Below are 115,343 nucleotides of genomic sequence, written 5' to 3'. Positions count from 1 at the left end.
TGCCTTGCTCAAAGTTTGTGATGGCTTCAGAGATGATCGCTGAGTATAAACCTTGCTGGTGCGTGACAGTGTCGCGCAGACCGAAGTTATCTAACTGGTACTCAATGACTTTCTCACAACCCCAACCTGGAGTACAGCCTGCAAGATCGGCTTTACCATCCCCATCATTGTCGAACAATTTGGCAATTTTCGGATCTTTTAAATCATTAATATATTTTATGTTGTATTTATCGGCCGTTTTCTTATCAATCAGGTAGCCTTGTGCACAGCCCTCAACAAAATTTCCTTGTCGATAAAAAGCATCATCCCCACCTGCTTTGTTATACATCGCTTCATGTAAAGGTGCCCAGTTTACCGCCATAAAACTGATGTCATCAGAATCAGCTTCTTGTGCAATCTGTTGGTAAGCGACTGCATAATCAACTTCTTTAATGCTACCGACCTGGTATCCAAGCTTACTCAACGCTCTATTTACTATTTCTGTTTGGAATGTTTCTTCAGCGATCGCGCTCTGAAAAGGGGTTACTTTGGCAGCCCATGTGGCTTGACTCATCGAAGCCATTAATAAGGTTGCCGAAAGAATGAGAGGTAATTTTTGCATAAGTATTATCCTTTGTTTTTAAGTGTCGGAATGTATTTGAGTAGCCACCAGAGGGGTTCACGTTGATACCAGTGAATTCTGGTATTCGACTTGGGTTGTTGACCCATTGATTGAGTGATTCTATCCAACATGATTGCGAGTAAGACAATAGATAAGCCGCCAATGGCGGCTAGGCCCATATCTAAACGACCAATGCCTCGTAATACCATTTGGCCTAACCCTCCAACCGCAATCATGGAAGCAATGACCACCATTGACAGTGAAAGCATTAAGTTTTGATTAATGCCTGCCATGATGGTCGCTTTAGCAACCGGGAGTTCAATTTTAAACAACATTTGTAATGGATGTGCACCATAGGCATGTCCTGCTTCGATTAAATCTGCCGGCACCTGGCGAATTCCTAAGCTTGTTAGGCGCACTAAGGGTGGAAGGGAAAAGATAATTGTCACGACGACGCCAGGTACATTGCCGATCCCAAATAGCATGACAATCGGTATTAGATAAACAAATGCCGGAGTGGTCTGCATGGCATCCAGTATTGGCATAAAGATGGATTGCATTCGATTGGATTTTCCCATCCAAATTCCAAGCGGTATACCAACCAGCATACTAAACAGTACCGCCGTAAACACCAGCGCTAATGTGACCATGGTCTCGGGCCAAGCTCCAAGAAAGCCGATGATTAAAAGGGAGGCTGCGCTGAGTATCCCGAGCTTGCGTCCACCAATTTGCCAGGCAAATAATGTAAAAAAAACAAGAACAAACCATGGATTTAAGCTTAGTAAAAAGGTTTGTAAAGCAGTTAGGATGACATCAACAGGGATGCGAATCGCTTGAAATACATCGCGAAAATTATCAACAAGCCAGTCAAGGCCATTTTCAACCCAATGATCCAATGGGATCAGTTTCTGGGCAAAAGGATCGGTCCAAGAAAAGGCTGTTTGCGTATTATCAACCGCACCGGCTTGGGTTAACCAATCGGCTTGCGGTGAAATGCTTTCAGTAGGAATCGTTTCTGCTGAGCCCCAGGGATTGCTTGTGGGTTCAGGCTGTGAAGGTGTTTCCCACGGGTTATTATCAGACATAGAATTTTCCTAATTTGGGTCTAAAGCTTTCAGGAGTTTGGTGCGGGTCAATATACCAATGATCTCATTTTTTTCGTTGGTAATGGGCAATGGACAAGGTGCTTCAGCCATCAGACCAATTACTTCATTCAATGGCGTATCAGCATCAATGGTGGTTACACCCGTGAGATAAGAGTCTTCGACTTTGTCGGTGGTTTTTGCAGCCGCTTGCATGCTTTCAACGGTGGATACACCAATAAACCGCTTGTCGCTGGTGGTGATATAGGCGTAATCAAAATCTGAATCATCTAGAAGACGACTTAGTGTTTTCAGTCCCTGGCTGCCCTTTTTGGGAACAGAAAAGAATTTATGATTAATGATGTTTTTGGCCGTGAGCACTTCACTCATTGACACACCTTTGAAGAAAGCCTCGACATATTCTGTTTCTGGGTTACGCAAAATTTCTTCGGGTGTGCCAACTTGTACAATATTACCCTGCTCCATAATGGCAATGCGATCACCAATTCGCATTGCTTCATCAAGATCATGAGAAATAAAAATAATGGTGCGGTGGTTTTTTTCTTGTAACTTGACAAGTTCGTCTTGCATTTCAGTTCGAATCAACGGGTCAAGCGCTGAGAAGGCTTCATCCATCAGCATGATTTCCGAGCCGGTTGCCAGGGCTCTCGCAATTCCTACTCTTTGCTGCATTCCGCCGGATAATTCCGATGGATAAGAGTTAGCATGAGTTCCAAGGCCGACCTGCTCTAGAGCATCTAAAGCTTCTTTCTGCGCTTGATTTTTATTAAATCCATCAAGTGTTAGACCAAAGGCCGCATTTTCAATTACGGTCATATGTGGCAATAGCGCAAAAGATTGGAATACCATCGATATCTTTTTTCGGCGGGCTTGTCGCAACTCTTTATCAGACATTTGCGTGATGTTTTGGCCATCAATCCAAATATTGCCTTCAGTCGGTTCGATTAAACGATTTAACAAGCGCACAAGTGTCGATTTACCTGAACCTGATAGCCCCATGACGACAAAAATTTCACCAGCGTAGACTTCAAAACTGGCATTATTGACACCTACAGTGTTACCCGTTTTAGCAAAAATAGCCTCTTTATCGAGCCCTTTATGGATAAGACTGATTGTTTTCTTAGGATGATCACCGAAAACCTTATAGAGGTTTTCAACTTTGAGTTTAACGTTTTTTATAGTCATATTTTAAAAGTCGTACCGTGCACCAACTGCAAAAGCAGAACCGTTGGTTTTGGCATGATAACCTGCTAGAACATCAAATGATTCTGAGTTTTTAGTATAGATGGCATAGCCATGATCTTCATAGAAATATTCCATAAAGACTTTCAGGTTTTTGGTGTATTGATAATCTACGCCGAGATGGTAGGAGTCGCCTTGGAAGAATGCGCTTGCATCATCCGATACATCACCTTTTGAATAGAGTGCTTTGAAGGTATAGTTTTTAAGTTGGTACGACATATACATGTTATAGATCATTGGATCAGCCTGGATGGTTCCAGCTGGGGAATCAAGTTGTTCTACCTTTGTCGCAAAACGCCAAGGCCCTGTGGTGTAAGCCGCCGAGGCGCCTAAGATATTCGCGACGCCATCGATAGAGTCTTGATAAGCGACAGCGAGGGATAATCCATCCATAGCGTAGGTTAAAGCAGCTTGATTAGTATCCAGATAAGACTCACCTTTTCCATCAACCATATCGACCATCGATGCCGTTGCAGTGAACCCTGAAAAATTGGGAGTTGTGTAGGTTAGCGCCTCACGTCTGAAACTTGCATGGGTTGCAAAACCGGAATAGAAAGAGCTGAAGTAATCAACGGGATACGCAACGGCATTGTAATAAGCTAACCACTGCTTACCGATGTCCATGGAACCCCAGTCTCCTGACGCCGTTAACTTGTAAATTCTTGGAGAGTTGTTGTTTTTGTAAAAGCCTTCAAAATACGAAGGGTCTTCGGCTTTCATTTGTTGAATATTGAAAGGAATTTCAATTTTTGCACTAAGTTTGGTGCCGTTATTTAAAGGATAATTTGCGATAACACCAAAACGCGAGTAAGCATCTCGAACGTCAGTGTAAGAATTGTTTTGACCCGGTTTGGCCTTATCTACGGTCACATATTCTGCTTGTGCTCTAAGGGATCCATAAGGTTCAACGGTGAGTTCAGCAAACGCGGGGAGTGGACTTAGGCAGATAGCACCTGCAATGAGTGATTTTTTCACGATTAATCCTTAATTTGAATTTAGTAGTTTTAACTACCTTAACACACGGCTGTGCATCTGCGCTATTTTTCAAAGGCGATATTGACGTGGATATGCTTTATAAAAGGCCTCTAATGACCATTACGATAGTAGCTAGAGCATGATTTGGTGTTTTATTAAATCCATTAACATGGGTAATCTTACTTTTTGGGTTTAGTTTCAACGTTTCACTCTTGAGTGTTAGCCGTACATGCCTTAAAGGAAAGTTACAGCGACTGACAATCTTTAAACAAGGCAAACCTTACATTTAACCAATGGGATTGACTTAAGATAAAGTCCGCACTGCATCATGATATATCCATTAAAAAAGGCGTGGTGTGATACACGGGTTATAGGTCTTATAAAAAGCCAATCTTCAAAAAAACTGCTCGCTTGAGTTTGTGCTAAAATAGGCTGCTTATTTGTTGAAAATGCAACGCAACAAAGCTTCTAAAAACAGGAGTTTTTTGTCGGGTTAAATTAGTGGCGGTGCTTTGCATCGCAGGGGTTAAAGAATGGAACAGTCGTTTGATAATTATGATGTGATTGTGGTCGGCGGTGGCCATGCAGGGACAGAAGCGGCATTAGCCTCTGCGCGCATGGGATTAAAGACTATTTTACTGACACATAATATTGACAGTCTTGGACAAATGTCCTGTAATCCTGCGATTGGTGGAATCGGTAAAGGACACTTGGTTAAGGAGATTGATGCACTGGGCGGCGCAATGGCAATGGCGATTGATGAGGCCGGGATTCAGTTTAGAATTTTAAATGCCTCTAAAGGTCCTGCTGTACGTGCCACTCGCGCACAGGCTGACCGGGTATTGTATCGTCAAGCGATCCGCATGCGTTTAGAGAATCAAGAAAACCTCAGTATCTTCCAACAACCGGTTGAAGATGTGATTTTAGACGGCGATAACATTCGCGGTGTTGAAACCAAGATGGGGCTGAAATTTTACGCCAATCAAGTGGTCTTGACGGTAGGCACTTTCTTAGCTGGTCGTATTCATATAGGTCTGGAAAACTATGAAGGAGGTCGAGCCGGTGATGAGCCAGCTAACCGTCTTGCAGCGCGTTTACGCGAGTTGGCACTGCCGGTGGGTCGTCTCAAAACGGGTACACCTCCACGTATTGATGCGCGCACAGTTGATTTCAGCGCGATGCAAATTCAACATGGTGACGTGCCTGTTCCCGTGTTTTCCTATATGGGCAAAGCGGCTATGCATCCTAGGCAGGTACCCTGTTACATCACTTACACTAATCCACAAACGCACGCCGCCATTATGGCCTCTTTAGATCAGTCACCAATGTATTCTGACCAAGGTGAAATTGACAGTGTTGGTCCGAGGTATTGTCCATCGATAGAAGATAAGGTCATGCGTTTTGCGGATAAAGATCAGCATCAAGTCTTTATCGAACCAGAAGGCTTGACCACAAATGAATTGTATCCCAATGGAATTTCAACCAGCTTGCCTTATGAAACACAGATGAAAATTGTACAATCCATGAAAGGGCTGGAGAATGCTAAAATTATGCGCCCTGGTTATGCCATCGAATATGATTATTTTGACCCGCGTGGTTTGAAGCCCACGTTAGAGACAGAGGCTATTCACGGTCTGTTTTTTGCTGGACAAATTAACGGCACAACAGGTTATGAAGAAGCTGCGGCACAAGGCATCTTGGCTGGCATTAATGCCGGACGCCGTGCCCAGTTGAAAGATCAATGGTATCCGCGCCGAGATGAGGCCTATTTGGGCGTTTTGGTAGATGATTTAGTGACCATGGGTACTAATGAACCTTATCGCATGTTTACCTCCCGTGCCGAATATCGACTGATGTTACGTGAAGACAATGCCGATCAGCGTTTAACAGCGGTTGCGCGCGAGATGGGTTTGATTGATGATACCCGCTGGGCTGCTTATCAAGGTAAATTAGAGTCTCTTGAAAATGAAGTTTCGCGTTTGAAAGAGACCTGGATTTATCCATCGCATCCCGAAGCGAAGCAGGCTGAAGTGTTGATGGAGTTACCTCTCAGCAAGGAGCAAACATTATTTGATTTATTAAAACGTCCAAATGTTGCTTACGATGCATTGGCGGAACTGGAAGTATTTGGTAAGGGTCTTGCAGACAGCACTGTCATTGATCAAATAGAGATACAAGCTAAGTATTCAGGTTATATTGATCGTCAAATGCAACAGATTGAAAAAATGAAGCGTTCTGAATCCGTGGAAATTCCAGTCAGTTTGAATTTAGACAATATTTCAGGTCTTTCAAATGAAGTAAAACAGAAAATACGTGATCATAAACCGGCTAATTTAGGAATGGCGAGTCGTATTCAAGGTATTACACCAGCGGCGATTTCTATTTTATTAATTGCCATCAAAAAAGCACGCTCAAATGGGGGTCAAGGACTTAAGGATTCCCAGATAGAGTCAAATGTTAAAGGCGCGTAAGATGAGCGCCCTAATCAGCTGTATGTATAAACTAATTTTAGGTAAATCATGGCACTTAAAGCACTAAAACCCCAGCTGAAAGCGGGTTTGACCGAACTTGATTTGTCATTAACGGATGCTCAGGTTGATCGACTTATACAATATTTGACCTTATTACAAAAGTGGAATAAGGTTTATAATCTGACGGCCATTCGAGACCCAGAAGAGATGTTGATTAAACATCTTTTAGACAGTTTAGCTGTCGTGCCATTTATAGTAAGCGAACGCATTATTGATGTTGGAACGGGAGGTGGTTTGCCTGGCATTCCATTGGCCATCTGCTTTCCCGATAAAACCGTTGATTTGTTAGACAGTAATAGTAAAAAAACCCGTTTTTTAATTCAGGCTAAAGCAGAATTAGGTTTGGTAAATACTCAGGTTATTCATGATCGTGTCGAAAACTACCGACCTATATCACGCTATGATGCCGTTATTTCGCGAGCTTTTGCCTCCATGCAAGATATGTTGCACTGGACAGATCATTTGCTGTCAGATAATGGTATTTGGTGGGCGATGAAAGGGCAGCAAGAATTTGAGGATTTAACCTCTCTACCAGGCCTGGTCGTTATTGAAGAGACGATTCCGTTGAAGGTACCAGGCTTGGATGCAGAACGTATGCTCATTAAGGCATTAAAGCAAAAGCAGTAACCGTTACCAAGTAAAATGAATCTATCAAATAACACTAAGCGATAATTAAGGACAGTACGTGGGAAGAGTGATTGCAATTGCCAACCAAAAAGGCGGCGTGGGGAAGACGACCTCTAGCGTCAATTTGGCTGCCGCCTTAGCCCGTTTGGGTAAAAATGTTCTGTTGATTGATTTGGATCCCCAGGGCAATGCCACGGTTTCCGTGGGTGTTAACAAGGATCAGCTTAACGCTTCGGTATTTGAAGTCTTGATCGGAGAGTGTAAAACCAAAGCGGCAATTGTTCGTGTCGAGCAAACCGGTATTGATCTGTTGCCCGCTAATGGAGACTTAACCGCTGCTGAAGTGGTTTTGCTTGAAGAAGGTATGGGGCCAAAACGGCTGCGTAAGGCTTTGAAAAAGGTACGTGAACAGTATGATGCAATCATTATTGACTGTCCACCAACGCTTAATATGCTGACATTGAATGCTTTAACAGCAGCCGATGGTATTGTGGTTCCAGTCCAGTGTGAGTTCTTTGCCTTGGAAGGCTTATCTTCTCTGATGAGCACCATTGCGACCATTCAAGGCGAATTGAATCCTGATTTACATATAGACGGTTTACTCAGAACCATGCATGATCGTCGTAACAACTTAGCCAATGATGTCTCCCATGAATTAGTGAGTCATTTTGGGGTGAAGGTGTTACAAACGATTGTCCCTAGGAATGTTCGTCTAGCCGAAGCGCCAAGTCATGGTGAGTCCATTTTAGATTATGATGTTGCATCGAATGGTGCAATTGCTTACTTGGCATTGGCAAACGAGCTAACTCGCAAGACACAGTTGTAATACACAAATCAGATAGTAAATAAAGGTAGAGTTTACGTGGTTAAGAAACGTTCAGGAATGGGAAAGCTGGGTATTCACGCTATGATTGGCGCAAAACAGAAGGTGGAGAATAGTAGTGCTGATTTACGCATTGAGAAGGTGTCGCTTTCTCAGCTTCAGCCCGGTCAGTTCCAACCTAGGCAGCAGTTCAATGATGACTCCCTGCAAGAACTGGCCGATTCCATTAAGGTTCAGGGTATTGTTCAACCTATTATTGTCCGCCCAATCGGTGCAGATAAATATGAAATAATTGCTGGTGAGCGTCGTTGGAGAGCTTCTAAGCTGGCCGGGCTTGATAAGGTCCCAGTAGTTATTCGCCAAGCTGACAGTCAAGCGACATTGGCGATGGCGTTGATTGAAAATATTCAACGCGAAGACCTTAATCCGATTGAAACAGCCATAGGGTTGCAGCGATTGTTAAAAGAATTTGATTTAACTCAGCAAGCTGTTGCGGATGCCGTAGGGCGTTCCCGGGCAGCTGTCTCCAACTTATTGAGATTATTAAAGCTGCCTAAGAATATTCAAAATAATTTACATGATGGCCTGTTGAGTATGGGGCATGCAAGAGCAATTATCAGTTTGCCGGAAGTGGTACAGGAGGATCTTGCAAATAAGGCGATTGATAAGGGCTGGTCAGTCCGTGAAATAGAAGAGGCTGCTCAGCAGTTTTTAGTGCCCAAGAAATTAGTCAATGAGGCAAAGAAAAAAGCCGTGCCTGGTTTTGATGAGGTAATGTCGAAACAAGATGAGCTAGCGGTAAGACTTTCAGCCCCCGTTAAAATAAACCACCGCGAAAATGGACGAGGAAAAATTGAAATTAGTTATCAAGATATGGCTGAACTCAATCGATTATTAAATCTGTTTTAAGTTAGTAAGAAAATATAACCGTCTTTAATGGAACTGTCATATAGGATTTTAATATGTATATGTTGTGCTTTTTAAAGTAATTATTACCGTATGTAGTTATGGATAGATGCGTTGAAGAGAAAATCTAAAATTTACGGTCAATTAGACTGGCTTTTAGGGTTATAAAACATTATCATGAGCGCCCATTTAGCTTGAACTTAGTATGACTAAAAAGTATCATTAGCGGAGTTTGCCATCAGATGAGTGAGTCGAATAAAACCAAGCCTGATGCTGAGCGAACAAAGCCTCCTGGTGCAGCGGCGAACTATTTGCTGATTAGCGCAGGGTCGATTTTTACATCGATGTTGATTGCAGGCTTTATTGTGGGGTATATGTTGGATCAATTGTTTGATACCACCCCTCTATTTTTCCTCAGCTGTGCCGTACTAGGTTTTATTGGGGGAATACAAAAGGTCCATCAGCTTACGAAGCGATTAGATCCGCCGCTCAAAGAGAAAGAGAGTGAAGATGATCAAAAATCTTGATAAAGCTTTTAAAGTTCAGGGGTTGATTGGAATAATGCTCGTTGTCATTTTTGCAACGCAGGGCCATGCCATAGGTGCAGGCTACGGTTTTTTTATAGGGATCATGAATGTCGTGATGCTGAGCTTTACATTTAGTAAGGCGAGCACTCATGCAGAAGAAGATCCAAAAACCGGAATACTAATTTTATATATGAGTGCAGTGATTAGATTTGTTCTATTAGCTGTGTTATTTGTTTTAGGGCTGTCTTTCCTCGATGCAAGTCAAGCTTTCCCGGTCGTATTAACATTTGTGTTGATGCAATTAGGTCAGCTTTTCAATCTGAAGGGTAAAAGACGTTTGACTGATTAAGGAGTAGACCATTGAGTGCTGAAAAGATGGGAACTGTCGAGTATATTCAACATCACTTGACAAACAATAGCATTGGAGAGGGTTTCTGGACTCTTAACATAGATACCATAGTAGTAAGTCTGATACTGGGTGCATTAATTGTATTTGTATCAGCTCGCTTAGGTAGACAGCTTTCAACAGGTGAGCCTGGTGGATTTCAGAACTTTGTAGAGTCAATTTTAGACTTCGTCGCAACCAATGTTAGAGATGCATTTCCTGGTCATAATCCGATCATTGCACCATTAGCATTAACGATTTTTATCTGGGTATGGTTAATGAACTTCATGGATATGATTCCAGTTGATTTATTTCCATACTTGTTTCAGTTGATTACAGGTGATTCTCACGCATTTTTGAAAATAGTCCCTACAACCGATTTAAATACGACCTTGGCTATGGCTTTAACCGTTTTTGTACTGATTATTTTCTATAGCATCAAAATTAAAGGTGTGTGGGGCTTCACTAAAATGTTCCTCTTCCACCCTTTTGGAAAATTCTTTATACCTGTGAATATCGTAATGACATTCATTGAAGAAATTTCAAAACCACTTTCTCTTGCTTTGCGACTGTTCGGTAACATGTTCGCAGGGGAACTTGTATTCCTACTGATCGCTTTGATCGGTGGAACTTTAGCAGTGGGTGCCGCTGCTCTATTCTGGGCTCCATTACAGATTATTCTAGATCTTGGTTGGTTGATTTTCCACTTGCTGGTCATCACTCTTCAAGCCTTTATCTTTATGGTGCTCACAATTGTTTATCTTGGAATGGCTCACGACGAAAGTCACTAAACCAATCAAAGATAACAATTAACGGAATAGGCGACCTTAGACTAATAACACTAGCCTGAGGTCACCAAAAGGGTTTAAGCACACCTACTTTAGTTTCACTACTTAGGTAAAAAGCTTTTTTATTAATTATGTTTTTTTAACTTTAAACTTTGGAGAAAAACGATGGAAGTAACTGCTACTATGATTGCTGATATCTACGCTGCAACTGCTATTGGTGTAGGTGTAATTTTGGCTGCTGCTGGACTGGGTTCAGCTATTGGTTGGGGACTTATTTGTTCTAAAACTCTTGAAGGTATTGCACGTCAGCCAGAAATGCGTCCAGCATTAATGACTAACATGTTCATCTTCGCTGGTTTGATGGAGTCTTTCCCATTCATCATCCTAGCTTTCGCAATGTGGTTCTTATTTGCTAACCCATTTGTTGGTGCAATGACTGCAGCTCTTGGTGCTTAATCCCACCCGACTGTAAATCTAGTACTATTAACTAACGAAATGGCGAGGTAACCACTGTGAGTATTAACGCAACGCTTCTCATCCAGATGATCGCATTTATGCTGTTAATCTGGCTTGTGAACAAAGTGCTGTGGGCACCCCTCTCTAAGCTAATGGAAGATCGTCAGAAGAAAATCGCTGACGGACTTTCTGCTGCAGAGAAAGGTAAGCATGAACTTGAATTAGCTGAACAAAAAGCAAAAGATGTTCTTAAAGATGCTAAAACACAAGCTCAAAACATACTAGGTCAAGCTGAAAAGCGTGGTTCTGAAATCGTAGAAGATGCGAAAGTAAAAGCCACAGAAGAAGCCGGCCGTATTAAAGCTTCAGCCCAAGCCGAAATAGAGCAAGAAGTGAGTCGAGCGCGAGAAGGTCTTCGTAAAGAAGTTTCTTCAATCGCGATATCTGGTGCAGAGAAAATTCTTGGAAAAGAAGTAGATGCTGCAGCACATAATGACATGCTTGAAACCTTGATTAAATCAATCTAAGGATGACTCTATGGCACAATTAATGACAATTGCACGACCTTATGCAGAAGCGGTTTTTGCGCTTTCTTCGGAAGCCAAAAACCTAGCAGTTTGGTCAGATGAATTAGCAAATCTAGCAACGATCTCTCAAGATGTTGCTATGGAAGCTATGATCAAAAATCCAGCCTACTCAGCCGATCAAATCGTCTCAGTGTTCACAGAAGTGATGGGTGGTAATCTGACTGTAGAAGGTAAAAACCTTCTGACTGCTATGGCTGCTAACAAACGTTTAGGCGCTTTATCTGCTGTTTTTGAGGTTTTCGAAACCTTGAAAGCAGAAGCAGAGAAACGCGTTCGAGCGACTGTTATTTCAGCACGTAAAACTACGGTTGAGCAGAAGAAAATATTAAGTGCTGCTTTAAATGCTAAGTTTGACGCCGAAGTAGAAATTACCTATGAAGAAGATACTTCATTGGTTGGCGGCATTAAGATTAAAGTAGGTGACTGGGCTATTGATGGTTCAGCACTTGCACAACTTAAAAAACTTGGCGCAGCAATCGCCCAATAATGGAGAGGAACAAACATGAAATTGAATGCCTCTGAAATCAGCAACCTAATCAAAGATCGCATTAGCGGATTTGACGGTGCAGCTGAGTCTGGCAGTGAAGGGACTGTCGTTAGCATCGCTGACGGTATCGCTCTTGTTCACGGTGTTTCAGACGTAATGTACGGTGAAATGGTTCAGTTCGACGAGAACACATTCGGTATGGCTCTTAACCTAGAGTCAGATTCTGTTGGTGTTGTTGTACTTGGTGAATACGAGCACATTTCTGAAGGTGACAAAGTCACTTGTACAGGTCGTATATTAGAAGTACCAGTAGGTCCAGAACTTAACGGTCGTGTTGTAGACGGTTTAGGTCGTCCAGTCGATGGTAAAGGTCCTATTGAAACTAAGATGACTTCACCTATCGAGCGTATTGCTCCTGGTGTAATCGATCGTCAATCCGTTGACGAGCCAATGATGACTGGTATTAAGTCTATCGATTCGATGATTCCTGTTGGCCGTGGTCAACGTGAGTTAATCATTGGAGATCGTCAGACTGGTAAAACAGCTATCGCAATCGATGCAATCATCTCTCAAAAGAATACTGGTGTTAAATGTATTTACGTAGCCATGGGACAGAAAGCGTCTACCGTTGCTAACGTAGCACGTAAATTAGAAGAGTACGGCGCAATGGATAACACTGTTATCGTTGCAGCAAATGCTTCTGATCCTGCCGCTCTTCAGTACCTTGCAGCGTTTGCTGGTTGTGCTATGGGTGAATACTACCGTGACCGTGGTGAAGATGCGTTGATCATCTATGATGATTTAACAAAACAAGCTCAGTCATACCGTCAGATTTCATTACTACTTCGTCGTCCTCCGGGTCGTGAAGCATTCCCTGGTGATATCTTCTACCTTCATTCTCGTTTACTTGAGCGTGCTGCTCGAGTCAGTGCAGCTTATGTTGAGAAGTTCACCAATGGTGAAGTAAAAGGTAAGACGGGTTCTTTGACTGCGTTACCTATTATTGAGACTCAGGCTGGTGATGTATCTGCTTTCGTACCTACTAACGTAATTTCGATTACGGATGGTCAGATCTTCCTTGAAACAGGTTTATTCTCTCAAGGTATCCGTCCTGCGGTTAACGCTGGTTTGTCTGTATCCCGTGTTGGTGGTGCTGCGCAAACGAAAGCGATCAAAAAATTAGGTGGTAGCATCCGACTAGACTTAGCACAATACCGTGAATTAGCGGCATTTGCTCAGTTTGCATCGGATCTTGATTCTGCGACTAAAGCACAGTTGGAGCGTGGTAAGCGCGTAACTGAACTTATGAAGCAAAAGCAATACTCTCCGCTAACAATTGCTGAGATGGCTATTTCTTTGTATTCTGCAAATGAAGGATACTTAGATGATGTAGAAGTTGATAAGTTATTAGACTTTGAAGCCGCTCTACATTCTCACTTGAATTCTGAAAATGCTGACTTAGCTGCCCAAATTAATGTGAAGGGTGACTGGAATGGCGATATCATCGCAGCTGTAAAAGCTTGTGTTGAGTCATTCAAGGCTAACGGCGTTTACTAATTAAGGAGTAAGCCATGGCAGGCGGTAGTAAAGAAATACGAGCTAAAATTAGCTCCGTAACAAATACCAAAAAAATCACTAAAGCCATGGAAATGGTTGCGGCGTCTAAAATGCGTAAGGCTCAAGCCCGCATGGAAGCGACAAAACCTTACGTCGAAAAAGTGAAGAGAGTCATCGCCCACGTTGCTGGTGCACACCCTGAGTATAAGCATCCTTATACTCAACCTCGTGCAACGGTTAAACGTGTTGGTTTAGTGGTCATCTCTTCTGATCGAGGACTTTGTGGTGGTTTAAACTCAAACTTATTCCGTGCAATTCTTCCTAAGCTTAAGGCTTGGCAAGAGCAAGGTGTCGTGGTTGAGCTTGCCTTAGTGGGTAATAAGTCGCAAACATTCTTCCGTAGTTACGGTGGGAATGTTATAGCGACTGTTTCTGACTTAGGTGACACGCCTCACATTGGGGACCTAGTAGGTACAATCAAGGTTGTCTTAGACAAGTTTGATCAGGGCGACATTGATGAAGTGCATTTAGCTTCTAACGAATTCGTTAATACAATGACGCAGAAACCGACTGTACAAATGCTAGTGCCTTTGCAGGCTGAAGAAAATACAAACGACGGTCAGTGGGACTATTTATATGAACCAGATGCACCTACTGCATTAAACTTATTAATGCGTCGTTATATTGAAGCCACAGTATTTGGTGCTGTTGTAGAAAATGCATCATGTGAGCAAGGCGCTCGTATGGTTGCAATGAAATCTGCAACAGACAATGCTGGTGATATGATCAATGAATTGAAGTTGTCTTATAACAAGGCACGTCAGGCTGCGATCACTGCTGAAATTTCTGAAATCGTTGCTGGTTCAGCAGCTGTTTAAAGTTTGAATGTTTCAATAAAAGGTTAAAGATTATGAGTGGACAAATAGTACAAATTATCGGCGCTGTTATTGACGTCGAGTTTAAAGGTGCTGATTTACCAAATATCTATGACGCGTTACTTGTTGACGGAGTTGATTTAACTCTTGAAGTACAACAACAAATCGGTGACAACAAAGTGCGTACAATCGCAATGGGTTCATCTGATGGGTTAAAGCGTGGCATGGTGGTTTCGAATACGGGTACGGCTATTGAAGTACCTGTAGGTAAAGCAACATTAGGTCGTATCTTCGACGTTCTTGGTAACCCAATTGATAATGCGGGTCCAGTTGAGTCTGAATTTAAGATGAAAATTCACCGTCCAGCACCTGCTTTTGATGAGCTAGCTGCGTCGGCAGAGTTACTAGAAACTGGTGTTAAAGTTATCGATCTAATCTGCCCATTCGCTAAGGGTGGTAAAGTAGGTTTGTTCGGTGGTGCTGGTGTTGGTAAAACAGTTAACATGATGGAATTAATTCGTAATATCGCGATGGAGCATACCGGTTACTCAGTTTTTGCTGGTGTTGGTGAGCGTACTCGTGAAGGTAACGATTTCTATTATGAAATGAAAGAAGCTGGAGTACTTGATAAAGTTGCTCTAGTTTACGGTCAGATGAACGAGCCTCCAGGAAACCGTTTACGTGTTGCCTTGACGGGTTTGACAATGGCTGAATACTTCCGTGATGAAGGGCGTGATATTTTGTTCTTCGTAGATAACATCTACCGTTATACATTGGCTGGTACTGAAGTATCTGCATTGTTAGGACGTTTGCCATCTGCGGTTGGTTATCAGCCTACTTTGACTCAGGAAATGGGTCAGGTACAAGAGCGTATTACATCTACTAAAACGGGCTCTATCACATCTGTTCAAGCGGTATACGTACCTGCAGATGATTTAACAGATCCAGCACCTGCAACGACATTTGCTCACTTAGATGCGACTGTTGTATTGAACCGTGCGATCGCTGAAACAGGTATTTATCCTGCAATCGATCCACTGGATTCAACATCACGTCAGCTTGACCCACTGGTTGTTGGTCAAGAGCATTATGATGTTGCGCGTGGTGTTCAGAAAACGCTTCAGCGTTACAAAGAGCTTAAAGACATCATCGCTATCCTAGGTATGGATGAGCTTTCAGAAGAAGATCGTAATCTTGTGTCTCGTGCACGTAAGATGCAACGTTTCTTCTCTCAGCCTTATTTCGTAGCTAAGGTATTCACTGGTGAAGATGGTCGTTATGTTCCATTAAAAGAAACCATTCGTGGTTTTAAAATGATCATCTCTGGTGAACTTGATGATGTTGCAGAGCAAGCATTTATGTATGCTGGTGACATTGATGAAGTTTTAGAGAAATCTAAAAAATATAAAGGGTAATTTGTTATGGCAGTCTCAATGCAAGTAGATATTGTTAGTGCAGAAGGAGAAATCTTTTCTGGTAAAGCAGAGATGCTTTTTGCACAGGCTGCCGATGGTGAGGTAGGTATTATGCCTCATCATACCCAGTTTTTAAGCCAACTAAAGCCTGGCACAGTACGTGTTGTTAGCGGCGATGAAGAAGATCACTTCTACATCAGCGGCGGCATCATTGAAATCCAACCAAGTATGGTAACTGTATTAGCTGATTCAGCTATTCGTGCAGCGGATCTTGATGAAGCCCAAGCAAATGCAGCGAAACAACGTGCTGTAGAAGCAATGGATAATGCAAAATCTGATACAGATATTGCAAGAGCGCAAGTTGAACTTGCCGAAGCCGTTGCTCAAATTCAAGCGATTACGAAATTACGTGATCGTTTGCATAAGACTGGGATGGCTTAAACGTTATCCTCATAAAAAAGCGCCGAAAGGCGCTTTTTTTTCGCCTATCGTTTTGTTGAGATTGCTTGCTCTCAATCTCTTCGCTGGAAACGAGTCGTGTAGTAAACTACACTCACTTATTCCGCCTTGACCTTGATTCGCAATCAATCTCAACAAACTCGATAGGCATCATTTTATAAAACAAGTTACTAAATAAATGGCTTCTCTTTAGAATCTATCTATTTACTAATTGTTATTATTTTTAGGAAATTACTATGGCCTTAAAAGTTGTTATTCTTGCCGCCGGTAAAGGCACTCGCATGCGTTCTAAATTGCCAAAGGTTTTGCAACCTTTAGCCCAGAAAGCTTTATTGCAACATGTTATTGATACGGCTCAGCAGTTGCATTGTGATGAGGTGATTAACGTGATTGGCCATGGTGCGGAATCTGTTAAATTACATGTAACGGGTGACAACCTGGTTTTTGCGATGCAAGAACAACAACTGGGTACCGGTCATGCCGTCGTGATGGCAAATGATTTTTACTCTGATGAAGATACTGTTCTGATTCTGTATGGTGATGTGCCTTTAACGGCTAAAAAGACATTGGAAGACCTGCTGTCCTTAGTTGATGAAAGACATCCTATAGCGTTATTGACCATTATTCTTGAGGACTCTTCTGGTTATGGTCGCATAGTTCGCGATCAACACCATTCCGTGCAATCGATTGTTGAGCAGAAAGATGCAACGCTTGATCAATTGCTTATTAAAGAGGTGAATACCGGTATTATGGCCGTGAAGGGGGGGCAACTGAAGAGCTGGTTATCAGCACTCGGCAATCATAATGCCCAAGGTGAATACTATTTAACGGATATTATTGCTATGGCAGTCAATGAAGGCTATAGCGTACCGACCACTCAGCCTACAAATGAGATGGAAGTATTAGGGGTCAATGATAAGTCTCAACTGCAAAGCTTAGAACGGAAATATCAGAGAACGTTAGCCAATGTGTTGATGGAGCAGGGTGCGACGTTAATTGATGCCAATCGTTTGGATATTCGGGGTATTGTGACGGTCGGTCAGGATGTATTAATAGACGCCAATGTGATTTTTGAAGGCAGAGTAGTCTTGGGCGAAAATGTGGAAATTGGTGCTCATTGTGTTCTCAAAAACGTGACGATTGCAGACAATACTATCATTCATCCTTTTAGTCACCTTGAAGGTTCGGTCGTTGGCAAAGATTGTGTTGTTGGCCCTTATGCCCGTTTGCGCCCCGGTACTGAATTGGCAGCACACGCTAAAATCGGTAATTTTGTCGAAACCAAAAAGGCCAAAATTGGGTCAGGCTCCAAAATTAATCATCTGAGTTATGTGGGGGATACCATTATGGGAACCGGTGTCAATATCGGTGCAGGAACGATCACCTGTAACTATGATGGTGTCAATAAATACCAAACCATTATTGGTGATAATGTTTTTATAGGCTCTGATTCTCAACTGGTTGCCCCGGTGACCATTGGTGCGGGAGCCACCATTGGTGCTGGCTCGACCATTACTAAGGATGCCTGTGCGGATGAATTAACCTTGAGTCGCTCTAAACAGCTGACCCTTAAAGGTTGGTCAAAACCTGTTAAACAAACAAAATGAGCAGGCCTGGTTATTTAATGCTTTTAAATCGACCGCAATCAATAAGGGGCTAATCCATGCAAGTCGTCGAAGTCCCAGCCAAAAAATGCGAGTTATTCAAACAACTTATGGCGGAAAATCAGTGGCAAATAACTCATCAGGACGCAGGGCAGGCGCATTTGGTCGGCTGGGGTTATGAAATCCATTGGACACTCGACAACCAAAATGCGATTTTACGCTATAACGATAAGCAGGGCGTTGCCACGGCTCTTTTAGAGTTTAGTGACTCGGCGTCAGCGCAAATTCACCACCTGTTAAATCAAATGAATGAAGCCATTGATGACTAAAATTCAAGCCTACATCGCGCTCACGCGTATCAATCGACCTATCGGTATCTATTTAGTACTTTGGCCAGCGCTATGGGCATTGTGGCTAGCTTCAGAGGGAGTACCAGACCTTTCTATTCTGTTTATATTTGTCTGCGGTGCGATTTTGATGCGTTCTGCCGGTTGTGTGATTAATGACTATGCTGACCGCGACATTGATGGCCACGTCGAACGCACTTGTAATCGTCCCTTAGCGACAGGGGTTTTAAGCTCTAAAGAAGCACTGCTTTTCTTTGCTATTTTGTGCCTGATCGCGTTTGGTTTAGTGTTAACACTTAATAACTTGACTGTCTGGCTCTCATTTGGTGCCGTCTTTCTCGCAGCGCTCTATCCCTTTATGAAACGGCACACCCACTGGCCACAAGCTTTTTTAGGCGCCGCTTTTGCCTGGGCGATTCCGATGGCTTTTGCCGCTGTTTCCAATGATGTTCCTTGGCAAGTCTGGCCACTCTTCGTTGCAACACTGGTTTGGTCACTTATTTATGATACTGCTTATGCGGTGGGCGATATGGAGGATGACTTGAACATTGGAGTAAAATCGACGGCAATTTTATTTGGTGACAAGCTTGTATTGTGGACGGGCGTTTTTCAACTGCTGATGCTTGGCTTATTAGGTTGGATAGGACTGCTGTTTACATTAGGGTTGCCTTACTTTGTCAGCCTTGCATTGGTCGCGGTTTGGTTTGGTTATGACCTGAAGCGGTTAGCGCTTAAAAAATCTGAAATCGCTTTTAAAGTCTTTTTACAGAACCATTGGATAGGCGTCATAGTACTAGGCGGAATTGCAGGCGATTACGCTTTAAAAACCTATTAATTAAAGCGTTTTTCATGCGTTGAATAGGCTCTTTCAAAAATGGACCAGGCCTGGTTCGCTTTCAAATTGAAATACGTTATTGTAAGCGAACTTCTGCCGGCATTTCTATAATGGGCGCAAGCTGCAGTGCCCAATCTGCTTGATCAATAACCTGCGCTAATATTTTTAACAATGCACCCATCAGTTCAGCATTGAAAGGTAATACAATTCCGGCCCCTTGTTCAGGTTCTAGAATTAACTGAGGTTGTTCTTCTGGCTGAGTTTTATGTAGAGTGTTAAACGTCATTTTTGCCAGTAGAATCGGTCGTTCACCCAAAGGATATTCTGCATTTTCTGGGGCTTCGTAAGCCGTCCCAAAGTCACCTTCTAATTGGGTCTGTTGTTTTTCCGTTTGATGCATCATTGTCGTTTGTTCATCAAAAAGTGCTTCTCCTGTTGTAGGGTGCTTACCATGCAGTAAAGGCAGCAATAAACTTACAAAACGTCTGGTCATCCACGCTAAATATACCTGCTCATTGAGAGTTTTAATTTTAAGTAGTATTCTATCTTCAGAGTCATTATAGGAGGCTTGAATTTGATTGATTTGATGCGACATGGCCAATGGTTACCGAAAGGGTTGATAAAAAGAGTGGGAAAATCCCAATGCGTGATTATAACTTGTACTCTACTTTGTAGTTTAGGAATCTTTCCAGAGCGCGTTTTTGCACAAACAACAGCGTCCGAATCAGTGCCAGTACCAGTAAAATCTGCAGACCAAGTGACCTCTTCGGATGAAAATCAGATGTTTGAGAAGAGCAATCTTAGCCAGAGTGAGATACCCGAAAAACCGACAGAATATCTCTTTCAGGACATTGAAAGCCCGACTCTCAAATCAGCGTTAAATAAGTTGGAAAAGTGGCAAGCGAGCATGGGTCAATATGTCGATGATACGGGCGAGCGTCTCGATCGGTTTTTTGGAGATAATCAAATTGATGTGACGCGCAAAGGCAGTCAGTTAGATATTCTATTGCCAACGACATTCTATGATAATGGCAAAATGACGACTGGGTTAAATTTTCGTGCACAAATTGACTTACCGAGAACGAATCGCCGTTGGAAAATAGTACTGACCTCTTTTGAAGACTCTTTATACAATGACCAATCTGGTCAAACGGCTCCTAACAAACCAAATACTACATCTCGTGCGATTACCGGTGAAGAAGATAAGACGACCTCTGTTGGTGCACGCTATATGCTGTTTGCCAAGAAAGACTCATTCAGCCACCTAGGGTTTGGTTTAAAATTTACGGATATCATTAATCCCAATCCTTATGCTCGCTTTAGAACCCGTTTTAAATCTAAGTTCTCTGAAAAGTTATCAAGCCGAATAACAAACGATGTCTATCTAGAACGTTCTCGTGGTGCCGCCATTGATACTCAGCAGGTTTTTGATTATCAATGGCAACCGAAAGATCTCATCAGAAGTCAAACCTCTGGCGTTTGGTGGCGCGAGAGAGGTGATTATTTACTGAACCAGAAAGGCATTTGGTACAACATCATCAATCCACATAGAGTACATGCCTACTATGTCAGTGGTAATTGGAAAATGGATAATGAAAATGTGCATTTTACGGATGTATCTATCGGAATGAACTGGCGGGAAAAACTCTATAAAGAGTGGTTATTCGCTGAGCTCGAGCCCAGAGCGATTTGGCACGAAGACAATAATTTTAAAACACCCGATTTAAGTTTGATGCTGCAATTAGAAATGCGATTTTACCCAAACAAATAACCACCCTACGATTTTCTACCTACCTCTTCTAAACATTAGATTCTTCCCGTTATGATAAAGCGATCAGGCCTGGCGAAAACGTCATTTATCACACTGTCTAACTCGTACAGTACCACCTCACATTTAATTTCGTAAGCACACAAACTAAATAAACATGTGCTCTATTTTGGACATTTAATCCATAGTTTGTCTTGTTTTGGATCGATTTATTTAAATTCGTTTGCCTAAACTTTCTACTAATATTGGTCTGTAAGGAGGTGGCTTACAGTGTGTAGGTAGTTGAATTTAAATAAGTAATTTTTTATTTTTGTAATGGCCTTGTCTATAGAAAGTTCATTATATAAGTAAAAATACGTTTGGCACGCTCTTTGCAAGAGGGTGTGAGGGATATCATGCAAGCATCGAGAAAAAATGTCTAACTTGAGAAAACTATTATTTACGGATTTAGACGGTTCTTTACTGGATCACCATAACTATGATTATTCAGCTGCCTTACCAGCAATAAACGCATTAAAAGCGCAAGCTATTCCATGGATATTAAGCACCAGTAAAACTGCAGCAGAAGTTATTGAACTTCGCGCCGAATTAGATAACCACTACCCCTTTATTGTTGAAAATGGTGCAGGTATTTTTTGGGAAGAGGGTTCTGTCTCACCCCAATATTTGCCAAAAAACAGTTTTGTTCAGTCCTGGGGAGAGGGTTTTGAATATATCAGCTTAAACCAGGTATCAATGCATGACATGTTACAACTGGCATCCTTTTATAAAGAACAGTTCAAATTAAATTTTATCGGCTTTTCGGAGATGAGTATTCAGCAGGTCGCGGAGTGCACAGGACTCAGCTGGGTCAAAGCAGCCAAAGCCAAGCAACGTCAATTTTCAGAGCCTTTGCTGTGGCAGGATAGCGAAGAGAACCTTCTAAAATTTCAACAAGCACTAAAGTTACATGGCCTACAGCTTATTAAAGGCGGGCGTTTCATGCACTTAATGGGATTAAGCAGTAAAGGTATGGCATTGCAATGGCTTGCCCAATATTATCACCAGGCCTGGTCACAACCGATACAGACCATGGCATTAGGAGATGGCGATAACGACATTCCCTTATTGGAAGCCAGTGATTGTCCTGTGATTATTCGCTCACCTGTGAATGCGCTCCCTAAAGTAAACCATCCAAATGTCCTATTGACGCAAGAGAACGGCCCTTCAGGGTGGAATCAAGCGGTTTTAAATTGGCTTGAGAGAACATAAAAGACTGTTGAAATTGTAATCAAAAGACCCAAAGCAGGGCGGGAATTGTATGGATTTTTATCAAAACGGCATTATTACCACCTTACATAATCTTATGGACCGCTCGATTGAAGATATGGATGCTGACCTGATTAAGTTCAGTAAAAAGCGGCCAATGGGGCTTATTTTGCCAAGTCTTTATTCTGAATTACAGCTGCCAGCATTGACTAAGATCGTGGAAGAATTGAAGCATGTTCCCTATTTAAAGGAGATTGTCATCGGTTTGGATCGAGCCAACGAAGCTGAGTATCGCCATGCGCTTGAATTTTTCAGTGTCTTACCACAAAGCATTAAAGTGATATGGAATGACGGTCCAAGAATGAAAGCCATCCACAAGAAACTGGTCGCAGAACGAATCGCACCAGAAGCGCCAGGTAAGGGGCGTAATGTCTGGTATATGATTGGTTATGTATTAGGCTCCAACAAGGTTGAAGCCGTCGCTTTGCATGATTGTGATATCACAACGTATGACCGCTCCTTATTAGCAAAACTGATTTACCCGGTCGCTAATCCGCAATTCAACTATGCTTTTGCCAAGGGTTTTTACACACGCATTTCCAACAACACCATGAATGGCCGCGTCACCCGATTGTTAGTCACCCCTTTGATTCGCGCCTTAAAGACCACTGTCGGGATTCATAATGAAAAGGCCAGTGAATTCCTGAACCACATGGATTCCTATCGATACCCGCTGGCAGGTGAGTTTGCCTTCCGTACCGGGGTGATTTCTGATTTACGTATTCCGTCCGATTGGGGACTAGAGATTGGAGTGCTGTCTGAAATGAAACGTAATATCAGCTCTAATCGTATCTGCCAAGTGGATATCGCTGATATTTATGACCACAAACATCAGGAGCTTTCGGCAGATGATGCGCAGACAGGTCTCTCAAAAATGTCGATTGATATCAGTAAGGCTTTTTTCCGTAAACTTGCGGCAGAAGGGGTTGTGTTCTCACAAGAGAGCTTCCGTACCGTCAAAGCCTCTTACTTCCGCATTGCGTTAGATTTGATTGAATCTTATCGTAATGACGCCATTATGAATGGCTTAACGCTGGATGTGCATAAGGAAGAGACCGCGGTAGAGCTGTTTGCCGAAAACATTATCAATGCCGGCAGTCACTTTTTAAAAGCGCCGATGGAAACGCCTTTTATTCCCTCTTGGAACCGAGTCTCTTCGGCATTCCCCGATATTCTAGATGAGATTACTTCAGCGGTTGACGCGGATATGGCTGAGTTTCAGACGAAATAAATGCATTAACTAAGAGGGTCTGCAAAATGGATACAACTCCCCGCTGTCAATACGCTTATGAAGCGTTGTTTGAAAGGTTAACGCCGCTGATTCAATCGCTCTATCCGGCAGAAGATGCCCAAGTTCTAGCGCAACAATTGGTGGCTGCAACAGGTATTCAGGAAAAGGACTGTGCATTACCACAATCGCATGAATCGCACTGGGATGAATCCGATATTATGGTGATTACTTACGGAAACACCATTAAACATCGCGGTGAAGTGCCTTTGCAGACCCTCAAAAAAGTCTTAGATAAATACCTTAAAGACACCGTTTCGATGGTGCATATTTTACCCTACTACCCTTACACGTCAGATGGCGGTTTTGCTGTCAGCGATTATGAAATAATCAACCCTGATTTAGGCACTTGGGAAGATGTTACCGCGATCAGTCAAGACTACAAAATCATGGCGGATTTGGTCATCAACCACTGTTCCAGTGAACATAAATGGTTTCAAGCGTTTATCGAGGGTGATCCGTATTATGTCGACTATTTCGTGGTAGTTGATCCGACGACTGATTGGTCTGAAGTGGTACGCCCCAGAACCACTCCATTACTCAGACCGACCTTGACGGCTGATGGTGAGAAATATGTCTGGTGCACATTCGGTCATGATCAAATTGATTTGAATTTCGCCAACCCTAAAGTCCTATTAGACGTGATGCGGTTAATCTCACTCTATATCGATAAGGGGGCGAGTATTTTTCGTCTAGACGCCATTGGTTTCTTGTGGAAAATAATTGGCACACCTTGTATTCATCTGCCTGAAACCCATCAAGCAGTTCAATTGATGCGCGCTCTAATTGAATACCGTCTACATGACGCCATTATCATCACCGAAACCAATGTGCCTAAAAAAGAGAATCTGACCTATTTTGGTAACGCCAATGAAGCGCATATGGTCTATAACTTCTCTTTACCACCTTTAGTCATTAATGCGATGTTGACGGGTTCAGCAAAACATCTTAAGTCTTGGCTAATGTCGATGCCCCCTGCCCAAATGGGCACAACTTACCTTAACTTTATCGCCAGTCATGATGGTATTGGTGTCCGACCTGCCGAAGGTATGTTGGATGCGGAAGAGTTGCAAAACATGATTCATACTTTGCAGTCCTTTGGTGCGCAAGTCTCTTGGCGTAATGGGGCAAATGGTGAGAAACATCCATATGAAATCAATATCGCTTTGATTGATGCGTTTAAAGGCACTTTTCAGGGGGAAGATCATTACCAGGTTGAACGAATGTTATGCGCTCATGCGATTGCAATTGCATTGGAAGGCGTGCCAGCACTCTATATCCACTCTTTTTTCGGCACTGAAAACGATTATGAGGCGTTGGAGAAAACCCAACACAATCGGGATATCAATCGTCATCAATGGCAGAGTGATTCCTTAGCTACGGTACTCGTTGATAGCCACTCTTTGCATCATAAAGTGTTAACAAAATTGAGTGATTTAATAAAAATTCGTAAAAAACAGCCTGCCTTTCATCCGAATGCGACTCAGTTCACCCTGCATTTACCGGATGAATTGTTTGGTTTTTGGCGACAAAGTTTACGGCGAGATCAAAGTGTTTTTGTGGTCAATAACGTCACTGATCAGTCTCAGGTATTGAGTTTAGGACAGTTGAACTTGATTGATATGGATGAGTGGAAAGAGTTACTCAGCGGTGAGATGATTCCTGATTTATATGGCGAATTTATCTTAGAGCCTTATCAATCTGCCTGGATTACTAATCGTTGGTAGAGTCGGCCAAAAAGAAGGCTGATCTTTTACAGGCAGGCCTTGCGTTCAGTACGACACTCAAATTCACCCATTGCAAATTCCCGGCAAATTAATGGACGATGTTCATAGATGCTACACATCATAGTGTCGCGGTCCAGTGCCGCACACCAACCATCATCCAAGCGAGCCATTACTCGGCTTCCCCATGAATCCTCTTCAATATAGCGTTCTGGAACGCCAGTATCGGTAATCAACATCACTTCTAGTCGACAACAACAGGCCTGACAGGTTGCGCAGGTCACTTCTGGTTCAAATAATAGAGTGTTTTTGACAGCCATTATTTTAAAATTCACCCATTTCTAATACGGTTTTCGCTAACACCACCGTCTTAACGCCATCATAATGCACGGCTTTAACCGTCACATAATATACGTTTCCCCTTCCCCCTGAGCAAGGCGGCATATAGGCGCCTGCTTTATCCCATTTAGGATTCCGGTGTGCTTCAAGCATCATAAAACCCGTCGGCAGTTCAACGCTATGCCCAGCAACCGCTGGAAGCTGTATGTTTGGAGCAGGGCTTGAAATTGCATAGGCCATACGACCATGTCCACCATGGTTCATGGGTTCATAACTACGATCACTGTATTCTAAAATCAATAAATTGGTTTGTTGTGGAATGCCAGTGATGTTTAGAGCGGGCGTCGCAGGTTGCTGGCCGCCAAATTTTAAGCACTGTTGTCCAGCCGGAATCCGCTTTCCATCCCAATGAGAATCGTTCAAGCTAGCAATGAAAGGGGTTTCAGCCATAGCGGATGGGGTTAATCCCACAAAGGTTAATAAAGAGAATAGAGTCGTTAAGTTATATTTCATCTTCCCTTCCTGTTTTTATGGTGAGTGACTAGGCCGTTTCAGGCTATTTGAAATGAATTGTACAGATTGGAAGATCGCTTGCAAAGGGATCATTTGTCGGCCTATAGGTGAATGAAGGTGTGTAAACGTGCCCATTAACGCATTTTTTATGCTGTCGGCCATGTCGTACCAAACCCATCATGGGCTTGTATTTGAATTTTGTGATCACTGTCTTGCAAGTTTGTTAACTTATTCATCCATGAATTAGGGGAGTTGGACAAAGAATTGCTATAGATAATTTATCACTCTATTCCATCCTACTAGAATAACAGGGCATCACACTTATGATTACATTCGACTTTAGCAAACCGAGCATATTGAGGAATATTTTTCTCGCATTTATGTCTTTTGGCTTTGTGATGGGGGTTTTGTTCCCGATTTTTGCGAACTTGTTTGTAGAGTGGAAAGACGGTATGTTGGTGTGGTTTGTCATCTCCTGTATCATCGCCGGGCTCACTATTGGGTTATTAAATTTCTGGTTACTGAATAAAATGTTATTACAACGATTGAAGCGTATTGGAGAAGTTGCGAATGCCATTAGTAATAACAATGTCTCTCACAAATGCATCTTGGAAAGTCATGATTTTATTGGTGATATGGCCACTAGCTTTAATTTAATGTCACAAAATTTACGCGCTATGATTAAACGTATTGCAGATGTGTCAAATGAATTGGGTCGTGCCTCTGCGGATATGGTGTCAGAGACACAGGCCGCACAAACCGGGATTGTACAACAGCAGCAGGATACGCAAAATGTGGTTATTGCTATGCAGAGTATGAATGACACGGTATTGGAAATGTCGCAACATACACAAGCCGCGCTTGACTCCGTGGCTGAAGCCAGTACGGCCACCACAAAAGGCACTCAGGTTGTAAACAGTGCAGTCTCCTCAATTGGTGAACTGGCAGAGCAGGTCAAGAATGCGGCAGTGGTCATTAAACGATTGGAAAAAGACAGCGAAACCATCGGTAATGTTCTGGAGGTGATTAAGGATATTGCCGAACAGACAAATTTATTAGCCTTAAACGCTGCGATTGAAGCCGCTCGTGCAGGTGAGCATGGCCGTGGTTTTGCCGTGGTAGCCGATGAAGTGCGCATTTTAGCAAGTCGCACGCAGGCATCTGCAAAAGAAATTGAAGTGACTATTGCCCATCTGCAAACGGCCTCAATTGAAGCGGTGGAAGTGATGAATCGTGGAAGCAAAAAGGCAAATGAAAGTGTTGACCAAGCCAGCGATGCAGGACGATCGCTACTTGCCATTGAATCTGCTATAAGCCATATTAATGAAATGAATACTCAGATTGCAACGGCGTCTGGACGTCAACGCGAACAGGCCGAAATGGTTAATCAAGATATAGGTCAAATCAGTGCGGTGGCGGAAAACGTTGCCAGTGGTGCAGCTAAAACCTATGCCTCAAGCTCTCAGGTGGGGCACTTATCAACGCAATTGGGTAAACTGATCGGTCAGTTTAAAACCTGAAGATATGCGACGAGTGTGGTTCAATTGAGTACGTTTTTAAAAGGGAGCCAAGGCTCCCTTTTTTATGCTCGTGTTTAAGTCTAAATTGACCCGTGTTTGTAGCTTGCAAATAAAAACCTTTTTCAAACTGACCAGGCCTGGTCAATTGAATAGACCTTCTACAAGCAATTCTTGTCCTTAAATATGCTGATTAAGTGCAATCAGAGTTCATATTCAGCTATTTTGAACGTCATTACGTCCAGCATCATTGCTGTGACATTTTGTTGGCAACCTGCTCAATAAAGTCTTGAATATAGGGTTGGTGCTGTTGTGTTTTTAACGTAGCAGCATGTAACGTTGACCAAATCCCATCTTTCCCCAGACTTTTGGTCGGCAAGTGAGAGAATTCAGGTTGGCTTTGAATAAGCCACTTTGGTAAAACAGATAGGCCTCGACCAGATTCAACCAGTTGTAACATCATTAAAGTGAGTTCAGAGTAACGAATAGTCTGTGGCTGAATTTGATGGGGGTGTAGAAATCGTTTAAAGACATCTAACTTTTGTTGTGAGACTGGGTAAGTAATCAGAGTTTGCGCAGAAAAATTCTCTGGCTCTAACCATTGTGAGTCTATTAACTCATGATTCATGGGTAATACGGCCACCAATTCATAGCTAAACAAAGGAGTGAATTGGAGTTCTTCATAGGCTTCTGGGTCAGAAGTGATCACTAAGTCAAGGCGTTGTGTGAGTAATTTTTTTAAGGGTTGTTCACCAAATGAGTTCAGAATATCCAAGTCGACATTAGGCCATTTTGCTTGGTAATTCCTGAGCATGGGCAGTAGCCATTCAAAACAGGTATGACAATCGACCCCGATAAATAAACGTCCTAGCTCGCCTTGAGATAAAGCCAATAAAGTTTGTTGGGTTTGTTGTAATTTAGGCAACACTTCCTGTGCCGTTTTAAGGAGTGTTTTCCCAGCGGAAGTGAATTGAATGGGGTTGGTTTTTCGCTCAAATAGCTTTAGATCCAGCGCATATTCCAGCTGTTTAATTTGATGCGATAAGGCTGATTGTGTCATAAAAAGACGATCTGCTGCGGCATTTACTGAATGGGTTTCAGCCAGGATAGAGATGGTGTGTAGATGCTTTATTTCAATCATATTATTTCAGGCCAATGTCTTAATATGAATTAAATTCATATTAAAGTGAGTTTTATTCGTTTGTTTTCAAGATGATGACATTCTATCATGCTTCTTGTGAAGAGATAAAAGGATAAAATCATGACAGCACATAATTTAGGTTACCCACGCATTGGCGATAAACGTCAATTAAAATTTACACTAGAGAGCTACTGGAAAGGCGAAAAAACAGTTGAAGAGCTAGAGGCCGTTGCTCGAGAAATTCGTTATCACAATTATCAAACTCAGATGAACGCGGGTATTCAACTCTTACCCGTGAATGACTTTGCTTATTACGACCAAGTGCTCAATATGAGTACCTTGCTCGGCGTTATTCCAAGTCGATTTCGCCAAAAAAGTTATAACATTGAGGTCGCATTTCGTATGGCAAGAGGTCGTGCGCCTTCCGATGATGGTCATGTGTGTTGTGCATCGCATGCATCGTCCAAATCAAAAGCCGGTTATGCAGGTGCAATGAAAAAATGGTTTGGCACCAACTACCATTACATCGTGCCAGAGTTTGAACAGGATACGGTTTTTAAATTAACGGATACACGCCTGTTTGATGAGGTAGATGAGGCATTACACATTGTAAATGATGGGCAAAATGTTCAGGTGAAGCCTGTTTTAATCGGGCCTGTCAGCTACCTGTTTTTAGCAGAAAATAAAGAAACAACTATTTCTAAACTGAGCCGTTTGCCTGAATTACTTGTTGTCTATCAGGAAATATTAGCACGTCTGGCAGAAAAGGGCATTGAGTGGGTACAGATTGATGAGCCTATTTTAAGCTTAGAACTTGAGCCTGAGTGGCAAGAAGCTTTTGTTCAAGCGTATGGTGTACTCGCCAAAGCAGAGGTTAAGTTATTGCTTGCCTCTTATTTTGAAACACTAGGCGAGCATGTCTCTCTCGTGAGTTGTTTGCCGGTAGATGGCATTCATATCGATGCCGTTTGGGGTAAAACTCAATTGGCAGAAATCGTGGATGCGATTCCAGCCGATAAAGTACTGTCCCTGGGGTTAGTGGATGGACGCAATATTTGGAAGTCCGACTTAAACCATGCGTTACAGAGTGCAAAAACAGCTAAGCAGAAGTTTCAAGATAATCTCTGGATTGCACCCAGTTGTTCTTTATTGCATGTACCCGTTGATCTCGATTCTGAAGAGGGATTGTCAAATGAACTGACAGGTTATTTAGCATTTGCTAAACAGAAACTTTCTGAAGTTACATTGCTTTCTCAAGCTCTGGCAGGCCACAATGTAGAGTCTCAACTATCCGAAAATGCCAAAATAATCGAAGCACGTGCTCACTCTAGTATGGTCAATAATGAGGCGGTACAAGAGAGGTTGGCCAAATTAGATTCCATCGCACTTAAGCGCCAAAATCCTTATACACAACGCGTTAAGGTACAAAAACCTAAATACAATTTACCTCTGTTTCCCACGACGACCATTGGTTCATTTCCGCAGACGGCCGAAATACGTCAGGCCAGACGGGCCTTTAAGTCAGAGCAGCTAACGGAAGCACAGTATGTTAAGCAGATGCAGGCTGAAATTAAAGATGTGGTCGATCGTCAAGAACGCATGAATATTGATGTGTTCGTGCACGGAGAACCAGAACGTAACGACATGGTGGAATATTTTGGCGAACAGCTAAGTGGCTATGCATTTACCCAATTTGGTTGGGTGCAGTCCTACGGATCGCGTTGTGTGAAACCGCCGATTATTTATGGTGACGTTTCTCGTGAATCGGCGATGACCGTCGCTTGGTCACGCTATGCACAAAGTCTGACCAATAAAGTTATGAAAGGCATGTTGACGGGTGCAGTGACAATGTTGCAGTGGTCATTTGTTCGTGATGATCAGCCTCGTGAAGTGACCTGTAATCAAATTGCTTTGGCTTTGCGCGATGAGGTTTTAGATTTGGAAGCAGCGGGCATCGAAATGATTCAGATTGATGAAGCGGCCTTACGTGAAGGCTTACCTTTGAAGCAGCGGGATTGGGATGACTATTTACGTTGGGCTGTGAATTCATTTAAATTAACGACCTCTGGGGTTAAAAACACGACGCAAATCCATACTCATATGTGTTATTCCGAGTTTAATGACATTATTCAAGCTGTCGCGGATATGGATGCAGATGTGATTACTATTGAAACCTCTAAATCACAAATGACCTTGTTAGATGCATTTGTCAATTTTCATTATCCAAATGAAATTGGACCGGGTGTTTATGACATACATTCACCGAATGTGCCTACGGTAGAAGAGATGGTCGTTCTGATTGAAAAAGCCGCTCAAAATATTCCCGTTGAACGGTTATGGGTAAATCCTGACTGTGGATTAAAAACGCGTGCTTGGAAAGAGACTGAACCAGCCTTAGAAAATATGGTCACTGCGGCCAAAATTCTTCGTGAACGTTTTACGTTAAACCCATCCGCTTAGTCTTCAATACTCAGCAATTACACATTACCTCTCTTATTATCTGCCCTCTCACGGGCGGATTTCATTGACGGCTCTACTTTCAAGAGCCGTTAACTCCACACATTCAGCTATGCCAGCACAAGCTTTTAATGGTCTTGTATAACGCGGTCTCATCTAACAAGCCTGTTTTGGCTGTGATGTATAAAGACTTAAATATGACGTCTCAATCATCGTTTGACGGTTGATTATTTTAGCAGTTCTAACTTTATTTTGATCACCACTTTTTTAACCTGTTCAGCTTGCTCGTTGACCATCAGAGTCGGCATGTGCGCATCCTCTGGGTAAAGTAGGATAAATGTTCCTGGAAAGAGATCCACCTTCACTGGACGAGGAGAGGTCGCTTGATAGAACACAACGTCTTTTTTGGAATCATAGGGCGTTTCAACCTCCAATCCCTTTCGGGATGCGCATTCGAATCGTTCCGCACCTACGAGTACCGCTTGAATGTCTACATATTTTTGGTGAGATTCAAGGATGGCGGTCTCTGGGGCCTGAGTTTCATAGCTCATGACCATGGCAAAGATGTCATCGCCTTGTAGGGTGTATTTCTTCTCTTACGATTCCGGCGTTAAGGTGGCCAAAAATTCGAAAGCCGTTTTCCATGCTGAGCCAAGTGGGTAAAGCGGCCAGTTTTCTAATGTATCGATAATCATAATCTACATCCATTGAGGTTCTTCTGAAAATACGAGCCCTAAACACAATTGTTAAGAGGCTTCGAGAAAGGCTTAAATGAATTTAGCTTAAAACCCCAATATATTGCACTTAGGTTTATTTTAATGACTAAATGTGGTATGGTGTCTCTTATTCCCTTTAGGGAATAAGAGACACCATCCTCTAGTTGCTTTCTTACTAAAATTTATTAGGTTTTGTCTTAATCTTTTTAGAAAAACTAAATTCATTCGCTTCATTATTCGTATCCTTTTAGATGATAGGTTTATGGATCTTATAAACTTAATTATAACATATTTTACGACATAACTTGTTGAATAATAAGGTTTTATTTGTATTTATTGACCTGTTAATCTGGGTAGAAACACCTCAGTGAGTAATAAAGGTGCCTCTTTTTGGGTGAAGATCGAACGCCTAGCATAGCCTTTGGCTTGGCTCTGTTCTGCCTCAAGTTGCTCACTTAAATAAGGCCAACTGCTTAAGGTTTGGCGAGTGAACTCGAAAGGGGTACGTTGAATGCTTGGTAACTCAAACAATACTTCACCCAGTGGTTTATTGCCGAGTTTTTGTAAGGCACTCCACGGGCTTTCAGGCGTCAGATTTGGTATGACGGTTCTAGCATAGACCCAGTTTTGATTCGCACACTGCAACAAAACACACCTTACCCAGGCCTGGTCATTTGGTTGCAAACCCAAAGCGGTGGTTTCATCCAATAGTGGGCGCTCAGTTTGTTCAGAGAGCACGAGAACTTGCAGGGTTGGACAGTGTTGGCGAAGCCGTTGGGTGAGCGACACTTTGGTGTTTAACCAGGATTGAATCGTAGACGAGCTCGTGACACGCTGAATCAAACGAGCGGGTTTCCAAAATGAGGGACAACCCCTAACCGTGTGGGTTTTCTTGTCTTGAATTAAGGCTTTGATTTTAGCGAGTCGTTCGTTTGGCATTTAAGGTGCTCTTTAACTGAAAGTGAGGTATTCATTGCAATGTGTACTGGCATAAAAATTTGAGTCATGACTTATCCTGCGCTGTGGGGTTAAGCATGCTGGTAATCAATTTTATGCCCGACCCAGCGCATTTGTAAGCCTTCAACCAGCTGTGGATAATTGTGTACTAAAATATTGGCCCACTCTTTTGCGACTGGAATCCAGGCGCTGTCGCGTTTTAAATCGGCGATTCTAAATTGTAAACCACCTGTCTGTTTGGTACCGAGAATTTCACCGGGTCCACGAATTCTTAAATCCTCTTCGGCGATTCTAAAGCCATCGGTGGTTTCACGCATAATATTTAAGCGGGCTTTGCCGGTTTCCGACAAGGGCGGTTGATAGAGCAAGACACAATGGCTCTGTTTATCGCCACGGCCAACGCGTCCTCGTAACTGATGCAGTTGTGCAAGGCCTAAACGTTCGGCATTTTCAATAATCATTAGGCTCGAGTTTGGTACATTCACCCCAACCTCGATCACGGTCGTTGCGACCAGTAGATCGAGTTGATGGGTTTTAAAGGCATTCATTACTAAGGCTTTTTGCTCGCCTTTTAAGCGACCGTGAATCAGGCCGACCCGTAAATCTGGCCACTGTTCGCTAAATTGATTGGCCGTGACTTCGGCGGCTTGGGCGTGTAATAATTCCGACTCTTCAATCAGCGGACAGACCCAGTAGGCCTGGATGCCTTGTTTACACTTGGCGTACAGATGTTGCATGACTTCAAAACGTTTTTCATTGCTTAATACGGCGGTTTCGATGGGTTTACGCCCTGGTGGCAGTTCATCAATCACTGAAAGGTCTAAATCGCCATAAGCGGTCATTGCCAGCGTACGAGGGATGGGGGTTGCCGTCATAATCAGCTGATGGGTATGCACATCTTGTTGATTGTTCTTTTCATGCAAAGAGAGGCGTTGGTGCACCCCAAAACGGTGTTGCTCATCAATGACCACCAAACCGAGTTTGTGGAAGGTCACGGCCTCTTGAAACAGTGCATGCGTGCCGATAATGACTTGCGCTGTGCCAGTTTCTATCTGTGCCAGCATGAAGCGTTTTTCAGCCGCTTTCATGCGGCCATTTAGGAATGCGGTGGGAATATTTAAAGGGTCTAACCATTCACTAAAGGCTTGGCGGTGTTGCTCTGCCAAAATCTCAGTCGGCGCCATGACTGCGACTTGATAACCTGCTTCGGCGGCCTGAATGGCCGCCAGTGCGGCAATTACTGTTTTACCGGAACCAACATCGCCTTGGACTAACCGTTGCATCGGATGTGGTTGTTTCAAGTCGTGTTGAATCTCTTGCAAGACCCGTTGCTGTGCATTTGTAAGCTGAAACGGTAAGTTTTTGAGGAGTCTTTGACAGGCCTGACTGATTGGAAAAGCGGGCGCATTACGCGCTTGTTCATGCTCACGCATCATCTGCATGGTGGCTTGTTGATTAATCAATTCCTCGATAATCAGGCGTTGTTGTGCCGGATGTGCGAACTGTTTTATTTTCTGTAAATCGTCGGTAGCTAACGGTTGATGTAAGGTGAGTAAAGCATCATTGAGCAGTGGCAGTTGTAAGCTGTCTAACAGATCATTCGGTAATAACTCGGCAAGTGGGTACTGCTTGAGCAGCACAATCGCTTGTTTAATCAGTTTTAGAATGGAAGCCTGTCCCAAACCTTCTGTGGTTGGGTAAATCGGGGTAAGACTGTCCTCTAATGCAGAGGGCGCATTAGGCGTGATAAACTCGTAAGTTGGATGCACCATCTCCAAACCCGTTGGGCCTGAGCGTACTTCGCCAAATACGCGTATGGTTTTGCCGCGGGAAAATTGTTGGGCTTGGCTATGATGAAAATGGAAAAAACGCAGGGTTAAAATAGTGCCTGAAGGTGACTGGATTTTAACCAGTAGACTGCTGCGGCGACCCTGACTCAGGGTTTGCGCAAAAACGTCACCTTCTATCAAGACTTCCGTGCCGATAATGACGCTCTCTAAATCGGTCAAGCGAGTTTTGTCCTGATAGCGCAACGGCAGATGAAACAACAAATCCTGGACGACAAAAAGCCCCAATTTATGGAGCTTTTCAACTTGTTTTGGGCCAACGCCTTTTAAAGCGGTGAGTTGCTGCTGTGCCAACATAGCATACGACTTGTACGGAAAGATTAAATTTTAGCAAAGCTGAAGCAGAGTTGCTTAAAAATAGCGTGCATGCATTGCACGTTATTGAGTGAAAGGCTTTAATATGTGCCTTATCTTTATAGTAAATTATTCCAATTCGATTCTGCCGTTAGATTCAATTCACAAGGATGAGCTTATTTTGTCGACCACTCTGCCTAAGAGATTACCAAAAATTGCCATTATTGGTGCGGGGCCAGCAGGCCTGATGGCGGCACAAATCTTAGCGGAAGCAGGTTATGCGCCTATAGTCTTTGATGCAATGCCCTCTGCGGCCAGGAAGTTTTTGCAAGCGGGACGTGGCGGTTTGAATCTGACGCATGGCGAGGATTTTGAACTGTTTAAAACTCGCTACTTTGAAGCTCAAAATTTATTAACACCGGCCTTAGAAAAGTTTACCCCGACAGATTTGCGTGCTTGGGCGGCAAGCTTTGGTTTTGAAACCTTTGTCGGCTCCTCAGGCAAGGTCTACCCTTTAGATAAAAAAGCCGCCCCTCTGTTAAGAGCTTGGTTACATCAGCTTAAAAGCCAGCATACAGTGTTTCACATGAAACATCGTTGGATTGGCTGGCCGCGGTCTCAAACCTCGGCAGAGGGGCAATGGAAAGAGTGGCTTTTTGATACGCCTGATGGCGTAAAAGTATTTGAATTTGATGCTGTGATTCTGGCGTTAGGGGGTGCATCTTGGCCACATTTAGGGTCGACCGGACGTTGGATAACACCCCTGTCTGAAAAGGGGATTAGCATTACCCCATTACAGCCAGCCAATATGGGGTTTGATCTGTTTTGGAGTGAGGTTTTTAAAATGAAGTTTGCTGGCACGCCTTTAAAAAATGTCCAGTTGAGTTTCACGACCGAGCAGGGTGAAACTCTTAGTCAGTTGGGTGAGCTGATGATCACTGAAAAGGGCGTAGAGGGTAGTCTGATCTACACCTTCTCAAAATTGCTCAGAGAGCAGTTAGCTCTTCATGCTCCTTTGACGATTCATTTGGATCTGTTTCCGCATCGCGCTCTGTCGCATTTGTCCGAACAGTTGAGTATGCCGCAAGGTAAGCAGAGCTTAAGCTCTTTTTGGAAACGATTAGGGCTGACAGGTGTAAAGGCTTCATTATTAAGAGACGTGCTGAATAAGACCGAATTAAACCAACCAGGCCTGGTGGCTTCGACCTTGAAGTCTTTGCCACTCAACCTTATTGCTATGCGGCCGATTGAAGAGGCGATTAGTAGCGCGGGTGGCGTGGGTTTTGCAAACCTAGACGAGCATTTGATGTTAAAAGCGATGCCTGGGATATTTTGTGCTGGAGAGATGCTTGATTGGGAAGCGCCGACGGGCGGTTATCTACTGACGGGAGTGATGGCGCAAGGTAGGCAAGCTGCAGAAGGGGTGCTGACCTTTATCCAAGCTCGCGATTTGTAACGGTTAAGTCGTCTCTTGAATCCTCTTCTGAGTCATGCGTGTTATGTTCTGTAAACACTCCAAAAAAGCCCTCGAATTTGAGGGCTTTTTAATTTGACCAGGCCTGGTCAAACCTTTGGTCTCCAGTCACGATTCTAATAAGATGATAAGACCATGACACCATCCATTTCGACATCAGTATCTTTAGGCAATTGCTTAACGGCAACGGCGGCACGTGCAGGGTAAGGTTCTTCAAAATACAATGCCATAATCTCATTAACGCTTGCAAAGTGACTCATATCGGTTAAGAAAATATTTAATTTAACGATATCTTGTAAAGAGCCACCAGCCGCTTCACACACCGCCGTTAGATTTTTGAAAACTTGATGAATACGCTCAGAAATGTCCCCTTCTTTCAGTTCCATCGTTTCTGGAATCAGTGCAATTTGACCCGATAGATACACAGTATTGGCTACTCGTACGGCTTGCGAGTAAGTCCCTATCGCTTGGGGTGCATTTGGAGTTGAGATGATCTCTTTCATATTGATTCTCTTTTTATGAATTAAAATGTCCGTAAATTCTATCAAAATTATCGAACTGAAGTAGGGTTTGCATGGGGGCAGACACAATAAAATTTTACTAAGAGATTCGCCAAGAATCGCTTATAGTACATCTACTTATAAACAGCCGTTTTTAGAGTAATCATTCACATTAGAGTGGGAATCAGTATGGTTTATCGTCAATTTTGGCTTGGATTTAGTCTCTTTTGGTTAGTGTTTACGCCATTATTAGCTGAGGAGCCTGACGGCTCGGCTACCGTGGGCGAAGTCTTGCTCACGAAGGGTGTAAAATCCGTGAATATCACGTTAAATGGCGAATCTTTCACGATTCAGCGTAATCAAACGCCAGGCAATACCATCACCGATCTCTACAGCAGCACGACGGTTGGCTCTCTTCAGCCGATGAGCTTGGCACCCGGCATTGAAACCATTGGAGAGTTGGAACTCATTGATTATCTGCAAAAGGCTCAAAAAAACTCGAATATCATGTTGGTCGATACCCGCACTCCATTTTGGTTTGCGCGGATGCGAATTCCGGGCAGTATCAATGTGCCGTATAGTTTGTTTAAAGGGGAACTTAATGCTGATGAAACGGTCGAAAAATTCTTTAATGTTAAGGTGGATGATAAAGGTCAATTAGACTTCAGCCAAGCCAAAACCATTATCGGTTATTGCAATGGTTATTTTTGTGGACAAACGCCAAGTATGTTTACAAGAGAAGCTTTTTCGCTGTTAAAAATAGGTTATCCCCCTGAAAAATTAAAATATTATCGAGGGGGTATGCAGGCTTGGACATCTTTAGGGTTAACAGTCGTCGGTGATGAGGTGCTGAGTCAATAGATTTCAAGCATTAGGGGCCCCGATGTTTTTGAACAAGGCCTACTCTGCTAGACTTTAAACGAGATTTGAATAGTCGGTTTTCAGTAAACGGTCAAATGACCAGGCCTGGTTAAAAGCTTGTTTTTACAGGCGTTGAATCTTTTCCACAATCGGTAAACGTTTTAAGTGGCGCATTATCTTGGCCAAATGTATGCGGTCGCGAACGTTAATGACAAAGTGCATCAAACTATAGGACTCATCTTTGTCTTCAGAACTGACGCGCTCGATATCCGTGTTGGTTTTGGCAATTTCACTGGCAATTTTAGCCAGAGTGCCACGCTCGTTTTTTGCTTCCAGTTGAATATCCACTAAATAGGTGCCAGTCGCGTGGTCATCCCAATGTACATCCAGGTATTTTTCGGGATTATTTTTCAGATTTTTAACGTTGTGACAACTGTTTCTGTGAATCACTAGTCCTTTCTCTGTACTGATAAACCCGACAATTTGATCGCCCGGTATTGGATGGCAGCAGTTGGCAAAATGAAGCACCATGCCTTCCGTCCCTGAAATAGGTAGGCCTGCCTCTAACCCAAGGTTCTTCGGTGCAATCCTATCATCCGTGCCCAATACGACATCATGAATCTGTTTGGCAACCAAAGGCGACATGCGATTCCCAGAACCCAAATCCTCTAATAGTTGCTCCCAACTTGACAGTTTAAGCACTTCAATCAGCTCGTCGCGAATCTCCTCCGTCAAGCCTTCATAGGACATGTTAAATTTTCGCAAAGATTTTGCGAGCATTTTGTGACCCAGACTCATGGCATCACCTACACGCTGATTTTTCATAAAATGGCGGATTTGCGAACGGGCTTTTGCGGTACTGACAAAATTGAGCCAAGCCGGATTTGGCTGAGCATCTTTGCTTTTAATGATGTGGATAGTTTTACCACTTTGGAGTGGAGTGCGTAATGGCACCAACTTTTTATCAATTCGGCAACCGACGGTGGCATGACCGATATCGGTGTGCACTGCATAGGCAAAATCGACGGGTGTTGAGCCTGTCGGCAGTGTGATGATATCGCCTTTTGGAGTGAATACATAGATAACATCTGGGAACAGGTCAATTTTGACATTCTCTAAGAAGTCGAGCGAGTTACCAGCACTTTGCTGAATCTCAAGCAGGTTTTTGACCCACTCCTGGGCACGTGCATCCACCTGTGAGGTGCCTTTTTTTGTCTGCGAGTCATCTTGTTTATACTGCCAATGGGCTGCAATCCCGTGCTCAGAGACTTCATTCATGATTTTATCACGTATCTGGACCTCTAAATGCACACCATAAGGGCCAAACAATGAGGTATGCAGGGACTGATAGCCATTGCCTTTTGGGATGGCAATATAGTCTTTAAAACGTTGAGGCAGTGGTTTGTATAGAGAGTGAACAGAGCCTAAAGTACGGTAACATTCGTCTACCGTATCGACAACGATTCGAAATGCAAAGATATCCAATATATCGGCAAAGCTCTGGCGCTTATTCTGCATTTTTTTGTAAAGACTATAGAGATGTTTTTCGCGACCACATACCGTGCCAGAAATATGCTCTTGATTGAGTCGATTCTGGATGGTGTCGGTGATTTGTTCAATAACTTCTTTACGATTACCACGCGCTTTCTTGACAGCACTTTCTAATACTGCAAAGCGGTAAGGGTACATCGCTTTAAAGCCGAGGTCTTCCAGTTCCAAACGTATCGCATTGATTCCTAAGCGACCTGCAATGGGTGCAAAGATGTCTAAGGTTTCGCGGGCTATTCGGCGTTGTTTATCCGGACGCATCACACCCAAAGTACGCATATTATGCAGACGATCGGCCAGTTTAATCAGAATGACACGTATATCTCGAGCCATCGCTAAAATCATTTTACGAAAGTTTTCAGCTTGTGCTTCTTGCGGGTTATCAAACTCAAGTTTACCTAATTTCGTCACACCGTCGACAATCTCAGCCACATTTTCGCCAAAACGATCCGTTATATCTTGTTTCGAGTAAGGGGTGTCTTCAATAACATCATGGAGGATGGCGGCAATCAAACTTTCTTGGTCGAGTTGAATATCTGCAAGGATTTCAGCGACCGCAATTGGGTGCCAAATATAGGCTTCACCCGATTTACGGGATTGACCTTCATGCGCCAAATCTCCAAAATCATAAGCTACTTGAATACCCGCAACTTGTTCTGCGGTTAAATATTTCGAGGCTTTCTCAAGTAGACCGTTTATCGAGTTTGGAGTGGGCATAGGAGGAGTGGTTTTTAGCTGAAAAATGGAGGAGTATTTGGATCAGCCAAAACAACATCCGCATCAATCGTGCCGGCGGCAAGTTCGCGCAATGCGACAACGGTTGGCTTATCATTGTCCCAATCAACAGTTGGCTCTGCACCATTTGCAATTTGACGTGCACGTTTAGCACTTAAAATAACAAGTTCAAAACGGTTTTCTACTTGATCTAAACAATCTTCTACTGTGACACGTGCCATATCGAGTTTCCACTTAAATTTAAAGGTAAAGAGTTATTTTACACGAAATTACGCTTGGGTTTCAAACTCTTCTGCAGAATAACATCTTATTGTGTGTTATTAGTACCACCAAGTAGTACTTTTAAGTAGTTTTCTAGGATACCCTTTTGAGATTGGATTGCAAGCAAAGCTTGTTGGCCGAGTTGTAGACGTAGGTTTTCATCATCTATTAACGCTAACATTGTGGTGTCTAACGTCCCTAAATTATCGCACTGCAAAAGGCCTTGATATTTTAAAAGCAGAGCGGTTTCATCTTCAAAATCAGACATATCTGGTCCTGTCAAAATGGCTTGCTGGTAACGGGCTGGTTCGAGGACATTATGCCCTCCTTTGGGTGCGAAGCTACCCCCCATAATGACGAGTTTAGCATGCTCGAACAGAGGCATGAGTTGGCCTAGACGATCATCTAAAAACAGTTTACTCTCAGAGTCTGGTGATTGGCCCTTGCTTGCGACCTTGACCGATTTAGAAAGGGTGAGGAGCTGTTTTTGAATCGAAGCACTGCGTTTAGGGTGACGCGGCACAATCACTAAAAGTTCAGGTCTGTTGTGTTTGAGCCAGGCCTGGCTAATACTGAGTTCTTCAGCCGCATGGCTAGAGGCTAGCAAAATATAGTCGCGATTAATTGGATTTGGATAATGGGTAATCGTTTCTTGATTCGCGTATTTTAAATTGCCGATGGCGATAACGGTTTCAGGATCCGTGCCCAAGCTTATGAAACGATCCGCTTCAGTTTGCGAGCGTGCAAGTACTCGGGTGACAAGTTGTAAGCTTTGTTTATAAGCCTCTTTAAGCCAAGAAGGTGCATTGAGTGTTTTATGGGATATCCGTGCATTGATGATGGTAACTGGAATCTGCTCTTGCTGACAAAGCCGATAGAGGTTAGGCCAAATTTCAGTTTCTAAAATCCAGCACTCTGAAGGTTGGCAGGCCTTAAAAAAGCGACGGATTGCAAAAGGCCAATCGACCGGCAGATAACGATGCTCTACGGAGTGTGAAAAAACCGTTTCAACAATGGCTTTTCCACTTGGGGTATTGGTCGTTATCAATACGTCAAATTGAGGCTGTATAGCGCGGATAAGTGATTCTGCGGCCTTGACTTCACCGACGGATGCACAGTGCAACCATATACGTTTTGAACCCGATTTTGAGAGTGGCGGATAAGAGAGGCCTAGACGTTGCAAGAAAAAATCAGCACCGGTTTTGCGCTTAATCGCTTCTACCATGATTAACACGACAATGAGAGGGCTTAGCAGTCTAATTAACAGTTGATATAAAGTCATAGAGATCTCATAAAATAGACGTTTAAAACGACCAGGCCTGGTCATTTTTAAGCGTTTTAAACAGTTACAATTAATGCCCTGTTTGCAATAAAGCTTCCATCATAGCGATGTCTCCGGGGAGATCGACTTCTGGTGAATCCCATTTACTTTCAACCACTTTAATTTTATGACCGTATTCTAAAGCACGCAGTTGTTCCAGTTTTTCAATCTCTTCTAACTTACCCATTGGTAAGGCATTAAAGGTATCAACAAAGCCCTTGGTATAAGCGTAAATGCCTAAATGTTTAAAGCTATCATGCTCCCAATAATCACGGCCATGTGGAATGGTGGCACGTGAAAAATACAGTGCGAAACCATTAACATCCATCACCATTTTGACATCTTTTGGATTGGTTATTTCCGCTTCATTGACGATTTTAAAAGACAAAGTACTCATCTCGAAACTACCATCATAATCATCCGCCATAAAGGGTGAAATGACATCTTCAATCGACTCAGGATGTACCAATGGTTGGTCGCCTTGCACATTGACAATCAAATCATCCTCTTTCAAACCTAATGCATTGGCGGCGGATGCGATACGGTCTGTGCCCGAAGCGGCCTCAATAGGCGTCATGATCACCTTGCCACCAAAGGCCTCGACGACATTTTTAATGCGATCATCATCGGTTGCAATATAAACCCCCGCTAACCCTTGAGCTTTAGAGATGCGTTCATACACATGTTGAATCATCGGCTTGCCATCAATCAATTTAAGCGGTTTTCCCGGTAAACGCGAAGAGCCATAACGAGCAGGGATAAAGACATAAGTATTCATAAGGATCTCTTTAGATTAGGAGATGGGTTCAAGGAGGTTTTAATTAGGCAAGAATATGAATGGTTTTGGCAAACTAGTTTAGATACTTAGCAAGGCAGGGCAAAGGGAGTTGAGTATCGCTCAATGACCGAAAGCCCTAACGAAGCTAGGCGCTAAAAGAGGCAATCAAAACTACATTCTCTCGTAAAGTGAACGTAACAATTCTGGCGTTACTTTCTCTTTCCAGTTTGGACCGTAGACATTGTCCCACAGCGGCGCTAAACCAGAAGCCGTACGAATCATCTTATCCATATCAGCTTCAGAAAGGTCTTTGGTGACGCCTTTTGGCAGCACAATGTTGTGTTTTTTCATCATCTCACGGAAGACTTTAACGCCTTCTGGATAAAAATCTTCTAAGACATCAAACGCGATACAGTTACCAATCCCGTGGTGATAACCCATTACATACGACAAACCGTAAGAGAGTGCGTGACACGCGCCAACCTGGCTATAAGCGATACTTTGGCCACCCATGTAGGATGCCATCATCAATTTCTCGTCAGAATCAGGGTGATCTTGCAAAAAGACTTGGCTACAAAGGTCTAAAGATTTTTCACCAAAAGCACGCGCAAATTCATTGATGTAAGTACCATTTAGCGCTTCAATATTGTGAATATAGCAATCCATTCCGGTATAGAACCACTGGTTCGCAGGCACGCCTTGAATCAAATCGGGATCCATAATAATTTGGTCGTAAACGGTGTAATCTGAGTTCATGCCTAATTTTTTATCAGGCCCCGTTAATACGGTAGTACGTGACGCTTCAGCTCCCGTGCCAGAGATGGTTGGAATGCCAACATGGTGAACCGCTGGATTTTTGATCAGATCCCAACCCTGATAAGAGGCTGAGCCACCTTCATTGGTCAGCATTAAGGCTACAGCCTTACCTAAATCTAATGCTGAACCACCGCCTAATCCAACGACACTCACAGGATTGCGGCCGTTGTTGTTTTCAGCCGCAAACGTCTGAACTTCAGCTGTTAAGGCATCGACGTAAGTGGTTTTAGGCTCGTCCGTGACGTCTAACCAAATCACCATATCTTTATCGGTGGCTGGAATGCGTTCTGCTAACGGCTTGTCTTTATGAACTTCATCAACCAAAAAGACCACGAAATCGCCGACTTTCTGACGCTCATCCGCGAGGACATCATCTAGTTGATCAAATGAACCACGACCAAAAATCATTTTAGGGACAGTTTTAAAATTACGAAACTTCATTGAATATAATCCTTGGTCTTATTGGTTAAAAACAGTTGCGAAAGCATCAATACGCGATTGAATGTCTTCTTCTGTCCATGACAGTTGAATCAGCATTGAAACGGTACGACTGATGATGGCATCCGATTTTGGCGTTTTAATTTGGGTGTAATCCGGGCGATCTGCAATCAGCTCAATGGGTAGTTTAGCAGATGCGGTCATATTATGAATATGGGTCCAGTTCTTTAGGTAATGCCAGTTATTAGCGTACCAATAAAATACCGCCGGCACTTTTTGCTCTGCTAGGCCAGCGACCACTTCACGAGCGCGGGTTTCTGTCGGCAGGAAGATGCTTAAGAAACCAGCATTATCGCCTGCTTCATCCGGTAGTTCACGGAAAGTCACTTCTGGATACTGCTTTAAAGCATCTTTGAGGACTTTTTTGTTTTTACGTTGCGTCTCTAAGATACGCGGTAATTTACGCCATTGCGCCACACCAACCGCCGCGTTCATCTCTGAAATACGAAAGTTGTTACCCATAATAGGGTGGCTTTCTGCGCCACGATCCATCCCCATATGGTCATGACCGTGATCGGCAAACATGTGCGCATTTTTATAGATATTAGAGTCATTGGTCAGTACTGCGCCGCCCTCTCCACAAGAGATGGTTTTAACGGAGTCAAAAGAGAAGGTGCCGACCTGGCCGATAGTGCCTAATGCCTTGCCCTTATAACTTGCGCCAGTGGCCTGGCAAGCATCTTCAAGTAAGACTAGGTTATGTTTGTCGCAAATCGCTTTGATTTCATCCATCTTGCCCATCGAACCACACATATGCACAAAGTTAATCGCTTTAGTGCGCGGCGTAATGACGGCTTCAATACCTTCTGGTGATAAGGTTAGGGTTTCATCAATTTCGGCAAAAATAGGTATTGCGCCAGCAAATACAAGCGCTTCTACACTCGCCACAAAGGTAAATGGAGGCACTATGACTTCATCACCTGCCCCTATACCCGCCGCCATTAAGGCTGTGGTTAAGGCTGTGGTGCCACTGGAAACTAAATGGGCGTGTTTAACATCTAAAGTTTCGCAAATCATGCCTTCTAGTTCACGTGCTTTCCAGACGTCATTACGCATGCCGTCAAAGTTGTAGCGAAAGGTAAAACCTTTGTCCATGACTTCATTAATTTGTTCTTTTTCAGATTCATCAAAAATCTCAAAACCAGGCATTCGTCGCTCCTAAAATTCAATATGCGAAATATGTGTGTGCTGTTTATACTGACTTAATCAAGCATGGCTTGAATTAAGTTGTTATGGGCTTCTACTTGTTTGGTTTGCGCCAGTCGGCCAGAACTAAAAATACTGTGCAACTCTTTTAAGGCGATATCAAAATTATTGTTAATGACAATGTAATCAAATTCATCGTAATGAGAGATTTCGCTGACGGCTTCTGCCATGCGGCGTTCTATGACCTCGTTACTATCGGTTCCACGTCCTGTTAAGCGTTTTTTTAGCTCTTTTAAAGACGGCGGTAAAATAAAGATAGCAATGGCATTCGGCATCAGTGCTCTAACTTGCTGCGCGCCTTGCCAGTCAATTTCTAGAATGACATCTTTACCTGAATTAAGCTGGTTCTCAACACTGCTTTGCGAAGTCCCGTAAAAGTTATCAAAAACCTGAGCATGTTCTAAAAAATCACCCTCGGCTATTTTCTCTTGAAACTCTTCAAGATTCAAAAAATGGTAGTTAACGCCATTTTCTTCGCCAGGGCGTTTATCGCGAGTGGTGCTTGAAACGGAGACTATAATACGGCTGTCTAATTCAATTAACTTGCCGACTAATGAGGTTTTACCGGCACCAGAAGGGGCTGAAACAATATAAAGTGAACCGCGCATACTACTACTCCAAGTGACTGGCTTTTTGCTAGTGGCCTATTTTAACAGAGAATTTATGCATGGGGGAAGCTATGAAAGGGACTCTTGCAATGGTCGTGAATAAAGTCTCTTTATAGTGTGTTTTTAACGGGGGAGGGACGGTTCGCTTAAATGGTCCACTTACATCTTTTGAATAGGACCTGTTCTCACAAAATATTACGCATTTATTGAATCTTAAATGGAGGCGCTTTCATAAATCTATTACAATGACTTTATGCATAAAGAAAGTATATTTTTAGTAGGCCCTATGGGGGCAGGAAAGTCCACAGTAGGCAGATTGGTTGCAGAAAAGCTGAACTATCAATTTGTCGACAGTGATCATGAAATTGAACACCGAACGGGTGCCACTATTCCGATGATTTTTGACATCGAGGGTGAGGCAGGGTTTCGTGAACGTGAAGAACTGGTGATTGATGAACTCACTAAGCGTTGCGAAGTCGTTTTAGCGACGGGAGGTGGCGTGGTGGAGCGCGAAAAAAATCGTCAACATCTGCGTACGCGCGGCTTTGTGGTCTATCTGAAATCACCAGTAGAAGCCTTAATTCAGCGTACCAAACATGATCGAAATCGACCGCTTTTACAAACCGATAACCCAGGAAAAGTGCTGGCCGAATTGATGGAAAAGCGTGAGCCTTGGTATTTAGAAATGGCTGACCTTGTCATTGAAACTCAGCAGGTGTCCGTGCATCGCGTGGTCAAACAAATCCTTGAACGATTAGAAGAAGAGCATATTATTTAGATGATTTAGATGATTTAGATGATTTAGATGATTTAAGACAGCAGAATCAATCCTCCAAGAGTTACTCAGTAAACCTTATTTAAAAAAAGAGACAGAACAGTGAAGACATTACGTGTTGAGTTAGGCGACAGAAGTTATCCCATTTTTATTGGTCAAGGGCTAATGGGCAATGCCGAGTTAGTTAAGCCTTACGTTAAAGGTAAACAGGTGTTGATTGTCACCAACACGACCGTCGCACCTCTGTATTTAGAGGCCTGTGAAAAAGCCTTTGCCGATTTTGATGTCAAATCTGTGGTCTTGCCAGATGGTGAGCAATATAAAACCCTGGAAACGCTTAATTTGGTGTTTGATGAATTGATCGGTCAACGCTTTGATCGTAGCTGTACCTTGATCGCGCTTGGTGGGGGTGTCATTGGCGACATGACCGGCTTTGCGGCAGCGTCTTTTCAGCGCGGTGTGAACTTTATTCAAATGCCCACTACGTTATTGTCGCAAGTGGATTCTTCTGTGGGCGGAAAAACGGGTGTAAATCACCCGCTTGGTAAAAACATGATTGGTGCCTTTCATCAACCAGAGTGTGTCGTCATTGATACGCAAACTTTGAGCACCTTAGATGAACGCCAACTGTCATCAGGTCTGGCAGAAGTCATTAAATATGGCTTGATTCAAGATTCTGAGTTTTTTGAATGGCTTGAAGTCAATATTGAAAAACTCATGCTACGAGAACCAGAAGCTTTGGCGTACGCCATCGAACGCTCTTGCGGGGATAAGGCGCAGATCGTTGCTAAGGACGAAAAAGAAGCGGGTCTGCGTGCTTTGTTTAATCTAGGTCACACGTTTGGTCATGCGATTGAAGCCGGTATGGGGTATGGCAATTGGTTACATGGTGAAGGTGTGAGTGCCGGTACCATGCAAGCTGTTTTTCTATCTTCTCTGTTGGACGATATTGACGATGGTGATTTCGGGCGTATTAAAAACATTTTTGAGCGTGCTCATTTACCTGTCTATCCACCTAACGTGTCTGAAATGGATAATAAAACATTTCTCGCCATTATGGCCGGTGATAAAAAAGCTCAGGCAGGTACGATTCGTTTGGTGTTATTAAAGTCGATTGGTGAAGCTTATGTCACAGGTGACTACCCCCAAGAGTTACTTGAAAAAACCTTAACGGAGTGGCGTGCATAGCCTTCTTGATTCAGCTTTAACCGCCAGCTTCAAATGGATGGTTAAAATCTTATTTAATTTATTTTAATTCATTCTACATTTAGGGGGCGGTATGCCAAGTCGTTATTCACAACAATTTTCTGCAGAAGGCGTTCGTTTTTCAATGCGAGAAAACATCATGATGATTGATGTTGAAAATGCCTTTGCATCCGCTCAGATCACCACTCACGGCGGCTGTGTTTTAAGTTTTACGCCTAAGAATGGCCAAGATCTATTATGGGTGAGCCCGACGGCCCTTTATAACGGCCAGAAGCCTGTGCGAGGTGGAATCCCTATTTGCTGGCCATGGTTTGGGGCCCATTCGCAAGAAACATCAGCGCCAGCGCATGGTTTTGTACGCAATGCCGTTTGGCATTTAGACCATATTGCTAACTTAGACTCTGGTGTGACAGAAATCGTATTAACATTTGATTCTAATGCAGATACCTTAGCGATTTGGCCACACAGTTTTCATCTGGCTTTAAGAATTGAAGTCGGTGAGAAGTTAGCCATGTCATTAATCACCACCAATTTGAGTAACCACGACATTCAAATTACAGAAGCTTTTCACACCTATTTTAATGTGGCAGATGCCAGAAACTTAGTGATAACCGGCTTAGAAGGCAGTACTCATTTAGATAAGTTGAGCCATGCACCCGCTGAACGCCAAGTGAAAACCTTAACCTTAAATCCTCCAATGGACTCGGTCTATTTACATCAGACGAGTGATGTTTCGATTGAAGATGTTGGTCATCAACGCAATATCACTATTGAAAAACAGCATGCAGATTCGGCTGTTGTTTGGAATCCAGGACCTGAAACCGTTAAAGGCTTTGCGGATGTCCCTGACGATGTATGGCCAGAATTTGTCTGTGTCGAAGCAGGTAATGTCTTTGATAATGAAGTCATGATTGCCAGTGGTGATAAACATACTATGACAATGTTGTTATCGAGTCAGCGATCTTAAATTTCTAGCCTTACCAGACCTATCCTACGGCTTTACAAATCCATGTGGACGTAGGGTAAGTTTTTTGAAGCCACCTTGAAAGCAACTATTAATAGTGCTTTCTTAAGGTTGGCGTGCCTTACGTGCTGTTTTACGTGAATAATTCCTCAAGTAGATGCTACCGAGTATTCCTGTTAAAAGACCAGGAAAAATCAGTGACCAATTCGGAATGGCTAGATAGGCGTAGATGCCTATAATGCCTCCCAGTACATAATGTACCAGCAGTACGACTAAGACATTACTTTGCCAATTCCACGGAGTTTTAGACATTATCTTCTTGGCAAAATGCACCCCTATATCGGTCGCATTGCCCGTCATGTGGGTGGTGCGCAATTGCAGGCCTCTATAGCTCGCGACTAAGGCATTTTGAATACCACACGCCATGGCGCTGAGAAGGACAGAAAAGACCGAGTGTTGGAAGCTGAATAGAGCGGCAAGGGTCAGCAAAACACAGTTCAGAATTAAGCCATAGCCATAGTTTGGCGTTTCGTTATAAGGTTGTTGCCCTATCAGTAGGCCTGAAATGAAGGCCCCTAAAATAAAGCTGATTAAAATCAGCATAGCGATACTGAGCAAAGACCAGTCAAATGCGACCAAATGGGCGCTGACTTGAGAGGCTACTCCTGACATTTGACTCACCGGTATACTAAACTCAATCAACATAGCGCTATTGATGTAGCCAGCAATTAGAGCCATTAAACCAGCAACGATATAAACCTTGAAGATTTGGGTTTGATTAAGAGATTCAGCGGATTCTCTAACGGGATATGGCATTACGAGTCCTTAAGTTAGGTGACACCGACGTAAATAGGCTTGTGTATCATCATAAGCAATATAGCCCTGTTTTAACAGGGGTTTAACGCGAAATCGTTTAAAAATGAAGGCATTATAGTTGTAAACTACGCGACTGTTTTATAGCTGTATTTATCTTAATGGATTAAGGATGTGAACTGAAACGGACCAGGCCTGGTCAAATTTTAAATAATTTAAATTAAATGAATTTAATTTAGAGAAGAAGCCTGTATTTAGGGTTAAATTGTGGATAATATGCCTACTCAGTGAGTCTAGACTTATTCATTCTTATACTGATTTCTAATCTGCGGCTATAGTTCAAGGGATATAACGGCCCCCTCCTAAGGGGCAGATCCAGGTTCGAGTCCTGGTGGCCGCACCCTTTAACTCTCCTGTCTCTGTGTTAGCCTTATTTCAATACCTTTCAATTTGAGTCAAACGTTACACGTTTTTCGATGGTTTCCCTCGTTTAAAAAAGGGTTTTGCAAACATTCGGTAGACCAATGGCATGACGATAATCACCAGGGGTATTTGCACTAATAATCCAGAAATAATGGCGATGGCCAATGGCTGCTGCATTTCGGAACCTTGCCCCAGTGCTAAGGCTAAAGGAATGAGTGCAAGTATGGCGGCCAATGTGGTCATCGCAATCGGCCGCATGCGGTTAACTCCCGCTTGTATGATGGCTTGATTCTGTTCGACGCCTTCTTTTATTAAGGTTTGAAACTCAGAAAAATAAAAAATCGAGACTTCGGTGACGATGCCTATAATCATGGTCATGCCCATCATTGCCGTAATGTTAAGTTCCATATTGGTGAGCCATAGTCCGATAAATACCATGCCCGTTGCGAGTAAGGGGGGCACAAGAATAGCAATGGCCGCAGCAATGTCTTCATACAAGAAAAGTAAGAGTAGAAAAATAAGGGCTAAAGCAGCGACAAAAACACTGATTAAGCCTTTAAAAGCGATTTGTTGTTGTTGGTACAATCCCCCCAACTCATAATACACACTGGAGGGTAACGTCTTTTGAGTGTTTAAAAGATGTTTGATGTCAGCGATTGTTGAACCCATGTCCCGCCCCGAAATGCGCCCTGTGACAGCAACCATTCGCTTAAGGTTTTCACGTGTGATTTGAGGTTGCCCTATTTCGGGGGTAATTTCGGCAATTCGATTCAAAGGAAAAAGATGACCATCCGGTGCTCGAATCATCATTTTTCCAATGTCTTCAATGGTCGTACGTGCCGATTTAGGCGTCCAGACACGAACACCTACGAGTTTGATTCCTTCCTGAATTTGAGTCGTCACAATACCCGTGAGCCATTGCGTCATTTGGTTCGTGACGTTTTCCGGATCGACGCCTTCAAATGCCGCTTTTTCGCGGTCTATTACGGTGGTAATAGCATCACCTGCCAAAATAATGCCATTCTTTACTTCTACCACCCCCGAGATATTTTTGATTTTTTCAGCGACTTGAGTCGCCACTTTCATGAGTTGTGGGAAGTCATTACCGTACAGTTTGATCTCGATGGGTTGAGGCACAGCGGTCAAATCCCCAATAACATCCTCCATTAACAGAGCCGTTTCCACCTCTATTCCCGGAATTTTAGAGGCAATTTCTGTTCGCACATCCGTCATAACTTGATCGATTCCTGGGCGAGGGAAAGGTTTGAGTCGCACAAAAAAATCACCTTGATTGGTTTCGGTGAGGCCGCCACCCAACTGACCTCCTAATCGAGCAGAGTAGGTTTGTATGGCGGGGTGATGAATCAATACCTGTTCAACTTGTCGTAAGACCCGTTCACTTTCAGGGATAGACGTGCCGGGTTTTTGCACAAAATCGAGAATAAATCCACCTTCATCCATATGTGGCATAAAGCCTGATCCCACATTATGAAAGGCTAATCCAGACGCCAAAACAAATGGCAAGATACCGAGCCAAATCCAAATAGGTTTGTTTAATACCACCTTCATTAAACGTTGGTATCTGGTTTGTATGACTTTAAAGGTTGCGCCAGTATCGTTCACTTGAGCATCTTTGTGGGTTAACAGATGCTCAGCTAGCAAAGGGACCGCTAACCAAGCAATCATGAAGGATGCAAATAACGCACTGGCCATGGTGAGAGACAATGCTTGAAAAAATGATCCCGTTACACCACTTAAAAATGCCAATGGTATAAAAATGATAATGGTGGCAGCAGAAGAGCCCATGAGCGGTTTCGTAAATTCAATGGCCGATTCGCGAATAGAATGATTGATGCGGTCTCTGTCATTAGACTGATCTTTGTTGTCGCGCATTCGCCTTACTATGTGCTCAATCATGACAATACCATCGTCTACAATCAATCCTACCGCTGCGGCCATTCCCCCCAAAGTCATGATATTGAAACTGGCGCCTAACAAATACAGCGTAAGGGCTGAAACTGACAGGGCCGCTGGAACGATAATCAGAGCAATCAGAGTTATTTTGAGATTGCGTAAAAAGAGAAATAAAATCAGCGCAGCCAGCAGAACGCCAATTATGATGGCGTCTCTAACGGTATTGGTGGAAGAATGTATTAATTCGCTTTGATCGTACCATTTAGAGAGGTGTAAGCTGTGTGGCAATTTAGATTGGTAGTCGGCAAGCCGTTGTTTGACTTGATCTGAAATGTATACCGCATTACTTTTGGGTTGTTGAAAGATCATCAAAAAAGCAGCAGGTTTACCATCCGCTGAGGTTTTTAGCCAATTCGGAGTCACTGATATTGTGATCTTTGCAATGTCTTGCAAGCGTACTAGTCCGTTCGTTCCACTTCGCAAAATAGTATTTCGAATGGACTTTATGTCGTGTAAACGTGTGTCTGCTAAGTTTAGGTAAAGTTTATAGTGGTCTTCCAAACGACCAACGGCTTTAAGAACATTACTTGCTGAGAGTGCTTGAGTCACATCACTAAACGCTAAATCGTAACTGGCCATTTTTTCAGGATCAATTTCCACTAAAAATTCAGCTTTGTCGCCGCCCATGATGACCACTTTTGCGATGCCTTCAATGGACGAGAGTAGAGGCACTAATTGCTGTTGTCCTATGTCTCTAATGGTAACTTGTGACAGTTGGTCAGAGGTCAAGCTATAGGCAATAACAGGGAACACGGTTGGGTCCATGCGCCTGACAGTAAATTTGGTGCCAGGAGGGAGATTCGGAAGACTTTGGTTAATGGCGGACTCAACTTGCAACAATGCAGAGCCCATGTCCTGACCCCAATTGAAGTTAATAGAGGCTTCTGCGCTACCGCGACTGGTGGTTGAACGTATCGAGTGAACGCCAGGAACAGGTCGAACAGTCTCCTCTATTTTTCGAGTAACGGCGATGACCATTTGGTCAGCGGGTTGATCACCCGCTTCGATGGTGACTGCAATGCGCGGAAAATTTATATTAGGGAACATGCCTTGAGGGAGTTGAGAGACACTGAAACCACCAGCAATGGTTAAAATGAGAAAGAAAAATAAAATGGATCGACGGTGTTTGGCAGCCCAGTGTGCTAAATTCATGGTTGGCTCTCCTGAATGGCCATGCCTTCTTCTAGCTCATAATTGCCTTGCGTAATCACGTGATCACTCTTTTGCAGGCCATGGATGACCTCTACGAAATTATGGTCACTTTCACCTGTCATAACTCTGGTTTTTATGGCCTTATTCTGGATGTTTTGATAGACAAACGCGCCTTGCTCATCGTATAAAATCGCACTGCGAGGCACCGTGATACCTGAGTGCGTATTGAGTTGAATCTCACCTTTCAAACGGCTGCCTAAGACTAAAGACTGTGTGAGCTCTGAGGGAATGGATGCAATGACATCCACCCGTTTGGTGGCAGGATTGAGAATGGCATTGATTTGTGAAATATGGGAGGTAAATACTAACTGGTCATTAAACACTGACTGCAGTTTAACGGCGTGACCAAGCGTGATTTGTGATAAATCTTCGGGCTCAATCCCTAAATGGATGACCCAGTGTTGTTGACTGGCGAGTTGAACGGCGCTGGTGTCCGCTTGTACACGCTGCCCAGCTTTGAGGTCAAGTTGCACGATAATCCCATCTTTCGGTGCTCTAAATACCTGCTGATTCTGATCCAATCCCTGCTTTTTTAAACTGTTTAAATTGATCTTAGCGTCTTGCAACTTACTTTCAGCGATAGACACTTGTGCGTTCGTGCTCATATGAGAGCGTAATAATTGGCGTTCTCGGTTTAAGTCTTTATGAGCAAACGCGACTGCGGCCTGTGCTTGCAGGTAAGTCATTCTGGCCGTGGGGGCGGTATTTACGGTAAACAGTACGTCGCCTTGTTTGACTTGTTGGCCCAGTTGCACACTGACTTGGCTGATTAATCCAGCATGTGGCAGTGAAAGAGTCGTGATTTGATCGGTATCGGGTTGTATATCACCAAAAACGGAGAGCGTCTTGGTGATGGATTCCAACCTCACTTTTTCAGAGTGGACCTGTGCCGTAAGCGTGACCGTTATTGGCACGGTATCGTCTTCATCAGACAGAGCAATCGAGCTATTAAATCCTAGCAGTAAAGCGGTTGTTAGTAAGGTAGCTTTCATAATTTATCCCCCATAAATGTTGGTTTTGTGAGTTTAACAGGAGATTCCATAGGGATGGCAAGCAGAGTTTGAAGCGCAATTTTGTTTTCCCATCGTAGTTGCTCAATATTGAGTTGATCCAGTTGCTTTTGAATCCAGCTGGTTTCTAGGTTAATAAAAATTAAGGCGTTGAGCTCACCCAATTGATAGGCGGGGCGAGCTTGGATCAGGAGCTTGTGCACCTCAGGTAAAAGCTGGTTTAATTGGATTTGCTGTTGGTTTAAAAGAAGCTCTCGTTGCCCCAGCTTTTGCACTTCGTTATGTGCTTGATTCAGTCGAGCCTGAAACTCTGCAAACAGCTGCGCTCGTGTGGCGCGCGTCTGCGCAATGACGCCTCGATTACCGTTCAATAAAGGCAGGTTTAAGGAGAGATTGAGTCCATTGGTTAATACCCCTCCTGTGTCACTCGCACGGCTAACACCTAAGGTGATCGCCGGAAACTGTGCCATGATGGCATTACGGACATTGGCTTCTTGACTGAGATAGCCAGCTTTAAGAGCCAATAAATCGGGTCGGGTCGTGTTCAATTTTTTTTGATATATTTCCAATTCATCGACCGATAAAGGTGTGAGTGCAGGCAGGCCTTGCAGCTGAAAAGTCGTGCGGCTATCCAGTGACATGATGTCCGCTAAGGCTTGTTGTGTATCGTTATGTGTTTGAGCCAGTTGATTTATTTGACTGGTCAGGTCAAGAAGGCTAGTCAGGTCAATGCTCGTGACATCCAAGGTGACATTGCCCTTTTGCAATTCGGTCTGAGACAGAGCATATCGGGATTGATAGAGTTGCAGTGACGTTGATAGTAACTGTAGCCGTTTGTGTTCTAGCTCGCTACGAACAAAAAGTGTGCGGGCTTGTTGAACCACTTGCCACTCTTGCCATTGCAGTGTCATTTTTGACGATTTAAAGGCTTCTTGTGCACTGGTTACCTGGTCTGTATGGGTGAGTAGAGACATTAAGTCGTAACTTAAGCCAATTCCCCAAGCATTGACTAAGCCGGACGATCCGTTTACAGGTTGATCAATGTTCATTGATTGGAGAGGATCTGGAAACAATTGAGCTGAAATAATTTGCGCTTTAGATACCTGTAATTGAGTTCGTTTAGCGGTTAAATCGGAATTATTGAGTAAGGCCAATAGGGCAACTTGCTGGATATTAAGAGGGGATGTGATTTGAGGAGCGCCTTTCAGCCTGTCCACAGAGTCAGAGAGTGATACGTTTTCAGGTAGGGGTTTGGCTTCATACCGAGTGCAACCACTAAGCAGAATCAGTATGATGCTCAAATTAACGATTGATTTAGTCGAGATGTGTGAGAAGGTGATCATAGTGTTTCCATTCAGTGGTTTTGTGATGCACCGCAAGACAGCATCAGGCTTGGCAGAGGGGTTAGATGAAAAAAGCGTTTAGTCCTCATTCTCCTCAGACAGTGCAAGTTTAATGGCGTTGCCATTGCCGGCATCCAATGTCAGATCAAACATCTGTCCCTGTTGGCTTAAAATAGTCAGTTCCCAGACCAAGAAGTTTTCATCTTCATCTAACTTTGCTTTAAAGACTTTTCCTAGACCTGTTTGGTTGCCTAATGAGATGGCCTTGGTTTGATCGATTAACGCTAATCTGGCAACGTCTTGTGTGTCTTGGTACCATGCAACGGGAATCTGACCTTGATATTCCGAGTCCTGCTCTTCGTCCTCTTGATTGGTTAATTGTACTAACTGCTGGCTGCTTAGCTCACCTTTAATGGGAGTCCCTTGATAGAGTGACTCTGCAGAAAAAGCCTGTGCGCTGCTGACCAATAGAGTAATGGACAGCCCAATTGCCGACAGATATTGCCTTTGACTTTGTTGAGCTGTATTTTTCTTAAGTGCCACACATGGTGCTATTGACGGTGTCATTCGATTTCTCCTAATGTAGATACAAGTTGAACGTCAGGGGGAATCCCTTTCTAGAGTTCATCATATTCGCAAGCTTGTAAGGTGTCGTTTGCCATTTGGTAAGGAAGCGGCGAATGACCTTTCTATTTGGTAAGGTTGGTTGGCGGCAAACACTTTTATACTATAAGCATCATATGGTGGTTAAATGGACAAGTTGATTTGTCTGGAATAAGGAATCAAAAAATGAAATTGTTGATTGTTGAGGACGACCCCATTGCAGCAGAGGTGTTGGCGCAAAATTTAGAAAGCTTAGGGCATCAAACGCAGTTAGCCAGAAATGGGCTTGAGGCGCTGGCGTCGGTCGCCCAAGACTCTTTCGATGTCATGGTCATTGACCGAATGATGCCGAAAATGGATGGCATCGAGGCAATTAAACAGCTGCGAGCCAACCATAATACAATGCCTGTTCTAATATTGAGTGCACTGGGGGACGTAGACGAACGCGTAGAGGGTCTGCAAGCGGGAGGGGACGACTATCTGGTCAAACCCTATGCATTAAGAGAGCTCGTTGCTCGGCTCGAGGTACTGGTCAAACGCTCACAAACCGTCATGTCCCCGATTTTAAATGATTGGATAGAGGTGTTTGATTTACGTTTGAATAAGGTGTCCGGAAAGGTCTTTCGTCAAGAAAAACGTGTGCTTTTACAGCCTCAGGAGCGAAAGTTATTAGAGTATTTTGCACTCAACCCCAATCAATTAATTACCCGTAATATGTTGCTTGAAAAGGTTTGGGATTTTCATTTTGATACCGACTCCAATTTGATTGATACCCAAATATCCCGCTTACGTACCAAAGTGGACAAACCCTTTCATCCACCATTGATTCACACGATACGAGGCAAAGGGTATGTTTTTTCGCACACTCCAGACGTTTTGGCGTAATCCATTGAAACGCTCCGCCAATAATGAGTTAAATGTGACAAAACCTAATATTTGGCAAACGCTTGCCATGCGCCTGGCCATCCGCCAATCCATCTTTTTGAGCGGGTTAACCCTGTTAGCCATGTTAACGTTGTATTGGGCTTTAAACAGCTTTGTGTTGGCTCAAATAAGTTCCGATTTAAGCTACAACCTGGGGCAGTTGACACGTATTCAACAAACGCAAGGTCAAGCGTCTCTTATCGAGAATTTACAGCAGCTAAAAGCTGAGAATCAAACACGAGGTCACAGCCACCGATATTATTTGTTATTGTCCGCACAGGGCGAACGATTGGCGGGGGGATTACAGAGTTGGCCTGAAGAAGTGGTATTGGATAGTCAGGTGGCGAATGTTCTGTTGGAAAAAGAAAATCTGCCGCTGCAGCGAATGGATATTGACGAAGGATTTTGGCCAGCGGTGGCCACCGAGTTTACCGATGGGTCAAAGCTATTGATTACTCAGAGTATCGATTCCACTGAACAATTGAAAGACTTTACCTTGATGGTCATGCTGCTGCTATTTGGTGGGGTTACCTTCATCTCTTTATTATTAGGTTGGCTGTTGGGAAATAAAATATTACAAAGAATTGATCCCATTAATCAAACAGCGAGAGCGATTGAATCGGGGAATTTAAGCCATCGAGTAAGACTGCCGTCTTTGAATCATTTACCCGATGAGTTTGATGAACTTGCATCGCATTTAAACCGAATGTTAGACACCATCGAACAGTTGATGCGCGATATGCGCCAAGTCAGCCAAAATATCGCACACGATTTACGCAAGCCTTTAACGCGGATCCAAACCAGAGTTGAAAGCTTGCAAAGCCAACCGTCAGTGAGTTCAGATGCCTTATCGGATGTTTTGCAGGAGATGGATTCCTTGGGTAAAACGTTTAATGCGTTATTGCAGTTAGGACGATTAGAATCCGGCACTCAAAGTGGTGTTTTACACCCGGTGAACCTATCAAAATTGTGTGAAAACTTAAGCGATCTGTATCAAGATATGGGCTCAGAGCAAGGGTTGATATGGGTGAATAACCTCTCTGAAAACTTATGGGTTCAGGGCGATCGGCAGTTGTTGGCTCAAGCGATTATTAACCTTTTAGAAAATGCTTTGAATTACTCGCATTCGGGAGAGCGTATTGAATTCAGATTACAACTCACACCAAAAAATCGTGTTGAAATTCGCATTGATAATAGTGGTGTGGACATAAAACAAGAACAGTTATTGGAGATACAAAAACCCTTTGTTCGTTTAGACAGCGCACGTTCGGACCAAGGCAACGGACTCGGTTTACCCATGGTAAAAGCCATTTGTGACGTTCACCACTCAACGCTTAAATTGAGTATTAAAGCCAATCTGTTTTCCGCTGTATTTGTATTAAATAGATCGGAGCGTTCATAAAGCAGTTTGTTAGCGGATGTAGGCGCTCGCCGCCGTTTCTAACTGTTTTAAGGCTTTGAGTAAAGCGGGTTTCGAGACGGCGATGTTCATTCGCATAAACCCTTTGCCAGCCTCGCCAAAGGCTAATCCATCGTTTAACCCTAATTTTGCTTTTTGGACGAGCCAATTTTTTAGTGTTTCTTGATCATCAAACATCTCTCTAAAATCCAGCCAAATCAAGTAGGACGCTTGTGGTCTAGAGAAAGTCACCAAAGGCAAAAACTCTTTCACAAAGTTCTCTACCGTGTCTAAGTTTTGCGTGAAGTGCTTTAATAAATCTTCTTTCCACGTGAAACCCTGTTTGGAATAGGCGGATTGCAAGGCAATCATAGCGAACAGATTCAAGTTGTGGATAGAAACGCTGTTGGCAATGCTCAAATAAGCGGTTTTCAATTGAGGGTTAGCAATGAGGGCATAACCGATTTGTAAGCCCCCTAAATTAAAGGTTTTACCAGGGGAGCTTAGTGTAACCGTTATGTTAGCAACCTCTGGAGAAAGAGATGCAATAGGCACGTGTTGTTGGCCGTCATAAACTAAGTCAGAGTGAATCTCATCCGAGACAATTATGACATTATGGCGCACGCAAATTTCAGCGATTTGTTCCAGCTCAGATCGTAACCAAACGCGGCCAACGGGATTGTGGGGATTACAAAATAGGAACAATTTTACCTGGTTGTCGACGATGGCCGTTTCAAATGCAGCAAAGTCGATTTGATATTGGTGATTTAACCGAACTAAGGGGGTTTCGACCAGCGTTCGGTCATTGAGTTTAGGGGCCTGTAAGAATGGGGGGTAAATCGGCGGTTGCACTAAAACTGAATCGCCCGGCTGGGTAAATGCAGAAACAGCCATGTGAAAACCGTTGGCAACATTATGGGTAAACACTATTTGGGATGTTGTAATGTGATAATGGTGATGTGCTTGCCAATCGATAATCGCTTGATAGACGGGCTCAGGTGTGACGGTGTATCCCAGTAAAGGATGTTGTAAACGTTTCTTGAGTGCATCGAGGATAAACGAGGGCGTGGGCAGATCCATGTCGGCGACCCACATGGGTAAGACGTCTTCTGTCCCAAACAGTGCCTCACGCAACGCATATTTCTCGGCATAAGACCCTTCCCTAGAAATGGTTTGGTTAAGCTCGTCGTTAAAGTCATTGAGGGGCGCTTGCATGAATCAACTCTCTTTTCTATGTTGTTTATTGCCTATAAAGCACTTGTTAGAGACACAATAAAGTGTCTGTTTCAAAATGACCAGGCCTGGTCACTTTACTTTCGTTTTTTCCAAAGTGTGACTTGCGACAGACTATGTTGATATTTACGTTGGGTTTCACGAATCACAAACGGTAAGTCAAAGGGAGTTCCGACGAGTTCAAACTCGGCATCCAGTACCGCGTGTAAACCTTGCAGCGTTGACACATTTTCACCTGTTTGAGGGTCTTTGTAGCCGCCTAGCCAATATTTTTTAGCGGTAAAGTCTTCTAGCCACGTATAAGGGGAGGTCAGCATTAATAAACCTCTTGAATTTAAACGCTGGTGAATTTCAGCTAAGAATTTTTTAGGTTCATATAGACGGTCAATCAAATTAGCCGCGACCACCATGTCATAGCCCGTAAATATCGGTTTGAGATTAGTGGCATCCTGCTGTAAAAAGGTACATTTATTGGCGATGTTTGCCAAATTGAGCTCGGCTAAACTGCACTCCTTAAAGTCTATAATCTCGCCTTCTATAGGCATTGTGTAGAGTACACTTCCGGTCTCTTTGAGTTGATTGGCGACTTGAATAAAACGTGCCGAGAAATCTACTCCGGTCACCTCGTCAAAATAGTGCGCCAGTTCAAAACTTGCTCGCCCTACAGAGGAGCCGACTTCCAGTACTTTCAAAGCCTTGTTGATTTTAGAATCGTTGAAGTCAGAATCTTGCTGGATGGCTTCAATGGCTGCCTGAGCATAGGCTTGGGCAAAATTTTGTACGCCAAAATGCGATTCGCCGTAGTGAAACTCACAATATTGAGAGACTGCCGTATCGGTTTCATAGGTGGAGAAATGTGTCTGTACGACTTCGGCCGATTCGATATAACGAAATCCTGCGTGCTGGAAGAAATGACGGCGAAAAGCATAACGCGATGTGGAGCTCATGAGATTGCCGGTTGAGATCCAGCTGCCACCTTTAAATAGGGTGTGCTGGTTATCGAAAGTTGGGGTCGTGAAGTCATCGTAAAGCGGGTGTACCTTAAAGCCTTCATACGGATAAATAGGCGTTTGCGTCCATTGCCAAACATTGCCGATGACGTCAAAGAAATCTCCTGTTTGGTTAGTGTTTACCGGTATAGTCGAAGCGTATTGTTGTAAGTTTATATTGGCCTGATCTATATGGTGTAGGGCGTTGCTATGGTCGCGAAGACGAAGGTATTCATCTTCACTGGGTAAACGCAGTGAGCGACCGGTTTGGTGGCCTTTCCAGTGACAAAAAGCCGCAGCTTCCAAGTTGTTGACTTCAACAGGCCAGTTCCAGGGCATTGGGATTTCATCGGTCAAACAACGTAACCACCATTCATCGTCTTTTTTTAACCAAAAAGTAGGGTGTTCATCAGGGCTGAATTGTCGCCATTTGTTGCCTTCTTTATCCCAATATTCTGGATTTCTATAACCACCAGCCTGCACAAATTCAAGGTACTCTTGGTTAGAAACCAAAAAAGCAGCGGCTTTAAATTCTTCAACGACGGCATGATGATGTCCATATTCACTGTCCCAGCTGTAAACTTCGGTGGGGTCTTGCTGGTTGACAGTGATTTCACCTGCAGGCACTTCAAATAAGATATTTTGGGGAGCCTCACTCCTGTCAGGGCAAATAGGAAAAACAGGTGTGGCGACCACCGAAGTAATGGGCAGCTGGCGAATCAATACGGATGAGGTCTCTAAGTGAATACGCTCATGTTCAATACACATCATAATCGGCCACATTTGACTGGCCCAATCAATCGGTAACGTAAATTCAATCTCATCAATTAAGTCATTGACAGCCTGGCGGACTTGTTGACGATAGTGGCGGACAGAATCAACCGTTGGCCAATCATAATGGGCTTCATTCAGATCATCCCATGACATTTCGTCCACACCAATCGCACACATGGATTCGATGTGGGGATTCATGCGCTCAGGCAGTAACTTGGCCAGCATAAGTTTATTGGTGAAAAAAGTAGACGTATGACCGAAGTAAAAAATCAGTGGATGGCGTAAACGGGACGGTTTTTCATAATAAGCGCTGTCGGAAGCTAAGGTTTCAAATAAAGCTTCATAACTGTCTTGAGTTTGATTGAAGTACGCTTTGATTTCTGCACGTTTAAGCTCTATATCCCCTTGATTCAGCAACAGTGGTTTTGAAACTAGATCTGCTCGACTTAACATGAAGGCTCCGTGATTTTTTTATTTAAGTATTTATTCTACCCTATTGGATCTACCAGCATGAACGGTGAAGTTGTCATTTTTTAGCCCGGCCTATTTAGGTTTTGGAAAATTTGATATTCGTTCGAATACGACAACAAGTTTTAGGGTTTTTGACCGCCCTCAAGGCTGAGAGCGAAAGGTGATATATGAACGTTTTATACGGCGATTTAATCCGAAGAGTGCATCAAATAATCCAATATTGGATTGGCTTTCAAGCCCATATCTTTTTTCAAATACATCGGCAGATGGGGGGGTCGAGTAACCATGCCGCGCTCTGTCATTTCATTGATTGTTTTAAGGTAAGCAAAGCTGGTTTTGCCAATATAAAGCCCTTCTAAAGATTCTTTACTGTGAATCTTCAACGCATCCTTAAGGCCGCGTAAATATAAGAAATCTTTAGTGAAGCCCCCTGCACGATAAACGCGGGCGGTTAAACGGAACGCTTCATCTCGAGCAATGCCATAATCATTCATTAAGGTCTTAAAAGTATGGCTGAAGTCATATTGATTAATCATCATTTTGACGGCAATCACCCGTAAAGCTAGGGTTTTCAATCGCGGCAAGTTCATATTGCCCGTCATATATTCGGATAAGATTGCCAAACCTTCTTGAGTATAGGTATTGCCCGGTAGACCCAATTTAAAAATCTTTAAAGGTTGTAAATCTGCATTTACGGTGGTTACCATATGCACTCCTAGTTCATGATGAATTAAGGCATTGATTTCCATCTGATTCATTTTCATGGATTTATTGATGAGAATGGTTTTTTTAGCATTGTCCACCATCGCTGAGGCGATGATTTTATCGGTCACTTCAACGTGACACTGAATATTGTATTCTTCCAATGCCGTTAAAAAATAGGCCTTAGCCGACAGTGCATCAATGGTTCGCTCTTCAAAGACTTCAAAAGGCTTGGCATAGAGAATAAAATGCGCCATTTGAATGTCATCTTCACTTGGCTCACCATAATAGCGCAATGAGTTATAGAGAAAGTTTTCTGTCCCAACGGTTGCTAATAAATCGATTTTAGTCGCATAGGAGTCAATGGTATCGCGATACATCTGTTGAATGGAAATGTCTGAGATGTCATTTTCAGGTAAGCGGTAGAGTTGTTCACGAAATTCGAAGGGATTGATCTCTAACTGTCGATAATCAAATTCAGGCGTATAGTTATAATTTTTGGCAAAAAAACGTTTTTGTTCGCGCACAATGTTTTTAGGGTTAATATAAGACAAGGTCGAAATGCCACTGGCGAGTTGGTGAAGTTTTTTGTCTAGCTTTAACACTGCCGGCTCCAGTTCTGAAGAGAGCATTTGGGTTTTATGGCGTGGTGTGTTTGGCTTGCCTTGTTTTGCAAAATAAAGAGCATTGGCTAAAATGATTTGTTTCAGTGCCGATTTTAATTCATCTAAGACCAGCGGATAAGCTTCACCACTTAACTCATTCATAAAAACTTTTTTGATCACCGTCGGTAAGGCTAAAGTGTTTTTAAAATGCTGCTTTACAAAGGTTGCTAAATACCCTCGGCCAAAAAACAGTTCATCAATGGCGGAACGCGTATCAATATTTGGCATGTTCGTCATGCCTAGACTTTTATTCCAGTGCGTAATTACGCGGTCCCAACGAATACTGTCAAGTTGTTCTGTTCCAATATTGAAGGTCGGTGGCGAAATTTCGCCAGCCATGTGGCCATGGTTATAGGCGTGCAAATCATAAACTAGGCAATTGCCATGCAGTTTTTCAACTTTTTTAATGAGCGCGCCCAGTACACGATAGAACAAGGCATGTTTATTTACACTAAGCTGTATTTCATTTATCGCCAGAGGCACAGACCAAACCTGTTTAGCTTCTTTATAAATACAGGTTTCTGCCGGTTGATTTAAGTCGTACTCATAACGAGAATCTAAGGCAACCAACGTGATTGGCATTGAAGAGATCATTTCACCTGTGAAAGGACTCTCTTCATAAAGTCTTTCGCTGTCTGATAAAACACACTTTTTTGCTAAGTCTTTGCGTAATTGGTGACCGTTATGAATCGCTGTGCAGACAAAAAAACCATAGTCTTCAATTTTGATTTCAAAGGCCTCTTCAATCACCGCGTGAAAAAGTAGACCTTTTTTAATGGCTTTAAGACAAGCCTTTTCGGAGAGTTTAAGCATCATTATTGACCTTAGAGAATCTGAATTTTCGAGAGTGTAGATGTTTTTTAATATGTGTGACGGTTACGATCAAATCGGTGATTTTAATCAGCGAATCCGTATCGTCAGACGGTGTATTCTTGCCAAGCGTGCATTAAAAATAAAATATCCATACGTTTCTCTCAGCAATTTTGAGCGCTCTAAAAATTGAAGTTTACCTGAAAATAAGGGTTTGCAATAGATAAATATAACGTAAATCAGGATGAATACACTTGATTAGATGAACGCTCTTGAATATAAAAAATAGCGTTCGTATACGGGGGGAAGCGACGACTCGGCTGAGTTTCCTCAGCCAAGTGTTATATAGTGTTTTTTAGTGGCGTATGACTCGGACAACGTTAATAGGTTGGAATATCTTCAGTCGGATAGGGTAAAGTACTGTCGTCCGACATCTCTTCATTAAAATCATATACTGACGTTGCCGCAACCGAGCTACGCTCGAATTGAGCGATATGGAAAAGTGCTTCACCTTCATTGACTAAGGGCATTTTCATCTGTCCTATCACGATGCCATTGGCTGAGGAGTAGACTTTCATCTCACTCTCTCCAAATGGGTCTGAAACTACGCCCATCAGGGTGATATCAGCAATGACTCGCGCACCATCCTGAACCACCGAACGAAAGATGCCACTGTGAGGTGCTCGAATCCAAGCACTGGAACGCGCAATGACAGGTGGTTTAGTGTTCGCGACCAATTTACGTGATTTGGGCAACATCTCTAGCTTACGCATGACGTTAATGATGCCGCGTACACCTGCTCGAATAGCGGTTTCATCAAATCGTAACGCTTCTCCAGCTTCGTAAAGGAGAACGGGTATGTTACGTTTAACAGCGGCCGCACGTAAGGAGCCGTCTCTTAAATCTGAATTTAGCATTAACGGTGCCGCAAAGGCTTCGGCTAAACTCATGGTCACTTCATCATCTAGATTAGCGCGAATTTGTGGCAAATTAGAACGGTTAATAGCACCCGTATGGAGATCGATTCCATGGGTGGATTTTTTCACCACTTGATTTAAGAAGAGGTGGGCCATTCGACCGGCAATGGAGCCTTTTTCTGAGCCTGGAAAGCTACGATTCAAATCGCGTCTATCCGGTAAGTAACGAGTGTGATTGATAAAGCCATGTAGATTCACAATGGGTACGGCAATCAAGGTGCCTTTGAGACGGCTTAACGTTTTCACTTTGAGTAAACGGCGAATAATCTCGACGCCATTCAGTTCATCACCATGAATGGCTGCACTGACAAATAACACTGGGCCAGCTTGCTTGCCACACAATACCTGTACAGGCATGGTGAGTTCACTGTGGGTATATAGCTTTCCCACCACTAAATCGACTGTCTTACGTTCACCTGGCAAAATCGTTATGCCACCGATCGTAATGGACTTGTTTTTTGTGTCCATAAAATATCTCCGCAGCCCTTTCCTAACCTTTGCCTTTAGTACGTGTGTTATTGGGTTTGGCATTCTTTTCAATAAAGTCAATGACCATGCCTGCGATATCTTTTTGGGTGGCACCTTCGATACCTTCTAAGCCAGGTGAAGAGTTGACTTCCATGACCACAGGCCCGTGATTCGAACGTAGTAAATCCACACCACAGACATTCAGTCCCATGGCTTTTGCAGCATTGATTGCGGTTGCTCTTTCAGCCGCTGTAATCTTCACCAATGAAGCTGAGCCACCTTGGTGAAGGTTAGAACGGAACTCGCCCTCTTTACCTTGACGTTTTATGGCTGCAATGACCTTGCCACCGACGATGAAACAACGGATGTCGGCACCGCCAGCTTCTTTGATAAATTCTTGGACCAAAATATTGGCCTTCAAACCGTTAAAGGCCTGAATAACACTGGAAGCGGCAGCGTGTGTTTCCGCTAAAACCACACCGACCCCTTGAGTTCCTTCAAGCAGTTTAATAACGACTGGTGCACCACCGACTGTTGCCAGAAGGTCATCGACATCATCGGGAGAGTGTGCAAAACCGGTGACGGGCAAGCCGATGCCTCTGCGAGACAATAACTGCAAACTTCTCAGCTTATCACGTGAACGCGAGATGGAAACAGACTCGTTTAAAGGGTAGACGCCCATCATTTCAAACTGACGTAAGACGGCCGTACCATAAAATGTGACAGAAGCGCCAATGCGTGGAATGACAGCATCAAAGCCCGACAATACTTCACCTTTATAGTGAATGGTAGGGTGTACTGAGTTAATATTCATATAACAACGTAAGGCATCAATGACACGGACTTCGTGTCCACGCGCTTCAGCGGCTTCGACTAATCGACGGGTTGAATAAAGTTTAGGTCCACGCGATAAAATTGCAATTTTCATTATTTCTTTCCTTGTAAATAAGATTTGCCGGGGTCGACAATGAAATGCCCTTTTCTTAAAGCAGTTCGACCTAATAGCATATTAAATTTCATGGTGTCACGATCTGTCAGTGACACTTGTATTGGATAGTGACTTTCGCCAATCTCCAGTATGGTTTCGATAAAAAATCGTTCAGAAACATTCCCACTGGAGTCCGTTACTAATCGCTTATCCATCACTCTAGCTTCGCAAAGTTGGATTTTGCTTAAATCCGTTTCATCAACATGGACTGAAAAACGCACCCACTCTAGTCCACCGCTTTCAAAAGCATCTACCTTAAATGCATGTAATGCGGAATTTTTGGCACCCGTATCGACTTTACATTGCATGATTGGAATGCCTATTTCAGGTAATCCAATCCACTCTCTCCAACCCACCAATTTTTTCATAATGGCTCTTTCTGTTTAAAGTTAAGTTAAAATTAGCAATGTTGCCAATCCTAAGAAGGACATAAAGCCAACCACATCGGTGACAGTGGTTAAAATAACCGCTCCTGACAGTGCCGGGTCAATATCCATTTTTTTGAGAACTAACGGTACGGCAATGCCAGCCATGTTCGCAATCGTCATATTGATTAGAATCGCTAAGGTGATCACGATACTGATCATTAAGTCATTGAACCATAAGTGGGCAATCAAGCCAACAACAAGTGCCCAGACCAGACCATTCATGAAACCTACCCATACTTCTTTATTGAATAACCACCAACGGTTATTACCCCCAATTTGCCCCATGGCGAGTCCACGGATGACAATGGTTAGGGTCTGGCTACCCGCAATGCCGCCCATGCTGGCGACGACAGGCATTAATACCGCTAAGGCCACAACTTGTGATAATACAGCCTCAAATTGGCCAATCACATACGCCGCTAAAAAGGCCGTAGCTAAATTGATACCAAGCCAAATACCACGACTTTTAGCACTGGTCATAATCGGTGCAAACAGTTCTACATCATCACTTACCCCTGACATACTCATCAGCGTATTATCAGAGTCTTCACGGGTAATTTCCATGATGTCTTCAATATTTAACTGACCCACGAGTAGGTTGCACCCATTAATCACTGGAGCAAAATGCAAACCTTTAGAACGTAAAATGGCCGCCGCATCATGAATATTCATTTCATCCAATAGGGTCACCGACTGATGCATGAACTCGGAGACTAAAGCGTCTTGGTTTTGTTTGACCAAATCAACCAAGCTTAAAGAACCAGTCAGACGGTTATCTTTATCTGTGACCATAACTTCTTGGGTTTGTTCATCCAGTAAGTGTTTAATGCGAATGAAGCGTTGTACTGTTTCTAACGTGACATCTTCTTTGACATTAACGGTCTCGGGATCCATGTAGCGACCGACAGCATCTTCTTCATAGGCGTGTAACGTCTGCACGTATTCACGTGTGCTCTCGTCTAAGTTACCAATGACTTCTTCTTTAACGGAGTCATGCACCGTATCCAAGATTTCTGCAATGTCCTGAGCGGCTAAATCTTTTGTCAGTTCAGAGACTTCTGCAGACTGCATTTCCGACATTAAGCTAGTACGGACTTCCTCATTAACCTCGACCAGTACTTCACCCCTAATGTCCTCAGGGACACACTGCCAAATCTTTTCACGATTATAGGGTGGGAAGGATTCGAGTAATAATGCAATTTCACTGTCGATTTGATGGGAGAGAAACTCACAAACCAAAGCCTGATTATCTTGCTCAATTAGAGCTTGCAGATGAAGCAACTTCTCTTCTGAAGACTGCATGTTTTCTTCATTTTGACTCATAGAATTTCTCTTTATTCTTTATCGGCTAAGGCTTCAGAATCGACCATTTCAAAGGTTTCTTTCAGACGTTGTACGAACACCGTTTCTGGTCGATGGTGATGAATTGTCGTCACTTTAAAGACCCATCCTTCATGCTCAACACTGTCGCCTTTTTCAGGAAGACCATTCAGTCGCATCATAATCAACCCTGATAGGGTGCTGACATCCATGGATTCTAAAAATTTGATATGGGTGAGTTTTTCAAAATCATGCAAGGCCATCAGGCCATTAACTTCAAAACCTTGGTAGATATCAATGGCATCTTGCGCTTCTTGTATAGCCGCTTCGTCTTCATCCAGTTCATCTGCAATTTCACCCACAATCTCTTCAATAAGGTCTTCCATCGTGATAATGCCGGCAAAGGCTCCATGCTCATCAATGACAAAAGAGATATGGTTACGCGTCATGCGCATTTCATCAAATGCTTTTTGTAATCCCATCACTTCAGGCATAATCCCGGCAGGGCGAGCCATTTCCCTTAATGATTCTGAGCTGACGATTTCATCATTTAATATTTTAAGCGTTAAATCTTTGAGCAGTAAAAAGCCAATTACATTGTCTAAAGAGCCTTCAATGAGCGGATAACGTGAATGTCCAAGTCGTTTAATGATATCGATGGTTTCTACCCAAGGAGCGTTGATATCAATGCAATCCACCTTGTTACGTGACACCATAATGTCGCGGGCAATACGGGTGTCGAATGCAAACATATTTTGGATCATGCCGGCTTTAGAGTTATCCATTTCGCCATGCTCTGAAGAGGCATCAATTAAATCGCTGATCTCTTCAACACTGAAAATCTCATCATGGGACGCTTCCTTAACCCCAAGTTGTTTTAGAATGGCAGAAGCGGCCCAGTTTAAAGCTTTAGTGAGCGGATAGCTTAAAAGATAGAAACCATGTAAAGGGATGGCTATCCATAAAGAAACGGGTTCAGGCTTGCGAATGGCATAGGTCTTCGGTACTTGTTCACCAATCACGATGTGCAAGGAGGAGAAGATGACAAAACCGACAATAAAGGCGGTAATGTGTAGAGCTTCTTCAGAGATGCCTATAGAATGGAATAGAGGTTCAAGTAGCTTGGCGACAGCAGGTTCACCTACCCAACCTAACCCAAGTGAGGCCATGGTAATGCCGAGTTGGCATGCCGCCAAATAGGGTTCAAGATTGTGTTTAATCGTTAACAGTAACTTGGCATTTAAACCGTCTTCTTTTGCTAAGGTTTCAACTTTGGACATGCGAATTTTAACCAGTGCAAACTCAGCCGCAACGAAAAAGCCATTGGCGACGAGCAAAAGCACGATGATGATTAAACTTGTACTGCTTTCCATGTGAAGTTCCTTTAAACTAAAATAATAAGTTGAGACATTGTGCAAAGATCCCAATTTAGGTTAATTTGGTAAATTAGGCGTGTCGCACGATTACCAATATACCTATTTGAGACGTTGTAGGTTCAAAAAGTCACTATTGTTGTGACCTTTTTATTAAAAGTACACTCTAAAAGGTTTAAATGATAGACAAAACAGTAACGGACCTTGAGTTAGTTAAACAAGTCCAAAAAGGGCATCCACACACGACAATGGCATTTGAAAGCCTGGTAAAACGACATGAACAGAAGGTTTATGCCCTCTGTTACCGATATCTTGGGGATGATAGCCTTGCAAGAGATGTATCTCAAGAAACTTTTCTAAAAATTTTTCAACAGATAAAAACGTTTAGAGGAGAGGCACAATTTTCTACCTGGTTATACCGTATTGCTTTGAATCATTGCCATACTCAGTACAAGAAAAAAGGCCTCAATTACGAATCTTTAGATGATTGGTTAGATGATTTACAGGTATCGGTTCAGCCTGATTGTGCTGACGAAGCGGATTGTATTCAATACTGCCTTGAACAGCAAGAACAACAAGAGCGGGCTATAATGTCTATGCGTTTTAATGCCGAGTTATCGATACAAGAAATCGCTGAGATATTAAACATTAAGTTGAGTGCGGCAAAAATGCGACTGTATCGCTCGATAGAATCCTTTAAAACATATTATCAGGCATTTTGTAAATGACAAACTCATCCAAGGCTCAAGACGCCAAGTTAACGTCGCTGTTAAGTTTAGAAAACGAACTCCACAAAACAAGTGAATCACGTCAGCAAGGAATTATGCAAGGCGTTCGCTGGTTGGTTACTTTACAAGCCCTCGTTAGCCTCTATCTTACGGTTTTACCAGGCGTATTCATCAATATATTATCAACTGTAGTGAAGCCAGATAAGGATCCTAAAAATGGAAATTAATCACGTGAAAGACAAATTAAGATTTACTTGGGATGGTTTTGTGGAAGGGTTTTATAATGTTGCACCCGACCTGATGGTTGCATTGAGTATGTTGCTGATAGGACTGGTGGTCGCTTTTGTTGTTAAAAAATTAACCTTCAAAATTTTAAAGAAATTGAAGCTAGATTGTGCCGCAGATCGTATAGGGTTAAGTGGCAAGCTGAAAGCGATCTCAATCAAACAAACACCATCGATGCTCGTTGCCATGCTCTTCTTTTGGCTGATTCTATTTTTCAGCTTTATAACTACGGCAGACTACATTGGCTTAACGGGGTTTAGTGAAGCGTTGACCAGAATTGCTTTATATATCCCCAGCGTAATGGCCGCAATTGTTATTCTTGTGGTCGGGTTTTTAATTGCTCACTTTGCTCGCATCGCGACAAAATCTGCGCTTATGCATATCATTCCTTCGGTGAGCCGTCTCATTGCAAACTTTGTCTACGGTCTGTTTGCAGTGGTCATTGTTTTAACGGCAATAGAGCAATTGTCGATTGATACCTACTTAATACAGATGGTGGTATTAATTAGTTTCGGTGCTTTTGCGGTGGCCATTACCCTATCCGCTGGACTGGGAAGTCGACACCAAGTACAAAAACTGTTGGCGGGTTATTATCTAAAAGATCAGATTAACATTAATCAAACTATTACGTTTGCAGGCACAACAGGGAAAGTACTCGCTTTTAATGCCGACAGTGTCGTGATTGAAACTGAGGCTGGCAAAATGGTGATTCCTAATGATCAATTGCAAGACTCCGTTTTACTGATTCATCCCGTCACCAAATAGGAATTTATCCGATGATAGATTCTTTTCAGTTAGAAGCGCTCTTTTACTCAGATAACCCAATGATTGCTGCTTTCACGACCTTAAGTTTGGCTTTAATGATTGCGGTGATCGTAAATTATTCAATCAAGTGGATTCCGTTGGTTTGGGCCCATAAAAGAAGAAGGGTCGCACTGGCATTTAGTTTAAATACGATTCGATTTCCAATCAGTGCCACCATTATTTTAATCGGAGTGAATACCGTTTTAGGATCTTGGGACTTGCCTAACACCTTAGAACACAGCCTACCAGGTCTGGTTACAACGATTAATATCATTGTTTGGGGACAATTTTTATATAGAGCTTCTCAATACAGTCTTAAAAATCTCAGCCAACAGTATATTGAAGGTTCATTGATCCGTCCGCAAACCCTGCCGTTGTTAGACAACGTTTCAGCTGTACTGATTATTCTTGTCATATTGTATCTACTCTTTATTACCTGGAATATCGATATGACCGCATGGTTAGCATCGGCGGGTATCATTGGTATTGCGATTGGTTTTGCCGCCAAGGATTCGATTGCAAACTTACTTTCAGGCGTGTTTATCTTGGCGGATTCGCCCTATAAAATTAATGACTATATCGTGATCGATTCCGGAGAACGTGGCAAGGTCACGCATATTGGCTTGCGTTCGACTCGTATCTTAACGCGAGATGATCTTGAAATTAATATTCCTAATGCCATTATTGCTAACGGTAAAATCGTCAATGAATCTTCTGGGCGGCATATTAAGTCGAGAACGCGGATTGCAGTCAGTGTGGCCTATGGCTCGGATATTGATCAGGTGAAAGCGCTTTTAATGGACGAAGCGGTTAAGGAATCGCAAATTTGTGATGATCCTGAGCCAAGAGTCCGCTTCCGTAGCTTTGGGGCTTCTGGTCTAGAGTTAGAATTACTGGTCTGGATTGATGATCCTGAAATTAGGGGACGGGTGAGGGATAGCTTAAACTCTAGCATTTACAAACGTTTTGCAATAGAAGGCGTTGAAATACCTTATAGCAAGCATGATTTGTACATCAAATCCTTACCGACGACTGAAGCTTAATATGGTCAAAAAAGAGCATTTGTAGAGTCATGTAAATGCTATGTTTTTAGCTTATTTTCAGTATTTTTTTGATAAATTTACTTTGGAAAAGCGAGTAAAAATGAGCAACTATTCACATTGATATTCTTCAATCGTTGGGTTTTTCGGCATCAAAAAAAACTAGCCGTGGAGTCTTGCCGCATCGGAGAACCTCTGCCTAAAATAGGCCTTAAAGTTCCGTGTTATAATCATGAGTCTATTTTGTGGCGTACGGTCACTTTAACTACATCTAAGATGATGTTCATTAAAAAGAGACATGTTATGAAAAATATAATTTTTGTTTGCCTAATGGCGAGCATATTGCCGTTGCCTTCTATGGTCGTTGCCGGAATGAAAGTTCCGGATTTTAGCCACTATAAAGATGTGAAAAAGAAAAAAATTGCCTTCTTTGAATTCATGCTGCCTTATATCAAAAAATCGAATGCTGAAATCAAAAAAACGCGAGGTTTTTTACAAGCTCTTTCTGCAAATCAACTAAGCAAACAACAGTCTCGATTGATTGAAATAGCAGAGAAGTACCGTGTCAGTCACAAAGGCAAGCCATTGCTTGAAGTCAAAAGAGCGTTGCTTAAAAAAGTAGATATTATTCCACCTTCTCTTGCTTTGGCACAAGCGGCTAATGAGTCGGCTTGGGGCACATCACGTTTTGCAAGAAAGGCCTCAAACTTTTATGGACAGTGGTGTTTTACGAAAGGGTGTGGTCTGGTGCCAAATCAACGCGGTACTGGTAAGGGGCATGAGGTGCGCAAATTTGATTCCGCTTTTATTTCTGTGAAAAGCTATATTCATAACCTGAATTCTCATCCCGCTTATGCTCAATTAAGAGAAATACGTTATAAAAAAAGACAGCAAAAACAACGTGCGACAGGTTTAGAGTTAGTTGTTGGCTTAGAGAAATATTCTCAAAGAAAACATGAGTATGTTAAAGAGTTATCGAATATGATTCGTTTTAATAAACTGAGTCGTCGATACGACTCTTAAAACTTTTTAATCTCGATTGAAATGGCTATGCAGGAAGGATCTATTTTATCCGGCCTTTCATGTGTCTACCCACGAGTTAGCACTCAGTGAGTAATCACAGGCATTAAAAAAGCCTGCTGAATACTCAGTATTCGAAGCAGGCTAGTTGCGTCTTCATTTTACAAGCGTAATTTATGCTATTAATTGGCTTTGTAATTTTTTCAATGCTTGTTGCTCAACTTGGCGAATACGTTCCATCGAAACGCCATACTCTTGTGACAGAGCTTTAAGTCCTACCTTCTCATCTGTTAGCCATCGTTTTTGTAGAATGTCTCGGCTACGTGCATCTAAGGTTGCTAAGGCATTTTGCATACGCTCTAACTCATATTCAGCCTGGTTTTGTTGAACTAATGCTGTTTCTGGGTCTGCTTCTTGGCTGATTAAAATTGGAAAAGTTGTATTTTCATTGTCATCATCCGAAGACATGTCCACTGGCAAATCTTTGCCATACAAGCGCATTTCCATCTCGAGAACATCTTTACGCGTCACCCCAAGTTCTTCAGCAACGGTATCTGCATCGATGTCGCTAAACCACTCTAGCGATTTTTTAGAACTTCGTAGTTTAAAAAACAGCTTTCGTTGCGCTTTAGTGGTTGCTGTTTTAACAATACGCCAGTTTTTAATGACATACTCATTAATTTCAGCCCGAATCCAATGCACAGCAAATGTCATTAAGCGGACGTTTTCTTCCGGATTAAAACGTTTAACGGCTTTCATTAAACCGATGTTACCTTCCTGAATAATGTCGCCTAATGGCAAACCATAGCCTTTGAAAGTACGAGCAACGGGAACGACATAACGTAATGAAGAAAGAATTAATTGGCGTGCCGCGTCGACATCTTCTTGATAATAAAGTTTTTCAGCCAGCACATGCTCTTCTTCAGCGGTCAATTTTTGAATGTTCTTAACCGTCTGCAAGTAGCTCTCTAGGTTTTGACCTGGTGCTAACTCATGCGATGAAACTGCTAAACTCGGCAAACTAATGATTGTATCTAATTGTGCGTTGATGGCCTGCATTATAAAATACTCCAATAATGTTTTATTTCAATGAGCTTATTTTAGCACTCTTTATAGGAGAGTGCTAAATAAGTCATGATTTGTTCATGATTAATAAAATAGTAACAAATCAATTAGATAGTGGTTTTGTTTTAGATTAAAACGAAATTTTTTAATTTGATCGTCTTGGACTAAAACCAGGTTTTTTGAATTTAAATCTTCAAAATGCACCTGTTGATATAAGCTAAGTTAATGTATACATGTTTAATTTGGATGAGGTTAAATGCATGAAATCATTTTATGAAAAGGTATACTCGTCTGGAGGCCTACTTAACCTACACTTACCCGCTTGATGTAGGTTTAAGCTGAAAATACCTGTGCCGTTTATTTCAGTTTAAAGTCTTTTTAATACGCTAGATACTAGGTGTTTTTAGCCTAACGGAATGAAAAGAGAATTTAAAGTATGCCATTAAAGATTTTGATAATAGATGTTGATACGGACATAACGGACCATTTGCAAGAAGTGGCAGTCCGCTTAGGTCATCACGTGACGATAGAGAGCGATTCTAGACAAGTTGAACCTTTATTAACAACGGTTTTTGACCTCATATTTTTAGAGTTATGCTTGCCATTTTTAGATGGCATTCAGGTGATGCGTATTTTATCTGAGAAAAAAGTAAGCGCTGCTTTGGTGTTAATGAGTGGTTGCGATAAGGCCGTGTTAAATACCGCGCATGAACTTGCCGAAGCACATGAACTCAATACCATGTCGCCCCTCTCTAAGCCTTTTAAAGAGAAGGCGATTGAGGCATTGATAAGCGGAGTTGAACAGGCGAAGAGTCAGTGGGTAAATAAGCCTGTCGCTCAAAGACAAATGAGTTCAGATGATATTCGTAAAGCGTTTGATGAGGACAGGGTAGAGGTTCATTATCAACCGCAATTGGACGTCAAGATGAATCGCGTTGTTGGTTTGGAAGCTTTATGCCGTATTCGCGATAACCAGAACAATTTAATCTATCCAGATCAGTTTATTGATGAGGTTGAACGTTTAGGATTAATTCATGAGTTGACCTTGGCAGTGGCTATTATCGCCGCTCAAGATTATGCAGACTTGTCTGCGCAATATAATGGCCTGACCATTTCCATTAATATATCAACGCGTGATTTAGATGATCTCTTCTTCCCTGATGTCTTAGAAACCATTTTTGCAGAGCATAAAATAAACCCTAATTTCGTCATTATCGAAGTGACTGAAGATATTTTACTACAGAACTTAAGTGTCTCTTTGGATGTGCTGGCAAGAATTCGCTTAAAAGGCTTTAAAATCTCAATTGATGATTTTGGCAAGGGCAGTACTTCACTTGATAACCTTAAGTACTTTCCGGCCACTGAGCTCAAGATTCACAGAGAGTTTATCCAGAGTATTGGTGAGAAAGATAAGTCGCATGTTTTGGTAAAACATACCATGGAATTAGCACATCACTTAGGTTTGGATGTGGTTGCTCAAGGTGTGGAGAATCAGGATGTACTGGATTGGTTGATAGGCCAAGGTTGTGATCTTATTCAAGGTTATTGGTACAGTAAGCCTCTCTCAAAACCGGGTCTATTGGATTTTTTGAAAGCAGCACGTGTGGGTCTGGATCTTGATACGACGTTCAGTAGTCAAGATAACGATGCCTCGCTGGAAGGTTTGCAAGTCACCACTCCCTTAATTCAGGATTTATCCAATAATGATGATGACACATTACACAATCAAATTATTATCAGCTCAATCCTGCCGCTAACGGGCGGCTTTAATTTTATAGGTCATAGTAAGTTATATGGTATTAATGCGGCACTTAAAGAGTATCACGACAACAAAATCGCCTCTGGTGTCAGTATTAAATTAGAAGTGTTTGATGATCAGTCGGATATTAACCATTATATGGAGTTAGCTAAAAAGAAGATTTCACCTCGTAGCATCGCCTGTTTGGGAGGGGTATTCACACTGGGTAATATGAAATGGTTTGTTCAAAGTGCATTAGCCATGAAAATAGCCGTGATTGGACCCTTTTCGGGGAGTAATTTATTGCGAGATGCAAAGTGGAGCAACTTCTTTAATGTCCGTCCAAGTTATGAAGATGAGTTGGCGAGCATTGCCGAGCATCTGATTCAGAAGCGTGGCAAAATTTTATTTGTGTACCCAGGTAATGCATTTGGTAAACGCAGTGCGGTAGTCTTTGACAAATTGATACGGAGCGAGCACCTTAGTTATGGTTCTGAACATCGCAGTCAAAAATTTTTGATTGAATCGATTAACCAATCTAATGCCATGCATGTCGTTTTTGTGGGTGGTACAAAATCATTCGCCGACATCATTAACGATGTGAGCTTGAAGCCAGTCAATTTTTATTCGATTTCATTGATTGGATTGGGTTCATTAAAGCGTTATGTTAAGAATTGTCAAAATGTCTTTGTGACTGCACCCATCGACGATTATCAAGATAAGTCATCGGCCGCAACACAATATCGTAAACACATTAAACCGTTTTTAACGGAAAGTACGTCCAAATACCGTAATAGCATCAGTTTTGAATCTTATTTAAACACGTTGGTGTTGTTAAAGGGGCTTGATAAGTGTCCGACGCATCGAAAATTGGACTTAATCAAGGCTTTGGAAAGCTTGTCCAGTGTCGATATTGGGTTGTCAACTCCAGTGACATGGGATCCAGAAAATCGTCAATTTCTGCACAATGTGACATTATTAGGCAGTGCCCATTTCCGTTAGAATGCGCTGAATATTTATTTTTTGGTAAAGAAAGAGATGTTGAGCACAAAAAAGCCGAGAGTGATCTCGGCTTTTTTGGGGGTGATTGATATGGACTTACACATCCATATTAAACCTTTCGCGGACATTACTGATTATCGTGTAACTGTCCTGTTTGCTGCATCATTTCCATCCAAGCATCGCGAAGTTCCGTTAGGATTTCAATAGCACTGTCGAGATAGAAGGCATCTTTTTCAAAAACGGCTTCTTGAATGCTTTGGTCTGCATAACGGTAAAGTTCCTCTAAATCAAATGCCAGGGGAGTCTCTTTTGTCATTGATAAGCGGTCACGTAACGCATCCAAAATAGTTGTCATACGTCCCAGGTGAAATCCCTTCTCTACTAAAGCATGGCTTTGGTGACATACTTTCGCCATATTACCCTTGTCTACGGCACCCTGTAATAAGAGTAGGATGGTTTTACGCGGGTTCTCTTTAAGGTGTTTTTCAGACTCTTGATTTCTTTTGTATTCTTGAAGAATCGGAGCCTTTGCTTCTGCTGATGTTGTATTGTTTAAAGTCATGTCTGGTTTCCTTATGCTTTTGGCTGTTGGGCCGTTCAGTGTGTTTAGCGAGCTTTAACGTTTTGAACCTATATAAATATTGACGTTGGTTCATAAAAGATTAAAGTTTTTCCTTTGATAGTCGTAGAGCATAAGGCGTGCCAAATTTTATAAAAGAAGTGTGGGTTTAAGGCGGAGTTTTGTGGTTTTGTTGATAATGAACTTTTTAAAAACAAGGCGTTACGTGGATATTTAGTTTGTGGTTAATTGAAGTCAATAGAATAGATGTGGCTTTTAAATGGACCAGATTAGGTCCATTTAAAAGTCATTGCGAGCATTTGATGTCAATTAATAAACAGTGATTATTAGATTGTTTTCTTAAAATGTCACTTTTACGGCAGCTGCAACTTGATTGGCTTTGTTTATAGCTTCTTCAATGGTATCCGCTTTTGCAATGGCAACCCCCATGCGGCGACGACCGTCAATTTCCGGTTTACCAAACAAGCGAATTTGCGTGTCTGGCAAAGAGAGTGCTTCAGTTAGATTGGAGAACTCCGTTTGGCGAGATTTGCCGGTCGGCAAAATAACGCTTGAGGCAGTTGGACCGTGTTGTCTAATATTTGGAATTGGCAAGCCTAGGATGGCTCGGGCATGTAAAGCAAATTCAGAGAGATCTTGTGACATTAAGGTCACCAAGCCGGTATCATGAGGTCGAGGCGAGACTTCACTAAAGTAAACGTTGTCGCCTTTAATGAATAACTCAACGCCAAATAGACCTCGTCCAGTTTCGCCGCATAAATTATCGGTGACTTTACGGGCGATCTCCTGCGAGGTTGTTATCGCGGCAGCACTCATTACCTGTGGTTGCCATGATTGGCGGTAATCGCCATCCTCTTGGTGATGGCCAATGGGCTCACAAAAACTAATACCTTGTTCGTGACGAACGGTTAATAAGGTAATCTCATAATCAAACTCAACAAAGCCTTCAATGATGACGCGTCCTTTACCAGCGCGTCCGCCTTCTTGCGCATATGACCAGGCCTGGTTTATATCGGCGGCGGTTTTAATGACACTCTGACCTTTACCAGACGAACTCATAATTGGCTTAACGACGCAAGGCATGCCGATGCGCCCAATAGCGGCTTCAAAATCTGCTTTGGTGTCCACAAATTCATAAGGCGAGGTTGGAATGCCCAACGCTTCAGCGGCGAGACGGCGGATACCTTCACGATTCATGGTCAATTGCGTGGCACGTGCCGTCGGTATTATTTTGACACCCTCGTTTTCGAGTTCCGCTAAGGTGTCGGTGGCAATTGCCTCAATTTCTGGCACGACCATATGCGGTTTTTCTAACTCAATAACTTTTCTTAGGGCGGCACCATCCAACATGTCAACGACATGACTGCGGTCTGCAACTTGCATGGCTGGGGCATTTGCATAACGATCTGCGGCAATGACCTCTACACCTAAACGTTGCAGTTCAATGGCGACTTCCTTGCCTAACTCTCCGGCTCCACAGAGCAATACTCGGACGGCAGTAGATGAAAATGGGGTACCGATGTTAGACATGGCATATCCTTTGCTAATAGCTTGTTAAGAAATTTAAGGAGTCAGTTTATCGGCCACTTAAATAAGAACTTGAGTCATTTGTGTTTGCAAAGACATTAATGAACCGGGCTTAACTGAAGACTCTTTGAAATGGTCAAATATTATAACGACATTTCAGACATTAATGACCTTCATCCTGTTAAGCCCTTTAGTAAGGTAAAAGGTTAGCACTATGGTAGAGTTTAGAGACACTGTTGAAAAGCCAATGACAAAAAATGATACTTCATCTGAAGTACAACGTTTTTTGCAAACGGATCGTTCTAGAACTCAGAAGATGGTTGACAGATCACCTCTGGCCGCTGGGTTCGGTGTTAAAAAAATACTCCGAGTGTTGCAAGACCGTTTCTCTGATACGGGTGATATTCCGCAAGCAATTGCTGAGATGGTGGAAGCTCAGGTAGTGATGCGCACCCGTGAGCTATTCCGTCAAGCGAATTACGATGCCTTAACCCATTTACCAAATCGCTCTTATTTTCACAGCACGCTTGAGCAGCTAGTCATAAAGTCCAGAGACAGCGACACTGAATTTACGTTATTGTTTTTAGATTTAGACGGTTTTAAGAACGTCAATGATACCTTAGGGCACCATGCCGGTGATGAATTGTTGAGAAATGTCAGTGCTCGTTTAATCTCGGCCGTTCGTGAAGGTGACCTCGTTAGTCGCTTGGGGGGGGATGAGTTTGTCATTTTATTAGCAGGTCTGTCTGATCGTGACATGACTGAAAATATCTGTAAGCGTATTATTTTTGAAGTCAGTCGTCCTTATTGGATTGATAAAAGTGATGTAGCGATTTCAACCAGTATCGGTGTGGCCCGTTATCCTGAAGATGCAAAAAGTTGTGCGGATTTAGTTGAGAACTCTGATAAAGCACTTTACGCTTCAAAAGCCAGTGGGCGTAGTACTTATCGTTTCTACTCTGATGTTGCTGAACAAGCAGAGCAGAAGCTTAAAGAGATTGATTTAGCTGTTTCTCTAAAAGCCGCGATTAGCGCAGGTGAGATAGAGGTGTGCTTTGAGCCGCAAATTGATTTAGTAAGCCATCAAATTGTCGGCGCAAGTGTCAGTGCGCTTTGGCATAGTGAATTAGTTGAAAATCCTTATCTACCAGGCTGGATGGATAAGCTTGACCAGAGCGGGTGTGGGAGTTCAGTCGGGACATGGTTAATTGATAGCGGCTTATTTTATCTCCAGCAGTGGCAGCAGATGAATGATGAGTTGGTGATTTCAATTCCGGTACTGGAGAATGTCTGGAAAACCGAAAACATGGTTGAATTCATGAACCATCGTTTAGCATCTTTCAATGTCAAAGCATCGCAAGTGCAGTTAGAATTTTCATTACAAGCGATTACCGAAGCCGATTTACAAAATACCCTACACGCATTGAGTGAAGCTGGCTACCAGATTACTTTGACAGAAGTTGGTAAGATCCCACTGGATCTTGCGCAGTTGATGAACCTGAATGTACAAGAGATCAAGCTCGATCGTGTTTGGCTGCAAGATGCTCTAGAAACGACCAGTGGTCAGAAATGGATAAAAGCGGTCATTCAAATGGCGAAAACGTTAGATGTGTGTGTCATTGCCTCCGGTATCGAAAACCAAACACAAGCAGCTCTGTTGCATAATATGGGATGTTTGGTAGGGCAGGGCTTAATCTGGGCTCAGCCATTGGATTCAAGCTCATATTATCAAGCAATTACCGCGCAGTTACCGGTTATGCATTAGAAAAATCTATATTTAAACAACGTGACCTCTATCGTCTGTTTTCAATCCGTAAAACAAAAACGCTCAGATTTAAACCTGGGCGTTTTTATTGTTAAGTGTCTGAATTTTGACATTCTAGGCATAACCAGGCTTGGTCAATTTATTTTTCGCAGATTGTATATTTGTTTTGTACAATGGATAGAAGTGCCTTAATCGCGCTTTCCATCGTTTAGTTCCTACATTGTTCAAATCTTTAACAATAAAGGTTAAGGAGGTTGTTATCAAAATTGGTTGGATACTTATATTTGGTTTGGTCTTCATTTGGTCTGGAATACACCCTAAAGATCAACTTACCTGGTTTTTAGAGGTTTTCCCAGCGCTGGTCGGTCTGATAATTTTAGCTTGGACCTATCGTCGTTTTCAGTTGACCCCATTACTCTATTTTTTGATTTTAGTGCATAGCATCATCCTAATGGTCGGTGGACACTACACCTATGCCGAGGTGCCGCTTTTTGATTGGCTAAGCGAGCTGTTTAATTGGTCGCGCAACAATTACGATAAGTTGGGACATTTGGCGCAAGGATTTGTACCGGCGATGATCGCTCGAGAGCTGATTTTGCGTAAACAAATTATAAAGGGTACGGTTTGGCAGAACTTTTTCATCATTACATTCTGCCTAGCATTAAGTGCTTTCTATGAAATATTGGAGTGGTGGGTTGCGCTCACTTCCGAAGAAGCCGCTGAGGCTTTCTTAGGCACGCAAGGCTATGTCTGGGATACGCAGTCCGATATGCTGTACGCGCTCATGGGTGCCATATTGGCGTTAGGCCTACTGAGAAAATGGCACGATTCTCAATTAGCCCAGCTAACCTCTGGGAAAAAATAACGATGGAATGATTCGTTAAAGTGGGTTTGGCATTATGCAACACATGGTAACTTGGCATCATTTTGTATTACAAAGTAACATGAGCACATAATTAAAACAGTGTGCATTAACGAGGTCCTATGCAAGCAGACGTAAAAGCAGTTACTGAGGTTGAAAATCTCGGTCATCTTGAATCAATTGAATACGCAGGTTTTTGGATAAGAGTGATGGCAGCACTGATCGATAGCGTGATTGTCATGATTATCACACTACCGATTACCACTGCAATTTATGGTGAAGTGCCTACAGATGGTTATACCTATCTGCAAGGCGGATGGGATTTGGTGATTAACTACCTTTTTCCGGCGGTCGCGGTCATTATTTTTTGGATGTATAAATCAGCGACTCCAGGAAAGCTCTTGACTAAACTCACTATTGTCGACGCTAAGACGGGTGGAAAACCTTCGGTAGGACAGTTTATTGCACGTTACTTAGGTTATTTTGTCTCCATTATCCCCTTCTGTGCAGGTCTTATTTGGGTGGCATTTGATAAACGTAAACAAGGTTGGCATGACAAGATGGCAGGCACATTGGTGATCAAAAACAGCGTTGTAAATCTTGATGATCTTGATGTTAAAGCTGAAAAATGAGGTGACTAGCAGGATGATAGAATGGTTTTGCATGTCGAGTCGTAGCCTTAATAGATTCTAAGATTGACTTGGTAGGTTATAAAATTTTTACGTTTATATGACCATGGAATGAACTATTGATTGAGAACGAATTTTAATGATTTTTTGATTTTAATAAGCGTTTACACTTTGCTAACGTGAAATTTCATTCATTCTTGTTCGAAAATTATATAGGATTTTTTATGACCATTTTTAATGCAAAACTTACTATTGTTATGTCTGCAATTGCCTCATTAACATTAGCGGGATGTGGTGGAGGGGCTCCTGCAAGTGGCTCTAGCACGGGTGTTTTTGTTGATAGTGCCGTTGAGGGAATTACCTATCAAACAGCAACGCAAAGCGGAACGACTAATGCTCAGGGTGAATATCAATAGCAGCAGGAGAAGCGGTGACGTTCTCTATTGGTGGTGTTACATTACCTTCCGTGGCCGCTAAAGGCGTCGTTACACCGTTTGATATGGCGGGTACAAAAGATGTAAGTAATCCTAAGGTGCTTAATATTGGGCTGTTGTTACAGTCCTTAGATTCTGATAAGGATCCGTCAAATGGGATTAGCATTTCTGTGGCAACCATCGAGGCTTTAAAAGGCCTGATACTGTCTGGTGATGATTTTGATACGGATGATGTCTCCTTTAAAGGATATTTTAGTGGCATTGCGCTAGACGATGATCAAGATGAATCGAATGACTGGAAAACGAAAGAAGAAGTGGAAGATCATCTATCAAATGCCAATGGTATTGTGGGTACTTGGATGCTGGGCAGTCGTGAGACTATAGGCTTAGTTTTCCTCAAGTTGCTCACTAATGGCCAATATGCGTTATTGAGTGATCAGCAAGGTACCGGCACCGATGTTTTGCAAATAGGTACTTATGCACTGAATCCAGGCGGAACAAAGATTACTCTCAGTAAATTAGTTGGTAATGCTTCAACGTCAATGGTGTCAGAACTTGCATACCCAATTGAAGTGTCAGATAAGTTGAGTGAGTTTGAGATTAATATGAGTGATGGCGGATCTAAATTTAAGCGTCTTGTCTCTTTAACGGATCAAGCTAAGAGTGCTGATAAAATTAATGGTGTTTGGAAGTTCGATGGACTGGCAACCAATAAGGTAGCGGTCTTTAATAAAGACAGTACTTACACCGTCTTCTCTTTGGCAGGCAGTACGAATGGTTCTGTTGTTTATGAACAGGGTCGTTATCAGCTTACACCTGAGACAACACCGTCTACAGGTGGCACCTTTAGCTTTGAAGTAACCGTTGATACGGATGGTAATAATGGCTTTAGTGGCGCAAACCCGACCGCTTATGGCGTGGATAGTACGGGCACGACATTGAGTCTCACAACGACTAACGGTCTTGTTACCTTGACCAAAATTTTGCCTTTTGACCCGGCTAACTTGCCAGGTTTATAAACGCAATCTTTACTCAGTACAAAAAAACCGCCCTACAGGCGGTTTTTTTGTACTGAGTGCTTTTGCTTTTTTCAGCGTGATCCTGTGGATGTTGTCGCTATTTTTAATAGACAACGGCTTACCTCATTAAAAACCCATGAAATACTTTAGGTTATCGTACGCTATTTTCAAGGCGTTTTAACATCTCTAAAATGACCTTAGCGGAATGCGTTGCCGCTTGCTCTAGGTACTTTTCAAAGGTTACTGCATTCTCTTTGCCAGCGATATCCGATAAAGAACGGATTATGACAAAGGGTATGTTAAAACTGTGGCAGGCTTGTGCTACCGCCGCAGCTTCCATCTCACAGGCGATCATCTCAGGGAAGTTTTTGCGAGTATTGGCGACATCTTCAGGCTGATGCATAAATCGGTCGGCCGTGGCGATTAAGCCGTGCATATGCACCACTTCTTGCAATGCTTCAATACTTTCCTGAGCCACTTTGACCAATTTATCATCCGGTAAGAAACATGCTGGCATGCCAGGAACTTGGCCTAAATCATAACCAAAAGGCGTGACATCGACATCATGATGGCAAACTGAACTGCTGATGACAATGTCACCCACATTTAAATCAGTATGAAATCCACCCGCAGAACCTGTATTGATGACATAGTCAGGTTGATATAATTGCAGCAATAAGGTCGTGCTAATTGCAGCATTAACTTTACCAATACCTGAACGCAACAAGGCGACATCTACCTGGCCAATTTTTCCAGAATAAAACTCAAAACCGGCATGTTTGGTCGTGGTTAAATCGGTTAACTGACCTCTTAGTAAGACAACTTCTTCTTCCATTGCACCAATTATGGCTATTTTCATCATTGGTTTCCTATACTTCATTACCAAGAGACTTAAGAGTGGCTTCGCTTAGCGCAATGTCATCATTTTTATTCACGCCAATGCCATGGTCAATAATGTCTTGAGCGATTGCTTTGGCTTCTTCCAAAGAGTGCATCACAAAGGTTCCGCACTGGTATTCATTTAATTCAGGAATATCTTCTACGCGTTTTACTTTTAAAACATCCTGCATGGCCGCTAACCAAGCCTTGCTAACGCTTTCTTCACTGGGTGCACCTAATAGACTCATATAAAAGCCTGTACGACAACCCATCGGTGACAGGTCAATAATTTCAACGCCATCACCATTCAAATGATTACGCATAAAGCCAGCAAATAAATGCTCTAGGGTATGAATGCCTTTTTCGCTCATCATCGTTTCATTGGGTTTGTTAAAACGTAAATCGAAGACGGTGATGGTATCACCAGAAGGCGAGGTCATTGTCTTGGCAACACGCACAGCAGGCGCATTCATAATGGTATGGTCAACGGTAAAGCTATCTAATAAAGGCATATTTTGATTCCTATCTTTTAATGTAAAGGGAGTGTGGATTTAAATGGTTTAGTCCGCCAGTTCTTCTGCACGCAACTCTTTTTTAAGCATCCAACCATTATCAGTTTTAATAAAAAGGTAATTACGTTCGAATTCGATCTGATCACCGGCTGAAAATTCAGGCAGGGTCATTTTTAAAAGCCCTAAGCTTATGCCGTGAGTGAATTTCTCCACCGCCGAAAGTGACTCATCCTGCATCAGTTTTGCCGCATATTCATCTAAAGACTGTTGTGCCGTAGCGAGAATATGCATCTCAGCAATGTAGTGCGTATCATTGTCTTTATATCCATTCTTTTTAGTGACTTTAGTCGCGGTAAAAAGTCCTGCCAGCTGTTGATTAAAGTATTGTTCACTCATGTTATCAATATCGGAGTCTGACGGCTGGGTGATGCCCAAACAACCCGCTAATAAAAGCGTTGTTAACAGAGTGAAAATTGATAAAGTACGACGCATGAAAAGTATCCTGGGGAACAAAGAGAATCTTAAAGGCAAAGCATATCACAAACCACCAGGCCTGGTAAGTTTGGGCGTCGAAACGGAGAAAGTATGAAGGGATAAATATAAAACATAAATTTTAGGCATAAAAAAAGCCAGCGATTAAGCTGACTTCAGTCGTTAATAAGCAATTGTCTTACTAACTAATTGGTGCGGAAGGAGAGACTCGAACTCTCACACCAAAGGCACCAGAACCTAAATCTGGCGTGTCTACCAATTCCACCACTCCCGCGAATAACCTGTTCAAACTAAGTTCAAACAACTTACTAAAATATGGTGGCCTGACCTGGAATCGAACCAGGGACACAGGGATTTTCAATCCCTTGCTCTACCGACTGAGCTATCAGGCCAAAATAGAATGTGCGTATTGTATAGAGGGGCTCTGCACCTGTCAAATGTTATATTGTTATTTTTTAAAATAAGTTCTGGAGACAAAAAAGGGACAAATCAGAGACAAACGACTCTTACTGCTTAACATAATTGACTTAAATGCTCTATTTTTCTTCATTTATCAAGTTAAGTATCTCATTTGGTGTGCAATCGAAAAATTTACACAACTTGTCCAGAGTTTCTAGCTTAATTCCCTGTAGACATCCTAATAAATGATTTTACGCTGTAAAACTTTACTTAGTTTCATTGTTATATTTCCCTTATTATTTGGCAATATTTCTTGAATTAACACATTTTTTAGTTAAAAAGCGTTCTGTAAAAATTCATAAACGTCCTGTTCAGCCGTTTGATCGATACACAGGTAAATATTTAAGAACACATCTACAATCACATATTGCCCTCGTTCCTTATTTCTCAATAACCGCATGCCTTCCAACGAGATTCGAGTTTTGTAAAGAATGGCCGAAGATAAGCAAAAGCATCGAAAATAAAGTCTCTAGACGAAATTTGAGTTCGAAGAAAAAACCTTAAAGAGTCTGATTGATTAGTTAAGCAGGGCATTAGCCCCGCAGAAATTAAAATTACCAGGCTTTATAAGCTAAGAATTTACCATTCATTGTTACGACCACTCTATCACCGGCAGGGTTTTCTTCTTTATCGATGTCCATTGTAAAATCGATGGCGCTCATGATGCCGTCACCAAATTTTTCATGTATCAGTTCTTTCATGGTTGGGCCGTAAACACCGACTATTTCATAAAGACGGTAGATTAAAGGATCGGTTGGCACCAGTTTGTCCCAGGATTTATGTGGAAAATCTTGTAGGGCGCTAGCAACGGCTGAATCTAACCCCAAAAAAGCGGATAATTTTTCTGCCGGTTCGACATCTAAATGGTTCATGCCCAGGCATGCGGACGTTGTGTAAACTTCACTTAACCCTGTAGCAGCTGCAATTTCAACCCACCCAACATTTTTTTCCGATTTCGCAAGAATAATCGCTTCAGTCATTTCAATTTTAGACAACATGGTCTCTACCTCTTCTATTAATAATATTTAAAATAAATTACAAACTCTATAACGCAAACAATATGCCAAGCATTATAAGTATTTGATGTTAATGACATTTAGGATATTAACGGGCGTTTTATAGCGCTTAATATCAACAAAACCATACATTATTTTATATTTTGTTATTATTTGTAGATAATTGTAATGCTATTTATTAAAAATTAGTAGTATTTACTGCTTAACTAATTGATAAATAAGAATAATGAGTTGTTGGCATCTCTGTCGCTATAGGAAGTTAACTTTTCGTAATTCGAAAACTTTTAACCTTTTAACAAAACAGTAGGAGTCTCAAACATGACTGAAGTATATATCCCATCTTGCATACGCCCAATTGACAATGACGGGTTGAATCAATTAGGTGAAGCCGGAAAAGCTAATCCAAACGTAATTAAAACACTTAAATCTAAAACGGTATTAGAAGGTCAGTTTAAGAACTTTAACTATATTCGTGACTTGGATCCGATTGTTGTTGATGAACCACCTGGACTTTTAGGAGAGGATACTGCTCCAAACCCTTCTGAAATGGCTCTATTATCCCTAGGATCTTGTTTATCAGTAGGTGTACAGGCTAATGCAACTCAGCGTGGCATACCGTTAAATAAGTTGGAAGTTTATTTGGAAGGAGACATCAACATCACGGCCGTTTGGGGAACAGGCGACATTGATCCTAACAAGCGTTTAGGCGTAACAGATGTTCGTGCAACTTTTGTGATTGAGTCTCCAAGTGCAACGAAAGAAGTATTAGAAGAGTTAGTTGCACATGCGATGAAATGGTCGCCAGTTGCAAACACCTACTTAAATGCCGTCAATATGAGTGGCAAACTTGCAGAATAATACATAAAAATGACCAGGCCTGGTCATTCTAGGCCTGACATCGAGGTAACTTTCATGATTAGTCAAATTGTAAAAAATGATTTGAAGCCACTGACACTGTCTATTGACCACGGAACATATACAACCGAAATTTTAGAAAAGCTAGGTAAAGCGGGCGCGTTTCGCCACCATATTCCTTCACAAAATAACGGTAAATTAGATCTGTTTGGCACGATTTCAGACATGGCTGTCGTTTCTGAAGAATGCATGTCTACTGGGTTTATGATGTGGGCTCAAACTGTTTGTGCTTGGTATATTGAGAACTCTGATAACGAGTGGCTCAAAACGGAAATTTTACCAAAGATCGTTGATGGTGAATTTTTTGGGGCGACATCTCTCTCTAACCCTATGAAGTATTTTTCAGGCATTGAAGATTTAAAGCTCTCTGCAGAAGAGACGGAAGACGGCTATATAATTAATGGTACTTTGCCGTGGGTTTCTAACTTGCTAGAAAGCTCGAGCAAGCACTTTTTTGGCTCTATTTTCAAAGTACACGATAAACACGGCAACCCAGATCGTGATGCCATGGCTCTAATTCCTTGTAATCTCGAAGGCCTAACCATGAAGCAAATGGTTGCCTTTGTCGGCATGGAAGGCACAGGGACTTATTCACTGATTTTTGATAATGCATTTTTACCTAAAAAATATTTATTGTCCGACCCTGTTCTTCCCTTGTTAAAGAAGATAAAAGCGGGCTTTATTTTATTACAAACTGGTATGGCTGCTGGCGTTATTCAAGGCGCTATCAATGATATGCATAAATCAAATCTAACCTTATCTGAAACCAATGCTTTCCTGGATGATTCACCTGAAGAGTTGCAAGAAGAACTTGAGGATACTTTAGAGCTTATTCAAGATTTGTGTGAAGAGCCATTTACCCAAGGAGATGATTATATTAAATCTGTTCTTGAAGCACGGCTATTGGGCGGTGAATTGTCTAAACGTTCAGCTGATTCAGTTATGCAACATGCTGGCGCCAAGGGTTATATCGTGGATTCAGTTGCACAACGTAAACAACGCGAAGCCTATTTCGTCGTCATTGTGACGCCTTCAATCAAACATTTAAGAAAAGAAATCGCTCGACTTGAAGAAGCCGCGTAGGAGAATAAAATGACTCAGCCGTATCAGAAATACATTTGCCGGACTTGCGGTTTAATTTACGACGAAGAGGAAGGTGATCTAGATTCTGGCCTCGCACCAGGCACTAGATTTGCAGATATTCCTGATGATTGGTACTGTCCGTTATGCTTGGTTAGCAAGGATGATTTTGTCTTAATAGACGACACTAAGAAGATTACGTCTAGCGACCAACCTAAGCGGAAAGCAAGCAATAAGGCTGATGTTTTAATTATTGGTTCCGGTTATGCGGGGTGGCAAGCAGCTGAAGCGATTCGCCACTTAGACCCTGGTGCTGTGATTTCTTTGTTAACGGCTGATGATGGAACTGTATATCCAAAACCAGCCCTATCGATGGCTTTAAGTCAGAACAGAACACCTGATGACCTGCCCGAATCGTCCGCAAATAACAAGGCAACAGAACTGGACATTGGCGTTAAAACTCGTACTAAAGTCATGTCAATTAATACACAACGCAAAAAGGTAACCACGACAACCGGAAGCTTTAGTTACAGCAAGCTTGTGCTCGCGACCGGCGCTAAGGCCGTATTACCCAAAATAGCAGGCGATGCTTCGCATGAAATCATCACAATTAACGATTTAGCGGCATACAAGAAGTTTTATAAACTTTTACAGGACAAGCCAAAAGTGACCTTAATTGGCGGGGGCCTCATCGCAACTGAGTTGGCCGAGGATTTGCATTCCTTTGGAATAGAAGTTGACATGATTGTGAGAGGTGCTCATTTAATGAGTCAAATTATGCCTGAAGCAATCTCACGAAAGTTAACCGACAAACTCCTTAGTAGGGGTATTAACCTTATTTTCAATTCTGAAGTGATTGAAATGAATACTAACTCTGACGGTGCATACATCCTGAAAACCGACCAAGGTGAAACATTTGAATCTGGGTTAGTTTTGGCGGCGATAGGCTTATCACCCAATATTGCATTGGCTAATAAAGCAAAATTGACCACTAATTTAGGTATTTGTATTAATGGGTTTTGCCAAACGAGCGATAGCGATGTCTATGCGATTGGTGACTGCGCTGAAACAGATGGCGTTGTCCAGTCCTACTTAGAACCAATAAGACGCCAGGTGAAAGTATTAGCAAGTCATATTATGGGAGACACTTCAAATCAATTCCACGTCATCCCTACCTTAATAAAAACCAAAACACCGAGTTTAGCCATTATGCTTAGCCCACCTTTAAAAGCGACACACGGTCGGTGGGAATTGAGCTTGCAAGTCGGTGACAATCATCGCTTGTATTACAACAATGGTGAAGACGTTACTGGTTTTGCATTAAGTGGCGACTTGGTAAGTTCGGCAAACGCTCTTTACAAAGCAACCTATAAACTGTAAATGTTCGTTAACCTTCTATTTCTAATTTTTTAAGTCTATAACTGAACTGCCTTGGTGTCATATTAAGCATTAATGCAGCTCGTGTCTTATTACCACGCGCCATTTCCAAAGCCTTTTTAAGCGTATCGACATCGATATCCGAAACTTTCCAATAATCTCTTTTTTCAGAAATATTTTGCCCATCTATTGCTGACATTTGTAAGTTGTGCATAGGATTAGAGTTAAAGCCATGATCAAAGCCTGCATGAGGATTTGTCATATTCACAGGGTTTTGTGACATTGGCAAGGATTGGGCTTGTTGTTGTGCCTGAGAGTCATTGTGACGAAGTTCACCAGCATGACCACCACGGGTAATGCCTTTTTCATCATTAATAATGGATTGAATCAGAGATGATTTAATTAATCGATGATCATCTGCCATTAATACAACTCTTTTAATCACATTCTCAAGTTGGCGAATGTTTCCTGGCCAATCGTAGTACTCTAAGAATTCCATTGCACCGACATCAAAGATAGTACTTAATTGATACTCTTGGTTAGCTTGGTTTAGAAAGTGTCTTGCCAGCAAACGAATATCTCCGGCTCTTTGGCGCAAAGGGGGAAGCTCAATAGGAAATACATTTAAGCGATAAAAAAGATCTAATCTAAAACTACCTTGGTTTACAGCTTCATTTAAATCTATGTGTGAAGCAACAATGATTCTGACATCGACAGGAATTGGTTTTACAGCTCCAACACGTGTGATCGCTTTATCTTCTAATACTCTCAGTAGTTTAGCCTGGAGACTGAGGTCTAAATCAGCAATTTCATCTAAGAAAAGTGTGCCATGATTGGCTATTTCAATTTGTCCTAATTTAGCCTTGCCTGCGCCAGTAAAAGAACCCTTTTCATGGCCAAATAATTCAGATTCTAAAAGCTCTTTAGGAATGGCTGCGCAGTTTATAGCGATAAAAGGACCATCTTGTCGACGAGAGGATAAATGAAGCATCCTAGCAAACTTTTCCTTGCCGGTTCCTGATTCGCCTTTTAACAATACAGTAACAGCCGCATTGGCCGCGCGACTAACTTTGTTTAGGGAGGCCATCAATGCGCTACTTTCTCCGATAATGCCGTATTGGCTACCCTGGTTAGTCGTTAAGGCCTTAAGCTGTTCATTCTCTTCTTTTAAGATTTGTGTTTGCTGTGCAAGCATAGCGTGTACCGCTAAAATTTCACTAATAAAAACGGCAATCAGCTTCAATAAACTTAAATCTTTATCCAGTGATCTAGTACTTTTACTTAAACGATTTACTGCCAAAACGCCGACGACTGTGCCATTCCGAATAATGGGCGTTGCAATAAATGAGACTGTTTCCTGAGGGAGTATTTCTCGATTCACCGTCCGGCAAAGGTAGTCAGTTTCTTGGTCAATGTCAGGCACAATAACGGGCGTTCCGGTATGCATGACCTTCCCACAAATCCCTTCTTTAATGGCAAAACGACTTTTAGAAATCTCTTCAGGGGTCAGACTATAGGTGTATACGGCTTTTAAATAACCTGTATTGGGTTCTTGTAGTAAAACTCTTCCACGGTTCAATCCGAGTTGACGAGAAATAATACTTAAAATTTTGTGAATGGCTTTGTCAGGTTGGTAAGCATGCTCAATTTCCTCGGCTGCCTCTTTGATGACCAAATATTCAGTTTGATTTGAAATGTTAATATGCTCATACTTCTTCAAAAAAAGCTCCTAACCCTGAGGTCGTTTTGAACGAGCAAGGGAGTTATACAACAATAAAAATAGTAGTATTATGGTGATACTTTCAGAAAAAGTAAATTCTGATTGTAGTACTTTGTAAAGGATTGGGGGTGAATATTTCGTATTCACTGTATTATGAACTCAAAATCGTAGCTTAACGGGCTTAAAAAGCACGATTAGTGCTTGAGAAAACACTACAGGTAGTCATGTACTGAAATGTAAGGTCGTTAATCTTTTTGTAAAAATGCAAAGGAATACTTGGTGACTGACACCAGAGAGCCTTGCTTATTAGATGAGTTAGTCTCCATAGAAGTAATTAAACCAATAATATAAATATTGGTTTAATCATTTATGTGATTTTGTATAGTTTATCCCGCATGCCAAGAGTAGCGTTTAAGTAATTTGACGGCAATAAAATCAAGCATATAACCAATAGCTCCAATCACAACGACAACCGCCGCCAATTTACCATAATCAAGCGTATCTCGAGCATCGTTAATTGCATAACCCAATCCCGAAGTTACCCCAAGATATTCAGCCGGCACCAAAACAACCCAAGCAACACCGATAGCGAGTCGAATACCCGCAAATACATCTTGCCCAATGGCTGGTAGAATTATGCGTCGCAACATTTGGTAACCATCAGCGCCTAAGTTACGGGCTACTTTGAACCAGTTAGGGTCAATTCTTTGAACGCCATGTGCTGTGCCAAAAAGGATTGGCCAAAGCGTCGCCATGACTAATAAGAAGATAATGGCATTGTCCCAGCTTTCAAACGCTAATACAGAGATTGGCATCCATGCCAAAGGGCTGATCATACGTAAAAACTGAAGTGGCATATTGGCAATTTGACGAACACGTATAAAATACCCGACCAAAATCCCCACAGGGACACCTATGACAATCCCCCAAAAAAGTCCATTGAGAATACGATATAAGCTTGAGTAAATAGTCCCCCAAAGCTCTCCATTAGTGATCAGCGCCCATAAAGCAACAAAGGCAGAGCCAGGTGCAAAACCTGCAAATGCTTCAGTATCGGGATTGTTGGCGATTAACAACCCACCAACCCACCAAAAGAACAGGAGTATGCCCATTCCTATGGTTGCATTAACAAAGCCTTGCACTCCCGTAGGTAAACTATTAAAACCATTAGTTATCCGGCTTAAACTGGATTTAGAGGGCAAAGTAGATTGGCTCATAATACAAACACCTCTTCTCGATGGGTAGGATCCTCAGGATTTACACCAGGTACTTTTTCCCATGCATCAAACTTATCCATCGCATTTTTAACATACTCATAGTTGACAAGGTCATTGACAACAAAATCCGTATCCAAATCTTTCAAGAAGGTTGTGTCGCCAGTTACCAAGGTGTCTTTGAGTTGATCAATAATAAACTTAGTGGCTGATGGATATGGGTAAGGGTTGAAGTCTATGCGTCCAATACCCCATTCTGGGTGATGTATAGCATCAGGTTTAGCATAATTTTCGTCAGAATAATCGGTCATCGCTTTAAGAACAACCTTGGCTTTCATTGGTAAATATCTTTTGCCGTCGCGAGAAAGCATGTGAGCCACTTCTTCTTTATTCTCTTGTGCATAAATTGCGCCGCGAACCACGGCGTTCATGACTTTTTGCGACCAAATTTTCTTCTTATCAACATCGTCGTCGTGCATACAGATAACGCAACATGGATGGTTTTTCCAAATATCACCCGTAAATCTCAACATCTTACCGCCCGCGAGCATTTCACCCGCGGCATTAAAAGGCTCTGCGACAATGAATGCATCAATTTTTCTAGCTGCAAGCGCAGGGGGCATATCTGGTGGCGGCATAATTTGTAAGTTGACTTGATTTGGCTTAAGTGGGTCTTGTTGGTCTTGAATAACAGGTTCTAATCCTGCATTTTTTAATGCCATTTGCAGTACGATATTATGCATAGAATACCAAAATGGCACCGCAATTTGTTTCCCACCCAATTGAGAAAAGTCTTCAACGCCCGAATCCTTTCCAACCACAAGGCCTGATCCATTAGTGTGTGCCCAGCCAGTAATTTTAATTGGGAAGTTATTGTTATAGCGCATCCAGATTGGGATAGGTTTTAAAAAGTGCACTAGATTAAATTTCTTAGATGCAAAACCTTCAATTAAAGGAGACCAACCGCGTATTAGGGTTGGCCTTTCAGCTTTTAAGCCTTCATCTTCAAAATATCCCATAGCATGCGCAACTAATAATGCACTAGCATCTGTAATGGGTAAGTAGCCGATTCTGACAACTTCATCTTCTGGCATTTCCATATTAGCTAAAGCTTGAGAGGGCAGGCTCATTGCTGCAGCTAAACCTCCAGCAACAGCTAAACTGTCTAAAATAAATTCACGACGTCCTGTTACTGGATTAAGCACATAATCTTCTCTTGAGGACTTGTTATCAACATCGCATAATTGGCACATGATTGTATCTCCTTAGTTCTGTAAAATTAAATTTAGGTTGCAAAGTCTTTAAATAAGGCATTTAAGCCATTTCTAGTAATTCTTTTTGCTTGGCTTGATCAATTTTTTCAAACTCACCAAAGAGTTTTTCTTTTAAAATAATGAACTCCTCAGAATTTCGGTCTCTTGGATAAGAAAAATTTACTTTCAAGTCACCGACAATTTCACCAGGGTTTTGGCTCATAATGATTACGTTGTCTGCCATCGCAACCGCTTCGTCAATATCATGCGTCACCATGACCATGGTGATACCTTGGTCATGGCAAATTTGCGCAACTTCGTTTTGTAAGGTGGTTCTAGTGAAGGCATCTAATGCAGAGAATGGTTCGTCTAACAGTAAAACTTCCGGTTCTGTCGCTAGAGAGCGAGCTAGCGCAACGCGTTGCTGCTGTCCGCCTGAGAGTTTTTGAACATTCTCATCTTTAAGTTCAGACAAGCCAACCATATCTAACAAATCTTCTACCTTGTCTTTTTTATCTTTGTAGGTTCCCGCAAAAACCAGCCCCAAAGCTGCGCTTTCTCTTACGGTCATCCATGGGTAAAGGGAAGGGTTTTGAAACATCATGTTCCACTTGGCACTCGGTTTGGTGACCGTATGACCGCCAATGCGAATTGCACCATCAGAAGGAATCATTAAACCTGCAATCATTTGAAGTAGTGTAGATTTTCCACAACCACTTCGGCCAATGAGCGCCGTCAACTGACCTTTTGGAATGGATAGATTTATATCACTCAGAGTGGGCTTAACTTGTTTTTTAAAAGTATGGGATAGATTCGCTATCCAGACATTTGATGCTTTATAACTCATAATTTCTCTCATTCCATAAATTAAGTTAACTAACATATAGCGACAATAATGCCATACAGAAAAAATCAATTAAAATCAGCATGTTACATGAAAGTAGGGTGGTGGCTCTCTATCCAATACTACATTATGTCGTTATTTGTCTACAAATGTTAACTATATGCAGTGTTTTGTTAACTAATCGGTGCATTGATTCATTTAAAATGGTGCAGCACGTAAGAATCCCATAAAAATGCCCGCTCAATGGCGGGCCTGCTGACTTACTAGACTCAGAGAGCTTAGTAAATTTAAAATTTCACATCAACCCAAACCCAAAGCTTATTAGTATCTTTAAGATAAGTATCCGCACTATAGGCGGCATATTTGATTCCAGCAGTATAGGTTTTGGAGAATTTTTTAGCGACAAGTAGGTCATATTCAGTACCATATTGCTCACCTCCAACGTCAGATGAGAAGTCATGATAGATAGCCGCCATTTTCAGGCCAAGCGCTTTGCCAGACAGATTGATATAATTGTCAACCAAACCGTTCTTAGGTGTCCCGCCAACAGGTCCAATAAACATATCCGCCCAACCATTAAATGCATGCACGGTACCTAACGGAGTCTGGAAAGCGCTTACACCATTACCGCCCAACTTCTCCTGCCCTAAAGTAATGCTTCCAGTCTTGTACATAAGCCCAAGCTCTGTTCGCATATATTCACCACCAACACTCTTGCTATCTGCGTAGTCATCCTGTGATGCATACTCAATATGGTATTTGACTTTTAGATCTTCGGACAAGCTTGTTGCGCCATTAAATCTAGCGCCAAGGGTTTGGCTATCAGTAGATGTCGCTACATCATTATCAATAAGATAGGCATAACCAGTGACTTTCCCAAAAGGCAGTCCATTAAACGCAGCTTGAAAAGCATGCGTGCTCATAGCGACATCAGAGCCGATTACATTGTTTGCATTAACAATGTAAGCATAATCTAAAGTCGTTTTTGGGATTGACTCAGTATGAATCGAGACGCCTGAGTAGGTTTGTTCTTTTTGTCTCCAACCAACATTTCCTAAGAAGCGGTTGTCAAAAATAATACGCTGCTCACCCGCTTTAACAGTGGTCTCATCAAACTTATAAGCAATCCACGCTTGATTTAAAGCGGTAAAAGTAGGGTCAAGAACAACTGCTTTGGCTGGGTCACCACCTGCATAACTACCCTTAGGCACATAGTAATCTTCTCTTGAGCTAAGCGCGGCAGTGTCTGACATTTCAATAAAACCTGTAAAGCCTTTAAAGTCTCCAGTCAAATAGCCTAAACGAGTTCTTTCAGTAAAGGCATTAGCGTCCTCTTTACCATTCTGACTAACGCCCTCATATCGCACTCGAGCATCCACAGAGGCTACCCCGCCTGTCAATGCATCTGTAAATTCACCAGCATAGGCAAGTTGTGGAACAGTTATGGAAGAAAGCCCTAATGCAGACACTGCAAGAGCAGCTTGGATATTTTTAGTTAATACATTTTTTTTCATTTCGATGAACTCCTTTTTTGCTAACCAATAACAGGATGCAGGCCAAGCAAATAAAGTCCAATAAAATCAGCGGTATGGAGCGAGTGTGTAACAATAAAACCTCACTGCGCTATATAAATCGCAATAAATGTTACTATTTGTAGTCAAAGTGCTTCATTTTGTAAGTAATAGGCGTGTTAGTCAGAATATCAAGAAGTAAGATTATGCACTGGAACTCATCTTTATGACGCTCGAGTGGATACACTATTTGGAACTTAGATGATAAATTGAAATCCTCAAAAACAGTAAGTAAATAAGCTGCTGAAATACGACCCAAAAACTTAAAGAAAGCGTAATTAAAACCATAATAAAGTGTAGTAAACGTCTAAAAATATAGAGTTTTTTACAAAAAAAAGATTTAAAGGAAAGTTGAATATAATTAAGGGGGTTACCCTCGGTTTTGACATTTACTTAAAAAGTGAGGCTTACAGTAAGGCTCTGACTTTACTTACAGTTCAATAAATAGAACTCTAAGTACTTTAAGGTAAGAAAAAAAGACTATCATTGTTATTGATACTAGAATGATTTAATTGGGCTTTCATGCGCCGAACTTTTAAGGATTACAGCAGATGTCTTTAGCTGCATATCTTTACGAGTAAAGTCAACCACGGATGCCATCTTTATGAATGAAGTCTTTAAAGTTCTTGCAAAAAATTAAAACTCTCGGAGAGTACCTTGTATAAACATTATGATTTTGGATGAAGATAAGAACATAGTCGTTAAGTGTCGGCATATCAAAAAAACATATGGTAGCGGTGAATCAAAAGTGTTTGCTTTGCGGGGTATTGATCTTGATGTTTACCAAGGTGAATTGGTCATGCTAGTGGGTCCTTCAGGTTGCGGTAAAACAACCTTTATTTCTATTATCAGTGCATTGCTTGAAGCGGATAATGAAGGGTTTTGTCGTGTTTTAGGCGAAGACTTAAGTACATTAAATTCCCAGGAAAAAACCTATTTTAGGGGGCATTCTATTGGATTTGTTTTTCAAGCTTTTAATTTATTACCCGCATTAACGGCCGTAGAAAACATCGCTATCCCATTATTAATTCAAGGTGTAAATCGTGCAGTAGCGATGAAACGAGCGCAAACAATACTTGATCTTGTGGGATTAACTTCGCGTTCTCAGGCCATGCCAGGTGAGCTCAGTGGTGGCGAGCAGCAGCGTGTAGCGATTGCTCGCGCGCTGATACACAGCCCAAAATTGATAATATGTGACGAACCAACAAGTAGTCTTGACCACGAATCTGGACAGCTGATCTTGGAACTTCTTCGTAGTTTTGTAAAAAAAGAGGGTAAAACCTTGATTGTTGTGACGCATGATAATCGAATTTTTAATTTTGCGGACCGTATGGCCTATATGGACGATGGAAGAATTGTAAAAATTGAAACTAATGTAAGGACGCCTGATGAAAAGCTTTTATAAGGTAATTTTGATATCTCTTGTCGGCTTAATTATCGGTATTTTTTCTATTTATTTTAGCAATCGATCAGCCCCGCTTCAAACTCAGCCAATCTTAAAGACAGAACCACCCTATGAATCCTATGCGTATGGAGCAGGTGTTATCGAGTTAGAAAGTACCAATATACCCATTGGGACAGCCATTCAAGGGATTGTGACAAAACTGTATATTAAAGTAGGACAGAAAATTAAAGTGGGGGATGCCTTATTTACAATAGATGACAGGGATGTCCGAGCAAAAATTACGGTGGCTGAAGTTAAAGTAAAAGTGGCTGATGCGGCTTTAAAAAAAGTAATGCATCAATTTCAAATTTATAAGGAACTTAAGGAAGCTGCTCCGCAAGTGGTGAGTAAAAAGCAATATCTTTCTCAGCTTGATGAATTAAACCTTGCTACAGCGAATTTAGAGTTGGCAAAAACAGAAGTCATGGCATTTAAAAAAGAGTTAGAAATGCATACTATTTCTTCATTAATTGATGGTCAAGTCTTGCGGTGTAAAATGCAAATAGGAGAGTATATTGATAATGGCCAGGTTGCTTCACCCTTAATTCTATTAGGAAGTAATGCCATGCGCCTACCCGTTGAGATTAATGAAAATGATGTTTGGCGAATAAAACCTAAAGCAAAAGCAGTCGCCTTTGTAAGAGGGCACCCTGAGTTGAAAATCCCGCTTAATTATAACTATACCGAGCCCTATATAAGTTCTAAAACCGCTTTCACAGACCTGAGTACAGAGCGCACCGATATGCGTGTTTTACAAATGATTTATACATTTGAAAAGCCTGATTTCCCCGTCTATGTGGGCCAACAGTTAGATGTGTTTATAGAGGCACATGACAATACCCAAGAGAACTGATCAATGTTGCGTATAGCACTTCAAATGCTTATGGGTGACCGGGCAAAATATATTGGATTACTCTTAGGTATTACTTTTACAGCCTTTTTGGTTACCTTTGCGCTTGCATATTTTGCCGGTTTTATGACACAGGGTTTTGCTCTTATTTCTGAAAATAATTCTGCAGATGTTTGGGTTATGGATCCCGCGGTCAACTCGACTGAAATGACTATCAATATGCCATCTTCCGCCTTGGCAAGGGTTCGAGGCGTTAAAGGGGTAAGCAGTGCCGCGCCTCTATCATTGAATGACCTGACTGCGCGTTTCCCCAACGGACGTTTTCAGACCTTTCAGATGATAGGGGTCGATGATGCCACATTATCCGGTGCACCTTTTCTGTACAAAAGGGGGTCATCAAAAATACTCTATCGACCGGATAGCGTTATTGTTGACTCGGGCGGTACAAGTGGAAAATTGCAAACGCCTATTTATCAAAAAGATAAATGGCCTTTTGATGGTGTACATTTGGATGCCCCGACAAGACCTTTAAAGGTTGATGATGAACTCTTAGTCAATGGCAAACGAATCGTCATTGCAGGCGTGTCACAGACTATTCATCGATTTCCACCTCGGCCATTACTCTATACGACTTACTCAAATGCTAAGCGTTTATTACCTTCTGAGCATAGACGATTAACATTTATCATGGTTTCAGCCCAAACAGGCGTATCCGCCACGGTACTGGCTAAGAGAATTGAACAGCAAACAAGGTTACGCGCAAGAACATCCTCCGATTTTAAAGAAGATACTGTTCGATGGTTTCTTATTAATTCCGAAGATGTTGGAGACATGGCGGCAATGCTTATTTTAGCAATGACGGTAGGATTCGGTGTTACAGGCATAATGCTCTATATGTTTACCTATGAAAGTCTTAAGCAATATGCGGTGCTTAAAGCAATGGGGGCTTCAAATTCGATGTTATTGAAAATGGTTTTTATACAAGCTGGAGCAAGTGCGTTTTTGGGTGCTGGTATGGGGGTTGGTTTATGTGCCATTATTGGTGAGTTTGTTTCCACAATCGACTTCCCATTTAGAATGATGTGGTTTACACCTATATTCGGTATTGTAGGGGTTTTAATTGTCAGCATAACAGCGGCTATGGTGAGTACGAGACCTGTATTAAAGATGGAGCCAGGGGTTGTGTTTTCAGGTCGGTAATTCATTAAAACTTGGAGTATCATTCTCCATTTTAACCAATGTTAAAAGCTGTCGTTAGCAGGTTAAATTTTTCTAAAGAGGTGGCCACTTTTGCTTGAGCACTACAGGAAATAACGTTCCGAAAGAAACTAAAATTGATATAAAAATCACAATTACTTCAGTTGCAGAGGATCTCGTTGTTACTGCTATATTAAAGGGGCGGGTTTTTAAGGTTTTAGCTTAGTGTTAATGTTTCGTTTAGAGACTTAAAATCAAGAATATTACCCTTTGGAATAACCAGGCCTGGTTATTCTATAACGAAGCCATGACTGATGTTTATTTTACATTAAATTACGTATACTAGTTCTAAAGTTAATATGAAAGCTGGGCTCCTCAAGCATAGGTCGTAAATTCAGTCATTCCCGTGCAAAGCTCATTTTCTGGCAACAGGCTAAAGCGTAGTCACTTAGTTTAGTCGTTATATTTACAATCAAGTTTAGAGCTTCGTACAGACGCCGTACTAATGATTGTTGAAACGGTTTACCGCGTTCTCGGTCTGGACTAAAAAAAGGAGAACACTTGTTATGAAGCACCATACCAATCACCATGCCCACATGGCTGCGGATTTTCGGAAGCGGTTCTGGATTGCGCTGGTTCTAACCATTCCTATTCTGATTCTCTCCCCATTGCTCCAAGAATTGGTAGGTTTACGCGATACCATCCGTTTCTCCGGCGACCTATACGTTCTGTTTGGCCTTTCTACAGCAGTATTTTTCTACGGTGGTTGGCCCTTTCTAAAAGGACTCTTCCAAGAACTTGCATCCAAGCAGCCCGGAATGATGACGCTGGTCTCGGTCGCGATCACTACCGCATATATTTATAGCAGTGCCGTGGTGTTCGGTTTGACCGGGAAAGTTTTCTTTTGGGAACTCGCGACGCTAGTCGATGTGATGTTGCTGGGGCACTGGATCGAGATGAAATCGGTGATGGGCGCTTCCAAAGCCCTGGAAGCCTTGGCGAAACTAATGCCTTCCGATGCCCATAAACTCATGCCGGACGGCAGCGTGAAGGATGTGCCGCTAGGCGAACTGGCGGTAGACGATCAGGTTTTGATAAAACCCGGCGAAAAGATTCCTGCAGATGGGGTCATAGTGAATGGCGAAAGCGCAGTGAATGAAGCCATGCTCACAGGAGAATCCACCCCAGTCACCAAAAAAACCAACGACAAGGTCATCGGCGGCGCCATCAATGGCGAAGGGTCACTGACCATAGCCGTCAAAGGAACCGGCAAGGATTCATTTCTGTCCCAAGTTATCGACCTGGTCAAACAGGCCCAGGAAAGCAAATCAAAAACACAAGATCTGGCCAATACGGCTGCGATGTGGCTCACCCTGATTGCCTTAAGTGGCGGTGCAATTACCTTCTTTATCTGGCAGGGTATTATGGGCCGGGATCTCTCTTTTGCCATCGAACGCGCCGTGACCGTCATGGTCATCGCCTGTCCGCATGCTCTGGGTCTGGCGGTGCCGCTGGTCATCGCTGTCTCCACGGCACTGGCCGCGAGCAATGGATTGCTCATTCGTAATCGTCCCGCGTTCGAGCGCGCCCGGAAAGTACAGGCGATTATTTTCGATAAGACCGGTACCCTCACCGAGGGTCGCTTTGGCGTTACCGATACACTGCTGTTCTCACAGGACATTGATGAAAATACGCTGCATCAATATGCCGCCTCGGTAGAAGCCAATTCCGAACACCCCATTGCCAAGGCTATTGCTGCCTCTTCCGACAATAAACTGCCCATTGAAAATTTTAGGGGCATTGCAGGTAAAGGTGCCGAGGCCTGGGTTGAGGGCAAAGAGATTAAGGTGGTCAGTCCGGGCTTTCTTCGTGAACAGGATATTGGCATGGATGACAAACGTGTGGAGGAACTGAAAGCACAAGGTAAAACTGTCGTCTTTGTTCTGTTTGACGGGCAGTTAAAAGGGGCTATTGCTCTGGCTGATATTATCCGGCCTGAGTCGAAACAAGCGATCGCCGCACTCAAAGCAATGGGCATTAAGTGCATTATGCTAACCGGGGACAACAAACAAGTTGCCCAATGGGTGTCGGACCAGGTTGGATTGGACGAATTCTTTGCCGAAGTCTTACCGCAGGACAAAGCGGCCAAGGTCAAGGAAGTCCAGTCCCGAGGCAAATTGGTGGCCATGACTGGCGATGGGGTGAACGATGCTCCCGCGCTAGCACAGGCGGATTTGGGCATCGCTATAGGGGCGGGTTCGGATGTCGCTGTCGAAACGGCTGACGTCATTCTGGTACGCAGCAATCCATTGGATGTCGTGGCGCTTCTCAACCTTTCCAAGGCCACCTATGCCAAAATGATCCAGAATCTCGTCTGGGCGACTGGCTATAACGCATTCGCTATCCCGCTGGCAGCTGGGGCTCTTTACTCTTGGGGCGTGCTGCTTTCCCCTGCTTTGGGCGCGGCGTTGATGGCTGCTAGTACCGTGATTGTTGCGATTAATGCACGTCTGCTGACAATATCCCGGAGTCCCGTTGCAGTCGAGGTGCTCCCAGACCACAAACTGGGAGGTGAATCCGCAAAATAAGATCGCCAAATAGGCTTGCGATCTGAATAAGCAACATGGCCATGAGAAGCAGGACGGGAAAGCAGTAGATACCGAAAGAAGAATCTCAAAAATATCCGACGGCTCTTTACTTGTTCTGCATCCATTCATTTTCGTGAGTTGGGCGGGTTAGCATGGATGAAGCATCAACTGCTGGCTTTAACCAAAGTGCCGACTGAATTACCTATGCCGGACGTCGCGCCAACATTTTGCGCAAATGTCCACCGTTCTGTATTCAACCGAGCGAATTGTCGACCAGCTTGACAACCATCGCTGAGTTAAAAGAGTTGTGCTTTTTGAAACAAGCAAGACATGATGGCGATGTGTCCGTAATCGACTCGCGTATGTCCGCATGGGTAGTAAAGAGAATCATTCTCAGGGACGGTAAATATCTCATGGGACACTCTGAACATCGGCAAGTATTGGCTTTTGTTCTGTTCTGTTCTGTTCTGTTTTGTGTGCTGGTGTCACAAATAAATAAAGCAGAAGAATGAATCGGTCTTGCTGGTGATTCCTGTGTAGGTTGTTTTTATGGTAACTGCGCCTTTTCTTGCCAGATTATCGGTTTGCACTTTTCATTTGAACGGTAAACTTTACTTTTTGCTAAATGGACTCGGTGAAAATTCAGTCATCAAACAGTAAAAAATATAGATGAATAGCTGTCATTGCGTTGTTTGATGGTTATTGATAGGAATGTACTTATGGATGATCATTTGAAAAACCTAACGATCGGCACGTTTGCAAAGCAATCTGGTGTGTCCGTAGAGACAATTCGTTTCTATCAAAGAAAAAAGCTACTGAATGAACCTGCTAAACCTTATGGCGGTATACGAAAATATGACTTAACAGATGTTAAGAGAGTTAAGTTTATTAAATCTGCTCAAGGGTTAGGGTTTAGTCTGGATGAAGTTGCAGGTTTATTAGCTTTGGAAGATGGAACGCACTGTGCTGAAGCGAGGAGTATTGCGCAAAGTAAACTACTCGATGTTCGAGCAAAAATAGCCGAACTTTCTCGTTTGGAATGCCTTTTAGAGGCGCTTACAATAAGCTGTACTCTTTCAGAAGAGACCAGTATCTCTTGCCCCTTAATTGCTGATTTATACAAAGATTAATTATATTCAACGTTTACGTATACCTGATCATGCTGACCTTCCTTAATGAGTTATTTCTAAGTTTAATTGTGGTTCCTCTTGCTCCTGTACCTAGGTACGGAGGTATGCTTTTAAATGAAAGAAATAAATTCATTTAAAAGAGGTGTTACATGTCAATTCAAAATTCGAGATTACCATTGATTGGAGCCGTCGCCACAGCCATTGGTGCAAGTTTGTGCTGTGCAGGACCTTTGGTTTTAATCTTGTTAGGTGTCAGTGGTTCATGGATATCTGGTCTTGCGATTTTTGAACCCTTTAAGCCCTACTTTATTCTTGTCACAATCCTGTTATTCATCTGGGTTGGGTGGGGACTTTATAAACCTCAGCAATCTTGCCAAGCGGATGATGTATGTTTGATTCCAAAAGTTCAAGTCAATCGTCGTCGACTATTTTGGGTTGCTTTATTGATAGCCACCATCCTAATCACGACTACTTGGTGGATTCCTCTGCTTCCAGAATCATGGCTATATTAAACAATCAATCTTCTTTAACTATCTATAAGGAAATCATCATGAAAAAAATAATTTTAATATTGAGTTTATTCATTTCTTTTAATGCATTTGCGGCTGAAAAAACGGTCATACTCGATGTTCCTGGCATGTATTGCGCAACCTGTCCAATTACGGTAAAAAAATCTTTATTGAAAGTGGAGGGCGTTCAATCCGTCAAAACGTCATTAAAAGACAAAACGGCCATAGTGACATTTGATGATCAGGTTGTAGAAGTAGATGATTTGACGTTTGCCACTGAGAATGCAGGGTATGCTTCAACGTTAAAGAAAATAGGAGAGTGATATGAACGATGATTCTACAGATCAAAACAGACCTCTTCATGTGGCCATTATTGGTGCGGGTTCGGCTGCTTTTGCGGCAGCCATTCAAGCGACTAAGTTGGGTGCAAAGGTCTCAATTATTGAAGCGGATAAAAGGGTCGGCGGCACTTGTGTCAATGTGGGGTGTGTGCCTTCAAAAATACTCATTCAAGCAGCAAAAATTGCTCATGAGACAGAGCAAACAGCTTTTCCTTCGATACAGATTAAGTCTTTTGACTTGAACCGTTCTACTCTGGCAAAACAAATACACCAACGAGTTGATGAGCTGCGAGTGGCCAAATATGAAAATCTTCTTGAGGACAACCCCCTGATTGAATTGATTCGTGGGTATGCAAAATTCCACAATTCAAATGAATTGCATGTTGAACTCAATGAGGGGGGTACGTTACGTTTATCGCCGGATAAAATATTGATCGCCACAGGGTCTCGGGCGAATATTCCACCTATTAATGGACTGGATGAAACACCTTATTGGACATCTACGGAAGCATTGTTCACTGAAACCACTCCCAAAAGTTTAATCGTTATAGGTGCTTCTGTGGTTGCTTTAGAAATTGCACAAGCATTCCTACGTTTGGGTTCATTCGTGACTTTAATCGCTCGCACGACTCTTTTATCTAACGAAGATTCTGCAATTGGTGAGTTATTAATGGCTACTTTGCAAACTGAAGGGATGAAAGTGCTAACGCACTCCGAACTTGAGTCCGTTTGTTATATAAATAACCAGTTTAAATGCACCACGACAACGGGTGACGAATTGGAGTCAGAGCAGATTTTAGTGGCGACAGGAAGACAGGCCAATACGCATCAACTCAATTTACAGGCAGCCAATGTTGATACTGATCATCAAGGACGGATTATTGTTGGAAATGACCTCCAGACGAGTCAGGAAAATGTCTATGCCGCAGGCGATTGTACTCAATTACCGCAATTTGTGTATGTTGCAGCGGCAGCAGGTACCCGTGCCGGAAAAAATATGGTGGGAGGTCATGCCGTCTTAGATTTAACAACTTTACCCACGGTCGTCTTTACAGATCCACAGGTGGCCACTGTCGGTTTAACCGTTAAGCAGGCACAAGAACAAGGGATACCTGTTATTTCACGTAAGCTTGATTTAGAGCATGTACCTCGCGCGTTAGCAAACTTTAATACGACAGGGTTTATCCAATTGGTTGCGAATGAGAGTACAGAACAATTGATTGGTGCGCAAATCGTTGCTGATGTTGCTGGCGAAATGATACAAACAGCGGCAATTGCAGTTGCACAGAAAATGACCATTACCGATTTAGCGGATACACTTTTTCCTTATTTAACCCAAGTTGAAGGGTTAAAGCTTTGTGCGCAAACTTTTTCACAGGATGTTTCTCAGCTTTCTTGTTGTGCGGGGTGATTGGTGGGTTAAGGCAATAAATATATTCATTGGATCGTGAAGGATAGAGTAAAACCTTTTCAGGATAAGTTTGGATTGATTTTTAGGGGGTTTGCACCCGTGCTCATATTTTGAGTGTGTAAATTTTAGCATCGTGAAGTCTATGCCTATGGTTTAGCAAGAGCTCAGTATTCAGGGTGGAACCAGATGTTATAAAAATGTCGAAAATGAGTGTTAAGAACAGAAGGTCAAGTTTCCCAACTTGACCATTGCAACCTCCACCTTAATGCATTTTGTGACCTTCCATTCCTTCATGATGTTCATTTTGGGGTGACATTTGATGGTCATCCATCTCATTATCCATCGTGTGTTGATGATCATCCTCCATGAGTTCTTTTTGGCCTGGTGGCATCTTTCTCAAAGGAACACCACGCTCTTTGGCGCGAGCTTTCATTTTGCTATGATTTTTTTGAAGAATTTGCTCTCGATCTTCATTCGTTTGAGCAGACTCCATTTTTTCCCTATACTCTTTTTTTTCATCTTCGGTCATTAGATGCCAGCCAATGACATGGGTACCATCCAGCGACTGAATGGCATGGGTACGTGGGTAAGCATGCTCTGAAGCGGAGGCTATTCCACTCAAAACACTGCCGGTAAAAGCAAGTAAGATTAGTCCTTGTTTTAACATAACTTTATCCTCATGATATGGGTTGAGTAAGCTATCTAAAGTCGTCAATTCAACCCGAAATTGACTGCTGAAAGTCAGCGTTAGATAGACGGTAAAATGGGTCGATAATGTTATTAATTAGAGTTTTAATTTCCTTAATCGTAAGGCGTTGCCAATCACTGAGACGGAGCTAAAACTCATGGCTGCCGCGGCAAGCATAGGCGAAAGCAAGGTGCCAAAAATAGGGTAGAGCACTCCAGCTGCTATGGGAACGCCGGCCGCATTGTATATAAAAGCAAAAAATAAGTTTTGGCGAATATTTCTCATGGTGGCTCGACTCAGCTTCCGAGCTCGAACAATGCCACTTAAATCGCCTTTGACCAAAGTAATTCCGGCGCTTTCCATGGCAACATCTGTACCGGTCCCCATGGCGATGCCAACCTGGGCTTGTGCTAAAGCGGGTGCGTCATTGACCCCATCACCCGCCATGGCGACAATATAACCCTCGGCTTGAAATTTCTGGACCCACTGAGCTTTTTCATCGGGTAAAACCCCTGCCTCAACTTGGTCTATCTTCAAACTAGACGCAACCGCATTTGCCGTCGTAGCATTGTCACCTGTTAACATGACCACACGAATACCCTCTTGATGGAGTGCTTTTATGGCTTCTTGACTTGTCGATTTAATGGGATCTGCTACCACGATGAATCCGGCAAAAGCATTGTCAATTGCAATCAGCATGACAGATTGACCTTGAGACCTATGCTCCATAATCAGTTCATTTAAGGGGGGCAAAGGGATTGCAAGAGTGGCCATTAATTGCTCATTGCCAATAACGATCGTTTTGTGGTCGACCATGCCTAAAACACCCTCGCCAGTTTTAGATTGAAAATCTTCTACGGTTTCAAGGACTAATGTCTGTTTTTCAGCGGCTGCAACAATCGCAGCCGCTAAAGGGTGTTCACTGCCACGCTCTAAACTGGCAACCAACTGCAAAACCTTTTGTTGGTCAAAGCCAGGTTCAACTTGTAACGAGGTCAATTGAGGTTTACCTTCCGTTAAAGTACCTGTTTTATCAACGACCAATAGCGTCACTTTTTCCATCACTTCAAGGGCTTCTGCATTTTTAATTAACACACCTTGGCTCGCCCCTCGTCCAGTGCCGACCATGATGGAAATGGGGGTGGCTAAGCCTAATGCACAAGGGCAAGCAATAATAAGCACAGAAACCGCACTGATTAAGGCGTAAGCCAGGCTGGGTTCTGGCCCGAAGAGCCACCATACTCCAAATGAAATCGCAGAAATAATTACGACAAGCGGTACAAAGTAACCTGAGACCATATCGGCTAACTTTTGAATGGGGGCACGAGAACGTTGCGCTTTAGCCACCATGTCAATAATTTGCGCCAGCAAGGTCTCTTTCCCCACTTTTTCGGCTTGCATTAAAAAACTACCGGAACCATTGATGGTTGCACCAATCACATGATCATTAAGGTTTTTTGAAACGGGCAGTGGTTCTCCTGTGACCAGAGACTCATCAATATAACTCTGTCCTTGGGTGATAAAACCATCGACAGGCACTTTATCGCCGGGGCGAACTCGTAGCACATCTCCTACGTGAACCTCCTCTAAATCAATCTCTGTTTCAGAGCCATCGGCTTGTACTTTCCAGCTGGTATTCGGCGCCAAGTTCAATAACATTTTGATCGCAGAATTGGTTTGAGATCGAGCCTGCAATTCCAGAACTTGTCCTAATAACACTAAGGCCGTGATCACCGCGGCGGCTTCAAAGTAAACGGCCACCAGGCCTGCTGAGGATTGCATGGTAATAGGAAAAAGTTGCGGAGCTAAGAGTGCAACCATGCTATAACTCCAAGCAGCACCGACCCCCATAGCGATCAGAGTAAACATGTTTAAATTCCACGTTTTAATCGACAGCCAAGCACGTACAAAAAATGGGTAAGCCCCCCATAAAACAACGGGCGTCGCCAAAGCAAATTCAATCCATTGAATGTTATGAAAACTCAGTGAGTCCGGTATATATTCAGGCGCTAAGTCCATGATCATGGCTAAGATAAACACTGGCAATGCCAGTGCCGAACTGACCCAAAAACGCAAACTCATATCCTGTAATTCAGGGTCGACTTCTTCGGAAACGGGTTGAATCAGCAAGGGTTCAAGTGCCATACCACAAATAGGGCAGTTTCCTGGTTGATTAGTGATGATTTCAGGGTGCATGGGGCAAGTATATTGCACATCCGATAGCGACAGATGGTCTTCATTTTTGGTCACTATTGAGCGAGAATCGGAGAGGTACTCTTGTGGGTGAGCGATAAATTTATTCTGACAGGTGTCGCTGCAAAAATGAAATGTCTGTCCCTGATACGTTTCACGATGAGGTGAGTCGACTGAAACCGACATTTGACATACTGGATCAAGTGCCTGTTCCGGAACACTTACATTAACGGCATGTTTCATCTCTACTCCATTTAAAATTTAAAGCCAGGCATACCCGACCAGGTGGTCATCTAAAGAGTGATGATCGTTGTTATCTAGACAGATTAAGGCAAGAGTGTCTTTTTAATCTCTTCAAATTCGTCTTTATTAATTTCACCCTTTGCATAGCGTTTTTCAAGAAGCTCCAGAGCACTTTCTGGTGGTTTCGAAGGTGCCATAAATTGCTTAATGATAAAAATAATAGCGATTAACATAATTAACCAAAAAACCCACATTCCAACCATCATTCCATCTCCTAAGTCCCCGTGAAAAGGTTCAAAATTCCAGTTCATTACAAATTCCTCATGTTGATTATTGGCTTAAAAGCCAAGTTTTAGTTTAAGGGCGCCAATATTTATACCCTAACATTTGCAACCGAATCATTTCGGGTGCACCTGAGGGGACGAATTCGACTTCCAATGGAAATTGTTCATCCGTTAATCCCCACGATTTCATACTAATGCGGCAGGCTTTAAAAGTGACGCCTCGGTTCGCCAGTTTGGTTAATAACTGGGATGTTTTGTCATTGTTGGCTAATAAAGCTTTGATACCTTCTTCATAAGCCACCACGGTAATATTCAGCTTATCTTCACCAATTTCATCTAGTACTTTATCGATTTGCAAAAAGACTCTTCTATGGCCGTAATTGTCGTCACTGCGAGTCAACTGAACGACAAATGGAACAGGTTCTGATTGACTTTGTGCCATCACCATAGGTGGTATTAAAAGCCCCCAGAAAATTAACCCTAGGGTAATAAAACTAAACTGCCTATAAGCTTTTATCATTGATGCTTCCGTCTATAAAATGGTGTATGTTTTATTGCACAGTCGTCATTTGATGTGCTTCTCCAGCGGGAAGCTGAATGGTGCCAACGACTTTAAACTGATTTTGGTCAATCACCCAGATAATGGGCTTTGTTTTACTCGACACATAAACCTTATCCGTGCCTGGAATCGTATTCAGATGATAAGGTGCTGGTGATAATTTCATCACTTGTTTGTCACCTGATCTTGTGTCTATAGAAACGAAAATTTCATCTTTTGTACTCGTCACAAACAGTTTTGTTCCATCATTACTGATATCCAAGCCATGTACCTTTTGACCAACATCATACTCGTCAACAATCTCACCCGTATCGACGTCAATGACGGCAATTCCACCAAGGCCAGGATTGGCTGCATAAAGACGTGATTCATCCTTTGAAAAAACAATATGAGTTGGCATTACGCCAGCGTCTAAATTCCGAACCACTTGCAAGGTTTGTAAATTAATTTGACTAATATTGTTGTCCCCAGTGTTACTGACATAAGCAAATTGGCCATTTTTAGTCACGAGTGCATAATTAGGACCTTTACCTGTTGGAATAGTTTTTATCAATTTATTCAGTTTTAAGTCGACGACTGAAACATAACCGCGGCTTGGGTGTGTGGAAATTACATAACGGCCATTAGGGGTAATGGCTTGGTGATGTGTACCGCCTGAAACAGAAATGGTCGACATCACATGGCCGTGTTCTGGATGAACTAGATAGAGCAGACTGTTAGGTTTATCTTTTGGATCATCGGGCTTTAAAGGCGTTTCGTCGAGACTCCCTGCAATCAGGTATTCACCATCTGGCGTCGCAACTAAACCATGTGAATTTGCCACTCCTGGAATAATCGCAATCACTTGACTAGTGGCCGCATCAATCGCAACAACTTGATTGGCTTGGCCTAAAGGTGTATATACAGTAGGGTCTGCACTTGCTGTGTGCGTGAAAAACACACTTAGCAGTGTCATCGTATGTATTAACAAAGTTGTTTTCATCATATTTTCCTAAATTAATTTAAATAACCTTCATTTTGATACAAATAATAATCTCTCAAAGCGCTTGACAGGCATAACACCTGAAGACAATAATTAAACGACAGTGAACTGCCCCATCATGCCTGCATCTTCATGCTCAAGAATATGGCAGTGGTACATATAGGGCGTGTTATTGTTCTTATATGGGCCTGTGGGAAATAGAATTCTGACTGTTTCTTTTGAATGTACGGTTACCGTATCTTTAAAACCATGTTCCCAGGGGTAAGGCGCTTTGCCGTCGCGATCCAATACCCTAAATTGGGTATTATGTATATGGAATGGGTGATGCATTGTTGAGGGGTTTTGTAACTCCCATATCTCAAAGGTATTCGCATGCGTGACCTCATTGATGACATTCATATCCATGGCTTGGCCATTGATCGTGAACCCTCCAGAACCGAACATCATCCGCGGGCCCATTTGCATTTCTAACTTCATCAGTCGTGTTTTAGCCACTTGTACTTTAGACCAATCAGGAAAGGTGACTAGCTGTGTTCTTTTAAAAGCAGACGACTGTTCAGACTGGCTAGAATCGAGATGCAATAGATCAAAGTCTTGATCCAGATGACTGGCATTGTTTCCACCCATCATGCCTCTTGATAGGTTGCCGTAGCCTTTAATGCTTTTTAGAGTAATTGGTTTTCGGTCAGAAAGATCGACTAATATTTCTGCTCTTTCGGCTGGTGCTAAACGAATCTGACGTAGCTTTGTCGGTTTTTCTAGAAGACCTCCATCGGTAGCAATGAGTTGGAAAGGTCGATTGTCTGAAAACTCTAAATGGTAAAAACGGGCATTTGAAGCATTATGTAAACGCAATCTAACCAGTGTTTTTTTCGGTTTAAGCACAGAGTTAGGAACGCCATTAACTAACATGACATCGCCATGCATGCCTTGCATTTTATCCATGCGGCTATTGTTGTAATAAAACTCACCCGTTTCTTCAAACGCTCGGTCCATCAAGATTACCGGGTAATCATCTATGCCATATTGATGAGGAATGCCCAAATCAGCATCTCTATCCTCATCTACAATCTGCATCTGACCGCCCAAACCACGCCAAACTTGTTGTCCTGTTTGGTTGTGGGTGTGCGAATGATAAAACAGAGTCGAAGGTTCATTGAGTACTTTCCATTCTGCAATCCAGGTTGTATTGGGCTCAATTGCTTGGTGCGGCCCACCATCTTCTGTTGCTGGTAATACCATGCCATGCCAGTGAAGAGCGGCAATTTCATCCAACTTGTTCGTCACTTCCATTTTAACGGTTTGACCTTTTTTCATTCTTAACACAGGGGCTAAGAAATTTTGGTTAATGCCAATGGTTTCGGTCGTTGTGTCGGCTAAAATTCGAGTTTGGCCTTGCTGCAAAGTCAGCTTAAAAACTTGTTTTCCGCGAACAGTTTGTCCCTCTTCAATGGCCGGCAAATTAAAGTCATTCCGTTGAGAAATTGAATTTGAAAACCCAGAGGCATCTGATTTTGCGAATGCAAAAGGAGCTTGAGTCGCGGCCATTAAACCGGAGGTTATTCCGAGTCCTTGCCGTAAAAAATCACGTCTTTTCATTTGAATTCCTTTTTAGAACGCTGAGTTAGGAGTGAACAGCGCTCTTTTAGTGTTATATTCATTTATTTAAGACCACCACGTTCTAACCAGGCCTGGTAAGTTTTTTCTGACCAAAAGCTCTGGAAATAAGCAATTGCAGCCAATTGCTCAGGTTGACTTAATTGCTCTTTAAATCCTGGCATGGTTCCCCCAAGTGGAATGCCTCCATTTTGAGTGGTTCTTAAAAGGATTTTCATTGGGTGATGCCACGCATGAGCTGAGCCATTTAAAGGGGGGGCTGGATAACTTCCATCCGTTAAAGGTTGTTTCCAATCTTTGGTGAGTCCTTGTGCTTTATCACCGTGACAAACAGCGCAGTTGTTGGTAAATATTTTTTCTCCAATCAGAATATCTGCATTGGAATACCATCTGTCAGAATGATTATTGTTGGGAGTCTGCTCATCGGAGCAAGCACTCAGGAGTAAAAATAACGGAATAATGAGTAAGGCTTTCATCGTATTCGGCCCATGTGTATGGCGTCAGACTTATTTATTGATAAGCCTGACGGACGTTGTTGAAATAATCGGTTAAGTTAGAACCAGAATCTTAAACCAGCCACTATGCTGGTCACAGACTCTTTTCCACCCTCGGCCTTAACGTAGTCGGCAGTGGCGCCATAGGTCTGATTTAACTTGACACCAATATAAGGTGCAAATTTTCGAGAAAATTCATACCGTAAACGCAGTGCGAGCTCTGTCGAAGATAATCCTGAGCCAAGGCCCATAGATTTGTCATCAGCAGCATATGCGTTTAATTTTAGACTAGGCGTTAATATTAGCTTTTGAGTAAATAAAGCCTCGTATTCTGTATCCAACCTAAAGCCAAAGTTTTTATCGTTTGCGAGCACGACGGCATTGGTTTCAAAGAAGTAAGGGGCAAGACCCTGTAACCCGATCACTCCCCAAGTTTGGTTCTTTTCAGGAGTCGTGTCATACCCTAACCCCATTTGAACATCCCAAAATTTTTCAATGGGATGACTGTAGAGCAGCTGGTTTTCAGATTCTGTTTTTCCATTAACGCTTTCCCCTTCCGATTTGAGGTAGAGTTTGTGCCAATCCTTACCTATCCAAGTCGTCGCATCCCAAGAAACCGGGTTATCAGTTTGATTGCTAATTTCTAACTTATCCATTAAAAAATAGGTTAATAATGGGTCTCTTTCACCGGCTGCGTGTACTTGTGATGTCATGAGTATAGACGAGATAATGGCTGTACGTAATATTACTTTATGTGTTGTTTTCATGTTATTTCTCCTAGAACACTGAATTTGACTATCGAATTTGTACACGACGAAACATACCCATCATGTGATAGAGCATGTGGCAGTGGTATGCCCAGTCACCGCGAGCGTTCATAGTCACTCTGTAACTGATTTTGGCGCCTGGTTGCACAATAACAGTGTGTTTTCTAGGAATGTGATTTTCATCTCCCGTTTCTAATTCACTCCAAACACCATGTAAGTGCATAGGGTGATTCATCATGGTGTCATTAATAAATGTAATGCGAATGCGTTCACCGAAGTTAAACTGCAATGGGGGCGCTTCATCAAAAGTAATGCCATCAATTGACCACATGTAACGCTCCATATTGCCGGTTAAGTGCAATACTAATTCTTTGGTGGGTTGAGGTTCATGTCGAGTCGGATACAGATTTCTTAAGTCGGCATAGGTTAAGACTTTACGACCATTATTGCGCAGACCAACACCGGGATCATCTAGACGGTATTTTGCACCAGTGGCACGCATATCAATTTGTGGCCCTTCTTTTTTAGGAACGGAGATCTGCGGCAGCGTTGGATTCATATCCATTGGAATTTCAATGCTGTCTAAATCCACTTTCATAGAGGACATATCGTGCGAATGTTTTGAATGATCAACCCCACTAACATCCTGTCCCATCGCCATCTTTTCCATGGTTAAAGCATGTGTGTAATTAGGTGTCTTCATGCCGTCCATTTTCATGCCAGCAGATTGATCGTGTCCGCTGTGATTCATGCCGTCCATTTTCATG

At 42.5% G+C, this 115,343-nt stretch carries 105 protein-coding genes, 3 tRNA genes and 1 pseudogene (1 of these 109 running past the window's edge); 53 read left to right on the top strand and 56 right to left on the bottom strand.

The window, feature by feature from the left end:
- The 4 genes in view from proX to F612_RS0109550 are tightly spaced (at most 9 nt apart) and all read right to left on the bottom strand, a layout consistent with a single transcriptional unit that may run on beyond the window.
- Positions 1 to 601, bottom strand: partial view of a glycine betaine/L-proline ABC transporter substrate-binding protein ProX gene (gene proX, locus F612_RS0109565; protein ID WP_019557547.1) — the 5' portion only. Its footprint begins 380 nt before the window's first position; only the first 601 of its 981 coding nucleotides appear in the window; it begins with the start codon at positions 599 to 601; its stop codon lies off the left edge, out of view.
- A 5-nt stretch (positions 602 to 606) separates the two neighbouring features.
- Positions 607 to 1,686, bottom strand: a complete 1,080-nt coding sequence (gene proW / locus F612_RS0109560) for a glycine betaine/L-proline ABC transporter permease ProW (protein WP_019557546.1) — start codon at positions 1,684 to 1,686, stop codon at positions 607 to 609.
- 9 nt (positions 1,687 to 1,695) lie between these two features.
- Entirely contained in the window at positions 1,696 to 2,889 is a 1,194-nt protein-coding gene (gene proV, locus F612_RS0109555; RefSeq protein ID WP_019557545.1) for a glycine betaine/L-proline ABC transporter ATP-binding protein ProV, read from the bottom strand.
- A gap of 3 nt (positions 2,890 to 2,892) precedes the next feature.
- Positions 2,893 to 3,921: a porin gene (locus F612_RS0109550; RefSeq protein ID WP_019557544.1), complete on the bottom strand. Its 1,029-nt coding sequence runs from the start codon at positions 3,919 to 3,921 to the stop codon at positions 2,893 to 2,895.
- Positions 3,922 to 4,454: 533 nt separating this feature from the next.
- On the opposite strand from F612_RS0109550, the gene mnmG reads away from it, so the two are divergent.
- From mnmG to ubiA, 17 genes are all read left to right on the top strand, one after another.
- Positions 4,455 to 6,392, top strand: a complete 1,938-nt coding sequence (mnmG, locus tag F612_RS0109545; RefSeq protein WP_019557543.1) for a tRNA uridine-5-carboxymethylaminomethyl(34) synthesis enzyme MnmG — start codon at positions 4,455 to 4,457, stop codon at positions 6,390 to 6,392.
- Positions 6,393 to 6,440: 48 nt separating this feature from the next.
- Complete coding sequence (gene rsmG, locus F612_RS0109540; protein WP_019557542.1) at positions 6,441 to 7,079, top strand: 16S rRNA (guanine(527)-N(7))-methyltransferase RsmG; 639 nt, start codon at positions 6,441 to 6,443, stop codon at positions 7,077 to 7,079.
- A 58-nt stretch (positions 7,080 to 7,137) separates the two neighbouring features.
- On the top strand, positions 7,138 to 7,905 hold the full coding sequence (locus tag F612_RS0109535; RefSeq protein ID WP_019557541.1) for a ParA family protein: 768 nt from the start codon (positions 7,138 to 7,140) through the stop codon (positions 7,903 to 7,905).
- A gap of 36 nt (positions 7,906 to 7,941) precedes the next feature.
- Entirely contained in the window at positions 7,942 to 8,811 is an 870-nt protein-coding gene (locus F612_RS0109530) for a ParB/RepB/Spo0J family partition protein (protein WP_026329718.1), read from the top strand.
- A gap of 239 nt (positions 8,812 to 9,050) precedes the next feature.
- Complete coding sequence (locus tag F612_RS0109525) at positions 9,051 to 9,335, top strand: AtpZ/AtpI family protein (RefSeq protein WP_019557539.1); 285 nt, start codon at positions 9,051 to 9,053, stop codon at positions 9,333 to 9,335.
- A complete protein-coding gene (locus F612_RS0109520) occupies positions 9,319 to 9,684 on the top strand; it encodes an ATP synthase subunit I (RefSeq protein ID WP_019557538.1) in 366 nt (121 codons plus the stop codon). The genes F612_RS0109525 and F612_RS0109520 overlap by 17 nt, the downstream gene beginning before the upstream one ends.
- 11 nt (positions 9,685 to 9,695) lie before the next feature.
- Positions 9,696 to 10,511: a F0F1 ATP synthase subunit A gene (gene atpB / locus F612_RS0109515; protein ID WP_019557537.1), complete on the top strand. Its 816-nt coding sequence runs from the start codon at positions 9,696 to 9,698 to the stop codon at positions 10,509 to 10,511.
- 162 nt (positions 10,512 to 10,673) lie between these two features.
- On the top strand, positions 10,674 to 10,964 hold the full coding sequence (gene atpE / locus F612_RS0109510; protein WP_019557536.1) for a F0F1 ATP synthase subunit C: 291 nt from the start codon (positions 10,674 to 10,676) through the stop codon (positions 10,962 to 10,964).
- 56 nt (positions 10,965 to 11,020) lie between these two features.
- Positions 11,021 to 11,491, top strand: a complete 471-nt coding sequence (locus F612_RS0109505) for a F0F1 ATP synthase subunit B (RefSeq protein WP_019557535.1) — start codon at positions 11,021 to 11,023, stop codon at positions 11,489 to 11,491.
- A gap of 10 nt (positions 11,492 to 11,501) precedes the next feature.
- Complete coding sequence (locus tag F612_RS0109500; RefSeq protein WP_019557534.1) at positions 11,502 to 12,038, top strand: F0F1 ATP synthase subunit delta; 537 nt, start codon at positions 11,502 to 11,504, stop codon at positions 12,036 to 12,038.
- A gap of 15 nt (positions 12,039 to 12,053) precedes the next feature.
- Entirely contained in the window at positions 12,054 to 13,595 is a 1,542-nt protein-coding gene (gene atpA / locus F612_RS0109495) for a F0F1 ATP synthase subunit alpha (protein WP_019557533.1), read from the top strand.
- A gap of 14 nt (positions 13,596 to 13,609) precedes the next feature.
- Positions 13,610 to 14,473 carry a F0F1 ATP synthase subunit gamma gene (gene atpG / locus F612_RS0109490; RefSeq protein WP_019557532.1) on the top strand — a complete coding sequence of 288 codons (864 nt, stop codon included), beginning with the start codon at positions 13,610 to 13,612 and terminating at the stop codon, positions 14,471 to 14,473.
- A 32-nt stretch (positions 14,474 to 14,505) separates the two neighbouring features.
- On the top strand, positions 14,506 to 15,885 hold the full coding sequence (gene atpD / locus F612_RS0109485; protein ID WP_019557531.1) for a F0F1 ATP synthase subunit beta: 1,380 nt from the start codon (positions 14,506 to 14,508) through the stop codon (positions 15,883 to 15,885).
- A 6-nt stretch (positions 15,886 to 15,891) separates the two neighbouring features.
- Positions 15,892 to 16,326, top strand: coding sequence for a F0F1 ATP synthase subunit epsilon (locus F612_RS0109480; RefSeq protein ID WP_019557530.1), 435 nt, complete (start codon positions 15,892 to 15,894; stop codon positions 16,324 to 16,326).
- Between the two features lie 254 nt (positions 16,327 to 16,580).
- On the top strand, positions 16,581 to 17,951 hold the full coding sequence (gene glmU / locus F612_RS0109475; protein WP_019557529.1) for a bifunctional UDP-N-acetylglucosamine diphosphorylase/glucosamine-1-phosphate N-acetyltransferase GlmU: 1,371 nt from the start codon (positions 16,581 to 16,583) through the stop codon (positions 17,949 to 17,951).
- A gap of 56 nt (positions 17,952 to 18,007) precedes the next feature.
- Positions 18,008 to 18,277 (top strand): hypothetical protein, encoded by a 270-nt coding sequence (locus F612_RS0109470; RefSeq protein WP_019557528.1) that lies wholly within the window; start codon positions 18,008 to 18,010, stop codon positions 18,275 to 18,277.
- Positions 18,270 to 19,130 carry a 4-hydroxybenzoate octaprenyltransferase gene (gene ubiA, locus F612_RS0109465; protein WP_019557527.1) on the top strand — a complete coding sequence of 287 codons (861 nt, stop codon included), beginning with the start codon at positions 18,270 to 18,272 and terminating at the stop codon, positions 19,128 to 19,130. Before F612_RS0109470 ends, ubiA begins: the two co-directional genes overlap by 8 nt.
- 76 nt (positions 19,131 to 19,206) lie before the next feature.
- On the opposite strand, the gene F612_RS0109460 is transcribed toward ubiA, so the two are convergent.
- Positions 19,207 to 19,725, bottom strand: coding sequence for a hypothetical protein (locus tag F612_RS0109460; RefSeq protein ID WP_019557526.1), 519 nt, complete (start codon positions 19,723 to 19,725; stop codon positions 19,207 to 19,209).
- Between the two features lie 51 nt (positions 19,726 to 19,776).
- Here F612_RS0109460 and F612_RS0109455 point away from each other — a divergent pair, with 51 nt between their 5' ends.
- The 4 genes from F612_RS0109455 to F612_RS0109440 all read left to right on the top strand — a co-directional run bounded on the left by F612_RS0109455 (position 19,777) and on the right by F612_RS0109440 (position 25,221).
- A complete protein-coding gene (locus F612_RS0109455) occupies positions 19,777 to 20,901 on the top strand; it encodes a hypothetical protein (protein ID WP_157760528.1) in 1,125 nt (374 codons plus the stop codon).
- Positions 20,902 to 21,312: 411 nt separating this feature from the next.
- A complete protein-coding gene (locus tag F612_RS0109450; protein WP_019557524.1) occupies positions 21,313 to 22,149 on the top strand; it encodes an HAD-IIB family hydrolase in 837 nt (278 codons plus the stop codon).
- 49 nt (positions 22,150 to 22,198) lie between these two features.
- On the top strand, positions 22,199 to 23,437 hold the full coding sequence (locus F612_RS0109445; RefSeq protein WP_019557523.1) for a glycosyltransferase family protein: 1,239 nt from the start codon (positions 22,199 to 22,201) through the stop codon (positions 23,435 to 23,437).
- A gap of 26 nt (positions 23,438 to 23,463) precedes the next feature.
- Complete coding sequence (locus tag F612_RS0109440; protein ID WP_019557522.1) at positions 23,464 to 25,221, top strand: sugar phosphorylase; 1,758 nt, start codon at positions 23,464 to 23,466, stop codon at positions 25,219 to 25,221.
- A 26-nt stretch (positions 25,222 to 25,247) separates the two neighbouring features.
- Here the strand turns inward: F612_RS0109440 and F612_RS0109435 are convergent, their stop codons facing one another.
- Together F612_RS0109435 and F612_RS0109430 are read right to left on the bottom strand one after the other, a co-directional pair.
- The gene (locus tag F612_RS0109435) at positions 25,248 to 25,538 is read right to left on the bottom strand and encodes a YkgJ family cysteine cluster protein (RefSeq protein ID WP_026329715.1); all 291 of its coding nucleotides are present in this window, start codon (positions 25,536 to 25,538) and stop codon (positions 25,248 to 25,250) included.
- A 4-nt stretch (positions 25,539 to 25,542) separates the two neighbouring features.
- On the bottom strand, positions 25,543 to 26,070 hold the full coding sequence (locus tag F612_RS0109430) for a hypothetical protein (RefSeq protein ID WP_019557520.1): 528 nt from the start codon (positions 26,068 to 26,070) through the stop codon (positions 25,543 to 25,545).
- Positions 26,071 to 26,393: 323 nt separating this feature from the next.
- Here F612_RS0109430 and F612_RS0109425 point away from each other — a divergent pair, with 323 nt between their 5' ends.
- Positions 26,394 to 27,590 (top strand): methyl-accepting chemotaxis protein, encoded by a 1,197-nt coding sequence (locus F612_RS0109425; protein WP_033394637.1) that lies wholly within the window; start codon positions 26,394 to 26,396, stop codon positions 27,588 to 27,590.
- A gap of 244 nt (positions 27,591 to 27,834) precedes the next feature.
- On the opposite strand, the gene F612_RS0109420 is transcribed toward F612_RS0109425, so the two are convergent.
- A complete protein-coding gene (locus F612_RS0109420) occupies positions 27,835 to 28,728 on the bottom strand; it encodes a LysR family transcriptional regulator (protein WP_019557518.1) in 894 nt (297 codons plus the stop codon).
- A 120-nt stretch (positions 28,729 to 28,848) separates the two neighbouring features.
- Here F612_RS0109420 and metE point away from each other — a divergent pair, with 120 nt between their 5' ends.
- Entirely contained in the window at positions 28,849 to 31,188 is a 2,340-nt protein-coding gene (gene metE / locus F612_RS0109415) for a 5-methyltetrahydropteroyltriglutamate--homocysteine S-methyltransferase (protein ID WP_019557517.1), read from the top strand.
- Positions 31,189 to 31,412: 224 nt separating this feature from the next.
- On the opposite strand, the pseudogene F612_RS12785 reads toward metE, so the two are convergent.
- The 3 genes and pseudogenes from F612_RS12785 to recG form a co-directional block, all read right to left on the bottom strand.
- Positions 31,413 to 31,763: pseudogene (locus F612_RS12785) on the bottom strand (YhcH/YjgK/YiaL family protein); the annotation flags it as partial.
- A gap of 471 nt (positions 31,764 to 32,234) precedes the next feature.
- Positions 32,235 to 32,840 (bottom strand): chorismate--pyruvate lyase family protein, encoded by a 606-nt coding sequence (locus F612_RS12520; RefSeq protein ID WP_019557514.1) that lies wholly within the window; start codon positions 32,838 to 32,840, stop codon positions 32,235 to 32,237.
- Between the two features lie 89 nt (positions 32,841 to 32,929).
- Complete coding sequence (recG, locus tag F612_RS0109400) at positions 32,930 to 35,002, bottom strand: ATP-dependent DNA helicase RecG (RefSeq protein WP_019557513.1); 2,073 nt, start codon at positions 35,000 to 35,002, stop codon at positions 32,930 to 32,932.
- Between the two features lie 103 nt (positions 35,003 to 35,105).
- Here recG and F612_RS0109395 point away from each other — a divergent pair, with 103 nt between their 5' ends.
- Entirely contained in the window at positions 35,106 to 36,455 is a 1,350-nt protein-coding gene (locus F612_RS0109395) for a TIGR03862 family flavoprotein (RefSeq protein ID WP_019557512.1), read from the top strand.
- A gap of 134 nt (positions 36,456 to 36,589) precedes the next feature.
- On the opposite strand, the gene F612_RS0109390 is transcribed toward F612_RS0109395, so the two are convergent.
- Complete coding sequence (locus F612_RS0109390) at positions 36,590 to 36,976, bottom strand: RidA family protein (RefSeq protein ID WP_019557511.1); 387 nt, start codon at positions 36,974 to 36,976, stop codon at positions 36,590 to 36,592.
- A gap of 186 nt (positions 36,977 to 37,162) precedes the next feature.
- On the opposite strand from F612_RS0109390, the gene F612_RS0109385 reads away from it, so the two are divergent.
- Complete coding sequence (locus tag F612_RS0109385; protein ID WP_019557510.1) at positions 37,163 to 37,834, top strand: rhodanese-like domain-containing protein; 672 nt, start codon at positions 37,163 to 37,165, stop codon at positions 37,832 to 37,834.
- 123 nt (positions 37,835 to 37,957) lie between these two features.
- Here the strand turns inward: F612_RS0109385 and F612_RS0109380 are convergent, their stop codons facing one another.
- The 7 genes from F612_RS0109380 to gmk all read right to left on the bottom strand — a co-directional run bounded on the left by F612_RS0109380 (position 37,958) and on the right by gmk (position 45,605).
- Positions 37,958 to 40,099, bottom strand: coding sequence for a RelA/SpoT family protein (locus F612_RS0109380; protein ID WP_019557509.1), 2,142 nt, complete (start codon positions 40,097 to 40,099; stop codon positions 37,958 to 37,960).
- A gap of 14 nt (positions 40,100 to 40,113) precedes the next feature.
- On the bottom strand, positions 40,114 to 40,338 hold the full coding sequence (rpoZ, locus tag F612_RS0109375) for a DNA-directed RNA polymerase subunit omega (protein ID WP_019557508.1): 225 nt from the start codon (positions 40,336 to 40,338) through the stop codon (positions 40,114 to 40,116).
- A gap of 86 nt (positions 40,339 to 40,424) precedes the next feature.
- On the bottom strand, positions 40,425 to 41,660 hold the full coding sequence (locus F612_RS0109370; RefSeq protein WP_019557507.1) for a 3-deoxy-D-manno-octulosonic acid transferase: 1,236 nt from the start codon (positions 41,658 to 41,660) through the stop codon (positions 40,425 to 40,427).
- A gap of 70 nt (positions 41,661 to 41,730) precedes the next feature.
- Positions 41,731 to 42,477, bottom strand: coding sequence for a 3-deoxy-manno-octulosonate cytidylyltransferase (gene kdsB, locus F612_RS0109365; protein WP_019557506.1), 747 nt, complete (start codon positions 42,475 to 42,477; stop codon positions 41,731 to 41,733).
- 171 nt (positions 42,478 to 42,648) lie between these two features.
- The gene (locus F612_RS0109360; protein ID WP_019557505.1) at positions 42,649 to 43,734 is read right to left on the bottom strand and encodes an iron-containing alcohol dehydrogenase family protein; all 1,086 of its coding nucleotides are present in this window, start codon (positions 43,732 to 43,734) and stop codon (positions 42,649 to 42,651) included.
- 18 nt (positions 43,735 to 43,752) lie between these two features.
- Positions 43,753 to 44,940, bottom strand: coding sequence for a DegT/DnrJ/EryC1/StrS family aminotransferase (locus F612_RS0109355; protein WP_019557504.1), 1,188 nt, complete (start codon positions 44,938 to 44,940; stop codon positions 43,753 to 43,755).
- Between the two features lie 53 nt (positions 44,941 to 44,993).
- The gene (gmk, locus tag F612_RS0109350; protein WP_019557503.1) at positions 44,994 to 45,605 is read right to left on the bottom strand and encodes a guanylate kinase; all 612 of its coding nucleotides are present in this window, start codon (positions 45,603 to 45,605) and stop codon (positions 44,994 to 44,996) included.
- A gap of 253 nt (positions 45,606 to 45,858) precedes the next feature.
- Here gmk and aroK point away from each other — a divergent pair, with 253 nt between their 5' ends.
- The 3 genes from aroK to F612_RS0109335 all read left to right on the top strand — a co-directional run bounded on the left by aroK (position 45,859) and on the right by F612_RS0109335 (position 48,553).
- Entirely contained in the window at positions 45,859 to 46,383 is a 525-nt protein-coding gene (gene aroK / locus F612_RS13360) for a shikimate kinase AroK (RefSeq protein ID WP_019557502.1), read from the top strand.
- 99 nt (positions 46,384 to 46,482) lie between these two features.
- The gene (aroB, locus tag F612_RS13355) at positions 46,483 to 47,568 is read left to right on the top strand and encodes a 3-dehydroquinate synthase (RefSeq protein WP_019557501.1); all 1,086 of its coding nucleotides are present in this window, start codon (positions 46,483 to 46,485) and stop codon (positions 47,566 to 47,568) included.
- Between the two features lie 91 nt (positions 47,569 to 47,659).
- On the top strand, positions 47,660 to 48,553 hold the full coding sequence (locus F612_RS0109335; protein ID WP_019557500.1) for a D-hexose-6-phosphate mutarotase: 894 nt from the start codon (positions 47,660 to 47,662) through the stop codon (positions 48,551 to 48,553).
- A 102-nt stretch (positions 48,554 to 48,655) separates the two neighbouring features.
- Here F612_RS0109335 and F612_RS0109330 read toward each other — a convergent pair whose 3' ends face one another.
- On the bottom strand, positions 48,656 to 49,366 hold the full coding sequence (locus F612_RS0109330; protein ID WP_019557499.1) for a YoaK family protein: 711 nt from the start codon (positions 49,364 to 49,366) through the stop codon (positions 48,656 to 48,658).
- A 325-nt stretch (positions 49,367 to 49,691) separates the two neighbouring features.
- On the opposite strand from F612_RS0109330, the gene F612_RS0109325 reads away from it, so the two are divergent.
- Positions 49,692 to 49,763 (top strand) — tRNA-Arg (locus F612_RS0109325).
- Between the two features lie 62 nt (positions 49,764 to 49,825).
- Here F612_RS0109325 and F612_RS0109320 read toward each other — a convergent pair.
- The 4 genes from F612_RS0109320 to F612_RS0109300 all read right to left on the bottom strand — a co-directional run bounded on the left by F612_RS0109320 (position 49,826) and on the right by F612_RS0109300 (position 55,892).
- Complete coding sequence (locus F612_RS0109320) at positions 49,826 to 52,912, bottom strand: efflux RND transporter permease subunit (RefSeq protein ID WP_019557498.1); 3,087 nt, start codon at positions 52,910 to 52,912, stop codon at positions 49,826 to 49,828.
- Positions 52,909 to 53,964, bottom strand: coding sequence for an efflux RND transporter periplasmic adaptor subunit (locus tag F612_RS0109315; RefSeq protein WP_019557497.1), 1,056 nt, complete (start codon positions 53,962 to 53,964; stop codon positions 52,909 to 52,911). The genes F612_RS0109320 and F612_RS0109315 overlap by 4 nt, the downstream gene beginning before the upstream one ends.
- Entirely contained in the window at positions 53,961 to 55,325 is a 1,365-nt protein-coding gene (locus F612_RS0109310; RefSeq protein ID WP_019557496.1) for a TolC family protein, read from the bottom strand. Before F612_RS0109310 ends, F612_RS0109315 begins: the two co-directional genes overlap by 4 nt.
- 78 nt (positions 55,326 to 55,403) lie before the next feature.
- Complete coding sequence (locus F612_RS0109300; RefSeq protein WP_019557495.1) at positions 55,404 to 55,892, bottom strand: PepSY domain-containing protein; 489 nt, start codon at positions 55,890 to 55,892, stop codon at positions 55,404 to 55,406.
- A 222-nt stretch (positions 55,893 to 56,114) separates the two neighbouring features.
- On the opposite strand from F612_RS0109300, the gene F612_RS0109295 reads away from it, so the two are divergent.
- Both F612_RS0109295 and F612_RS13020 read left to right on the top strand, forming a co-directional pair.
- Positions 56,115 to 56,813, top strand: a complete 699-nt coding sequence (locus F612_RS0109295; RefSeq protein ID WP_019557494.1) for a response regulator transcription factor — start codon at positions 56,115 to 56,117, stop codon at positions 56,811 to 56,813.
- Positions 56,779 to 58,254 (top strand): sensor histidine kinase, encoded by a 1,476-nt coding sequence (locus F612_RS13020; RefSeq protein WP_019557493.1) that lies wholly within the window; start codon positions 56,779 to 56,781, stop codon positions 58,252 to 58,254. The genes F612_RS0109295 and F612_RS13020 overlap by 35 nt, the downstream gene beginning before the upstream one ends.
- 9 nt (positions 58,255 to 58,263) lie before the next feature.
- On the opposite strand, the gene F612_RS0109285 is transcribed toward F612_RS13020, so the two are convergent.
- The 8 genes from F612_RS0109285 to F612_RS12510 all read right to left on the bottom strand — a co-directional run bounded on the left by F612_RS0109285 (position 58,264) and on the right by F612_RS12510 (position 69,449).
- Complete coding sequence (locus F612_RS0109285) at positions 58,264 to 59,466, bottom strand: MalY/PatB family protein (protein ID WP_019557492.1); 1,203 nt, start codon at positions 59,464 to 59,466, stop codon at positions 58,264 to 58,266.
- 95 nt (positions 59,467 to 59,561) lie between these two features.
- Positions 59,562 to 61,700 carry a 5-histidylcysteine sulfoxide synthase gene (gene ovoA / locus F612_RS0109280; RefSeq protein ID WP_019557491.1) on the bottom strand — a complete coding sequence of 713 codons (2,139 nt, stop codon included), beginning with the start codon at positions 61,698 to 61,700 and terminating at the stop codon, positions 59,562 to 59,564.
- A 206-nt stretch (positions 61,701 to 61,906) separates the two neighbouring features.
- Positions 61,907 to 63,901 carry a flavohemoglobin expression-modulating QEGLA motif protein gene (locus tag F612_RS0109275; protein WP_083917353.1) on the bottom strand — a complete coding sequence of 665 codons (1,995 nt, stop codon included), beginning with the start codon at positions 63,899 to 63,901 and terminating at the stop codon, positions 61,907 to 61,909.
- 374 nt (positions 63,902 to 64,275) lie between these two features.
- Entirely contained in the window at positions 64,276 to 65,340 is a 1,065-nt protein-coding gene (locus tag F612_RS0109270; RefSeq protein ID WP_019557489.1) for a succinylglutamate desuccinylase/aspartoacylase family protein, read from the bottom strand.
- A 22-nt stretch (positions 65,341 to 65,362) separates the two neighbouring features.
- Positions 65,363 to 66,268 carry a 30S ribosomal protein S6--L-glutamate ligase gene (gene rimK / locus F612_RS0109265; protein ID WP_019557488.1) on the bottom strand — a complete coding sequence of 302 codons (906 nt, stop codon included), beginning with the start codon at positions 66,266 to 66,268 and terminating at the stop codon, positions 65,363 to 65,365.
- Entirely contained in the window at positions 66,268 to 66,696 is a 429-nt protein-coding gene (locus tag F612_RS0109260) for an ATP-dependent zinc protease family protein (RefSeq protein WP_019557487.1), read from the bottom strand. Before F612_RS0109260 ends, rimK begins: the two co-directional genes overlap by 1 nt.
- A 21-nt stretch (positions 66,697 to 66,717) precedes the next feature.
- Positions 66,718 to 68,079, bottom strand: coding sequence for a magnesium transporter (gene mgtE, locus F612_RS0109255; protein ID WP_019557486.1), 1,362 nt, complete (start codon positions 68,077 to 68,079; stop codon positions 66,718 to 66,720).
- An 11-nt stretch (positions 68,080 to 68,090) separates the two neighbouring features.
- On the bottom strand, positions 68,091 to 69,449 hold the full coding sequence (locus F612_RS12510) for a hemolysin family protein (RefSeq protein ID WP_019557485.1): 1,359 nt from the start codon (positions 69,447 to 69,449) through the stop codon (positions 68,091 to 68,093).
- A gap of 179 nt (positions 69,450 to 69,628) precedes the next feature.
- Here F612_RS12510 and F612_RS0109245 point away from each other — a divergent pair, with 179 nt between their 5' ends.
- From F612_RS0109245 to F612_RS0109225, 5 genes are all read left to right on the top strand, one after another.
- Complete coding sequence (locus F612_RS0109245; RefSeq protein ID WP_019557484.1) at positions 69,629 to 70,177, top strand: RNA polymerase sigma factor; 549 nt, start codon at positions 69,629 to 69,631, stop codon at positions 70,175 to 70,177.
- The gene (locus tag F612_RS0109240) at positions 70,174 to 70,404 is read left to right on the top strand and encodes a hypothetical protein (protein WP_019557483.1); all 231 of its coding nucleotides are present in this window, start codon (positions 70,174 to 70,176) and stop codon (positions 70,402 to 70,404) included. The genes F612_RS0109245 and F612_RS0109240 overlap by 4 nt, the downstream gene beginning before the upstream one ends.
- A complete protein-coding gene (locus F612_RS0109235; RefSeq protein ID WP_019557482.1) occupies positions 70,394 to 71,227 on the top strand; it encodes a mechanosensitive ion channel family protein in 834 nt (277 codons plus the stop codon). Before F612_RS0109240 ends, F612_RS0109235 begins: the two co-directional genes overlap by 11 nt.
- An 11-nt stretch (positions 71,228 to 71,238) precedes the next feature.
- On the top strand, positions 71,239 to 72,309 hold the full coding sequence (locus tag F612_RS0109230; RefSeq protein ID WP_019557481.1) for a mechanosensitive ion channel family protein: 1,071 nt from the start codon (positions 71,239 to 71,241) through the stop codon (positions 72,307 to 72,309).
- Positions 72,310 to 72,609: 300 nt separating this feature from the next.
- Positions 72,610 to 73,329 (top strand): glucosaminidase domain-containing protein, encoded by a 720-nt coding sequence (locus F612_RS0109225; protein ID WP_019557480.1) that lies wholly within the window; start codon positions 72,610 to 72,612, stop codon positions 73,327 to 73,329.
- A gap of 171 nt (positions 73,330 to 73,500) precedes the next feature.
- Here the strand turns inward: F612_RS0109225 and rpoH are convergent, their stop codons facing one another.
- Positions 73,501 to 74,385, bottom strand: a complete 885-nt coding sequence (gene rpoH, locus F612_RS0109220; protein WP_019557479.1) for an RNA polymerase sigma factor RpoH — start codon at positions 74,383 to 74,385, stop codon at positions 73,501 to 73,503.
- A 442-nt stretch (positions 74,386 to 74,827) separates the two neighbouring features.
- On the opposite strand from rpoH, the gene F612_RS0109215 reads away from it, so the two are divergent.
- Entirely contained in the window at positions 74,828 to 77,131 is a 2,304-nt protein-coding gene (locus F612_RS0109215) for an EAL domain-containing protein (RefSeq protein ID WP_019557478.1), read from the top strand.
- Between the two features lie 127 nt (positions 77,132 to 77,258).
- On the opposite strand, the gene F612_RS0109210 is transcribed toward F612_RS0109215, so the two are convergent.
- On the bottom strand, positions 77,259 to 77,693 hold the full coding sequence (locus tag F612_RS0109210) for a flagellar export chaperone FliS (RefSeq protein ID WP_019557477.1): 435 nt from the start codon (positions 77,691 to 77,693) through the stop codon (positions 77,259 to 77,261).
- 357 nt (positions 77,694 to 78,050) lie between these two features.
- Entirely contained in the window at positions 78,051 to 79,241 is a 1,191-nt protein-coding gene (gene purT, locus F612_RS0109205) for a formate-dependent phosphoribosylglycinamide formyltransferase (protein WP_019557476.1), read from the bottom strand.
- 211 nt (positions 79,242 to 79,452) lie between these two features.
- Between purT and F612_RS0109200 the strand changes: the two genes are divergently transcribed.
- From F612_RS0109200 to F612_RS0109180, 5 genes are all read left to right on the top strand, one after another.
- Positions 79,453 to 81,003 (top strand): putative bifunctional diguanylate cyclase/phosphodiesterase, encoded by a 1,551-nt coding sequence (locus F612_RS0109200; protein WP_019557475.1) that lies wholly within the window; start codon positions 79,453 to 79,455, stop codon positions 81,001 to 81,003.
- 289 nt (positions 81,004 to 81,292) lie between these two features.
- Entirely contained in the window at positions 81,293 to 81,868 is a 576-nt protein-coding gene (locus tag F612_RS0109195; RefSeq protein WP_245539535.1) for a DUF2238 domain-containing protein, read from the top strand.
- 119 nt (positions 81,869 to 81,987) lie between these two features.
- Positions 81,988 to 82,497 carry an RDD family protein gene (locus F612_RS0109190; protein WP_019557473.1) on the top strand — a complete coding sequence of 170 codons (510 nt, stop codon included), beginning with the start codon at positions 81,988 to 81,990 and terminating at the stop codon, positions 82,495 to 82,497.
- A 221-nt stretch (positions 82,498 to 82,718) separates the two neighbouring features.
- On the top strand, positions 82,719 to 82,910 hold the full coding sequence (locus F612_RS0109185; RefSeq protein WP_019557472.1) for a hypothetical protein: 192 nt from the start codon (positions 82,719 to 82,721) through the stop codon (positions 82,908 to 82,910).
- A 14-nt stretch (positions 82,911 to 82,924) separates the two neighbouring features.
- Positions 82,925 to 83,947 (top strand): hypothetical protein, encoded by a 1,023-nt coding sequence (locus F612_RS0109180; RefSeq protein WP_019557471.1) that lies wholly within the window; start codon positions 82,925 to 82,927, stop codon positions 83,945 to 83,947.
- 151 nt (positions 83,948 to 84,098) lie between these two features.
- On the opposite strand, the gene mtnN is transcribed toward F612_RS0109180, so the two are convergent.
- From mtnN to cynS, 7 genes are all read right to left on the bottom strand, one after another.
- Positions 84,099 to 84,806, bottom strand: a complete 708-nt coding sequence (gene mtnN / locus F612_RS0109175) for a 5'-methylthioadenosine/S-adenosylhomocysteine nucleosidase (RefSeq protein WP_019557470.1) — start codon at positions 84,804 to 84,806, stop codon at positions 84,099 to 84,101.
- A gap of 10 nt (positions 84,807 to 84,816) precedes the next feature.
- Positions 84,817 to 85,338: an S-ribosylhomocysteine lyase gene (gene luxS, locus F612_RS0109170; protein WP_019557469.1), complete on the bottom strand. Its 522-nt coding sequence runs from the start codon at positions 85,336 to 85,338 to the stop codon at positions 84,817 to 84,819.
- Between the two features lie 48 nt (positions 85,339 to 85,386).
- Complete coding sequence (locus F612_RS0109165; RefSeq protein ID WP_019557468.1) at positions 85,387 to 85,830, bottom strand: hypothetical protein; 444 nt, start codon at positions 85,828 to 85,830, stop codon at positions 85,387 to 85,389.
- A gap of 190 nt (positions 85,831 to 86,020) precedes the next feature.
- A tRNA-Leu gene (locus F612_RS0109155) sits at positions 86,021 to 86,104 on the bottom strand.
- A gap of 42 nt (positions 86,105 to 86,146) precedes the next feature.
- Positions 86,147 to 86,222 (bottom strand) — tRNA-Phe (locus tag F612_RS0109150).
- A 144-nt stretch (positions 86,223 to 86,366) separates the two neighbouring features.
- Complete coding sequence (locus F612_RS13415) at positions 86,367 to 86,453, bottom strand: helix-turn-helix domain-containing protein (protein ID WP_083917357.1); 87 nt, start codon at positions 86,451 to 86,453, stop codon at positions 86,367 to 86,369.
- 390 nt (positions 86,454 to 86,843) lie between these two features.
- The gene (gene cynS, locus F612_RS0109145) at positions 86,844 to 87,287 is read right to left on the bottom strand and encodes a cyanase (protein ID WP_019557466.1); all 444 of its coding nucleotides are present in this window, start codon (positions 87,285 to 87,287) and stop codon (positions 86,844 to 86,846) included.
- Between the two features lie 336 nt (positions 87,288 to 87,623).
- Here cynS and F612_RS0109140 point away from each other — a divergent pair, with 336 nt between their 5' ends.
- Genes F612_RS0109140 through F612_RS0109130 form a run of 3 tightly spaced genes read left to right on the top strand, consistent with a single transcriptional unit; the run spans position 87,624 to position 90,680 of the window.
- Positions 87,624 to 88,163 carry an OsmC family protein gene (locus tag F612_RS0109140; protein WP_019557465.1) on the top strand — a complete coding sequence of 180 codons (540 nt, stop codon included), beginning with the start codon at positions 87,624 to 87,626 and terminating at the stop codon, positions 88,161 to 88,163.
- Positions 88,164 to 88,217: 54 nt separating this feature from the next.
- Positions 88,218 to 89,303 (top strand): acyl-CoA dehydrogenase family protein, encoded by a 1,086-nt coding sequence (locus tag F612_RS0109135; protein WP_019557464.1) that lies wholly within the window; start codon positions 88,218 to 88,220, stop codon positions 89,301 to 89,303.
- Positions 89,304 to 89,312: 9 nt separating this feature from the next.
- Positions 89,313 to 90,680 carry an FAD-dependent oxidoreductase gene (locus F612_RS0109130; RefSeq protein WP_019557463.1) on the top strand — a complete coding sequence of 456 codons (1,368 nt, stop codon included), beginning with the start codon at positions 89,313 to 89,315 and terminating at the stop codon, positions 90,678 to 90,680.
- Between the two features lie 7 nt (positions 90,681 to 90,687).
- Here the strand turns inward: F612_RS0109130 and F612_RS0109125 are convergent, their stop codons facing one another.
- The 5 genes from F612_RS0109125 to F612_RS0109105 form a co-directional block, all read right to left on the bottom strand.
- Positions 90,688 to 92,397: a sigma-54-dependent Fis family transcriptional regulator gene (locus tag F612_RS0109125; RefSeq protein ID WP_019557462.1), complete on the bottom strand. Its 1,710-nt coding sequence runs from the start codon at positions 92,395 to 92,397 to the stop codon at positions 90,688 to 90,690.
- A 386-nt stretch (positions 92,398 to 92,783) separates the two neighbouring features.
- A complete protein-coding gene (locus F612_RS0109120) occupies positions 92,784 to 93,614 on the bottom strand; it encodes an ABC transporter permease (protein WP_019557461.1) in 831 nt (276 codons plus the stop codon).
- Positions 93,611 to 94,864, bottom strand: coding sequence for an ABC transporter substrate-binding protein (locus F612_RS0109115; protein ID WP_019557460.1), 1,254 nt, complete (start codon positions 94,862 to 94,864; stop codon positions 93,611 to 93,613). The genes F612_RS0109120 and F612_RS0109115 overlap by 4 nt, the downstream gene beginning before the upstream one ends.
- Positions 94,865 to 94,925: 61 nt before the next feature.
- A complete protein-coding gene (locus F612_RS0109110; RefSeq protein WP_019557459.1) occupies positions 94,926 to 95,711 on the bottom strand; it encodes an ABC transporter ATP-binding protein in 786 nt (261 codons plus the stop codon).
- 284 nt (positions 95,712 to 95,995) lie between these two features.
- Positions 95,996 to 97,222 (bottom strand): hypothetical protein, encoded by a 1,227-nt coding sequence (locus F612_RS0109105; RefSeq protein ID WP_019557458.1) that lies wholly within the window; start codon positions 97,220 to 97,222, stop codon positions 95,996 to 95,998.
- Positions 97,223 to 97,949: 727 nt separating this feature from the next.
- On the opposite strand from F612_RS0109105, the gene F612_RS0109100 reads away from it, so the two are divergent.
- The 8 genes from F612_RS0109100 to merA all read left to right on the top strand — a co-directional run bounded on the left by F612_RS0109100 (position 97,950) and on the right by merA (position 106,749).
- Positions 97,950 to 98,684: an ABC transporter ATP-binding protein gene (locus tag F612_RS0109100; RefSeq protein WP_019557457.1), complete on the top strand. Its 735-nt coding sequence runs from the start codon at positions 97,950 to 97,952 to the stop codon at positions 98,682 to 98,684.
- Positions 98,668 to 99,576: an efflux RND transporter periplasmic adaptor subunit gene (locus F612_RS0109095; protein WP_019557456.1), complete on the top strand. Its 909-nt coding sequence runs from the start codon at positions 98,668 to 98,670 to the stop codon at positions 99,574 to 99,576. Before F612_RS0109100 ends, F612_RS0109095 begins: the two co-directional genes overlap by 17 nt.
- Before the next feature lie 3 nt (positions 99,577 to 99,579).
- Positions 99,580 to 100,773, top strand: coding sequence for an ABC transporter permease (locus F612_RS0109090; protein ID WP_019557455.1), 1,194 nt, complete (start codon positions 99,580 to 99,582; stop codon positions 100,771 to 100,773).
- Positions 100,774 to 101,336: 563 nt separating this feature from the next.
- Complete coding sequence (locus tag F612_RS0109085; RefSeq protein WP_019557454.1) at positions 101,337 to 103,358, top strand: copper-translocating P-type ATPase; 2,022 nt, start codon at positions 101,337 to 101,339, stop codon at positions 103,356 to 103,358.
- 719 nt (positions 103,359 to 104,077) lie between these two features.
- The gene (locus F612_RS0109080) at positions 104,078 to 104,488 is read left to right on the top strand and encodes a MerR family DNA-binding protein (RefSeq protein ID WP_019557453.1); all 411 of its coding nucleotides are present in this window, start codon (positions 104,078 to 104,080) and stop codon (positions 104,486 to 104,488) included.
- Between the two features lie 149 nt (positions 104,489 to 104,637).
- On the top strand, positions 104,638 to 105,000 hold the full coding sequence (locus tag F612_RS0109075; protein ID WP_019557452.1) for a mercuric transporter MerT family protein: 363 nt from the start codon (positions 104,638 to 104,640) through the stop codon (positions 104,998 to 105,000).
- 38 nt (positions 105,001 to 105,038) lie between these two features.
- Positions 105,039 to 105,320 carry a mercury resistance system periplasmic binding protein MerP gene (merP, locus tag F612_RS13430; protein WP_019557451.1) on the top strand — a complete coding sequence of 94 codons (282 nt, stop codon included), beginning with the start codon at positions 105,039 to 105,041 and terminating at the stop codon, positions 105,318 to 105,320.
- Between the two features lies 1 nt (position 105,321).
- Positions 105,322 to 106,749 (top strand): mercury(II) reductase, encoded by a 1,428-nt coding sequence (merA, locus tag F612_RS12505; protein ID WP_019557450.1) that lies wholly within the window; start codon positions 105,322 to 105,324, stop codon positions 106,747 to 106,749.
- Positions 106,750 to 107,011: 262 nt separating this feature from the next.
- On the opposite strand, the gene F612_RS0109060 is transcribed toward merA, so the two are convergent.
- The 9 genes from F612_RS0109060 to F612_RS0109020 form a co-directional block, all read right to left on the bottom strand.
- Positions 107,012 to 107,416, bottom strand: a complete 405-nt coding sequence (locus F612_RS0109060) for a hypothetical protein (RefSeq protein WP_019557449.1) — start codon at positions 107,414 to 107,416, stop codon at positions 107,012 to 107,014.
- Between the two features lie 117 nt (positions 107,417 to 107,533).
- The gene (locus F612_RS0109055) at positions 107,534 to 109,873 is read right to left on the bottom strand and encodes a heavy metal translocating P-type ATPase (RefSeq protein ID WP_019557448.1); all 2,340 of its coding nucleotides are present in this window, start codon (positions 109,871 to 109,873) and stop codon (positions 107,534 to 107,536) included.
- A gap of 83 nt (positions 109,874 to 109,956) precedes the next feature.
- Entirely contained in the window at positions 109,957 to 110,184 is a 228-nt protein-coding gene (locus tag F612_RS0109050) for an SHOCT domain-containing protein (protein WP_019557447.1), read from the bottom strand.
- 46 nt (positions 110,185 to 110,230) lie between these two features.
- Entirely contained in the window at positions 110,231 to 110,677 is a 447-nt protein-coding gene (locus tag F612_RS0109045) for a DsrE family protein (RefSeq protein WP_019557446.1), read from the bottom strand.
- 31 nt (positions 110,678 to 110,708) lie between these two features.
- Positions 110,709 to 111,698: a YncE family protein gene (locus tag F612_RS0109040; RefSeq protein ID WP_019557445.1), complete on the bottom strand. Its 990-nt coding sequence runs from the start codon at positions 111,696 to 111,698 to the stop codon at positions 110,709 to 110,711.
- A gap of 93 nt (positions 111,699 to 111,791) precedes the next feature.
- Positions 111,792 to 113,297, bottom strand: a complete 1,506-nt coding sequence (locus F612_RS0109035; protein WP_019557444.1) for a multicopper oxidase family protein — start codon at positions 113,295 to 113,297, stop codon at positions 111,792 to 111,794.
- A 62-nt stretch (positions 113,298 to 113,359) separates the two neighbouring features.
- The gene (locus tag F612_RS0109030) at positions 113,360 to 113,791 is read right to left on the bottom strand and encodes a c-type cytochrome (protein ID WP_019557443.1); all 432 of its coding nucleotides are present in this window, start codon (positions 113,789 to 113,791) and stop codon (positions 113,360 to 113,362) included.
- A 77-nt stretch (positions 113,792 to 113,868) separates the two neighbouring features.
- On the bottom strand, positions 113,869 to 114,576 hold the full coding sequence (locus tag F612_RS0109025) for a copper resistance protein B (RefSeq protein ID WP_019557442.1): 708 nt from the start codon (positions 114,574 to 114,576) through the stop codon (positions 113,869 to 113,871).
- Between the two features lie 28 nt (positions 114,577 to 114,604).
- Positions 114,605 to 115,343, bottom strand: a 739-nt coding sequence (locus F612_RS0109020) for a multicopper oxidase domain-containing protein (RefSeq protein ID WP_026329708.1), incomplete at its 5' end; no start/stop codon positions are given.

The sequence above is a fragment of the Thiomicrorhabdus arctica DSM 13458 genome, assembly GCF_000381085.1.
Lineage (GTDB): Bacteria > Pseudomonadota > Gammaproteobacteria > Thiomicrospirales > Thiomicrospiraceae > Thiomicrorhabdus > Thiomicrorhabdus arctica.
Note: the sequence above shows the minus strand (reverse complement) of the source record. Positions and strands in the feature narration are given on the sequence as shown.

What these genes read in the sequence shown, in the direction of transcription:
- proW (WP_019557546.1), bottom strand. Translation starts at nt 1,686, where the DNA reads ATGTCTGATAATAACCCGTGGGAAACACCTTCACAGCCTGAACCCACA.
- proV (WP_019557545.1), bottom strand. Translation starts at nt 2,889, where the DNA reads ATGACTATAAAAAACGTTAAACTCAAAGTTGAAAACCTCTATAAGGTT.
- mnmG (WP_019557543.1), top strand. Translation starts at nt 4,455, where the DNA reads ATGGAACAGTCGTTTGATAATTATGATGTGATTGTGGTCGGCGGTGGC.
- rsmG (WP_019557542.1), top strand. Translation starts at nt 6,441, where the DNA reads ATGGCACTTAAAGCACTAAAACCCCAGCTGAAAGCGGGTTTGACCGAA.
- F612_RS0109525 (WP_019557539.1), top strand. Translation starts at nt 9,051, where the DNA reads ATGAGTGAGTCGAATAAAACCAAGCCTGATGCTGAGCGAACAAAGCCT.
- F612_RS0109520 (WP_019557538.1), top strand. Translation starts at nt 9,319, where the DNA reads ATGATCAAAAATCTTGATAAAGCTTTTAAAGTTCAGGGGTTGATTGGA.
- atpE (WP_019557536.1), top strand. Translation starts at nt 10,674, where the DNA reads ATGGAAGTAACTGCTACTATGATTGCTGATATCTACGCTGCAACTGCT.
- F612_RS0109500 (WP_019557534.1), top strand. Translation starts at nt 11,502, where the DNA reads ATGGCACAATTAATGACAATTGCACGACCTTATGCAGAAGCGGTTTTT.
- atpA (WP_019557533.1), top strand. Translation starts at nt 12,054, where the DNA reads ATGAAATTGAATGCCTCTGAAATCAGCAACCTAATCAAAGATCGCATT.
- atpG (WP_019557532.1), top strand. Translation starts at nt 13,610, where the DNA reads ATGGCAGGCGGTAGTAAAGAAATACGAGCTAAAATTAGCTCCGTAACA.
- atpD (WP_019557531.1), top strand. Translation starts at nt 14,506, where the DNA reads ATGAGTGGACAAATAGTACAAATTATCGGCGCTGTTATTGACGTCGAG.
- F612_RS0109480 (WP_019557530.1), top strand. Translation starts at nt 15,892, where the DNA reads ATGGCAGTCTCAATGCAAGTAGATATTGTTAGTGCAGAAGGAGAAATC.
- glmU (WP_019557529.1), top strand. Translation starts at nt 16,581, where the DNA reads ATGGCCTTAAAAGTTGTTATTCTTGCCGCCGGTAAAGGCACTCGCATG.
- F612_RS0109470 (WP_019557528.1), top strand. Translation starts at nt 18,008, where the DNA reads ATGCAAGTCGTCGAAGTCCCAGCCAAAAAATGCGAGTTATTCAAACAA.
- ubiA (WP_019557527.1), top strand. Translation starts at nt 18,270, where the DNA reads ATGACTAAAATTCAAGCCTACATCGCGCTCACGCGTATCAATCGACCT.
- F612_RS0109460 (WP_019557526.1), bottom strand. Translation starts at nt 19,725, where the DNA reads ATGTCGCATCAAATCAATCAAATTCAAGCCTCCTATAATGACTCTGAA.
- F612_RS0109450 (WP_019557524.1), top strand. Translation starts at nt 21,313, where the DNA reads ATGTCTAACTTGAGAAAACTATTATTTACGGATTTAGACGGTTCTTTA.
- F612_RS0109445 (WP_019557523.1), top strand. Translation starts at nt 22,199, where the DNA reads ATGGATTTTTATCAAAACGGCATTATTACCACCTTACATAATCTTATG.
- F612_RS0109440 (WP_019557522.1), top strand. Translation starts at nt 23,464, where the DNA reads ATGGATACAACTCCCCGCTGTCAATACGCTTATGAAGCGTTGTTTGAA.
- F612_RS0109435 (WP_026329715.1), bottom strand. Translation starts at nt 25,538, where the DNA reads ATGGCTGTCAAAAACACTCTATTATTTGAACCAGAAGTGACCTGCGCA.
- F612_RS0109430 (WP_019557520.1), bottom strand. Translation starts at nt 26,070, where the DNA reads ATGAAATATAACTTAACGACTCTATTCTCTTTATTAACCTTTGTGGGA.
- F612_RS0109425 (WP_033394637.1), top strand. Translation starts at nt 26,394, where the DNA reads ATGATTACATTCGACTTTAGCAAACCGAGCATATTGAGGAATATTTTT.
- F612_RS0109420 (WP_019557518.1), bottom strand. Translation starts at nt 28,728, where the DNA reads ATGATTGAAATAAAGCATCTACACACCATCTCTATCCTGGCTGAAACC.
- metE (WP_019557517.1), top strand. Translation starts at nt 28,849, where the DNA reads ATGACAGCACATAATTTAGGTTACCCACGCATTGGCGATAAACGTCAA.
- F612_RS12520 (WP_019557514.1), bottom strand. Translation starts at nt 32,840, where the DNA reads ATGCCAAACGAACGACTCGCTAAAATCAAAGCCTTAATTCAAGACAAG.
- recG (WP_019557513.1), bottom strand. Translation starts at nt 35,002, where the DNA reads ATGTTGGCACAGCAGCAACTCACCGCTTTAAAAGGCGTTGGCCCAAAA.
- F612_RS0109395 (WP_019557512.1), top strand. Translation starts at nt 35,106, where the DNA reads ATGTGCCTTATCTTTATAGTAAATTATTCCAATTCGATTCTGCCGTTA.
- F612_RS0109390 (WP_019557511.1), bottom strand. Translation starts at nt 36,976, where the DNA reads ATGAAAGAGATCATCTCAACTCCAAATGCACCCCAAGCGATAGGGACT.
- F612_RS0109385 (WP_019557510.1), top strand. Translation starts at nt 37,163, where the DNA reads ATGGTTTATCGTCAATTTTGGCTTGGATTTAGTCTCTTTTGGTTAGTG.
- F612_RS0109380 (WP_019557509.1), bottom strand. Translation starts at nt 40,099, where the DNA reads ATGCCCACTCCAAACTCGATAAACGGTCTACTTGAGAAAGCCTCGAAA.
- rpoZ (WP_019557508.1), bottom strand. Translation starts at nt 40,338, where the DNA reads ATGGCACGTGTCACAGTAGAAGATTGTTTAGATCAAGTAGAAAACCGT.
- F612_RS0109370 (WP_019557507.1), bottom strand. Translation starts at nt 41,660, where the DNA reads ATGACTTTATATCAACTGTTAATTAGACTGCTAAGCCCTCTCATTGTC.
- kdsB (WP_019557506.1), bottom strand. Translation starts at nt 42,477, where the DNA reads ATGAATACTTATGTCTTTATCCCTGCTCGTTATGGCTCTTCGCGTTTA.
- F612_RS0109360 (WP_019557505.1), bottom strand. Translation starts at nt 43,734, where the DNA reads ATGAAGTTTCGTAATTTTAAAACTGTCCCTAAAATGATTTTTGGTCGT.
- F612_RS0109355 (WP_019557504.1), bottom strand. Translation starts at nt 44,940, where the DNA reads ATGCCTGGTTTTGAGATTTTTGATGAATCTGAAAAAGAACAAATTAAT.
- gmk (WP_019557503.1), bottom strand. Translation starts at nt 45,605, where the DNA reads ATGCGCGGTTCACTTTATATTGTTTCAGCCCCTTCTGGTGCCGGTAAA.
- aroK (WP_019557502.1), top strand. Translation starts at nt 45,859, where the DNA reads ATGCATAAAGAAAGTATATTTTTAGTAGGCCCTATGGGGGCAGGAAAG.
- F612_RS0109335 (WP_019557500.1), top strand. Translation starts at nt 47,660, where the DNA reads ATGCCAAGTCGTTATTCACAACAATTTTCTGCAGAAGGCGTTCGTTTT.
- F612_RS0109330 (WP_019557499.1), bottom strand. Translation starts at nt 49,366, where the DNA reads ATGCCATATCCCGTTAGAGAATCCGCTGAATCTCTTAATCAAACCCAA.
- F612_RS0109320 (WP_019557498.1), bottom strand. Translation starts at nt 52,912, where the DNA reads ATGAATTTAGCACACTGGGCTGCCAAACACCGTCGATCCATTTTATTT.
- F612_RS0109315 (WP_019557497.1), bottom strand. Translation starts at nt 53,964, where the DNA reads ATGAAAGCTACCTTACTAACAACCGCTTTACTGCTAGGATTTAATAGC.
- F612_RS0109310 (WP_019557496.1), bottom strand. Translation starts at nt 55,325, where the DNA reads ATGATCACCTTCTCACACATCTCGACTAAATCAATCGTTAATTTGAGC.
- F612_RS0109300 (WP_019557495.1), bottom strand. Translation starts at nt 55,892, where the DNA reads ATGACACCGTCAATAGCACCATGTGTGGCACTTAAGAAAAATACAGCT.
- F612_RS0109295 (WP_019557494.1), top strand. Translation starts at nt 56,115, where the DNA reads ATGAAATTGTTGATTGTTGAGGACGACCCCATTGCAGCAGAGGTGTTG.
- F612_RS13020 (WP_019557493.1), top strand. Translation starts at nt 56,779, where the DNA reads ATGTTTTTTCGCACACTCCAGACGTTTTGGCGTAATCCATTGAAACGC.
- F612_RS0109285 (WP_019557492.1), bottom strand. Translation starts at nt 59,466, where the DNA reads ATGCAAGCGCCCCTCAATGACTTTAACGACGAGCTTAACCAAACCATT.
- ovoA (WP_019557491.1), bottom strand. Translation starts at nt 61,700, where the DNA reads ATGTTAAGTCGAGCAGATCTAGTTTCAAAACCACTGTTGCTGAATCAA.
- F612_RS0109275 (WP_083917353.1), bottom strand. Translation starts at nt 63,901, where the DNA reads ATGATGCTTAAACTCTCCGAAAAGGCTTGTCTTAAAGCCATTAAAAAA.
- F612_RS0109270 (WP_019557489.1), bottom strand. Translation starts at nt 65,340, where the DNA reads ATGGACACAAAAAACAAGTCCATTACGATCGGTGGCATAACGATTTTG.
- rimK (WP_019557488.1), bottom strand. Translation starts at nt 66,268, where the DNA reads ATGAAAATTGCAATTTTATCGCGTGGACCTAAACTTTATTCAACCCGT.
- F612_RS0109260 (WP_019557487.1), bottom strand. Translation starts at nt 66,696, where the DNA reads ATGAAAAAATTGGTGGGTTGGAGAGAGTGGATTGGATTACCTGAAATA.
- mgtE (WP_019557486.1), bottom strand. Translation starts at nt 68,079, where the DNA reads ATGAGTCAAAATGAAGAAAACATGCAGTCTTCAGAAGAGAAGTTGCTT.
- F612_RS12510 (WP_019557485.1), bottom strand. Translation starts at nt 69,449, where the DNA reads ATGGAAAGCAGTACAAGTTTAATCATCATCGTGCTTTTGCTCGTCGCC.
- F612_RS0109245 (WP_019557484.1), top strand. Translation starts at nt 69,629, where the DNA reads ATGATAGACAAAACAGTAACGGACCTTGAGTTAGTTAAACAAGTCCAA.
- F612_RS0109240 (WP_019557483.1), top strand. Translation starts at nt 70,174, where the DNA reads ATGACAAACTCATCCAAGGCTCAAGACGCCAAGTTAACGTCGCTGTTA.
- F612_RS0109235 (WP_019557482.1), top strand. Translation starts at nt 70,394, where the DNA reads ATGGAAATTAATCACGTGAAAGACAAATTAAGATTTACTTGGGATGGT.
- F612_RS0109230 (WP_019557481.1), top strand. Translation starts at nt 71,239, where the DNA reads ATGATAGATTCTTTTCAGTTAGAAGCGCTCTTTTACTCAGATAACCCA.
- F612_RS0109225 (WP_019557480.1), top strand. Translation starts at nt 72,610, where the DNA reads ATGAAAAATATAATTTTTGTTTGCCTAATGGCGAGCATATTGCCGTTG.
- rpoH (WP_019557479.1), bottom strand. Translation starts at nt 74,385, where the DNA reads ATGCAGGCCATCAACGCACAATTAGATACAATCATTAGTTTGCCGAGT.
- F612_RS0109215 (WP_019557478.1), top strand. Translation starts at nt 74,828, where the DNA reads ATGCCATTAAAGATTTTGATAATAGATGTTGATACGGACATAACGGAC.
- F612_RS0109210 (WP_019557477.1), bottom strand. Translation starts at nt 77,693, where the DNA reads ATGACTTTAAACAATACAACATCAGCAGAAGCAAAGGCTCCGATTCTT.
- purT (WP_019557476.1), bottom strand. Translation starts at nt 79,241, where the DNA reads ATGTCTAACATCGGTACCCCATTTTCATCTACTGCCGTCCGAGTATTG.
- F612_RS0109200 (WP_019557475.1), top strand. Translation starts at nt 79,453, where the DNA reads ATGGTAGAGTTTAGAGACACTGTTGAAAAGCCAATGACAAAAAATGAT.
- F612_RS0109190 (WP_019557473.1), top strand. Translation starts at nt 81,988, where the DNA reads ATGCAAGCAGACGTAAAAGCAGTTACTGAGGTTGAAAATCTCGGTCAT.
- F612_RS0109185 (WP_019557472.1), top strand. Translation starts at nt 82,719, where the DNA reads ATGACCATTTTTAATGCAAAACTTACTATTGTTATGTCTGCAATTGCC.
- mtnN (WP_019557470.1), bottom strand. Translation starts at nt 84,806, where the DNA reads ATGAAAATAGCCATAATTGGTGCAATGGAAGAAGAAGTTGTCTTACTA.
- luxS (WP_019557469.1), bottom strand. Translation starts at nt 85,338, where the DNA reads ATGCCTTTATTAGATAGCTTTACCGTTGACCATACCATTATGAATGCG.
- F612_RS0109165 (WP_019557468.1), bottom strand. Translation starts at nt 85,830, where the DNA reads ATGCGTCGTACTTTATCAATTTTCACTCTGTTAACAACGCTTTTATTA.
- cynS (WP_019557466.1), bottom strand. Translation starts at nt 87,287, where the DNA reads ATGTTGTCTAAAATTGAAATGACTGAAGCGATTATTCTTGCGAAATCG.
- F612_RS0109140 (WP_019557465.1), top strand. Translation starts at nt 87,624, where the DNA reads ATGACTGAAGTATATATCCCATCTTGCATACGCCCAATTGACAATGAC.
- F612_RS0109135 (WP_019557464.1), top strand. Translation starts at nt 88,218, where the DNA reads ATGATTAGTCAAATTGTAAAAAATGATTTGAAGCCACTGACACTGTCT.
- F612_RS0109130 (WP_019557463.1), top strand. Translation starts at nt 89,313, where the DNA reads ATGACTCAGCCGTATCAGAAATACATTTGCCGGACTTGCGGTTTAATT.
- F612_RS0109120 (WP_019557461.1), bottom strand. Translation starts at nt 93,614, where the DNA reads ATGAGCCAATCTACTTTGCCCTCTAAATCCAGTTTAAGCCGGATAACT.
- F612_RS0109115 (WP_019557460.1), bottom strand. Translation starts at nt 94,864, where the DNA reads ATGTGCCAATTATGCGATGTTGATAACAAGTCCTCAAGAGAAGATTAT.
- F612_RS0109110 (WP_019557459.1), bottom strand. Translation starts at nt 95,711, where the DNA reads ATGAGTTATAAAGCATCAAATGTCTGGATAGCGAATCTATCCCATACT.
- F612_RS0109105 (WP_019557458.1), bottom strand. Translation starts at nt 97,222, where the DNA reads ATGAAAAAAAATGTATTAACTAAAAATATCCAAGCTGCTCTTGCAGTG.
- F612_RS0109100 (WP_019557457.1), top strand. Translation starts at nt 97,950, where the DNA reads ATGATTTTGGATGAAGATAAGAACATAGTCGTTAAGTGTCGGCATATC.
- F612_RS0109095 (WP_019557456.1), top strand. Translation starts at nt 98,668, where the DNA reads ATGAAAAGCTTTTATAAGGTAATTTTGATATCTCTTGTCGGCTTAATT.
- F612_RS0109090 (WP_019557455.1), top strand. Translation starts at nt 99,580, where the DNA reads ATGTTGCGTATAGCACTTCAAATGCTTATGGGTGACCGGGCAAAATAT.
- F612_RS0109085 (WP_019557454.1), top strand. Translation starts at nt 101,337, where the DNA reads ATGAAGCACCATACCAATCACCATGCCCACATGGCTGCGGATTTTCGG.
- F612_RS0109080 (WP_019557453.1), top strand. Translation starts at nt 104,078, where the DNA reads ATGGATGATCATTTGAAAAACCTAACGATCGGCACGTTTGCAAAGCAA.
- F612_RS0109075 (WP_019557452.1), top strand. Translation starts at nt 104,638, where the DNA reads ATGTCAATTCAAAATTCGAGATTACCATTGATTGGAGCCGTCGCCACA.
- merP (WP_019557451.1), top strand. Translation starts at nt 105,039, where the DNA reads ATGAAAAAAATAATTTTAATATTGAGTTTATTCATTTCTTTTAATGCA.
- merA (WP_019557450.1), top strand. Translation starts at nt 105,322, where the DNA reads ATGAACGATGATTCTACAGATCAAAACAGACCTCTTCATGTGGCCATT.
- F612_RS0109060 (WP_019557449.1), bottom strand. Translation starts at nt 107,416, where the DNA reads ATGTTAAAACAAGGACTAATCTTACTTGCTTTTACCGGCAGTGTTTTG.
- F612_RS0109055 (WP_019557448.1), bottom strand. Translation starts at nt 109,873, where the DNA reads ATGAAACATGCCGTTAATGTAAGTGTTCCGGAACAGGCACTTGATCCA.
- F612_RS0109050 (WP_019557447.1), bottom strand. Translation starts at nt 110,184, where the DNA reads ATGAACTGGAATTTTGAACCTTTTCACGGGGACTTAGGAGATGGAATG.
- F612_RS0109045 (WP_019557446.1), bottom strand. Translation starts at nt 110,677, where the DNA reads ATGATAAAAGCTTATAGGCAGTTTAGTTTTATTACCCTAGGGTTAATT.
- F612_RS0109040 (WP_019557445.1), bottom strand. Translation starts at nt 111,698, where the DNA reads ATGAAAACAACTTTGTTAATACATACGATGACACTGCTAAGTGTGTTT.
- F612_RS0109035 (WP_019557444.1), bottom strand. Translation starts at nt 113,297, where the DNA reads ATGAAAAGACGTGATTTTTTACGGCAAGGACTCGGAATAACCTCCGGT.
- F612_RS0109030 (WP_019557443.1), bottom strand. Translation starts at nt 113,791, where the DNA reads ATGAAAGCCTTACTCATTATTCCGTTATTTTTACTCCTGAGTGCTTGC.
- F612_RS0109025 (WP_019557442.1), bottom strand. Translation starts at nt 114,576, where the DNA reads ATGAAAACAACACATAAAGTAATATTACGTACAGCCATTATCTCGTCT.